Source organism: Ureibacillus endophyticus, assembly GCF_003628435.1.
GTDB classification, from domain to species: domain Bacteria; phylum Bacillota; class Bacilli; order Bacillales_A; family Planococcaceae; genus Ureibacillus; species Ureibacillus endophyticus.
In genome coordinates this window covers 1-115,343 of the sequence record NZ_RBZN01000003.1, presented here as the reverse complement: position 1 = coordinate 115,343, position 115,343 = coordinate 1, and the positions used below count along the sequence as shown (strand labels likewise).

General features: G+C 34.0%; 112 protein-coding genes, 1 other RNA gene and 1 pseudogene (1 of these 114 running past the window's edge). 30 read left to right on the top strand and 84 right to left on the bottom strand.

All coding sequences use genetic code 11. The features are described 5' to 3' along the window. The 3 genes from alr to acpS all read right to left on the bottom strand — a co-directional run. On the bottom strand, positions 1-837 hold the 5' portion of the coding sequence (alr, locus tag D8M03_RS02755) for an alanine racemase (protein WP_121213146.1). Its footprint begins 282 nt before the window's first position; the window shows 837 of its 1,119 coding nt (coding positions 1-837); its start codon is at positions 835-837; its stop codon lies beyond the left edge, outside the window. An 84-nt stretch (positions 838-921) separates the two neighbouring features. Next, positions 922-1,935, bottom strand: coding sequence for a LolA family protein (locus tag D8M03_RS02750; protein WP_121213145.1), 1,014 nt, complete (start codon positions 1,933-1,935; stop codon positions 922-924). A 110-nt stretch (positions 1,936-2,045) separates the two neighbouring features. Beyond that, positions 2,046-2,399 carry a holo-ACP synthase gene (acpS, locus tag D8M03_RS02745; RefSeq protein WP_121213164.1) on the bottom strand — a complete coding sequence of 118 codons (354 nt, stop codon included), beginning with the start codon at positions 2,397-2,399 and terminating at the stop codon, positions 2,046-2,048. 68 nt (positions 2,400-2,467) lie between these two features. Between acpS and D8M03_RS02740 the strand changes: the two genes are divergently transcribed. Further along, entirely contained in the window at positions 2,468-3,073 is a 606-nt protein-coding gene (locus tag D8M03_RS02740; protein ID WP_121213144.1) for a rhomboid family intramembrane serine protease, read from the top strand. Between the two features lie 185 nt (positions 3,074-3,258). On the opposite strand, the gene D8M03_RS02735 is transcribed toward D8M03_RS02740, so the two are convergent. The 7 genes from D8M03_RS02735 to D8M03_RS02705 form a co-directional block, all read right to left on the bottom strand. Continuing rightward, complete coding sequence (locus D8M03_RS02735; RefSeq protein WP_342768779.1) at positions 3,259-4,767, bottom strand: PH domain-containing protein; 1,509 nt, start codon at positions 4,765-4,767, stop codon at positions 3,259-3,261. After that, positions 4,757-5,221 (bottom strand): PH domain-containing protein, encoded by a 465-nt coding sequence (locus D8M03_RS02730; RefSeq protein ID WP_170148370.1) that lies wholly within the window; start codon positions 5,219-5,221, stop codon positions 4,757-4,759. The genes D8M03_RS02735 and D8M03_RS02730 overlap by 11 nt, the downstream gene beginning before the upstream one ends. A gap of 193 nt (positions 5,222-5,414) precedes the next feature. After that, a complete protein-coding gene (gene cshA, locus D8M03_RS02725; RefSeq protein WP_121213141.1) occupies positions 5,415-6,923 on the bottom strand; it encodes a degradosome RNA helicase CshA in 1,509 nt (502 codons plus the stop codon). Between the two features lie 361 nt (positions 6,924-7,284). Then, complete coding sequence (locus D8M03_RS02720; protein ID WP_121213140.1) at positions 7,285-8,001, bottom strand: alpha/beta hydrolase; 717 nt, start codon at positions 7,999-8,001, stop codon at positions 7,285-7,287. Between the two features lie 67 nt (positions 8,002-8,068). Continuing rightward, positions 8,069-9,436: a UDP-N-acetylmuramoyl-tripeptide--D-alanyl-D-alanine ligase gene (locus tag D8M03_RS02715; RefSeq protein WP_121213139.1), complete on the bottom strand. Its 1,368-nt coding sequence runs from the start codon at positions 9,434-9,436 to the stop codon at positions 8,069-8,071. Between the two features lie 12 nt (positions 9,437-9,448). Further along, a complete protein-coding gene (locus D8M03_RS02710) occupies positions 9,449-10,522 on the bottom strand; it encodes a D-alanine--D-alanine ligase (protein ID WP_121213138.1) in 1,074 nt (357 codons plus the stop codon). A 157-nt stretch (positions 10,523-10,679) separates the two neighbouring features. Beyond that, entirely contained in the window at positions 10,680-11,429 is a 750-nt protein-coding gene (locus D8M03_RS02705; RefSeq protein ID WP_121213137.1) for a hypothetical protein, read from the bottom strand. A gap of 197 nt (positions 11,430-11,626) precedes the next feature. On the opposite strand from D8M03_RS02705, the gene D8M03_RS02700 reads away from it, so the two are divergent. Beyond that, on the top strand, positions 11,627-12,817 hold the full coding sequence (locus D8M03_RS02700) for an FtsW/RodA/SpoVE family cell cycle protein (protein WP_121213136.1): 1,191 nt from the start codon (positions 11,627-11,629) through the stop codon (positions 12,815-12,817). 174 nt (positions 12,818-12,991) lie between these two features. On the opposite strand, the gene D8M03_RS17940 is transcribed toward D8M03_RS02700, so the two are convergent. Continuing rightward, complete coding sequence (locus D8M03_RS17940; protein ID WP_253427679.1) at positions 12,992-13,123, bottom strand: Lmo0850 family protein; 132 nt, start codon at positions 13,121-13,123, stop codon at positions 12,992-12,994. Positions 13,124-13,443: 320 nt separating this feature from the next. On the opposite strand from D8M03_RS17940, the gene D8M03_RS02695 reads away from it, so the two are divergent. From D8M03_RS02695 to cls, 3 genes are all read left to right on the top strand, one after another. Next, positions 13,444-14,610, top strand: a complete 1,167-nt coding sequence (locus tag D8M03_RS02695) for an MFS transporter (RefSeq protein ID WP_121213135.1) — start codon at positions 13,444-13,446, stop codon at positions 14,608-14,610. Positions 14,611-14,789: 179 nt separating this feature from the next. Continuing rightward, positions 14,790-15,593, top strand: coding sequence for a YwqG family protein (locus D8M03_RS02690; protein WP_170148369.1), 804 nt, complete (start codon positions 14,790-14,792; stop codon positions 15,591-15,593). 74 nt (positions 15,594-15,667) lie between these two features. After that, positions 15,668-17,125, top strand: coding sequence for a cardiolipin synthase (cls, locus tag D8M03_RS02685; protein WP_121213133.1), 1,458 nt, complete (start codon positions 15,668-15,670; stop codon positions 17,123-17,125). A gap of 101 nt (positions 17,126-17,226) precedes the next feature. Here the strand turns inward: cls and D8M03_RS02680 are convergent, their stop codons facing one another. From D8M03_RS02680 to D8M03_RS02670, 3 genes are all read right to left on the bottom strand, one after another. Continuing rightward, complete coding sequence (locus D8M03_RS02680) at positions 17,227-18,030, bottom strand: M15 family metallopeptidase (protein WP_121213132.1); 804 nt, start codon at positions 18,028-18,030, stop codon at positions 17,227-17,229. Positions 18,031-18,133: 103 nt separating this feature from the next. Further along, a complete protein-coding gene (yidC, locus tag D8M03_RS02675; RefSeq protein WP_121213131.1) occupies positions 18,134-18,901 on the bottom strand; it encodes a membrane protein insertase YidC in 768 nt (255 codons plus the stop codon). Between the two features lie 148 nt (positions 18,902-19,049). Beyond that, entirely contained in the window at positions 19,050-19,844 is a 795-nt protein-coding gene (locus tag D8M03_RS02670; RefSeq protein ID WP_097074342.1) for a helix-turn-helix transcriptional regulator, read from the bottom strand. Between the two features lie 506 nt (positions 19,845-20,350). Between D8M03_RS02670 and D8M03_RS02665 the strand changes: the two genes are divergently transcribed. From D8M03_RS02665 to D8M03_RS02655, 3 genes are all read left to right on the top strand, one after another. Next, entirely contained in the window at positions 20,351-21,001 is a 651-nt protein-coding gene (locus D8M03_RS02665) for a LytTR family DNA-binding domain-containing protein (protein ID WP_121213130.1), read from the top strand. 329 nt (positions 21,002-21,330) lie between these two features. Next, entirely contained in the window at positions 21,331-22,851 is a 1,521-nt protein-coding gene (locus tag D8M03_RS02660; RefSeq protein ID WP_121213129.1) for an acetyl-CoA hydrolase/transferase family protein, read from the top strand. 195 nt (positions 22,852-23,046) lie between these two features. After that, positions 23,047-24,201 (top strand): MFS transporter, encoded by a 1,155-nt coding sequence (locus tag D8M03_RS02655; RefSeq protein ID WP_121213128.1) that lies wholly within the window; start codon positions 23,047-23,049, stop codon positions 24,199-24,201. Positions 24,202-24,219: 18 nt separating this feature from the next. Here the strand turns inward: D8M03_RS02655 and D8M03_RS02650 are convergent, their stop codons facing one another. The 10 genes from D8M03_RS02650 to D8M03_RS02605 all read right to left on the bottom strand — a co-directional run bounded on the left by D8M03_RS02650 (position 24,220) and on the right by D8M03_RS02605 (position 32,829). Then, positions 24,220-24,516, bottom strand: a complete 297-nt coding sequence (locus D8M03_RS02650; RefSeq protein ID WP_121213127.1) for a hypothetical protein — start codon at positions 24,514-24,516, stop codon at positions 24,220-24,222. A 442-nt stretch (positions 24,517-24,958) separates the two neighbouring features. Continuing rightward, positions 24,959-25,240 (bottom strand): GNAT family N-acetyltransferase, encoded by a 282-nt coding sequence (locus D8M03_RS02645; RefSeq protein WP_121213126.1) that lies wholly within the window; start codon positions 25,238-25,240, stop codon positions 24,959-24,961. 72 nt (positions 25,241-25,312) lie between these two features. Continuing rightward, the gene (locus tag D8M03_RS02640) at positions 25,313-26,230 is read right to left on the bottom strand and encodes a DUF1002 domain-containing protein (protein WP_121213125.1); all 918 of its coding nucleotides are present in this window, start codon (positions 26,228-26,230) and stop codon (positions 25,313-25,315) included. A 74-nt stretch (positions 26,231-26,304) separates the two neighbouring features. Further along, on the bottom strand, positions 26,305-27,159 hold the full coding sequence (locus D8M03_RS02635; RefSeq protein WP_121213124.1) for a CvfB family protein: 855 nt from the start codon (positions 27,157-27,159) through the stop codon (positions 26,305-26,307). A 36-nt stretch (positions 27,160-27,195) separates the two neighbouring features. Beyond that, positions 27,196-27,603: a transcriptional regulator MntR gene (mntR, locus tag D8M03_RS02630; RefSeq protein WP_121213123.1), complete on the bottom strand. Its 408-nt coding sequence runs from the start codon at positions 27,601-27,603 to the stop codon at positions 27,196-27,198. A gap of 133 nt (positions 27,604-27,736) precedes the next feature. After that, positions 27,737-28,015: a late competence development ComFB family protein gene (locus D8M03_RS02625; RefSeq protein WP_341944258.1), complete on the bottom strand. Its 279-nt coding sequence runs from the start codon at positions 28,013-28,015 to the stop codon at positions 27,737-27,739. A 204-nt stretch (positions 28,016-28,219) separates the two neighbouring features. Continuing rightward, positions 28,220-30,643 carry a penicillin acylase family protein gene (locus D8M03_RS02620; protein WP_121213122.1) on the bottom strand — a complete coding sequence of 808 codons (2,424 nt, stop codon included), beginning with the start codon at positions 30,641-30,643 and terminating at the stop codon, positions 28,220-28,222. 58 nt (positions 30,644-30,701) lie between these two features. Further along, on the bottom strand, positions 30,702-31,463 hold the full coding sequence (locus D8M03_RS02615; protein WP_121213121.1) for an exodeoxyribonuclease III: 762 nt from the start codon (positions 31,461-31,463) through the stop codon (positions 30,702-30,704). Between the two features lie 61 nt (positions 31,464-31,524). Then, the gene (gene murB, locus D8M03_RS02610) at positions 31,525-32,445 is read right to left on the bottom strand and encodes a UDP-N-acetylmuramate dehydrogenase (protein WP_121213120.1); all 921 of its coding nucleotides are present in this window, start codon (positions 32,443-32,445) and stop codon (positions 31,525-31,527) included. A gap of 75 nt (positions 32,446-32,520) precedes the next feature. Then, positions 32,521-32,829: a winged helix-turn-helix transcriptional regulator gene (locus tag D8M03_RS02605; protein WP_121213119.1), complete on the bottom strand. Its 309-nt coding sequence runs from the start codon at positions 32,827-32,829 to the stop codon at positions 32,521-32,523. 164 nt (positions 32,830-32,993) lie between these two features. On the opposite strand from D8M03_RS02605, the pseudogene D8M03_RS18075 reads away from it, so the two are divergent. Beyond that, positions 32,994-33,422: pseudogene (locus tag D8M03_RS18075) on the top strand (YceI family protein). A gap of 299 nt (positions 33,423-33,721) precedes the next feature. Here D8M03_RS18075 and D8M03_RS02590 read toward each other — a convergent pair. Both D8M03_RS02590 and D8M03_RS02585 read right to left on the bottom strand, forming a co-directional pair. After that, the gene (locus D8M03_RS02590; protein ID WP_121213116.1) at positions 33,722-34,360 is read right to left on the bottom strand and encodes an FMN-dependent NADH-azoreductase; all 639 of its coding nucleotides are present in this window, start codon (positions 34,358-34,360) and stop codon (positions 33,722-33,724) included. Positions 34,361-34,509: 149 nt separating this feature from the next. Then, the gene (locus D8M03_RS02585; RefSeq protein ID WP_121213115.1) at positions 34,510-35,214 is read right to left on the bottom strand and encodes a DsbA family oxidoreductase; all 705 of its coding nucleotides are present in this window, start codon (positions 35,212-35,214) and stop codon (positions 34,510-34,512) included. Positions 35,215-35,344: 130 nt separating this feature from the next. On the opposite strand from D8M03_RS02585, the gene D8M03_RS02580 reads away from it, so the two are divergent. Beyond that, positions 35,345-36,724 carry an FAD-dependent oxidoreductase gene (locus D8M03_RS02580; protein ID WP_121213114.1) on the top strand — a complete coding sequence of 460 codons (1,380 nt, stop codon included), beginning with the start codon at positions 35,345-35,347 and terminating at the stop codon, positions 36,722-36,724. A gap of 39 nt (positions 36,725-36,763) precedes the next feature. Here D8M03_RS02580 and D8M03_RS02575 read toward each other — a convergent pair whose 3' ends face one another. Next, positions 36,764-37,687 carry a manganese-dependent inorganic pyrophosphatase gene (locus D8M03_RS02575; RefSeq protein ID WP_121213113.1) on the bottom strand — a complete coding sequence of 308 codons (924 nt, stop codon included), beginning with the start codon at positions 37,685-37,687 and terminating at the stop codon, positions 36,764-36,766. 319 nt (positions 37,688-38,006) lie between these two features. Further along, the gene (locus tag D8M03_RS02570; RefSeq protein WP_170148368.1) at positions 38,007-38,873 is read right to left on the bottom strand and encodes a MurR/RpiR family transcriptional regulator; all 867 of its coding nucleotides are present in this window, start codon (positions 38,871-38,873) and stop codon (positions 38,007-38,009) included. An 860-nt stretch (positions 38,874-39,733) separates the two neighbouring features. On the opposite strand from D8M03_RS02570, the gene thrC reads away from it, so the two are divergent. From thrC to D8M03_RS02555, 3 genes are all read left to right on the top strand, one after another. After that, the gene (thrC, locus tag D8M03_RS02565) at positions 39,734-40,786 is read left to right on the top strand and encodes a threonine synthase (protein WP_121213111.1); all 1,053 of its coding nucleotides are present in this window, start codon (positions 39,734-39,736) and stop codon (positions 40,784-40,786) included. Next, positions 40,783-41,700 carry a homoserine kinase gene (thrB, locus tag D8M03_RS02560; RefSeq protein ID WP_121213110.1) on the top strand — a complete coding sequence of 306 codons (918 nt, stop codon included), beginning with the start codon at positions 40,783-40,785 and terminating at the stop codon, positions 41,698-41,700. The genes thrC and thrB overlap by 4 nt, the downstream gene beginning before the upstream one ends. A 159-nt stretch (positions 41,701-41,859) precedes the next feature. Next, on the top strand, positions 41,860-42,507 hold the full coding sequence (locus D8M03_RS02555) for an NAD(P)-dependent oxidoreductase (RefSeq protein ID WP_121213109.1): 648 nt from the start codon (positions 41,860-41,862) through the stop codon (positions 42,505-42,507). Between the two features lie 206 nt (positions 42,508-42,713). Here D8M03_RS02555 and zupT read toward each other — a convergent pair whose 3' ends face one another. The 10 genes from zupT to putP form a co-directional block, all read right to left on the bottom strand. After that, positions 42,714-43,535, bottom strand: coding sequence for a zinc transporter ZupT (gene zupT, locus D8M03_RS02550; RefSeq protein ID WP_121213108.1), 822 nt, complete (start codon positions 43,533-43,535; stop codon positions 42,714-42,716). Between the two features lie 136 nt (positions 43,536-43,671). Further along, entirely contained in the window at positions 43,672-44,283 is a 612-nt protein-coding gene (locus tag D8M03_RS02545; protein ID WP_121213107.1) for a phosphatase PAP2 family protein, read from the bottom strand. Positions 44,284-44,403: 120 nt separating this feature from the next. Next, on the bottom strand, positions 44,404-45,447 hold the full coding sequence (locus tag D8M03_RS02540; protein ID WP_121213106.1) for a siderophore ABC transporter substrate-binding protein: 1,044 nt from the start codon (positions 45,445-45,447) through the stop codon (positions 44,404-44,406). Between the two features lie 191 nt (positions 45,448-45,638). After that, positions 45,639-46,406: an iron ABC transporter ATP-binding protein gene (locus D8M03_RS02535; protein WP_121213105.1), complete on the bottom strand. Its 768-nt coding sequence runs from the start codon at positions 46,404-46,406 to the stop codon at positions 45,639-45,641. Continuing rightward, complete coding sequence (locus D8M03_RS02530; RefSeq protein WP_121213104.1) at positions 46,406-47,359, bottom strand: iron chelate uptake ABC transporter family permease subunit; 954 nt, start codon at positions 47,357-47,359, stop codon at positions 46,406-46,408. Before D8M03_RS02530 ends, D8M03_RS02535 begins: the two co-directional genes overlap by 1 nt. Next, positions 47,346-48,302: an ABC transporter permease gene (locus tag D8M03_RS02525; RefSeq protein WP_121213103.1), complete on the bottom strand. Its 957-nt coding sequence runs from the start codon at positions 48,300-48,302 to the stop codon at positions 47,346-47,348. The genes D8M03_RS02530 and D8M03_RS02525 overlap by 14 nt, the downstream gene beginning before the upstream one ends. Positions 48,303-48,497: 195 nt before the next feature. Next, positions 48,498-49,364, bottom strand: a complete 867-nt coding sequence (locus D8M03_RS02520; protein ID WP_121213102.1) for a DUF6612 family protein — start codon at positions 49,362-49,364, stop codon at positions 48,498-48,500. A gap of 155 nt (positions 49,365-49,519) precedes the next feature. Beyond that, the gene (locus D8M03_RS02515; protein ID WP_121213101.1) at positions 49,520-51,007 is read right to left on the bottom strand and encodes a peptide MFS transporter; all 1,488 of its coding nucleotides are present in this window, start codon (positions 51,005-51,007) and stop codon (positions 49,520-49,522) included. 264 nt (positions 51,008-51,271) lie between these two features. Beyond that, a complete protein-coding gene (gene hflX, locus D8M03_RS02510) occupies positions 51,272-52,549 on the bottom strand; it encodes a GTPase HflX (protein ID WP_121213162.1) in 1,278 nt (425 codons plus the stop codon). Positions 52,550-52,674: 125 nt separating this feature from the next. Continuing rightward, a complete protein-coding gene (gene putP, locus D8M03_RS02505) occupies positions 52,675-54,162 on the bottom strand; it encodes a sodium/proline symporter PutP (protein WP_121213100.1) in 1,488 nt (495 codons plus the stop codon). A 254-nt stretch (positions 54,163-54,416) separates the two neighbouring features. Here putP and D8M03_RS02500 point away from each other — a divergent pair, with 254 nt between their 5' ends. From D8M03_RS02500 to D8M03_RS02485, 4 genes are all read left to right on the top strand, one after another. Next, positions 54,417-55,577 carry a class I SAM-dependent methyltransferase gene (locus D8M03_RS02500; protein ID WP_121213099.1) on the top strand — a complete coding sequence of 387 codons (1,161 nt, stop codon included), beginning with the start codon at positions 54,417-54,419 and terminating at the stop codon, positions 55,575-55,577. Positions 55,578-55,821: 244 nt separating this feature from the next. Beyond that, positions 55,822-56,442: a DUF47 domain-containing protein gene (locus D8M03_RS02495; protein ID WP_121213098.1), complete on the top strand. Its 621-nt coding sequence runs from the start codon at positions 55,822-55,824 to the stop codon at positions 56,440-56,442. Positions 56,443-56,461: 19 nt separating this feature from the next. Beyond that, positions 56,462-57,478: an inorganic phosphate transporter gene (locus D8M03_RS02490; protein ID WP_121213097.1), complete on the top strand. Its 1,017-nt coding sequence runs from the start codon at positions 56,462-56,464 to the stop codon at positions 57,476-57,478. A gap of 75 nt (positions 57,479-57,553) precedes the next feature. Next, the gene (locus tag D8M03_RS02485; RefSeq protein WP_121213096.1) at positions 57,554-59,665 is read left to right on the top strand and encodes an MMPL family transporter; all 2,112 of its coding nucleotides are present in this window, start codon (positions 57,554-57,556) and stop codon (positions 59,663-59,665) included. Positions 59,666-59,804: 139 nt separating this feature from the next. On the opposite strand, the gene D8M03_RS02480 is transcribed toward D8M03_RS02485, so the two are convergent. From D8M03_RS02480 to D8M03_RS02425, 12 genes are all read right to left on the bottom strand, one after another. Next, a complete protein-coding gene (locus tag D8M03_RS02480; protein ID WP_121213095.1) occupies positions 59,805-59,987 on the bottom strand; it encodes a hypothetical protein in 183 nt (60 codons plus the stop codon). 13 nt (positions 59,988-60,000) lie between these two features. Next, positions 60,001-60,459, bottom strand: coding sequence for a hypothetical protein (locus tag D8M03_RS02475; RefSeq protein WP_121213094.1), 459 nt, complete (start codon positions 60,457-60,459; stop codon positions 60,001-60,003). 85 nt (positions 60,460-60,544) lie between these two features. Then, positions 60,545-61,624, bottom strand: coding sequence for an AI-2E family transporter (locus tag D8M03_RS02470; protein ID WP_121213093.1), 1,080 nt, complete (start codon positions 61,622-61,624; stop codon positions 60,545-60,547). 139 nt (positions 61,625-61,763) lie between these two features. Continuing rightward, positions 61,764-63,461 carry a M3 family oligoendopeptidase gene (locus D8M03_RS02465; RefSeq protein WP_121213092.1) on the bottom strand — a complete coding sequence of 566 codons (1,698 nt, stop codon included), beginning with the start codon at positions 63,459-63,461 and terminating at the stop codon, positions 61,764-61,766. 133 nt (positions 63,462-63,594) lie between these two features. Continuing rightward, on the bottom strand, positions 63,595-65,331 hold the full coding sequence (locus D8M03_RS02460; protein WP_245987429.1) for a methyl-accepting chemotaxis protein: 1,737 nt from the start codon (positions 65,329-65,331) through the stop codon (positions 63,595-63,597). 389 nt (positions 65,332-65,720) lie between these two features. Then, on the bottom strand, positions 65,721-66,440 hold the full coding sequence (locus tag D8M03_RS02455) for a YebC/PmpR family DNA-binding transcriptional regulator (protein ID WP_121213091.1): 720 nt from the start codon (positions 66,438-66,440) through the stop codon (positions 65,721-65,723). 135 nt (positions 66,441-66,575) lie between these two features. After that, a complete protein-coding gene (locus D8M03_RS02450; protein ID WP_121213090.1) occupies positions 66,576-67,034 on the bottom strand; it encodes a low molecular weight protein-tyrosine-phosphatase in 459 nt (152 codons plus the stop codon). Then, positions 67,031-67,492, bottom strand: a complete 462-nt coding sequence (locus D8M03_RS02445; protein WP_121213089.1) for a GNAT family N-acetyltransferase — start codon at positions 67,490-67,492, stop codon at positions 67,031-67,033. Before D8M03_RS02445 ends, D8M03_RS02450 begins: the two co-directional genes overlap by 4 nt. Before the next feature lie 48 nt (positions 67,493-67,540). Then, on the bottom strand, positions 67,541-68,143 hold the full coding sequence (locus D8M03_RS02440; protein ID WP_121213088.1) for a lysophospholipid acyltransferase family protein: 603 nt from the start codon (positions 68,141-68,143) through the stop codon (positions 67,541-67,543). A gap of 26 nt (positions 68,144-68,169) precedes the next feature. Beyond that, positions 68,170-69,006 carry a methyltransferase domain-containing protein gene (locus D8M03_RS02435; RefSeq protein WP_121213087.1) on the bottom strand — a complete coding sequence of 279 codons (837 nt, stop codon included), beginning with the start codon at positions 69,004-69,006 and terminating at the stop codon, positions 68,170-68,172. A gap of 66 nt (positions 69,007-69,072) precedes the next feature. Further along, positions 69,073-70,329, bottom strand: a complete 1,257-nt coding sequence (locus D8M03_RS02430) for an MFS transporter (RefSeq protein ID WP_121213086.1) — start codon at positions 70,327-70,329, stop codon at positions 69,073-69,075. A gap of 128 nt (positions 70,330-70,457) precedes the next feature. Next, on the bottom strand, positions 70,458-71,123 hold the full coding sequence (locus D8M03_RS02425) for a nuclease-related domain-containing protein (RefSeq protein WP_121213085.1): 666 nt from the start codon (positions 71,121-71,123) through the stop codon (positions 70,458-70,460). A gap of 222 nt (positions 71,124-71,345) precedes the next feature. On the opposite strand from D8M03_RS02425, the gene D8M03_RS02420 reads away from it, so the two are divergent. After that, positions 71,346-72,212: an AraC family transcriptional regulator gene (locus D8M03_RS02420; RefSeq protein ID WP_121213084.1), complete on the top strand. Its 867-nt coding sequence runs from the start codon at positions 71,346-71,348 to the stop codon at positions 72,210-72,212. Positions 72,213-72,260: 48 nt separating this feature from the next. On the opposite strand, the gene D8M03_RS02415 is transcribed toward D8M03_RS02420, so the two are convergent. Together D8M03_RS02415 and D8M03_RS02410 are read right to left on the bottom strand one after the other, a co-directional pair. Next, the gene (locus D8M03_RS02415) at positions 72,261-73,211 is read right to left on the bottom strand and encodes a methyl-accepting chemotaxis protein (RefSeq protein WP_147404809.1); all 951 of its coding nucleotides are present in this window, start codon (positions 73,209-73,211) and stop codon (positions 72,261-72,263) included. Positions 73,212-73,424: 213 nt separating this feature from the next. After that, positions 73,425-73,880: a helix-turn-helix domain-containing protein gene (locus tag D8M03_RS02410; protein ID WP_121213083.1), complete on the bottom strand. Its 456-nt coding sequence runs from the start codon at positions 73,878-73,880 to the stop codon at positions 73,425-73,427. Positions 73,881-74,204: 324 nt separating this feature from the next. On the opposite strand from D8M03_RS02410, the gene D8M03_RS02405 reads away from it, so the two are divergent. Continuing rightward, positions 74,205-74,654 carry a hypothetical protein gene (locus D8M03_RS02405; RefSeq protein WP_121213082.1) on the top strand — a complete coding sequence of 150 codons (450 nt, stop codon included), beginning with the start codon at positions 74,205-74,207 and terminating at the stop codon, positions 74,652-74,654. A 34-nt stretch (positions 74,655-74,688) separates the two neighbouring features. Here the strand turns inward: D8M03_RS02405 and D8M03_RS02400 are convergent, their stop codons facing one another. The 4 genes from D8M03_RS02400 to D8M03_RS02385 form a co-directional block, all read right to left on the bottom strand. Next, a complete protein-coding gene (locus D8M03_RS02400; RefSeq protein WP_211330852.1) occupies positions 74,689-75,594 on the bottom strand; it encodes a glycine betaine ABC transporter substrate-binding protein in 906 nt (301 codons plus the stop codon). A gap of 17 nt (positions 75,595-75,611) precedes the next feature. Next, positions 75,612-76,460 (bottom strand): ABC transporter permease, encoded by an 849-nt coding sequence (locus D8M03_RS02395; protein ID WP_121213081.1) that lies wholly within the window; start codon positions 76,458-76,460, stop codon positions 75,612-75,614. Further along, on the bottom strand, positions 76,444-77,652 hold the full coding sequence (locus D8M03_RS02390) for a quaternary amine ABC transporter ATP-binding protein (RefSeq protein ID WP_121213080.1): 1,209 nt from the start codon (positions 77,650-77,652) through the stop codon (positions 76,444-76,446). Before D8M03_RS02390 ends, D8M03_RS02395 begins: the two co-directional genes overlap by 17 nt. Before the next feature lie 295 nt (positions 77,653-77,947). Next, complete coding sequence (locus D8M03_RS02385) at positions 77,948-78,580, bottom strand: GntR family transcriptional regulator (protein ID WP_121213079.1); 633 nt, start codon at positions 78,578-78,580, stop codon at positions 77,948-77,950. Positions 78,581-78,783: 203 nt separating this feature from the next. Here D8M03_RS02385 and D8M03_RS02380 point away from each other — a divergent pair, with 203 nt between their 5' ends. The 7 genes from D8M03_RS02380 to D8M03_RS02350 all read left to right on the top strand — a co-directional run bounded on the left by D8M03_RS02380 (position 78,784) and on the right by D8M03_RS02350 (position 85,768). Beyond that, entirely contained in the window at positions 78,784-79,542 is a 759-nt protein-coding gene (locus tag D8M03_RS02380; protein WP_121213078.1) for a MerR family transcriptional regulator, read from the top strand. Between the two features lie 144 nt (positions 79,543-79,686). After that, on the top strand, positions 79,687-80,400 hold the full coding sequence (locus D8M03_RS02375) for a hypothetical protein (protein ID WP_121213077.1): 714 nt from the start codon (positions 79,687-79,689) through the stop codon (positions 80,398-80,400). 121 nt (positions 80,401-80,521) lie between these two features. Continuing rightward, positions 80,522-81,604 (top strand): type III polyketide synthase, encoded by a 1,083-nt coding sequence (locus D8M03_RS02370; RefSeq protein ID WP_121213076.1) that lies wholly within the window; start codon positions 80,522-80,524, stop codon positions 81,602-81,604. Positions 81,605-81,608: 4 nt separating this feature from the next. Then, on the top strand, positions 81,609-82,172 hold the full coding sequence (locus D8M03_RS02365; protein WP_245987428.1) for an isoprenylcysteine carboxyl methyltransferase family protein: 564 nt from the start codon (positions 81,609-81,611) through the stop codon (positions 82,170-82,172). A gap of 412 nt (positions 82,173-82,584) precedes the next feature. Further along, positions 82,585-83,007, top strand: coding sequence for a DUF1641 domain-containing protein (locus D8M03_RS02360; protein WP_414674141.1), 423 nt, complete (start codon positions 82,585-82,587; stop codon positions 83,005-83,007). Positions 83,008-83,051: 44 nt separating this feature from the next. After that, positions 83,052-84,236: an NAD(P)/FAD-dependent oxidoreductase gene (locus D8M03_RS02355; RefSeq protein WP_121213074.1), complete on the top strand. Its 1,185-nt coding sequence runs from the start codon at positions 83,052-83,054 to the stop codon at positions 84,234-84,236. Positions 84,237-84,559: 323 nt separating this feature from the next. After that, complete coding sequence (locus D8M03_RS02350; protein WP_121213073.1) at positions 84,560-85,768, top strand: MFS transporter; 1,209 nt, start codon at positions 84,560-84,562, stop codon at positions 85,766-85,768. A gap of 38 nt (positions 85,769-85,806) precedes the next feature. Here D8M03_RS02350 and D8M03_RS02345 read toward each other — a convergent pair whose 3' ends face one another. The 11 genes from D8M03_RS02345 to D8M03_RS02295 all read right to left on the bottom strand — a co-directional run bounded on the left by D8M03_RS02345 (position 85,807) and on the right by D8M03_RS02295 (position 98,222). Next, complete coding sequence (locus D8M03_RS02345) at positions 85,807-86,415, bottom strand: DedA family protein (protein WP_121213072.1); 609 nt, start codon at positions 86,413-86,415, stop codon at positions 85,807-85,809. A 251-nt stretch (positions 86,416-86,666) separates the two neighbouring features. Beyond that, entirely contained in the window at positions 86,667-87,575 is a 909-nt protein-coding gene (locus tag D8M03_RS02340) for an ABC transporter ATP-binding protein (RefSeq protein WP_121213071.1), read from the bottom strand. Beyond that, complete coding sequence (locus D8M03_RS02335) at positions 87,565-88,623, bottom strand: ABC transporter ATP-binding protein (protein WP_121213070.1); 1,059 nt, start codon at positions 88,621-88,623, stop codon at positions 87,565-87,567. The genes D8M03_RS02340 and D8M03_RS02335 overlap by 11 nt, the downstream gene beginning before the upstream one ends. Positions 88,624-88,638: 15 nt before the next feature. Continuing rightward, on the bottom strand, positions 88,639-89,574 hold the full coding sequence (locus D8M03_RS02330) for an ABC transporter permease (protein WP_121213069.1): 936 nt from the start codon (positions 89,572-89,574) through the stop codon (positions 88,639-88,641). Then, positions 89,574-90,503, bottom strand: coding sequence for an ABC transporter permease (locus D8M03_RS02325; protein ID WP_121213068.1), 930 nt, complete (start codon positions 90,501-90,503; stop codon positions 89,574-89,576). Before D8M03_RS02325 ends, D8M03_RS02330 begins: the two co-directional genes overlap by 1 nt. A gap of 106 nt (positions 90,504-90,609) precedes the next feature. Further along, positions 90,610-92,247 carry a peptide ABC transporter substrate-binding protein gene (locus D8M03_RS02320; protein WP_121213067.1) on the bottom strand — a complete coding sequence of 546 codons (1,638 nt, stop codon included), beginning with the start codon at positions 92,245-92,247 and terminating at the stop codon, positions 90,610-90,612. 385 nt (positions 92,248-92,632) lie between these two features. Next, the gene (locus D8M03_RS02315) at positions 92,633-93,541 is read right to left on the bottom strand and encodes an ABC transporter ATP-binding protein (RefSeq protein ID WP_121213066.1); all 909 of its coding nucleotides are present in this window, start codon (positions 93,539-93,541) and stop codon (positions 92,633-92,635) included. Then, a complete protein-coding gene (locus D8M03_RS02310; protein ID WP_121213065.1) occupies positions 93,534-94,586 on the bottom strand; it encodes an ABC transporter ATP-binding protein in 1,053 nt (350 codons plus the stop codon). Before D8M03_RS02310 ends, D8M03_RS02315 begins: the two co-directional genes overlap by 8 nt. Before the next feature lie 14 nt (positions 94,587-94,600). After that, positions 94,601-95,533 carry an ABC transporter permease gene (locus D8M03_RS02305; RefSeq protein WP_281272144.1) on the bottom strand — a complete coding sequence of 311 codons (933 nt, stop codon included), beginning with the start codon at positions 95,531-95,533 and terminating at the stop codon, positions 94,601-94,603. Next, positions 95,530-96,459: an ABC transporter permease gene (locus tag D8M03_RS02300; RefSeq protein ID WP_121213064.1), complete on the bottom strand. Its 930-nt coding sequence runs from the start codon at positions 96,457-96,459 to the stop codon at positions 95,530-95,532. The genes D8M03_RS02305 and D8M03_RS02300 overlap by 4 nt, the downstream gene beginning before the upstream one ends. Before the next feature lie 110 nt (positions 96,460-96,569). Beyond that, positions 96,570-98,222: a peptide ABC transporter substrate-binding protein gene (locus D8M03_RS02295; protein ID WP_121213063.1), complete on the bottom strand. Its 1,653-nt coding sequence runs from the start codon at positions 98,220-98,222 to the stop codon at positions 96,570-96,572. 456 nt (positions 98,223-98,678) lie between these two features. On the opposite strand from D8M03_RS02295, the gene D8M03_RS02290 reads away from it, so the two are divergent. After that, positions 98,679-99,452, top strand: a complete 774-nt coding sequence (locus tag D8M03_RS02290) for a TSUP family transporter (RefSeq protein ID WP_121213062.1) — start codon at positions 98,679-98,681, stop codon at positions 99,450-99,452. 26 nt (positions 99,453-99,478) lie between these two features. Here the strand turns inward: D8M03_RS02290 and D8M03_RS02285 are convergent, their stop codons facing one another. The 10 genes from D8M03_RS02285 to D8M03_RS02240 all read right to left on the bottom strand — a co-directional run bounded on the left by D8M03_RS02285 (position 99,479) and on the right by D8M03_RS02240 (position 108,178). Then, positions 99,479-100,111, bottom strand: coding sequence for a FusB/FusC family EF-G-binding protein (locus D8M03_RS02285; protein ID WP_121213061.1), 633 nt, complete (start codon positions 100,109-100,111; stop codon positions 99,479-99,481). 326 nt (positions 100,112-100,437) lie between these two features. Beyond that, the gene (locus D8M03_RS02280) at positions 100,438-100,707 is read right to left on the bottom strand and encodes a CD3324 family protein (protein ID WP_121213060.1); all 270 of its coding nucleotides are present in this window, start codon (positions 100,705-100,707) and stop codon (positions 100,438-100,440) included. Between the two features lie 281 nt (positions 100,708-100,988). After that, positions 100,989-102,188 carry a Ger(x)C family spore germination protein gene (locus D8M03_RS02275; RefSeq protein WP_121213157.1) on the bottom strand — a complete coding sequence of 400 codons (1,200 nt, stop codon included), beginning with the start codon at positions 102,186-102,188 and terminating at the stop codon, positions 100,989-100,991. A 12-nt stretch (positions 102,189-102,200) separates the two neighbouring features. Then, positions 102,201-103,298 carry a GerAB/ArcD/ProY family transporter gene (locus tag D8M03_RS02270; protein ID WP_170148367.1) on the bottom strand — a complete coding sequence of 366 codons (1,098 nt, stop codon included), beginning with the start codon at positions 103,296-103,298 and terminating at the stop codon, positions 102,201-102,203. A gap of 48 nt (positions 103,299-103,346) precedes the next feature. Then, entirely contained in the window at positions 103,347-104,894 is a 1,548-nt protein-coding gene (locus tag D8M03_RS02265; protein ID WP_121213058.1) for a spore germination protein, read from the bottom strand. 235 nt (positions 104,895-105,129) lie between these two features. Then, positions 105,130-105,348, bottom strand: a complete 219-nt coding sequence (locus D8M03_RS02260; protein WP_170148366.1) for a DinB family protein — start codon at positions 105,346-105,348, stop codon at positions 105,130-105,132. Continuing rightward, positions 105,309-105,644 carry a DinB family protein gene (locus D8M03_RS02255; protein WP_121213056.1) on the bottom strand — a complete coding sequence of 112 codons (336 nt, stop codon included), beginning with the start codon at positions 105,642-105,644 and terminating at the stop codon, positions 105,309-105,311. The genes D8M03_RS02260 and D8M03_RS02255 overlap by 40 nt, the downstream gene beginning before the upstream one ends. 23 nt (positions 105,645-105,667) lie before the next feature. Then, positions 105,668-106,135, bottom strand: a complete 468-nt coding sequence (locus D8M03_RS02250) for a DinB family protein (RefSeq protein WP_170148365.1) — start codon at positions 106,133-106,135, stop codon at positions 105,668-105,670. A 119-nt stretch (positions 106,136-106,254) separates the two neighbouring features. Continuing rightward, positions 106,255-107,514 (bottom strand): CYP152 family fatty-acid peroxygenase CypC, encoded by a 1,260-nt coding sequence (locus tag D8M03_RS02245; protein ID WP_211330851.1) that lies wholly within the window; start codon positions 107,512-107,514, stop codon positions 106,255-106,257. A gap of 109 nt (positions 107,515-107,623) precedes the next feature. Further along, entirely contained in the window at positions 107,624-108,178 is a 555-nt protein-coding gene (locus tag D8M03_RS02240) for a hypothetical protein (RefSeq protein WP_121213054.1), read from the bottom strand. Between the two features lie 335 nt (positions 108,179-108,513). Between D8M03_RS02240 and D8M03_RS02235 the strand changes: the two genes are divergently transcribed. After that, positions 108,514-108,909: a hypothetical protein gene (locus D8M03_RS02235; protein ID WP_121213053.1), complete on the top strand. Its 396-nt coding sequence runs from the start codon at positions 108,514-108,516 to the stop codon at positions 108,907-108,909. A 445-nt stretch (positions 108,910-109,354) separates the two neighbouring features. Here the strand turns inward: D8M03_RS02235 and D8M03_RS02230 are convergent, their stop codons facing one another. The 3 genes from D8M03_RS02230 to D8M03_RS02220 form a co-directional block, all read right to left on the bottom strand. Further along, the gene (locus D8M03_RS02230) at positions 109,355-109,513 is read right to left on the bottom strand and encodes a YpzG family protein (protein ID WP_121213052.1); all 159 of its coding nucleotides are present in this window, start codon (positions 109,511-109,513) and stop codon (positions 109,355-109,357) included. An 81-nt stretch (positions 109,514-109,594) separates the two neighbouring features. Further along, positions 109,595-111,316, bottom strand: a complete 1,722-nt coding sequence (locus tag D8M03_RS02225; RefSeq protein WP_121213051.1) for a methyl-accepting chemotaxis protein — start codon at positions 111,314-111,316, stop codon at positions 109,595-109,597. Positions 111,317-111,467: 151 nt separating this feature from the next. Further along, on the bottom strand, positions 111,468-112,202 hold the full coding sequence (locus D8M03_RS02220) for an urease accessory protein UreH domain-containing protein (RefSeq protein WP_121213050.1): 735 nt from the start codon (positions 112,200-112,202) through the stop codon (positions 111,468-111,470). 114 nt (positions 112,203-112,316) lie between these two features. On the opposite strand from D8M03_RS02220, the gene D8M03_RS02215 reads away from it, so the two are divergent. After that, the gene (locus D8M03_RS02215) at positions 112,317-112,619 is read left to right on the top strand and encodes a YunC family protein (protein ID WP_121213049.1); all 303 of its coding nucleotides are present in this window, start codon (positions 112,317-112,319) and stop codon (positions 112,617-112,619) included. 42 nt (positions 112,620-112,661) lie between these two features. Then, positions 112,662-112,811 carry a hypothetical protein gene (locus D8M03_RS17620; protein WP_170148364.1) on the top strand — a complete coding sequence of 50 codons (150 nt, stop codon included), beginning with the start codon at positions 112,662-112,664 and terminating at the stop codon, positions 112,809-112,811. A gap of 53 nt (positions 112,812-112,864) precedes the next feature. On the opposite strand, the gene D8M03_RS02210 is transcribed toward D8M03_RS17620, so the two are convergent. The 4 genes from D8M03_RS02210 to D8M03_RS02195 all read right to left on the bottom strand — a co-directional run bounded on the left by D8M03_RS02210 (position 112,865) and on the right by D8M03_RS02195 (position 115,198). Further along, positions 112,865-113,206 (bottom strand): rhodanese-like domain-containing protein, encoded by a 342-nt coding sequence (locus D8M03_RS02210; RefSeq protein WP_245987426.1) that lies wholly within the window; start codon positions 113,204-113,206, stop codon positions 112,865-112,867. Between the two features lie 41 nt (positions 113,207-113,247). Continuing rightward, the gene (locus D8M03_RS02205; RefSeq protein WP_245987419.1) at positions 113,248-113,502 is read right to left on the bottom strand and encodes a hypothetical protein; all 255 of its coding nucleotides are present in this window, start codon (positions 113,500-113,502) and stop codon (positions 113,248-113,250) included. A 158-nt stretch (positions 113,503-113,660) separates the two neighbouring features. Next, positions 113,661-113,851: non-coding RNA, 6S RNA (gene ssrS / locus D8M03_RS02200), on the bottom strand. Positions 113,852-113,953: 102 nt separating this feature from the next. Beyond that, positions 113,954-115,198 carry an MDR family MFS transporter gene (locus D8M03_RS02195; protein WP_121213048.1) on the bottom strand — a complete coding sequence of 415 codons (1,245 nt, stop codon included), beginning with the start codon at positions 115,196-115,198 and terminating at the stop codon, positions 113,954-113,956. Between the last annotated feature and the right edge of the window lie 145 nt (positions 115,199-115,343).

Below are 115,343 nucleotides of genomic sequence, written 5' to 3'. Positions count from 1 at the left end.
CCCAATATAAGACGGTTCTGTTGCTGTAAATGTTGCACCATACCCTACAGATTGCCCAGTTTGAATTTGTTTAACTTCAATCAATTCAGTCTCTAATGAGAACGCAGTATGCAAAGGAAACGGTAATTTGTTTTTAACATAGGTAGAAGGTGCAAGACCATACATAGAAATACCAAATCGTACTGCGTCAAATTGAAGACTAGCATCCTTTATCAGCATTGTCGCTGTATTAGCAGCATGTACTAATCGCGGTTTTGGTATTAAAGAGATGTAGTGCTTGAAAAGTTGAGTTTGATGATTAAAATACTCTTCAGCTTCTTCATCAGCAGTAGCAAAATGGGTAAATACACCATCAACAATTATGTTGGAAGAAGAGCTAATTACTTCATGAAGCTCTAAAAAATCTTCAACTGAGGTAACACCTATTCTACCCATGCCAGTATCTACTTTAATATGTAGTTTTAATGGCTTTGTAAATGATTGTGTATCCAATTGTTTAACCCAATCTTTTGAGTAAACTGTTAAAGTGATATTTTCATTTGCTGCATATGTTGCAAATGATTCAGGTGCATAACCTAAAATCAATATCTCAGTGTTAGGGAAATGCTTACGAAGATGAAGCGCTTCTTCCGGTGTAGCAACAGCTAGCATTGTCGCACCAGAGTCAAGTGCAACTCGCGCTACCTCTACATCCCCATGCCCGTAAGCATTTGCCTTAACTACTGCTATAATTTGAACATTTGGTTGTAAATGTTCTTTTAATTGACTTACATTTTTTTTAATTGCTCGTAAATCTATAATGGCTTTTGTTGGACGGAAGTGTTGTGTGTTTTGCATTATCTTTTTACCCTCTTTACAATTTTTAAAACTATGATTAATAGTAAATTAATTAATTTTTTTATCGCCGTCCAACAAAATAATTTATTTTAATCCGCCAGATGTAACAGAAGCAGCTACTTCCATCATTTCTTCTTTTGTTAAATTGTTAGACGCGATAAAGAAGGATACTCCATCCCGTTCCCAACTAATTGAATTATCTGTAATAGCACCGATTGTAAATCCTAAATCAGCAGGATCTCCTGGTGCAAATACAGGAAGAGTCGATTCCTCATCATATACAATTGGCTGTTGAACGAGTGTGAAGGATTTGTCCCCTTCAAATGTAAGAATTTTACGTTCGATATCATTTTCTAAAACTGTTTTCTCATCGACTAATTTTGTGCTATCCCAATCTAGAACTGGATAATATGTTTCGAATTCTCTTGGTTCAGCTTCTGCACTTGCTGTACTCTTATCCTCAGAGTCGTCTGTGAACTTCTCTACAGCGTATTCACTTTCTTTATGTTGCATACCTAAATCAATATTTTTGAACGTAATGAGTAATTGTTCTTCTTGTGCCTCATTTAATACAGAGACTGATTTCGGTAATAATGTTTTCTTATCTACTGTAATTTTTTGTGTCGGCATAATGCTCTTATGATTATTTCTTGTTGCTGCAGTAAAGATATAGTTCTTTTCATCTTCTTTCATTTCCACTTTATCATCTGCTAATAAATCCTCTGCAAGTGCGCCAATTAGGTAGGCTTGGCTATTTTGTTTTGGCCATTCACTTTGGAACTTGTACGTTTTTCTTAAAGAAGGTGTGACAACAAATACGCCTTCCTTATTTCGGATGATCATTTGAGTAACGTCTTCACCTTGTTGCGTTACTTTCACGCGGTAGAAATCTGGCTGAGTATGCCAAACGTTTACATCATAAACACGCGGTTCATTACCAGTTTTGATTTCCATTGTGGCATCAAGCTCGTACCCTTTTACATCATTCCATTTGTCATTTAAATTCTTTAAAACTTCCTCCTGTGAATCCTCCCCACAAGCCGCAAGTACTAGAACACTTAACAACATGACAATAAAAGTGATTAATTTGTGTCGCAAAACTCCATCCTTTCTTCTACTTTGAGCTCAGATACGTCAAATATATGAGTGGTTGTCTAACTTTATGCTATCACTTTTGGACAACTTCACAAATAATACTGCAAAAAAATTTATTCAACTAGTATAACTTGTGCAGCTGCATAGTCTTTTGAATGTGTGATACTAACATGTCCACTCACTAATTTTTCATTAAAGTATAATACCGGCTTCCCTAAATCATTATTCAGCACTTCTACTTGATGAAATTCACAGTCCTTTCCTATACCTGTCCCATTTGCCTTTGAATACGCTTCTTTGGCAGCAAACCTCCCCGCTAAATATTCTACTTTACGTTTTTCTGATAATTGGTTAAATATTTTCAACTCCCGTCCAGATAAAATACGTTGTTGAAACTTTTCTGAACGTTCTATTGCTTTTTCAATTCTCGCAATTTCAACTATATCTAAACCTATTCCTTTTATTATCATATGGATGTTCTCCTTTTATTATTATTTAATTAGCATGTATAATTAGATTAAATTGAGGTGGATTTATGTTTATACGTACAGAAAGTTTTAAACAATTTCTAAAACTTTACCCAATAGTATCAACCATTATCGCTATTAATTTCATAGTTTACATTTTAACGATTCTACCTGTTTTTGGGGATTTAATTTTTTATGCAGGGATGAGCGTTAATTATTTAATTAGCGAAGGACAGTGGTGGCGTATCATTACTTCTGTCTTTATACATGGTGGCTTTATTCATGTTTTATTTAATATGTTCTCATTATTTTTATTCGGACCTGAATTAGAAAAGATTGCAGGGAAAGCTCGGTTTATTACAATCTATTTATTAGCAGGAATATTCGGTAACGTAGCAACAGTTGTCACACAAGATCCGCTTTATGCAAGTGTAGGAGCTAGTGGTGCAATTTTTGGTATTTTTGGCGCATTTTCTGCTCTTGTTTATTACACACGTCGAACAATGCCACAGCTAAAACAAATTATTATGCCATTAGTAGTAATCAGTGTAATCATTACCTTTTTATCACCAAACGTTAATATTGCCAGCCACTTAGGTGGATTAGTTACTGGTTTCTTAATAGGTTTATCCTATTTTTCTCCAAAAAGAATTGTACGTTGGCGAAAAAAGTAATTGTCCCTGTGCTTTCACCGAGATTCGATCGTTCTCTTCACAATTTAACGATGTTGGAAAAGTATAAGTTGCAATAACGAAGAAGGGGCTTCCAAAAAGTAAATTCTTTTGGCTAGCCCCCTTTTTTCTTATAAAATTTCCCTTAAGAAGTAGATTTACCACTATCCTCGTCGCATTGGCCCGTCTCAAAAAGTCTTTTCAGACACTCCCTTTTCAAACCATAGCAATACCTGTTCAGCATCATGCACATTTAAATGAGCTGCTTTAGCAGTAGCTCCAGTCATGCCTGACATGACGGTAGCCTGGACTGAAGCAATGTTCTTCCTTTTTTGAAAATAACTTTGTTTACTTTGCATAGCTTGAATGCGCTTTTTCTCAACAACGAATGTTACTCTGCTAATACCTCTGTAAACTATCGTTAATTGATTACCTTTTATAGCAAATCCTGTTGTTTTATACTGCCATAAACCTATTAAAATAACAGGAACAATAATTAAAATCGATAATAACCCATACGGGAACCAAAAGTAACTACTTAAAGCAATGATAGGTACTAACCAAAGAAAATCGATTCGATAGAAAAATGGTTTTGCTTTCTTTGGCGGTTTTGTAAGGGGTTGCTCCCATTCAAATGCTGGCACCAGGTCGCGTAACGTATTATACACTTCCCTTTTTGAAATGAGTGGAAAAAGAGTCATTTTCTTATCTTTCTCTCCATATCCTGCACTCGCACTCTCAACGACTACAGATGAGTAGCCAAATATTTGTTTTAATGGACTTTCAATAATTTTAATCGCTTGTATCCTATTTAACGGGATTGTGATTCGTTTCTTTTCTAATAACCCTCTTGTGATAGTAATTCGCTCATCTTCTTCGATAACCGTATAATCATAATAATTAATAAATGTAATGATGACAGATATTAGCCAAGCAATAAATAAGGCCGCAAAGATTGTTATAGCTACAACAACAACACCAAATTTAATCAATGATGAAACTTCCTCGAATATCCGTTCATATGGGATAAATTCCGAAAACTGAGACAATACTGCCGCTACCCCTGCTAATACAACTCCGATACCATTAGAGGTAGAAGCTAAAATAATGAGATCTTTTACTTTCATCTTTAAGATAATGCGTTGCTGATGATCATTGGAATCTTTTTCTAAAATGTCTACTCCATCTTCATCTTCAAGTACGCCTTCCATTTTCGTTTGCTTAACTTTACGGGTTACTTGTTCAATTTGATTTGCTGCCTCTTTTGTAATTGCGGTTAAAATAACTTCCGGCTTACCGTCTGTGCTCCCAGCTGTTTCCACCATTACTTGCACAAGTCCAAATACTCGATGAAATATCCCTTCTTTATAATTAAAGCTTTGTATTCGATCAAAAGGGATATATCGTTTCTTTTTTACTAACAAGCCATACTTAACTCGTAATTCATCATCCTCAAACCAATAAACAAATGTCCACCATTTAATAATCCCGTTAAATAAATATAAAATTGTTAAAATCGTCATAACTGCTAACGGTATTAATTCAGCCCAAAAACCTTCTTCTTTTGGATTAAAAGATAAATTAAAGCCATTTGCCGCAAAAATAATTAGAAACGGGATAAGTAAATCTTTTAACCCCTTTACAAAATTAATGATTGTCGTCACTGGATGCAATTTAAAACGGTTATCAGACATCATCTTCAGCCACCCTTGCTAAGACTGAAATACGTGCACGTAGTTGATCTGCATCATTCGTTATAAGCATCGGAATGACGTGTGTAGTTGCAGCAGTTGATATTGAAATATTAGATAAATCGTATTTTTTTAATATTGGTCCCTGTGCTGTATCAACATGTTGAACACGGACCATTGGAATTAAAGTAGTAGTTACAACAAACAAACCACTTTGAATTTCAATTTCATGTTCACGCACTTCATAACGCCAATGATTCCAACGAATATTAGGAAATAGCCATATCAATGTAATTGCAGAAAGTACTACAATACCCCCCGCGATAAAATAAATAAATATTGGCCAATCAAACTTATAGGTTAGAAAGCTTGCAACACCTGCTAAGATTAGTAAAAACAACGTGTTAAACAATCCATACAAGCGCCAAACCGTTAGACCCTTTTTAGGAATATGATACATCAACTCATTTCTCAAAGCTCACACCTCTTCTCTTTACATTTTATACGAATCACACAGAAAATTGTTTCAAAGAAAAAAGCTCCGTCTGAAAAAATACATTTTGAGACAGAGCTTTTTTCTTTGCGATTACCTTAGAAGTAATAAGCAGAAAAAGGGGGTGTCACTTTTAGACACCCCTTTTTACTATATAAAATTAATCTTCACGGCGTGTACGAGTTGTGCGTCTGCGGTCTCCTTCACGGCGTCCGCTTTCTCGACGTGCACCTTCGCGACGGCCACCCTCACGGCGACCACCACCAGAACGGCTACCACGTCCAAAGTCACGACGTCCACCTTCACGACGACCTCCACCGCTACGGCTTGAAGAACGTTCTTTACGCATTGGTAATGGACGCTCTTCTGAAATTGTAACAGGCGTATCATCCGGTTCTTTTGTTAATGACTTAATCGCTGCAGCAACTAAATCTATCGCATCATAATCTTCTAATAATTCATTAGCAAGAATACGGTAATCACCTAAATCATTTGCTTGTACAATTTCAACTAACGTTTCCATTGATAGCTGTTGTTGACCAGCTAAAGCTTCTGATTCTGTAGGTGGTCGAAGTGGTGTCATACGCTTCTTAGTTGTTTCTTCAACAATACGTAAGTAACCCATTTCACGTGGTGTTACGAAAGTAACTGCAAGACCTGATTTCCCAGCACGACCTGTACGACCGATACGGTGAACATAACTTTCCGGATCTTGTGGGATGTCAAAGTTATAAACGTGAGTTACTCCTGAAATATCAAGACCACGTGCAGCAACGTCTGTAGCAACTAGGATATCAATTTTATTTTCTTTAAATTGACGTAATACCGACATACGTTTTGCTTGGCTTAAATCACCATGAATTCCTTCTGCTAAATAACCACGAAGACTTAGTGCTTGTGATAATTCATCAACACGACGTTTTGTACGACCAAAAATAATCGCAAGTTCTGGCTGATGTACGTTTAATAAACGAGATAAAATATCGAACTTTTCACGTTCTTGTGATTTCACAAAATATTGATCGATATTTTCAACAGTCATTTCTTTTGATTTAATTTTAACTTCTTCAGGATTTTTCATGAAGTTAGTAGCAATTTTACGGATTGCTGGAGGCATTGTCGCCGAGAAAAGTAATGTTTGTCTTTCTTCTGGTACATATTCTAAAATTGCATTGATATCATCAATGAACCCCATGTTTAACATTTCATCTGCTTCGTCTAAAATAAGCGTTTGAACATTTTCAAGTTTTAATGTTCTTCTGTTAATATGGTCAATAATACGCCCTGGAGTTCCAACAATAATTTGTGGTTTATTTTTTAATGCACGAATTTGGCGGCCAATATCTTGTCCACCGTAAACTGACAAGATTTTTACACGTTTGTCGTATCCAATTTTATAAAGTTCTTCAGACACCTGGATTGCTAATTCACGTGTAGGAGCGATAATTAACCCTTGAATATTTGGATTACTTGGGTCAATTTTTTCAATAAGTGGAATACCAAATGCTGCAGTTTTACCAGTACCTGTTTGTGCTTGCCCAATAATATCGCGGCCTTCTAAAGCAAACTTAACTGTACCTTCTTGGATTGGTGTAGCTTCTTCAAATCCCATACGTTTTAATGAACGTAATGTCGATTCGCTAATATTTAATTCTGAAAAATTTGTCAAACTCTTCAATCTCCTTTTTTCCATTAAGTTGACAAATGGTTACATTTTCAGATGAAATGCGGCAAACTAAGGGCCTAAGTTTGGAACGTTTCCGTTACTTAATAAAACTCTGTATTTTCAGAGAGCGATACTATATGAAAAGGAAAGCCCGGTCTTTGCCGAGCGGTTTGATTCTACATCTTCTGTTATCTACAATACTAAATAGAATAAAACCGTTAAATTCAAAAAAAAGCACTCTTCTTCAGTTATGAGAAGAGCCTCGCACAAAATGTATCCATTGCTTTACATAGTCTATCATGGCTCATAACCGCATTGCAACGATAATGCTCTAGTTGTCAAAAATGTTATTATTATTTTGGATTTATATTCCTATAAAAACATCCCTACCTTCCATAAAGTCCAATATTTTTGGGTACCATACGAGACAATCATCACTATAACAAATATGGTGTTTCCCTTTTTCTGAGTAAAATAAATACTTTTCTTTTGTAGGTAATTCATCATATAAATATTGGGCAGTTGCATAAGGAACAATACCGTCTTCTTGGCCTTGCACGATAAATGTTGGGACATTGATTGTACGAATATAAGGTTCAACTTGCCTTACTATTTTCATAAATTGAACAGTGCTACTTACAGGTACATTTTTTAGTTTGTTCTCGTACCGTTTAAATAATTCATTATCTTTTAGTTGCCCTCTTATGGCATCTTCTGCTATTAAACGTAAATCTTTAAGTAATTGTGCTGGAGCAATATATTTTGCCGCAGCACTTAACAACACTAACTGCTTCACCTTGTAGCGTTTAGCTAAATATAATGCAATGACACCACCCATTGAAAATCCAATAACAATTACCTCATTCACCTTTTTGGATAAATTACGGAAACTAATCTCCGCATCCATTAACCAATGTTCTGCTATATACCCTTTTAAATGTAGTGCATCAGATTCCCCATGCCCTGTAAATGTTGGTGTTTCAACAACCCACCCCGTTTTCTCTTCTATGTATTGGGCTAATGGCGATATTTCATAAGGTCCACCTGAAAACCCATGTAGCATTAAAACTCCAACACTCATTTTCCATACTCCCTTTAAGGCTCATATTAAAAACGAGGTGTCTATGATCCATAGACACCTCACAAAGTTATTGGAATGATTTTAAGATTGTTTCTAGTTTCATCCCTCTTGAACCTTTTAATAAAATTAACGAATTGTTACTCGCATAGTTATTTATAGTTTGAACAATTACATCATAATCATTCTCCGTATAAACTAAGTCATCTTTTGTGAACGAATTTAACAATTGTTCATAAAGCCATTTCATTCGAGGGCCAAATAAACATACTTTAGAAATTTCCTTTGCGTCAATGACTTCCGAAAGTTGTTTGTGGAATTGCTCCTCGTTTTCTCCTAGCTCCAACATATCTCCAAGAACTAACCATTTATCATCTCTTATAGTAGTTGCTTGAACAAATTGAATTGCTGCTTTCATTGAAGTAGGAGCAGCATTATAGGCATCATTTATAAACAATGGACCATTTTCTGTAGAAACTAATTGCATGCGCATATCTGTTAGTTTTACTTGGGCTAAACCAGTTCTAATTTGTTCCGTTGTAAGTCCTAAAGCACGACCTAACAACATAGCATTTAAAGCATTTTTCACTTGATGTTTCCCTAATACTGGTATAAAGAATTCACCATTGATTTCGCCACTAACAGTAAACTGACTACCTTTATCTGTTGTTTCGATAGTTGTAGCAAATAAATCATTGTCTTTGCTAAATCCACAAGCTCTGCTATTTAGATTCGTTGTTTTAGCTACCAGACTTTGTAATAATGGCTCATCTCCATCGAAGAATAACGTTCCATCTGATTGAAGGCCTTTAATAATTTCGAACTTCGCTTTTGCAATACCTTCTCGCGAACCTAAATCTTGCATATGGGCTTCACCAATATTTGTGATAATCGCATAGTGAGGTTTTGCCAAATTTGATAAAAACTCAATCTCACCAAAACCACTCATCCCCATTTCCAGAACCGCAACTTCTGTATCTTCATCAAGGGATAAAATTGTAATTGGTAAGCCTAATTGGTTATTAAAATTCCCAATCGTTTTTTGAACTTTATAAAATGGTTCAAGCATACTCGCTAAAATATCTTTGGAGGAAGTTTTTCCGTTTGATCCTGTAACACCAATAAACTTTGCTTTATGTTCATTTCGATATTTACGAGCCATTTGTTGTAATGCGATTTCGGAATCATCAACAAATAATATCGGTTTATCTTTTGGAGGATTCGGTTCGTCCTTTAACCAAAGAGCAGCAGCAGCACCCTTTTCAAAGGCTTGCTGTACAAATTTATGACCATTTACCGCTTCACCGTGGAAAGGAATAAATAAATCACCTTTTTTAAGTGTTCTTGTATCAATCGATATTCCGGTAACCACTTCGTCTGAGTACTTACCTGAATCAATGCCTAACCAATCTGCAATTTCCTTTAACGTTTTTTTCATGATTCGCCCACTCTAATCTCGTTTATATTGTAATCGTTGTTTTTCTGAATGACGTTCAATTGCTAATTCAATTAGTGTATCAATTAGCTCTGGATAACTAACACCTGTATGCTGCCATAAAAGAGGATACATACTTACCGGAGTAAACCCTGGCATCGTATTTACTTCGTTAATGTAAATTTCATTTTGATCTGTTACAAAGAAGTCAGAACGTACAATACCCGCGCAATCTAAAATTTTAAAGGCACGAATCGCCATATCTTTCATTGTCGCCTCAACATCCGAAGGAATTTCTGCCGGAATCACTAAAGCTGTTGAACCATCTTTATATTTCGAATCATAATCGTAGAATTCTGTCATTGGTTTGATTTCGCCTGCAACCGAAACTTTCGGATCGTTATTTCCTAATACACCCATCTCGATTTCACGCGCTTTAATACCTTGTTCAACAAGCACTTTTCGGTCATATTGGAATGCAAAATTAATTGCTTTTTTTAATTCTTCTATGTTATTTGCTTTGCTAATACCTACACTTGATCCTAAGTTTGCAGGTTTTACAAACATTGGCCAAGTTAACTCTGTTTGACATTGCTCTAATATTTTCTCTTGTTGATTGCTCCATTCATGTTGAATAAAGTATACAAATGGCACTTGTTTTAATCCAGCCACTTCAAATAGCTGTTTCATAACAACTTTATCCATACCAGCAGCAGAAGCCAACACACCATTCCCAACATAAGGGAAGTTTAAAACTTCTAATAACCCTTGAACTGTCCCATCTTCACCATTCGTACCATGAAGTAGAGGGAAGATAACATCAAATTGCGCTTGTTTTCCTTGGTCTAAAATAAACTCAGTTATGTTATTTTCTTGCACATCATTTTTTGTAAATTGTAATTGTTCTGCAGATTCAACTGCTTCTGTTAATTGAGGTCCTCTAAGCCATTGCCCATCTAATGTAATGTAGATTGGGTGCACTTCATACTTATCATAATTTATTGCTTTAGAAACTGCTGTAGCCGTTGAAAGTGATACTTCATGCTCTGCAGATTTCCCTCCATATAATAAACCTATTCGCTTTTTCATTACTTGACCTCCAAAAATTGAGTATTTCTATTTTAACACAGGATGTTATGAAGAATCATAAAACGAGACAAAAACCTATATATGACCTATATTATAGAACTTCTTGCAAAAAAGTGAAAAAAACTCTCTGTCAAAAACAAAAAGGACAGAAAGTTTTTTAAGAAATTTTAATCAATTCATCATAACTTTGTTTTAAAATAAAATTTAAATCGTCCCATACTTCATCAGCATAATCGTAATCCGATAATGTTCGTATTTCAATTCCATAACAATTATTCGGTTTCTCCATTTTATAAAGGGACAACAAAGCACCTTCTTTTATAAATGGGCGATAAGCTTTTAAAACAAGTGGATCTATTTTAGGAATAGCTTCTTTTGATTTTCTTCGCCAAAAACTACCGTTTCCTTCTTTTTCTTTAATTAATGAATTATATACATTAGAAACTAGGGCTTCATAGTCGTTTAGAAAACGGAAATAAATTTTGGTTGTCTTGTCATTCAAAGAAGAATAATACACATATCGATTTGACAGTTTCGCGAAAAATGGCGAATGAATTGGCTCTTTTTTATGTCCAATATATAGTAACTCTGCTTGTTCAAGCGGTGTTAAATTGTTTAAATCTTTTTCCTTTAAAAAATCGACAAAACATAAATCACTCTTTGTATCGGCCATTTCTTTAACGAACTTTTTCAAATCTTCACCCGGTATAAAATCAAATTGGGTATTCATATTAAATAAGCCATCTTCGTAATCATGTTTTAGTAACAATAAGTTTTGTATTGGATCGACCGCATTAACAAACTGCTTTAAAGATAAACCACTAAAAATAACGAAATGGTCGACATCATTCATATGTATATATAGATGTTGTATAAAGTCTTCAGCAGTTTTTTGTTTCTTCGCCATACGATCACTCTCCAATAATTTGGTCCAAATAATATTATATGTTTTTATTTATTTTTTTGAAACATTTTCGAGACGCTTTTCGTCACAACATAAAACTAATCGATAGTACCCTTTTTCCGCATTTCTATGTTAAAGTAAAATGTGCAATCGTGAAAGAGGAAATTTACGATTTATTAAAAGTTAATAAGGTGAACAAAATGGAAAATCATCGAAATTTTGCCGGTCGTTTTGATTGGAAGCTATTTTTTATATTAGTTATCTTTTTAATTATTAGTTTGTTGGCGATTTCGTCTGCCCAAACTACTGGTCAATACGGTGCTACAAACTTCGTAATAAAGCAACTTCAATGGTATGTGATTGGTGCATTCATAGTAGCTTTTGTTATGTATTTCGAACCCGATCAATATAAAAAAATGTCCTGGTATTTATATGGGTTTGGCGTTTTATTATTACTTCTTCTCATCTTTATGCCAGAAGGTCCAGGTCAACTTGGTGAACCTGTCAATGGCGCGAAAAGTTGGTATCACTTACCAATAGGGAATATTCAACCCTCGGAATTTATGAAGACCTTTTATATACTGGCTGTTTCAAGGGTAATCAGTAAGCACCATGAACAATATGGGATTAAAACAATTAAAACAGATTTTATTCTATTAGGTAAAATAGGTCTGACTTTATTTGTTCCTTTGGCATTTATTATGTCACAACCAGACTTAGGGTCATCGCTTGTATTTTTAGCGATTACCGCTGCAATTATAATCGTTGCCGGTATATCATGGAAAATAATCTTGCCGGTATTTATTAGTGGGGTAGCTGTAGGCGGCACTTTACTTTGGATGGCCATTTATATGCAAACTTTTCTTGAAGAGAAGTTAGGTTTTAGTCATTACCAATTTGCCCGTATCTACTCTTGGTTAGACCCTTATGCTTACTCCTCAGATTGGGGTTATCATTTAATAACCTCACTAAACGCAATTGGCTCTGGTGAAATTTTCGGTAAAGGTTATATGGATCGAGAAGTGTATGTTGCCGAAAATCATACTGACTTTATTTTCACTGTAATCGGTGAAGAATGGGGATTCCTTGGGGCAAGCTTTGTTATCTGTTTATATTTCTTGCTTATTTATCACTTAACAAAAACTACATTAACATTAAAAGATCCGTTTTGTACTTATGTATGTGCTGGTATCATTGCAATGATTACCTTCCACGTTTTTGAAAACATTGGGATGACGATTCAACTATTACCGATTACCGGTATTCCTCTTCCTTTCTTAAGTTACGGTGGTAGTTCGTTAATGGGGAATGCCCTTGCAATCGGCTTGGTGTTTAGTATGAAATTCCACTACAGAACATACATGTTCTCTGCAAGTGATGACGAAGATTAACAAAAAGCATATCTTACTTTAAAACTTCCGATAACAAAACTCCCCCTGGTGGACTGGACCAGGGGGAGTTTTAATTATAAAAAACGAGTAAATGAACGAAATTTTGTTCATTTACCCGGAAAAGTCTTTCAAAATAGCGTACTAATTATATTTGTTTGAATTTGCTTTGTTTATTTATACTTGTGGAGTTTGAGTTGGTGGTGTTAGTACTTTTAATAATTCTAAACGAGACTTTGTAACCGTTGCAGTAACACCTAACTTCGATAAATTCGAAACAATTTTCTTTATATCTACTTCTTTCGGCATGCTTTCCACCTAACCTTCCGAATATATATAATTTTTAACGATTTTATAATTGAAAAAGTTTCATCTTACTAGAGGTCAGACAAGTTTATTGACATTATCATAACATGTTTCATTGTAAATGTGTTTACAATTATGTTACAAGTTTATAAATGTCAACCAAAAAGCTTTCAATTTTTCCCTTAAAACCATAATTTCTAATATCTTTTCTTTTTATTCACTCATTTTTAATTTCCTTAATGAAATTGTTCCAGTTACAACTTGTCTTATTTTCTTTTGCCAATGTACAATGATTTTATGTACAGATAGAAAGCAGGGTTTATATGAAAAAACCAATCATTTTGTTAATGTCAGTTCAATTTCTTGTTTATTTAGGATTTGGCATTATCATACCGGTATTACCAGAAGTAATTGTTCAACAAGGTTGGGATGAGGTACATGTTGGCGGATTACTAACAGTCTACGCTCTTGCTAGCTTTTTTACCGCTCCTTTTTGGGGACAACTCTCTGATCGTGTAGGGAGAAAGCAACTTATATTAGTAGGACTTGTAGGTTTTTGTTTAAGCTTTATCGTCTTTAGCGTGTTTATAAATAATTTATTTATGCTCTACATATCACGTTTAATAGGTGGACTATTCTCTGGTGCTTTATATACTTCTGTCACTGGATTTATTGCGGATATGTCTACAAACGAAAACAGAAATAAATATATGGGTTTTATGGGTATGTCAATTGGATTAGGATTTATATTTGGTCCAGCCATTGGAGGAGTTCTCGGACATACTAGCTTACAATTACCTTTTAACGCTTCTGCATTACTAATAGGTATTCTCTTTGTATATGCACTACTCGTGTTAAAAGAACCTGAGCGTATTGGCGAAGCGAATAAACGTAACATCATTCCAAAAGGTGCAAAACATCTACTTCGATACCGTATTCGCTATTTATTATTGTTTTCATTTTTTGTAACGTTTACATTAGCTGGGGTTGAAGCTACGTTTCAATTATTCCAAATACAAAAAATCAACATTACTCCCCTTCAATTAGGATTACTATTTATGTTTAGTGGTTTTGTTGATGCTGGTATTCAAGGCGGTGTTATTCGTCGTATTAAAGATGGAACAGAAACTAAGTGGTTAATGGGTGCGCAAATTGTAACAGCAATCGGACTTCTGTTAATTACCCTAACTACAAATTTAGTACTAGCTGGTCTAGCATTATGTGTATTTACAGCAGGGAACGCTTTAGCGAGAACTTGTGTAGTTTCATTAACTTCTAAAGAGTCTGGTGGTAAGTATGGAACTGCTGCAGGCTTATCCTACTCAATGGATAATTTAGGGAGAATTATTGGTCCCCTATTCTTTACAGCACTATTTACCGTTAATATATCTCTTAATTATTATATATCAATTTTACTAGCTCTTATGTCTATTTTCCTAATTGTTATTTTCAGCAAAGCAAAAAATTCTTTACGAACTGAACAAGATTAATCAATACACTGCGTATACTTATATTACGTAGTGTTTCTTTTATGTTGGAAAATTTTTCTAAAAATATGTTTTATTTTTTTAATTTTGGTGTAAAATTAAGAAAAATGTTCATAAGATAGACAAAGAACTCATTTTCTATTTGTTTATAAAAATCGATCCTATATGGTGGAGGAATTAATTTGAAAACACTAGAGAACTTTGATTTACCTCAACAATTGGAAGGCTTTCGTGAGAACTTAATACCCTCCCTAAAACCATCTTCTTTAATTATCCCTTACAATACTACTACTTCCCTTACAGCTAGCAAATTTGCTGGATACCCCTACTTACCTAAAAATCAATTACACCCAAAAGATTCAGATGGTAATTATATGTACTTGTTAGCTCAGATTAATTTTTCTGAATCAACATTTCCTGCGACTTTTCCTAATCAAGGATTATTACAAATATTTATTTCTAAAAATTTATGTACTCCTGAACATCAAGTAGTTGAATTATTATGGCAACAAGATTATAAAATTCGTTACTATCCAACACTCCTTCCAGAAAGTGACTTAATACACGACTTTTCATATTTAGAAACACTTAATACATTCCCCATCGAAAATGAAAAGGGCATTCTATTTATACCAAATGTAGAACCAGTTTCTGCAACTGATTATCGAGTAGAACGATATTTTAAAAAGCCCCTTTCACAATACGGAATTATTAATGATGACGAACGAACTCTTGAAGATATATATTTTGAAAGATATTTAGGAGCAGATCATAAGATAGGAGGTTATCCATATTTTATTGAATACGATTTAAGGGAAAATTCGGAGTTCCTACAATCCTACGATACCCTTCTTTTACAAATCGTTACGAATGATGAGCATGGTATCAATTACGGGGATACTGGCGTCCTAAAATTCTTTATTAACCAAGAAAAACTAATGAATCTTGATTTTTCTAATGTTTATTTCCACGCTGAACAATACTAAGTCAAGTTAAAAATTACTTTCGTACATTAAATCAGTTATAATAGATTTATTATAATTAAAGTAGGTGCATTTTGATGAGCCTCTTAATCGGTACCATTACTTATATTCCTATCATTCTGCTTATACTAAATTTCATTCTAGCGATTACGGTAATCTTTTTAGAACGTAAAGATCCATCATCAACTTGGGCATGGATACTAGTCCTTTTCTTTATTCCGTTATTTGGTTTCGTTCTTTATTTATTGCTAGGCAGACAAATGCGCAAAAAGCACTTGTTTAGATGGGAAGGACAAAAGGATATAGGAATCGATAAACTAATTACTTATCAAATAGAAGCTTTGGAAAAGAACTGCCTTGATTTCACCACTGACACAGTGGAAAAATATAAAAGCCTTATTCATATGAACTTGAAAACGAGTGATTCTGTACTTACACAAGATAATGATATACAGATTTTTGATGATGGTACTAAGAAATTTGAATCACTAATCAAAGATATACTCAACGCTAAAGACCATATCCATATCCAATATTATATTTTTAAGCTGGATAATCTCGGGAACCGAATTTATTCTGCACTTAAGAGGAAAGCAAAACAAGGTATTAAAGTTCGCATTCTTTATGATGAAATGGGTTCCCGCGGCTTACGAAAAAGACATTTCAAAGAATTGCTTGAACTTGGAGGAGAAGTAGAGGTATTCTTCCCCTCTATTCTTCCGTTATTAAATCCTCGTTTAAATTTTAGAAACCATCGAAAAATCGTTGTCATTGATGGTCGTATCGGTTACATCGGTGGGTTTAATGTGGGGGATGAATACTTAGGTTTAAACAAGAAATTTGGTTATTGGCGTGATACACATATTCGAATTGAAGGAAGTTCTGTCCACCCTTTACAAACACGTTTTTTACTCGATTGGAATCAAGCTAGCGAGAACAATATCGATTATTCAGAAAGCTACTTCCCCGCTATCCCTAAAAAGGGGAATGTGGCGATGCAAATAGTCTCAAGTGGTCCTGATAATGTATGGCCAACGATTAAAAATGGCTATTTAAAACTTTTAATGGATGCAAAGCGCTATATATATATTCAAACGCCTTACTTTATACCAGACAATAGCTTCTTAACAGCCATCGAAATTGCAGCATTATCAGGTATTGATGTTCGAATTATGGTTCCAAATAAGCCAGACCACATGTTTGTTTACTGGGCAACCTACTCATATGTAGGACAGCTATTAAAAGCTGGTGCTAAAATATATATATACGAAAAAGGATTTATTCATGCAAAAACCATAGTTGTTGATGATGAAGCTTCAACGGTTGGAACTGCAAATATCGACGTACGTAGCTTCAGTTTAAATTTTGAAGCCAATGCATTTATTTATGATCATATTATTTCACATGAGCTTGCTGAAATATTTGAAAAGGACATACAAGATTGTACAGAATTAACCCTTGAGAAATACGAAAATCGCCCCTTACTTATTAAATTTAAAGAGTCTATATCTAGATTACTTTCACCAATTTTATAATATAAAAAGGGACTCGAAATTATTCCATAACTTTGAGTCCCTTTTATTAGCATATTAACAATTCGCTGATTACATTGAACTACCCTATTTAAAGAAAACCATTACTGAATATTCAAAAATTCCTCTAATGTCAAATTAGATTTTTTCACTTTTTGTGCTAAATCTACCCCAACATATCTAAAATGCCAAGATTCATACATATAGCCTGTAATTGCTTCTTTTCCTTTTGGATATCGTAATATAAATCCATATTTGTCTGCATTTTCAACCAACCACTTACCTGCAGGGGTTTCTCCAAATTCTTCAGTTAGCCATAAATCCTCATTACCCTTTTCTCCAACATCAAAGGCTAGTCCAGTCTGATGTTCAGAATACCCTGGTCTTGCACTATATCGATCGGCATTTTCTTTTCCATCACGTTCGACATATCTGTTATAAAGAGTTTCTTGATATTCGTATGATCGATATGTACTAAAAGCAACTAATTCAAACCCTGCGCTTTTAGCATCTCCTGCCATTTTTTCAAATGCTGCTCGAGCCTCTTTATTTTCACCTGGTGCAAAATCACTTGGTAGTGGATACTTTTTATTCGCAATAAGTACACCATCTATGTATGTTGGTTCTGTTGGTTCAGGTTGACCTTCAATATACCCACCATTTGTTAAAGTACCTTCATTTTGTTGTTCAGATTCATTGGATGTTTCATCTTTTTGTTCTTCTACTGGTTGTTCATTTGTATTTTCTTCTGTTTGCTGTTCGGCTACATTATCAGGAGTTTCAGCTTTATTTTGATTTATTATCCAGAAGTAAATACCTACACTAACAGCTAATACAATTAAAATCCCACTGACTATGTATTTCCCTTTATTTGACTTCTTATTATTGCCATAACGATATTCTTTCATGACACCTTGCCTCTTTCCTTTACAATGGTTCTATTTTAGCACTGATTCTCTCAATTTTCTCCATTTAGCACTTATTGTTTTAAAAACATGAAAAACCGAGGTTTTATTTAACCTCGGTTTCCTTAGCAGGATGCTCAGAATAATATTTACGTCCAATATAAGTTTGAGCAATTAATAATAATCCACTAACAGACCAATAAAGCGGAAGAGCTGCCATAGATGTAAATGAAATAAATACAATCATAATTGGTGAGATATAGATCATTAATTTCATTTGGGCTTTTTGTGACTCAGGAACCGTCCACAATGAAACTCTCGCTTGTAAGAAGTAGACAACACCTGCAATAACGGTCATTAATATGTCTGGTGTACCTAAGTTAAACCATAAAAACTCGTGAGTCTGTACATCCTCAGAGTATCTTATTGCAAAATAAAGACCCATAATAACAGGCATTTGAATGATGATAGGTAAACATCCCATATTTAATGGATTTATACCATTTTCGCGGTATAAGGTAAGCATTTCTTGCTGTATTGTCATTTGTTCTTCTTTTGTTTTTGCTTCTTTCAATCTTGCCTGAATCTCGTCCAATTTCGGTTTAACGACATCCATTTTCGATTTCATTAATGATTGTTGACGATAGTTTTTTAACATAAAAGGCATTAAAATCAATCGAATTACTACTGTAATGGCAATAATAGCTAAACCATAACTACCGTTAAATACATCATTACCTAAAAAATGAAGTATCCAATTCATCGGTCTAACAAAAGTTCCGTAAAAGAATCCTTCTTGATTTTCAACTGCTTGACATCCTGTTAGTACAAGTACTACTAAGCCTAGCATTGAAAATAGTGTCAGCTTTTTCATTTTTCCACCTACTAAATATTTTCGCTAAAATGAAGTATACAGTAAAAGAAATGTGAATATCAATTAGCAGGTATACTATACTCACTTAAAAACTGTAAATATGAAGAGAAATACAGCTGGCACTTTTGCCAACTGTATCAAATTGCAGTTATACTCTTTCTAAATCTACTTCAGGAATTTCAAATCGGTAAAACTCATGATGCAATTCATCTCTAAAATGTTTCGGTGTAACCCCAGTATATTTTTTGAAAATCCTAGTGAAATAACTTTGGTTACAGAAGTGGAATTGTTCAGATATTGAAGTAATACTTTTATTGGTATGTCTTAAATAGTATTGAGACTCTTCTACCCGGCGAACATTTAAGTATTCAACTAAAGTAATTCCAACATGTTCTCTAAAGATACGAGATAAATGGCTAGTACTTATATGGAATTTTTGTGCTATACTTTCTACTGTTAGGTCGTTTTCTAATTCGTCATTTATGTACATTATTACTTTATTTACTGTTTGGTGGCGGAATGTAGGTTGTTTACGATCTGCTATGAAATAAACATAAAAATCAATCAAGTCATCAGCAAATTGTAAAAATTCAGCATCCTTCATTTTATTCTCTATCATGTCTACACATGCTAGATTAAAAGCAAACGCTTTCTTTGAAGGTACTTGATTATCTAACAATTTTCTTGCAACAATAGAAGATAAAATAGCGAAGTAATTACGTACTACTTTAATTACCTGTTTTCCAAACCGAATAGAAAGAATATCAATGATTTCATGTAAAGATTTTTTCGCTTTTGTTCCTTCTAAGTGAAAGATTTCAAATAACAGCTTTGATTCAATATTAAAAAATTCCTCAATTCCGTTATATTGATTAATACTATCAATCTCTTGAAAATACCTTTTTGAAATTGTTTCCGATATTGAATGTTGGTGTAGCTGCATAGAATATCCCATCTTTCTTCAGAATGCAATTTGCATAATTGTTTTCAAAAACAATAAGTAAGTAAACATCTAGTATTTTATACTTAAAATAAATATGTATTTGGATTCTTTAATAATTTTTTGCAATATAAACAACCATCTATTGAGTATTTTATGCCAAAAATTCCTATTTTAGTAGTAGATAAATGAGAATAAAGAAGCAATTATTAATAACTAACCTGAATATTACCATAATTTCATTTTTTTTCAACTTAAATTTCCAAATGTGTGTATAATAGGTTATTATTATCTTTTGCACTATGAAAAGGTTATTTACTTTATAATTGTATAATGTTCTACTTATAAGTTAAACTAGTTTTATGAAAGCACTTAAAAGTGACAGAAATAAGAAGATATTTTTTTACTAGCGTAAATTTCCTTAATTATTCCGCAATCTTCTCTATTTCATTTATATAATTATGTAGTAGAATATATGATATATGTATATAAAAAAGAGGTGTAATAAAGTGGATCCAAAGCAAATTGAAGAAATTATGGATGTCATTAAAGATTTCTTCCCTGAAAATACATCAATAGCCATTTCTGACACAAATGAATATTTGTATTATCAGCCAAGTAAAAAAGTTGATCTAAAAATAAAACCAGGTGATCCAATTAAAGAAGGATCTGCTGCACATCAAGCTCTTACATATGGACAAAAAATCAATACGTATATTGAGTCTGATGTTTTTGGAGTTCCATATTACGGGATGAGTATTCCTTTAATTGAAGAAGGTGAAACAAAGGGCTCGGTAACAGCAATTTTCCCACAAAAGCCATCTCCATTTTTAACAAATTACATTACAGTTAAAATTGATGATTGTTGGTACCCAATTAAACATAATCAAGTGATTTACCTTGAAACTCAATTAAGAAAAACATTTGTAAAAACAATGAGTAAAGAAGGATATCACCGCCTCAATTTAAGTGACCTAGAATTATTCTTGGCACCAGATTCTTTCATCCGATGCCATCGTTCGTATATAGTTAATATCGATTACATTGAAGAAATTCAACCAGATTCTCATTCGACATTCTTATTAATTATGAAAGACGGTACGAGAATCCCAGTAAGTCAAAGATATGCAAGTTATTTCCGTAGATCTTTAGGATTTTAACATTCAAAAACGTTGTAGAAAATTTTGTTTTCTACAACGTTTTTTTGTTATCCAAACAATATCTTCCATTTCTTTAGTACTAAAGTCTTCCATAACTTGCATATTTATACACCTTTTAAATTGGCGATTTCTTACCTTTGATTAAAAAACTATCGTTAACACATTATATTTCTCGAAAAAACGTCATTAAAGCACTTTCATGTATTAAGTGAAGATTTTGTGACAATATAGTGTTATTATCATTTTACAAGTTGAAACAATATTCGACTAAAAGACAGAATATTCTACATAATTCTTAGTTTTACATCTATTAGGGGGAGGATTTTAGAATGGATCCAAGAGTTGAAAAACGTTTAGGTTTAAAACAATTAGCAGAAAAAGTTGTATCTGCACAAGAAGCTGCTGCTCTAATTGAAGATGGTTCAGTAGTAGGTATGTCAGGATTTACTCGTGCAGGTGATGCAAAAGTAGTTCCTATGGCATTAGTTGAACGCGCTAAAAATGAAAAATTCAAAATTGATGTATATACAGGAGCATCTTTAGGCCCTGAAGTAGATAAATACTTAGCTGAAGCTGGTGTAATCCGCAAACGTGGACCTTTCCAAGCTGATGCTGGAATCCGTAACTTAATCAATGCTGGTGAAATCACATATGTTGACGCACACCTTTCTCACAACGCTGAGCTTGTACGTCAAGGTATCATCGGTCCAATTAAACACGCTATTATTGAAGCAGTTGCAATCACTGAAGAAGGTTATATTATCCCAACAACTTCAGTTGGTAACTCTCCAATCTTCGTTGAATATGCTGAAAATGTAATTATTGAGTTAAATATTACTCACCCAGAGTCAATGATTGGTATTCACGACATCTATGTTCCAGGTGAACAAGGTAAACGTGAACCAATTCCAATGACAGATCCTGAACAACGTATCGGTACAATCGGTATTAAAGTTGACCCAGCTAAAATCCAAGCAATCGTTGTTTCTGAAGAGCCAGATGCACCTTCAATGATCGTTCCTCCAGATGAGGAAACTCAAAGAATGGCTAACTTATTACTTGATTTCTTCCGTGATGAAATCAAGGCTGGTCGTTTAACAAACGAATTAATGCCTTTACAATCTGGTGTAGGTTCTGTAGCGAACGCTGTTTTAGACGGTTTCGCTGATTCAGAATTCGAAAACTTAGTTGTAGCTTCTGAAGTATTACAAGACGCAGTATTCAACTTAATTGATGCTGGTAAAGTACGTTTTGCAGCTGCAGCTTCGATTACACTTACTAAAGAATTACAAGAAAAAGTATACGGTAACTTAGAAAGATACGCAGACAAAATCTGCTTACGTCCACAAGAAATTTCTAACCATCCAGAACTTATCCGTCGTTTGGGCTTAATCTCAATCAACACAGCTCTAGAGTTAGACATTTATGGTAACGTAAACTCTACACACGTATCAGGTACTCGTATGATGAACGGTATCGGAGGTTCTGGTGACTTTGCTCGTAACGCTCGCCTTGGTATCTTCGTAACGAAATCATATGCTAAAGGTGGCGCGATTTCTTCAATCGTACCAATGGTTTCTCACGTAGACCACACTGAACACGATGTAGATATTATCGTAACTGAACAAGGTCTTGCTGACTTACGTGGATTAGCTCCAAAAGAGCGTGCTAAAGTTATTATCGAAAACTGTGCACACCCAGATTATAAAGAGCAATTATGGGATTACTTCAACCGTGCTGTAGAAGCAACTGGTAATCACCAAACTCCTCACATCTTAGAGGAAGCTTTATCTTGGCACGTAAACCTTGCTAAAAACAAAACAATGAAAAAAGAAACTGCAAACGTTTAATACGCATGCATATATGGCTAGCTCCTAAGTTCTTACTTCCAAGGAGCTAGCTTTTTTTCATTTATGTCCTGGAGCGATTTTGCTTTCAGGTCTTTTTTATTTGAAATACATAATAATTTCAAAAAGATATAATTCAAATACTTCTTTAAGTGATATAATAATAACTGAGATTGGTTATCAATAGGAGCGATATTAATGAAGTATTTAATCTATACAATCATTTTCATTTCGTTTTTCGACTTATTTACGCAGTTACCTGTTATGAGCACTTTTGCTGAATCTATCGGAGCTTCTTCGTTTATAACCGGTATTGCAGTTGGATTATATTCTTTTTCAAATACTTTTGGAAATGTCATCTCAGGAATTTGGACAGATAAAAAGGGGCCCTACATTCTATTACCATTAGGTCTTGCTACGACAAGTCTTTCACTACTTTCATATGGAATGATTAATGATTCACTCACTTTATTAATCATCCGATTTATGCATGGACTTTTTGCCGGATTAATCGTCCCTGCTGCATTTGCCTACCACTCAAGTATCATGTTAAAAGAAGAAAGAGGTAAAGGCAGTGCTCATTCAGGTGCATTTGTCGGTATAGCAGCAATAGTAGGACCTGCATTTAGTGGCATACTCGCAAGTCGAACGTCCGTCCCCTTTGTATTTAGTGTATCAGCCGTCTTAATGTTAATGCTTGCAATAATTGCATTCTTCTCTTTAAGAAAATTTACAATTATACGGATGAAACAAAACAGAACTAAAGACAAGGAAGCCGGGATGAAACACGATTTATTCCAAAATCCCGGAGTTATTAAGGCATTTACAGGTGCATTCTTCTTAATGTTTGCTCAAGGGGTAATTGCTTATTTATTACCTTTACATGTAGAAACACTGGGATATGACTCAAAAATGAGCGGCATATTATTAAGTACTTTTGGAATAGTAGCCGTTTTAATTTTCATATTACCTACAAATCGTATTTTTGATAGAGTAGCCCCTACATATACTCTTGCTTTAGGAATTAGTCTTATGGGGTGTTCCCTATTTTTATTAAGTATGGGAACAGTAAGCTACATACTTTTTCTGGCCATGGCGAGCTACGGTATAGGATTTGGGTTCTTATTCCCATCTATAAATGCACTATTAATTGATTCCACTAATGAACAAGTCAGAGGAAAAGCATATGGTTACTTCTATGCATTTTTCTCTTTAGGTGTAGTTGTTGGTTCCTCTGTACTAGGTTGGTTACAGTTGAGCATTTCACATGGTTTTCTCGTTACAGGAGCAATATTAATATTATTTGCGGTTGTTGTTTTGTTTAATAAAAGAAGTCAACAATTCTCGATGTAGAGAATTGTTGACTTCTTTTTAATGCAAGTGTGTCGTCTCTTGATTGCTTTCATTGTAATAAGCTAAAGCAGTTTGTGCTCCACCCTCACCAACAAAGTTGTTTTCACGAATTCGTTGGTTTGTTGTGCTTGCCGGCGTTTCAGCTATTTCTTTTAAGGAATTATTATCATAGTTGGGATCATTTTTATCTTTCCCAGCAAAAATGTTACTAATCATCTGAATTGTTTTTTCTCTATTTTCTTTTTTGCTTAAGTAAGATGCAGCACCAGCAACTAGAGCAGATATTACAAATCCTTTACCTTTCATCTTCGCCATTTATCATCCCTCCAATCATCTTCTATCAATTACTTTTCCCCATTTTCAGCTGATTATCTGAGGATAAATATTGAAATCTAGTCTTATTGGAGTATATTTGGAGTTTTTAGTAATACTTTCATGATTCCATGAATAACCTTATATAACCGCACTATTTTTTATAACAAACATTATATATTAACACAAATTATCACAAATAAGATACCATTTTTCTTAATAATTCCCCAATTTTCTACATTTATGATAGCCAAAAGCAGCTAAAAGGAGGCACAAAACAATGAATGAAAATGATTTCACTTATAATTGGAAAGATATTACTTCAATAATCGTTGCATCATCTGTTTTAACTTCTGTTATTTTTGGTTTTACACTTTTCTTTTATTAGCATAAAGTTTAAAGTAAAAGGCAATCAAGTTGGAAAACCAACATGATTGCCTCGTTTTTACGCTTTCACATCATCGTAGGATTTACTTTTTTCAAAGGCAGCTACAACATAAGAACAGATTGGGTTCATTTTGTAATGATTTTCTCTTGCATAATCTGCTGCTTGATCTAAAAGCTTCTTTGCCACCCCTTGGCCGCGCAATACGTCAGATACATAAGTATGCGTCATATCCATAATTCCATTGCGTAAGTTCCATTCAATTTCAGCTAACTTTTTTCCGTCTTGTTCATATTCATATGCAAAATGATTCGGACTTTTTTCAGCTAATTTAAAATCCATGTTCATCCCTCCCATTTGCATCAATATAACATAGTTTCTGTTACTTTTTAATTGAATTGCTCGTTTAGTTCATTATTTAAACCAAGAAGAGATTGTTTCAATTAAGTTATTAAAGAAGTTTTTCACACTATTCCAGAAGCCTTCATCTTTCAAAACATCACCGAATTTTTCTTCAAAAGCTGTAGTTAGGTCTGTTAATTGTTCAGAAAGCTTGCTAAAATCAATATCTAATTTACTAATACGATCCATTAAATCCACTAATAATTGACGATCTTGTTCACTTAATTGAATATTTAATGCAGCTAGTTGGTCCTTAACAATTTGCTCTACTTCTTCTTTTGTGGCAGGATCTAACTCAGCAATTTGTTTTTTAATGCCTGTTAATAATTCTGCGATTTTTTCATCACTAATATTGGCATTTTGTGCAATTTGAGTAGCAACAGATAATTCATCATTTGCCACGTCAGTACGTTCGATATCTAATGTTTCCCCTGTTTTTACTTCATATGCTTTGTAAATACCTACTAAAGCCGAATGTCCCGTTACAGGTTTTGGTGCTGCAATTTCTACTACTGCATCTTCAATACCAGCTGTTAACATTGCATTCGCATATACTTCAGAAGTAACTTCCGTAATGTTATCTGGTGTTACGATACTAATAATTAGTCCTTTACCAGCGTCTTGACGAGTTATTTTTGCTGAAGAATACATTCTTGAACTTGCATTACTATTTTTTATATATTTTACTAAATCTTCACCAGATACAGTGATTTCATCGACTTCTGCTTCTTTATCTACTTGCAATGCAACTTTTACAGTTTCTTTTTCTTGTTCAGATAAATTTGCTCCATAAACTACAATCGGAACACCTAACTTTTCATTGATTGCTTTTACATCAGTTTCGTTAGTAGCTGCAAATGAGCTTGCTGGGATAATAACTGAGAACAGCAAAGCAAATACAGCAACTAGGGAAAGCCATCTTTGTTTCATTTTCTTAACCCCTTTCGTAAATTAGTACGATAAAAAAAGTAAAAGGTTTCAACATTCACCTTTTACTTTTTCCATTAAATGATTTCGGTCCAACCGTCTTGTTGTTTGATTTTTCCTGCTTTCATTAATGTGCCAAGTGCTCGTTTAAAGGCGCCTTTACTCATTTTAAACATTTCAGAAATCTCTTCTGGTGAGGACTTGTCTCCAAATGGCATTTTCCCGCCAACACTTTGTAAATAGTCTAAAATTTGTTCAGCATCTTTTCCGAGCCTCTCATGTTTACGTGGCAACATCGATCCATTTAATGACCCATCTTCTTTTACATCAATTACCCGAATCGAAACATCTTGACCAAGTCTTGGTTCAGCTTCCATTTCTGAGTTATGCACGAATATTCGGTATGGCGTCTCCACACCTAGTAAAAATGCACCCACCGGTAATAGACGATAAGGACGAGCAATGATATTTTTGTTGTGCATTTCTTCCATTGCACCTTCATAAAGCTCATTCACTTTTTCTTCAGTTACTAAACGACCAAATAAATCTCCATTACGATCTGTACGTAGTGTAATATATAGGTGATCACCTACTTGTGGCCAAAGCTCTGTAAGTGGTGGTAGATCTTCACCTTTTACAAGTACCTCTCTAGTTGATCCAATATCAACTATTACTCCTTCTTTCGATACTTTAATTACCCTTGCCCAACCATATTCACCTTGTAGGATTTTAGGAATAACAGTTGTAGCTTGTAAGTTACCTCGTCGATCGGCAAAGAGGAAAACTTTTAGCCTTTCACCAAGTTCTAAAGGTTTTTGTAGTTCTGAACTGTTTAAAGGAATCTCTAGGTCTCCATTTGTTAAGAGCCACTTTGAGCCTTGTTCTTCAAGTACTGTAAGTTCCACGACTTGGCCTGATTTTAGTTCGTTCAATTTAGTCTTTCCTTTCCAATCAATTGCAAATTTTTATTATTCTTTCATAGCTTCAAGTTTTTTTAATATCGCCTGATTTTCTTCTAGTAACTGTACTAAATCGGCAATACGGTCGATTGAATTCCAACTTAAGTGGTGTTCAATCCCTTCTACATCTTCATATATTCGCTCTTCATCTACTCCAATTAGACGCAAGAATTGCTCCAGTAACTCATGTCTTTTTACAAGACGTTTCCCTAGTTTTTCACCTTTTGATGTTAGTGTTAGCCCACGATATTTTTCATATACTAAATATCCGTCTTTATCTAATTTTTGAACCATTTTAGTTACTGAGGAAGGAAGAACTGATAACGCTTCAGCTATGTCAGACACCCTCGCATATCCTTTGTTTTCAATTAATAAATAAATTTGTTCGATATGGTCCTCCATACTAGGTGTTGGCATAACAAGTCTCCTCACTTTCGAAATGTCATTTTCAATTTTACTACAACAATCCTAAAAAGGTAACTTAAAACAGTGACGACTTTTCAATATAGAAAAATGTCCAATAAGTCAGTATTTGACAAATTGGACAAAATTAATCTGTATGATTTGGATGTTTACCCATTTTATAAATAGATAAGATAATTTGTTTATTAATTTGTTGGATATTTTCTGAAGTTTTTAACTGATTGAAAGCATCTTCACGGTTAGCACTTGTAGTTACGTAGTAAGGGGGCAAGTGATTTAATGCATGTGCAGCAATTTCTAATTCGCAGGACTCACAGTGACAAAAGGTTTGATACTCTAACCCATGGAGTAAAAATTTAATTAAACCAAATACAATTTCTTCTGTAACGTTTACTAAACTCGGCATATTCATATTTTTCACCATTCCTTCATATTATACATCGATAATTTCCTCCTATATTTCTCCTATTTTTTTCATTACGTTCTACCTAATACACTAAGCATAAATTCCCCCTTTTTAAGTGTCAAGATATTAAATGAGGCTAAATTACTACAAATTTTAAAAGGCAGAATTCGCTTTATATAAACGAACTCTGCCTCTATACTTATTTTATTCTCCGTGTAGATTCAAAATATATGATTTATGAATATCACCATTAATAACTGTTTTATGGTAGCGTCCAAATACCCAATTCGAAAGTTGGTTGTCGTACCATTTTGATTTCACATGGCCACTTTGACCAGGTGCAACAAGGTGATATGCAACAGATGGATCATACATATCAACAATAAATCTCCATGAAGCGCCGTGATCCACATTACCCTCACCATCTTCTGCAGCAGCTTGGACAGTTACACGAGAACCTCCAACTGATTGTTTATCAGGGTTTAGATAAGGCGCAAGGAAATCAGAAGCACTTGCTAATGGATGGTCAAATGTTAGTTTATTATAACTACCCCACTTCCATTTTGAAACGGTACCACCAAACTTAGCAGTGATTTTTTCTATTGTTTTTTCAAATGAAGAGTAAACTACTTTATCTACCCCACCAGCCTCACTTAACCAAACGCCTTCATTACCTGCATAAGCATCACGTAAAAGTTGATCTGTAATTTGGAATTTACCAGGCATCATTTCATAAACATCTTCAGGCATTTTTCCTTCAAATAACGTATTTTGGATTTCCGTCATAAGTAAATTAAATACTAATGGAGCGCCTTCATCTTTACCATCAAAAAGTTCCCACTCTTCAAGTAAAGTAATGATGTCTGCATATTTGCCCTCTGTGTCCATCTTTTTAATCGTTGAAAGAATATGTGGTAAAAACTCTTCAGCATATAAATTTTTCTTATCTGATTGCATTGCTTGCATATCTGATACAGTTAATCCCTTAATTTCCTTACCAGTCTTTTCATCAATACTTCCAATTTCAATTGATTCAATCATCTCTACAATTCGTTCATAACGATACGGTGGTGCCCAATAATTTGTAATATGATATGGATAGTCGTCACCAATAATTTTATTGTTCGCTGTAGCGATATAGCCTTCTTCAGGGTTGATTACAGTTGGTAATTCATCAAATGGAATATATCCTTCCCAACCATATTCTGATGAATCTCCCGGTACAGGGAATTGGCCATCTCCCGCTTTACGGATTGGAATATTTCCGTTTGCTTTATACGCAATTGTTCCATCTGTAGAAGCAAAGACAAAGTTTTGTGCAGGCGCTTTAAAGTCTTCTAAAGCCGCTTTAAACTCTTCCCAATTACTCGATTTGTTAAATCCAATGATAGCTTCTAGTTCTTGTGTTGATTCCAGCGCAGTCCATTGCATTGAAAACAGAGCAGTAGGTTGTTCTTCTTCAAAGATAAAATCTGAAATAATTGGTCCATGACGAGTTACAACTACTTCATAATCAATTGTTTTTCCATCTTTCACCTTGATAGGCTCTTGGCGTACTTCCGCTTGTTCCCAATTGCCATCGTATTTAAATTCTGTTGGATTTTCCGGATTTGGCTTTTCAATATAAAGATCTTGCACATCAGGGTTCACATTTGTAACACCCCAAGCGATTTTTTCATTGTGTCCTAAAATAATACCTGGAACGCCAGGGAAAATAACTCCACTTACATTTTGCTCTGGAGACTGTAGGTGCATTTGATACCAAACTGAAGGCGTGCCCAACCCTAAATGTGGGTCATTTGCAAGTAATGGTTTGCCATTTTCCGTCAATTCTCCCGAGATAACCCAGTTATTACTGCCGTTAAATTCATGCGGTAGTAAGTCAGCATTTATTTTTCCTGCCACTTGTACAGGGTTTTCTAAGTTTGCTTGAATGATAGTTCCAGCGTCTTCTGGATATTCAATCACTAGTTCTTCTACTTGCTCTTTTGTAAAGTTTTGAAGTGCCCAATGATTAAAAGCTTGTACAGCAAAATTTCCACCTAAGTCATAGGCCATGTACTTACCAATTGTTAAAGAATCAATAGGTGTCCATTGCTCAGGTTCATAGCCAAGAATCTTAAATTCATACGAAAGCTTGCTCGTACCATTTACTTCATCTATAAATGCATTAACACCTTCTGCATACCAATTTAAGATTTGTTTCATTTCTTCGCTATATCCGTCATAGGACTTTTCGGCAGCGTTTCGTAAACTAAACGTACGGAAAAATTTATCTGATTCTACTGCCGATTTCCCTACTACTTCTGCTAGAGTTCCACTTGCTTGGCGACGTGCCAAATCCATTTGGAAGAGGCGGTCTTGAGCTTGTACATAACCTTGTGCGCGGTATAAATCCGCTTCATTAGATGCTTCAATATGCGGTACCCCCGCTCCATCGCGAGTCACTTTGACATCTTCATCTAAAATTGAAACAGTTAAATCCCCTTCAATCGTAGGTAAAGAGTTTTTCACGTAGAGATGAATACCGATTACGACTAATCCACCTGCTACAATGACTAATCCTATTATCCAAATAATCCAGTCGATTATCTTTTTATACTTTTTCTGTGCGACCGCTGTAGCCATTTATACTTTCCACCTCTCTATTCAAAACCCCTTTTTCCAAAACTACTGGATAATTCTATCATTTTACGTTATTTAATTCTAATACGATAGGACAATGATCGCTACCTAAAACTTGTGAATGAATATCCACAGCAGTAATAGAATCTACTAGTCGGTTTGATACAATAAAATAATCGATTCTCCAGCCAATATTTCGCTCACGAACTTTATTCATATAAGACCACCAAGTATAGGCATCCGTTTTCGTTGGATTTAAAAAACGAAAAGAATCCGTAAATCCGGATTGAAGTAATTTCGTCATTTTTTCCCGTTCTTCATATGTGAATCCAGAGTTGCCTATATTTGATTTCGCATTTTTTAAATCAATCTCTTCATGAGCTACGTTTAAGTCACCACAGTAAATGACGGGTTTATGCTCATCAAGTTTCTTTAAATAATCAAATAAATTATCTTCCCATTGTAGTCTTTTTGGTAATCGAGCTAAATCCCGTTGAGAATTTGGTGTATATACGTTAACTAAATAGAAATTTTCGTATTCTAGTGTGATAATGCGCCCTTCTGATTCATCCTCTTCTTCTCCTACACCATAGGAAACTTTTAGAGGTTCATATTTCGTAAAAATCGCAGTACCAGAATACCCTTTTTTCTCAGCATAGTTCCAGTATTGAAAATATCCATCAAGGGACAAATCTACTTGTCCTTCCTGGCATTTCGTTTCTTGAATACAGAAAAAGTCAGCATTCACTTCTAGAAAGTAATCTAAAAATCTCTTCTTTACACAAGCCCGAATCCCATTCACGTTCCATGATACAAATTTCATTTAAGATAAATCCTTCCTATGTATATAAAGCGCCTTTCAAATTGAGAGGCGCTTTGAGAAATTATTCTTTTAAGTCTTCCCCAACAATTTTAACTTCTAGTTCCAGTTCAACACCAAACTTATCTTTTACTACATTTTGGACCATTTTAATTGTTTCGATATAGTCCGTCGCAGTGGCATTACCCTTATTGATGATAAATCCTGCGTGTTTTGTAGACACTTCTGCATCGCCTACACCTTTTCCTTGAAGCCCACTATCTTGTATTAGTTTGCCTGCAAAATGTCCAGGAGGTCGTTTAAATACGCTACCTGCTGATGGGTACTCTAACGGTTGCTTCGACTCACGTTGATAAGTTAAATCCGCTATTTTCGCATCTATTTCTTCTTGGTTTCCTTTTTCAAGTTGGAATCTTGATGAAAGAACAAAATAGCCTTTTTTAGCAATTATGCTTTTACGGTACTCTAATTCGAGTTCGTCTTTAGTTAAAACTAATTTTTCGCCTTCTTTAGTTAAAACAGTGGATTCTACGATAATGTCTTTAATTTCGCCACCGTATGCTCCTGCATTCATTGCCATTGCTCCACCAACAGATCCAGGTATCCCACAAGCAAATTCAAATCCAGTTAAAGAATGACTTGCAGCTAATTTCGAAACATCTTTAATAAGTGCGCCACTTTGTGCATAAATTTGAGTACCATCTATGCGGATTTCATCTAATTTTTGAAAACAGATAACAATTCCGCGTACACCGCCATCACGAACTACCATATTAGACCCGTTACCAAGCATTAATAACGGTACATTGTGATTATAAGCATACTTCACAACATTCGTTGCTTCCTCTTCTGTTTCTGGTAAAACGAACACATCAGCATTTCCACCAAGTTTCGTCATTGTATATGTTTTAAGAGATTCATTAATTTTAATATTTTTGGGATTAACAATTTTTTCTAAGTCTTGAGCCCATTTTTGTATTGTCATAAAAGCAATTCCTTTCTAACGTCGTACTTCTTAGTATGGGTAATTTAAAGCTTTTTGACAAGTAATTAAAAGGTGCTATTTTAGCCAAGCTTGTGACCATTGTTCAATTTCACGAATAGCACCCTCTAGTGCAACACCCTTTTCAGTAAGAGAATACTCAACTCTAACAGGAACCTCTGAATACACTTTACGTTCGACAATCCCTTCCCTTTCCAATTCTTTTAATCGTTCAGAAAGAATTCGACCACTAACAGGTAATGCAGATTCTATTTCGTTAAATCGGTGGGGACCCTCTAACAATTGGTATAAAATCAACGTAGTCCATCGTTTCCCTAATAACTCCATAGCTTTAGAAAGACGTGGACATAATTTTGTTTCTTTCATTATAATTAATCCCCCTGTACTCGCTTCAAATAAGTATATAAATTCGTCTCTTTCAATAGTGTATCATTTTCAGCAAGTTACAAAAAGTAACTTTTCTTAGTTTTATTATTTACAGTTATTGTATCGTTATTCATCATAGTCTATCATTTTAGTAATAATAGAAAATAGTTGGGTGTTACCATGCAAAGTACGCAATCGATTTCTCTCACTCAGCAATTACTTTTTTTGTTAAACATATCATAATCTCAAATGTGAAAGGCTCCTTTGATTCCTATTCAGCTCTAGTTAATGCCGAAACACTAGAAGATTTGACTACCGCTAAAATCTCGGTAGCAATTGATGTAGCAAACATTTTCACAAAAGATTAACACTTAACATCATCTGATTTTTTTCATGCTGACAAATATCCAAAAATATATTTTACCTCAAACGAAATTATTTCAATAGATGAATGTACATATAATCTTAATGGAGATTTAACAATAAAAGAAGTGACAAATCCAATTACATTTACAACTATTCAATGGTCACATGAAAAGTCCTTGGGGTTAAAAAAGTACGGATTACTGGGAAAAAAAGGTATATCGAAGTAATTTCAATCTGTTATATTATGCAGTACTCGAATCTAGAGGCTTATTGATCGGTGAAGATATGGATGTAAATATTGATTTTCAACTTTATCAAATTTAATAAAAATTAAGAGATGCATTTTTTTATAGTGATATATCCCCTACTTCAAAGATTTTATGAAGTTACAAAGATATCTATTCATTATGGTAAAACGTCTTAATAATCGCCATATAAAACGGATATCGAACAATAATATATTTTCAAAACATAGAAAAAGGATGTGTAAAAACTTTCTGCACATCCTTTTATTTAGTATATGTTGTTATGCATTTACTGTTGCTAACTTTTCTACTGAAGCTTTCACACGTTGCAGACCTTCTGCTATGATTTCTTCTGCTTGATTTCGATTAGCATTATGACCTTCTATAATTACTTCATCAAGAAGCTGCATACCACCTACGCCACCAAATACATTTTTAATGAAGTTAACTGCCATTTCTAATGGCTGTGCTTCTGGTGTTGAGTAAATACCACCTCGAGCATTTAAAACAACATACTTTTTATCTGTTAGTAATTGCAACGCTTTACCTTCTGGTGTGTATTTAAACATAAAGCCAGATTGATAAATGTAATCGATGAAAGTGTGTAGTTTTGCAGGAATTGTTAAGTTCCACATTGGGAATGCAATTACTACTACATCTGCTGCAGTAATAGCGTCCATTGCTTTTTGTTTCGCTGCTAGTAAACGCGATTCAAGGTCTGTTAATTCTTCCCCGTTTTGTACTTTTCCAAAAGCGTTGAATAAATCTTGCCCGAAATAAGGTGTATCTTCTTCATACACATCATAAGTAGTAACATTTAATCCTTCAACTTTTTTTGCTTCCTCAACATAAGTTTCAAACATTTTTGTTGAAACTCCATCTGGTCTATTATTTGCTTTAATTACTAGTATATTAGTCATCTATTTTACTCTCCTTTAATCTCTAATTCATAAATCTTGAAATCAAGATACACAAATATCATAAAGGAGGATTAATAATATATCAACAAAACAAGGCTCATACTTTTGACTGAAATCATGATTTTACCTTGTATTATCAAAGAAATTCATTATAAATTACATTGTCCATCAGAACACGAATCTCCCTGGTCCCCAACCATTTTCAGTTTTGGTTTTAACCCAGCTTCACTTGCAGCCTTTTCAATTGTTTGTTCAAATAGTTTTTGAGGTTGTGCCCCTGAAATACCGTATTTATTGTTAAATACAAAGAATGGCACCCCTCGCACTCCAATTTGTTGTGCATCGTATATATCACGTTCAATATCTTCTGCAAACTGATTGCTATTTAACACTTGTTGTGCCTCTACCTTATCAAGCCCTAACTCATCTACTAAACTTAGAAGTATATCATGTTGACCAATTGCCTTACCTTCTAAAAAATAGGCTTTTAGTACTCTTTCACTAAATTCTGCACCTTTTTGTTTTGTTGCTGCCCATTTTGCTAAACGATGTGCTGCTACTGTATTTGCTTCTTTCATAATATCGAAATCATATTCTAGTCCAACTTCTTTTGCTCGTTCGGCTACACCTTTTGTCATATTTTTTGCTTGCTCTACCGAAATGTTGTATTTTCTCGCTAAAGAAGAATATACCGAATCCTTTGCATCAAGAGGAGTTGTAGGGTCTAGTAAAAAACTTTTATATTCAACCTCTATTTGATCTCCGTAACCCGTATCCTTAATCGCCATTTCTAACTGACGTTTCCCAATATAACAAAATGGGCAAACATAATCAGACCACACTTCAATTTTCATGTTTTCTTCCTCCTCCTTCTAATATTTATTTTACGGTGACATCAATATTCCTACAATAATTGTGCTCAATTGTATATTTATTTGAAAAGTTCCAATACTGGATAAAAATATTACTTTACTGGGGGCCCTTATGCAAAATTCATTGTGGCTATCAAATATTAACAATATTTCTTCATCTAAGGTTGCCAATAATATAGATAGTGATGTTTGTATTATTGGTGGTGGTTTATCTGGGGTTTACACGGCTTATTTACTTGCTAAAAAAGGCATTAATGTTGCACTTATTGAAGCAAAAGATGCAGTTGGAATTGGTACAACAGGGCATTCTACTGGAAAATTAACACCACAACACGGTCTCGTTTTTAGTAAAATGTTAAAAACTTTTTCTAAAGAGGAAGTAAGAACATATTTTGATGCGAATTGGAAGGCAATTAATCAAGCCCTTCAAGATGCACCTGTTGATTTGTATCAAAATGTTGATTCATTTATTTATTCAACAACAGATGAAGGGAAACAAACATTACAGGATGAATTTAACGCCTATAAAACATTGGACTTACCTGGTATAGAAACTACAGAAACTGAATTGCCATTTTCAGTAACTGGTTCAATAAAAATGCCAGATACTTATCAAATTCACCCTACGAATTTTGCAATCCATTTTGCAAAACATGCTTTAAAAGAAGGTGCTCAAATATTCGTTCGAAGTCGCGTAACGAAAATAGTTATGGATGAGAATTATGTGTTAACTGAAGATGATCATCGCGTATCTTATAAACATTTAGTTCTTTGTTCACATTACCCAATTGAATCCATAAAAGGATTATATACAACAAAACTTTCTGTAGAACGTTCTTATTTACTTGCAACAAAAACTTCTGAATTATTAAAAGGACAGTATCTATCTGTTGATAGTGCATCAAGAACGATTCGTACAGCTTTAATTTCTAACACACCATATTTTATTTATGGTGGCACGAGTCATACTGCTGGTACGAAGAAAAATACGCAAAACTATTATGACACGTTAAAATCTGAAATGACTTCTGTTTTCGATTTAACAGATCCAACTTATTGCTGGAGTGCACAAGATCCAGATACTCCAGACTTAATGCCATATATTGGGCAAATTACTGAAAATGAATCTAATATTTTTGTAGCGACTGGTTATCGAAAATGGGGACTTTCCAATTCACTTGTTGCAGGTGAAATTATTTCAAGTGCTATTACGAGGGAAAAACATAGAGCTGCTGATATTTATAGTCCTTCAAGAGGTAATTTTGGACTAAAATTTATAAGAGCACTAAAAATTCTAGGTCTCGTTACAACAAATCTCGCCGGTGGATATATAACAAGAATTGAAGCTCCAAAATGCACTCATCTCGGCTGTAAAACAAAATGGAATGAAGGTGACGAAACATGGGATTGTCCTTGTCACGGTTCTCGTTTTGACAAAAACGGTAATGTAATTGAAGGCCCAGCAGTATACCCTTTAAAATTAAAGAAATAAAAAGAATCCCCGACCAAAAATCGTCGGGGATTTTACTTTTTATAGTCCTTCTGTTAAAACTGGTACGATTTGTTTTTTACGAGATACAACACCTGGTAAATCCACTAAATCATTTACTAGTTCTTTTCCGAAGCTCGCTGCTGCTGCTTGTGCTGCGCTACCTACTACTACAGCAGTTGAATCATTATTTAAAATATCTGTTACAACGAAGAAGAATAAGTTTAAATTGTTATCTTCTACGTTTTTATTTAATAAACTTACTAACTCTTCTTTACGATTTAATACATCATTTACATCAACAGCGTTTACTTGAGCAACAACCGCTTTTACATCGCCAAATGTAAATTCTTTCGCATCTAATGATAATAAATCTTCTAATGATTTATCAGAAAGGTCTGCACCAGCTTTTAACATTGCTAAACCATAGTCAGCTGCGTCAACTCCAGCTTTTTCAGCTAATTCGTTACCAGCTTGTACATCTTGCTCTGTGCAAGTTGGTGATTTAAATAATAAAGTATCAGAAACGATCGCTGATAACATTAATCCAGCAATGTTTGCAGGGATTTCAATATTATTTTCTTTAAAGATTTTATTTAAAATAGTTGCAGTACAGCCAACTGGTTCTGCACGGTAGTATAGTGGATCTGAAGTTTCAAAGTTCGCAATACGGTGATGGTCAATTACTTCTGTTACTTTTACTTGTTCTACACCATCAGCAGATTGTTGACGTTCGTTGTGGTCAACTAAAATAACTTCATTTGCTTCTTCTGCCACATTACCAATTAATCTTGGTGCTTCAAAACCGAATTTATCAAGTGCATATTGTGTTTCATTATTTACTTCGCCAAGGCGAACTGCTTCAGCATCAACACCTAATTGTTGTTTTAAGTATGCATAAACAATTGCAGACGTGATTGTGTCTGTATCTGGGTTTTTATGTCCAAAAACTAATACTTTGCTCATGAATGAGGCCTCCTATAATCAGTGGTTATATATTTCGTGTATATTTTAACATACCTATTGATAATTAGAAAAATAGAACTTCATTTCCAAACTTATAATAATCCAATTATCGGACAAAACTCGACAGCAATATTCGCTAATTTTCAAGCATTCAAAATTTAAAAAATTAAGGTTTTTCTACTTTTTGAATGGTTTTTAGGGTAATTATTGCACTTTTTGCACTGTATAAAGAATGCAATTTTATGCATAAGACGTTTTTTTAATAATCCTAGAAAAAAGTGAATTCGCACTTTTTTAACGAATTCACTCATAAGGATTCTTAAATTATTTTTGTTTTTTCTAAGAATAGAAAGTTACTCTCAATTTGCGCATTCGATTTTTGGAATGTAGTATATTGTCTCTTATTTTGAGCTACCATTCCTTCCACTAATGAATGGATTAAAGAATGGGAGGCAATTATCGTTTCTGCAGAAGCTTGTTTTTGTGCCCCAACAGTAAATACGATATCTGCATATTCTCGAATAGGAGATAAACCTGAATTTGTTATAGCAACGATCTTCACATTTTTATTTCTTGCTATTTTAGTAATTGTTAAGACATCCTCGAGAACTGCATCCAATGCTAATACAAATAGTAAGGATTGCTCGTCCATCCCGCTAATTTGTTGAACAATATCTTCTACATCATGTTGAATTTGTTTTACGTGTCTTCTGTAATTACCTAAAGTATTGCTTAAAAAACTTGCTGAAGGAGAAGAATGTCTAAAGCCTAGTACATATATAAAATTCGATTCGTGCATCCACTTTACAGTTTGCTCAAACTGATTTTCTTCGACTAACTGAATTGTATTTAAAATGCTTGTAATATCTCGATTCATTACGTTACTAAAAAGAGGTTCTTGTTTTTTTGTAATAAGTGGGTGATCACCAATATCTGTATTTTTCGCCCCAATTAAATCTTCTTTAATTCGTTCCTGCAGTTCAGAGAAACCAGATAATTCCATAGCATAACAAAATCTTATTACCGTTGATTCACTTACCCCGATAAGCTTTCCAACATCAGAAGCAATATGAGTTGCGATAATATTTGGGTTATCAATAACAAACTGTGCAACCTTTCGCTGCCCTCTAGATAATCGGATGAAACGTTTTTTAATTTCATTACAAAAGCTCATGTCAACTTCCACTTCCTTCCTACCCCCGTTGTATATATATACATACATTTTAATAAAAGCTAGATTAACATCATTAAAAATGGAATACAATAAGTTTTCAGAAAAAACTTTAACTTACTAAATTTTTAACTAAAAAAGACATCATTTTGTCAAATTTTCTGACTTTATTGCAATAAAATTCGACAAAAAACCCAACACTCCCCTGGACAAGAGTGTTGGGCTTTTCTGCACCGAAAGCGAAGCGTCAGGTGCATTAATTCGTACATTGCATTATTTTAGGTGGGGATTCCAATTACTACGCAAGAGTGTCTCGTTTTTCCGCACCGAAAGCGAAGCGTCAGGTACAAAAACATTTTTCTAGAACCATTATTTTCTAAAAAAGGTGGTCTTTTTTCTAATTTTGAAAGCTAGGCATTTCTGTACCCAAAGCTAAGAGGCAAATGCAAATACATTAAGTACACCCTTTTACCTTGTTATGTATCCTAATCCCTGCTTCTAATTGTTTGGTTTATCGGCTTCGATAGCAAAGGGACAGATTCAAAAATATTCTTATTAGGACAACTAATTTCTAGAAAATTGTCTTTTATCTTATATATTGAATTCTGTTTCTTCCCCGAAAACTGAGTAGTAGATGCAGCAATGTTTACTTTACTACTTTACCTAGTTGTGTATCCTACAATATTTTAGGATTTCCTGATTTAAAGAACATATAATTATTCTATTTCTACTCATCTTAATAAAGTTACTTAAATTAATAAGAGTATTTTGTTAATTTCCTAAATACTATTGATAAATACCACTATTTTGCGTTAAAATGTCTTTTATATACAAACAACTGTTCATCCAGTGAGAACAAAAGGAGCTAACTCGTTATGTGGAAAGGTCTAATCGAAGAATATAAAGAATTTTTACCTGTTACTGAAAATACACCATCTTTAACTTTAAATGAAGGTAATACACCACTTATTCATTTAGTAAATTTATCAAAAGAACTTGGCATTGAATTATATGGAAAAATTGAGGGAGCAAACCCAACAGGATCGTTTAAAGATCGCGGTATGGTTTTTGCTGTTGCGAAAGCAATTGAAGATGGGGCTAAATGTGTAATCTGTGCTTCTACTGGTAATACATCAGCTGCTGCATCTGCTTATGCAACTCGCGCTGGTATTCAATCTATCGTTGTTATTCCTAAAGGTAAAGTAGCTCTTGGTAAACTAGCACAAGCATGTATGTATGGTGCAAAAATTATTGAAATCGACGGTAACTTTGACGATGCATTATCAATCGTTCGTCAAGTTAGTGAAACAACACCTGTAAAATTAGTAAACTCAGTTAATCCATATCGTATTGAAGGACAAAAAACTGCCGCATTTGAAATTGTAGACAGCCTTGGACATGCTCCAGACTACTTATGTATTCCAGTTGGTAACGCTGGTAATATTACTGCTTACTGGAAAGGTTTTAAAGAATATAATGAAGCAAAAAATACTGGCCTACCAAAAATGTATGGTTTTGAAGCAGAAGGTGCTGCTGCAATCGTAAAAGGTGAGCCAATTGCAAACCCAGAAACTGTTGCAACTGCAATTCGTATCGGTAACCCAGCTAGCTGGAAATTAGCAGAAGCTGCTCGTGACGAATCAGGCGGTATTATTGATTCAGTTACAGATGATGAAATCTTAGCTGCTTACAAACTAATCGCTGGTACAGAAGGAATCTTTGTTGAGCCAGGTTCTGCTGCTTCTCTTGCAGGTGTCATTAAGTCTGTAAATAGCGGTAAAATTGAAAAAGGTAGCCGTGTCGTAACTGTTTTCACAGGAAACGGTTTAAAAGACCCAGATACAGCGATGAATGTATCGAAAGTTGATTTAGTATCTCTTAAAAATGATGAAGAAGAAATTCGTAAATATATTGAGGGAATTCTATGAGTAAAAAATGGCAAATCACTGTCCCTGGAAGCACTGCTAACTTAGGACCTGGGTTTGATTCCATTGGACTTAGTTTGTCCTTATATTTAGAATTAACAGTGTCAATTTCAGACAAATGGGAAATTATCCATCTTTCTGATCACCTACCAAAAGAGTTCGTATTAGAAGAACATTTAATATACACAATTGCAAAAGACGTTGCGGATCGTTACGGTAAAAAACTACCTGCATGCAGAATTGAAATGAAAAGTGAATTACCTTTCGCACGTGGCTTAGGTAGTAGTGCTGCCGCAATAGTCGCTGCTATTGAATTAGCGAACCTTGTATGTGAGCTGAACCTTACAACACAAGATAAATTAAACATCTCATCACAAATCGAAGGACACCCTGATAATGCATCCGCATCTGTTTTAGGTGGTCTTACAATTTCAATGCTTGATGAAGATGGTGTAGTAGATACAATCCATGTAAAAGATTTAGATGCAGCTTTTGTAGTATTCGTACCAAATGTTGAATTAAAAACTTCAGAAGCTCGCAAAGTATTACCTGAACAGTTCGACCGTGGTTATGCAGTTCGTGCAAGTGCAAATGCTAATATGTTAGCCGCTTCATTAATTAACAAAGATTATGAACGAATTGGTCGTTATATGGAATCCGATTTATTCCATGAACCATTCCGTGCAAAACTAATTCCTAACTTTGATGAAATTCATAAAGCTGCTAAAGAAGCTGGAGCATATGGTACTGCCCTAAGTGGTGCTGGCCCTACTGTAATTTCGATCATACCCCCTGCTATTTCTGAGCAGTTTGTAAACAAAATGAAACAACAATTCCCTGAGCATGAAATTTTGCTTACAAGAGCAGATCATCAAGGCATTTCAGTAATTGAAGTTGTAAATGATGTTTTAGCATAATCACAAAATTTCTAAAATCATTAATAAAGATGTCCAATGAATCATATATATGAATTATTGGGCATCTTTTTTTATTTTCCACTAACCCTCTAAAGATGCTTCAATCTATTCACGCATCCTTTAACACTTCCAAAAATCGTTCGAAAGGGGTAATTCATTATGAAAATTGGCATTATTGGCGCGTCAAGTAAAGCCGGTAGAAATATTATAATGGAGGCTAAAATGCGGAATCATGAAATTACCGCATTCGTACGTGAAAAAGAAAAATTAATTGACCGAAATATTAAAGTTGTTAAGAAGGAAGGATTCCAACTAACTAAGAGGGATTTAATGCACTTTGATGTGTTAATTAATGCGTATAATGCCTTACCAGGTGAAAAATTCTCACTTGTAGAGTTAGGAAGACATTTAATTAATCAACTAGAAGGTACAAATACTCGATTATTCGTTGTTGGTGGACCTGGTAGTCTATTTATCGATCGGGAATGTAAAACGCGTTTAATCGATATTCCCGAGTTTCCTCAAGAGTCTCGCAAAATTGCTCTACAACAATTACAAAACTTAACTGACTTAAAGAAATCATCTATTAAATGGACATTCTTAAGTCCATCTCCTTTATTCGATTCTGATGGTCCTCGAACTGGCCACTACATTTTAGGTAAAAATCGCCTTCTTCTTAATTCACAACAAATTAGCTATGTAAGCTATGCAGATTATGCAGTTGCTGTTTTAGACGAAATCGAAAGACCTAAGCATGTAAATGAACAGTTTACTGTCGCATCTGAAAACGCGACATCTGCATCTTAAAAGAACCGTATGATTGTTTCTATTATTATGTGTTCATAATACAAAAGAATAAAAATTAAGGGGCTGTGTTAAAAGTCAAATTGACTTTTTAACACAGCCTTTCATATTTATAAATATCCACAATAAAATAGTGGTCCTGCGATTATATAGTGATAGCAATAATCGTAAAGCTGTCGTCTCAGAAGGATATTTCAGACGACACCTTTTTATGCCAATAACAATAAACTCACTGCCATCACAGCCATACCAGCTACTAACCCATAAATTGATAAATGCGTCTCGTCATATTTCTGAGCTGCTGGTAGTAACTCATCTAGGGATATGAAGACCATTATCCCTGCAACACCAGCAAAAATAATACCGAACATGGCCTCTGTTAAAAATGGCATTAAGATGATATAAGCAACGATTGCTCCAACTGGTTCTGCTAAACCTGAAAAGAAGGATAATTTAAAGGCTTTTTTCCGTATCCCTGTTGCGAAATATATCGGTACAGCAACAGCTATCCCCTCTGGAATATTATGAATTGCTACTGCAATTGCGATGGCGATACCTACATTTGGATCTTGTATCGCAGACATAAACGTTGCAATACCTTCTGGAAAATTATGAATCCCTATTGCTAAAGCGGTAAAGACCCCCATCTTCATCAACTTTTCTTCATCTATACCAACACTATTTTGTAACTTAACTGCGTTTACATCTTCAACGGTTTTCACTTCATGTGGATTGCTTTTCTTTGGAATAAAGCGGTCAATTAGAGCAATAAGTAGCATCCCCCCAAAAAAGCCAATAACCGTCATCCAATAGCCTTGTGTATCCCCTAAAGCCGTTGTAAGGGAGTCCTTTGCCTTTACAAAGATTTCGATTAAGGAAACATAAATCATGACACCTGCAGAAAAACCTAATGCAGCTGAAAGAAACTTTTTATTTGTTCTTGTGGTAAAAAATGCAATTAAAGCTCCAACCCCGGTGGCTAACCCTGCAAACAACGTCAAACCTAAAGCAAAAATAACGTTTCCTTCCATACGGTACCCAGTCTCCTTTTTTATAATACTAGTATTATATACAGGAAAGTTTCCTTTGTGCAACTTTTTTTAACTTATCAACATATTATGCTCACAGACAACATTTCATTAAAAAAATAACACCTAAAATTAGGTGTTATTTTTTCATTTTATTAAACTTTGTCTTTCTTTGTTCATACCAAAACACACAAATTATGAACCAGAAATAGGCAATTGTCCAACCAGCAAAGACATCTGTAGGATAATGATGATTGTCTGCAATCCTAGACAAGCCTATCAACATAGTAAGTAGTATCGCCACTACCCAAACAAATACCATATTCTTTTTGCTTACAACAACTTCTGATAGTAAATAAGCAATTGTAAACAATAATAATAAGGAAAGCATTGCATGACCCGATGGAAAACTAAATGACGTAAGCTGATCCACCATTTCCGGTCTTGGACGATCGACTACATTTTTTATAATTTGATTTAATACTCTCCCACCTGCAATCGACAACAATACAAAAAGCATTCCTCGGAAATTTCTTTGCCTTAACCATAAAACGATTAACAGTATTAAAGAAGTGGTAACAATCACTTTTGTATTTCCTATGTAATGAAAAGCTGAAATAAACTTGTTACCATAGAAAAAATCAGTTACTGATTGATCCATTTTTACAAACATTGGCTTCTCAAAACTAGTAAAGATAATAATGAAAATACAAAGTGAAATGAAAGCCAGTATGTACGAAACTTTTTTCATAAAAACCTCACCATCTAAATTTACTAACCTAGTAAAATTTATTATTCAAAATAATAAAATAACATAAAAAACGCCCTAGGAATAGGACGTTTTTTTACAATAACAGCTGTTTCTATATTCTTATTTTAATTCGTTTAAGATTTCATCGATTTTACTTGCTTCAGTTGTGATACCGCCTGAAGAGAAGTACCATGTAGTACCATCAAGGTATACAATTTTTCCATCTTTGTATGCACGAGTTTGTTTAATAATATTGTTTTCAACATCAGCTTTAGCTACTTCTTCGTTAGCACCACGGTCAACTACTAATAATACTTCTGGATCAACTTTTAATACTGATTCAAATGAGAAGTCAGAACCATGAGATGAAGTTTCGATACCTGTTACAGCAGGATTGAAGCCAAAGTCATTATATACGTATGCGAAACGAGACTTTTCACCGTTATCGAAACCAGAAAGTTTTTTCTCATTGTACATTGTTACTAATGCATTTTCATAACCAGCTGCTTTTTCTTTTAATGCATCAACTTTTTCTTGGAATGCAGCTTTTAACTCTTCAGCTTTATCTTCTTTACCAAAGATTTTAGCAGCTAAGTCAACAGATTCATAAATGCCTTGTACATAATCTTTATTGTCAGAAGCAATATAGATTACATTTGGTGTAATTTCTTTTAATTCTTCATAGTAACCAGCTTGACGACCAGAGATGAAAATTACGTCTGGTTCAGCAGCAGCAACTGCTTCTAAGTTAAGTTCTTTTAAAGATCCAGCGTCTGCGATATCACTTGTAAAGTACTTCTCTTTTAAGTTTTCTGGTAAGAAACCTTTACCACCGTTTTGTGCTACTCCTACAACACCTTCAACACCTAATGCATCAAGAGTATCTAAGAAACCATAGTCTAAAACAACAAGACGTTCAGGTTGTTGTTCTAATGTTACATCTTCAAATACTGTTTTAGTACCTGATTCTTCATCTTCACTTTCAGCAGTTAATGGTGCAACAGTCATTGGGAATGCGGAATTTTCAGTTGCTGATGTGTCAGCAGATTGTTCTGTAGCAGTATCCTCCGTCGCTGTATCAGTTGTTGATTCCTCTTCAGCACCACATGCAGCTAGAGCAAGTGTTAATAACGCTGTGGCAGTTATATACTTCCATTTTTTCATTTTTATTTCTCTCCTGTTCTCTTTTACTTATCGATAATGATAATCATTATCAGCTAATTGAAATTATAGCACTTGAAAAATTAACGTCAATACTTTTTTAAATATTTTTTCTATAACGCTTTAATAAATTTTTAAAAACGAAGTTGTGCAGAAAGTAACCTTTCTGCACAACCTCTACAACTAAATCATCACTAAGAATGCGAATTAAAGTATACGCAAATACGACATCCATTCTGTTCTTGTACAGGAATATCCATATCGTAGACTTCACGTAAAGCTTCAGAATTTATAATTTCATGTGTTTGACCATCTTTTACAACACGGCCATTTTTAAGGGCAACAATACGATCTGAATAAACAGATGCAAAATTTATATCATGGAGTACAATTACGACCGTCTTACCAAGTTCATCTACTAATTGTCTTAGGATTTTCATAATTTGGACAGAATGCTTCATATCCAAGTTATTTAAAGGCTCATCTAGCAAAATATATTCCGTATCTTGTGCAATAACCATAGAAATAAATGCACGTTGTTTTTGTCCGCCAGATAATTCGTCCAGGAATTTGTCTTGCATGTCTGTTAAATTCATATATTCAATTGCTTGATCAATGAACTTTTCATCTTCTTCCGTTAAACGACCCTTTGAATAAGGATAACGTCCAAATGAAACTAACTCACGAATTGTTAAACGAACATTTAAATGGTTTGATTGCTTCAAAATTGCTACTCGTTTTGCAAATTCATCTGACTTCATCTTTTTGACATTATTTTTATCTAGGAACACTTCACCAGTATCTGAATCTAATAATCGACTGACCATTGATAATAACGTCGATTTACCTGCCCCATTAGGTCCGATAAAGGATGTAATTGTTTTTGGTTGAATCGTCACTGTTACATCTTCAACTACAGGCTTTTTACCAAAGTGTTTCGTTACTCCTTTAATCTCGATCATTATGCAGACCTACTTTCTTTTAATAATAAGTAAATGAAGTATATACCACCGACAAAGTTAATTATTACACTAATAGTAGTATTTAAATTAAAGACGTGTAGAACAAGGAATTGCCCACCCACTAAAGCAATAATACTGATTAAACTTGCAGCAGTAATAAGTATCGAATGTTTATACGTTACCATAAATTGATATGCTAAATTAGAAACAATTAATCCTAAAAATGTGACTGGTCCAACAAGAGCTGTTGATGTTGCGATTAAAATAGAGGATAAAACTAATACTTTTAATACGATTTTATCGTAGTTGACACCTAGGTTAATTGCTGTTTCACGCCCTAAAGACATTACATCTAATTCTCGCATTAATCGAGATCCATATATAAAAGCAATACCTAAAATCACAATACAAATGTATACTAACTCTGATTTAACGTTTGTAAAACTTGCAAATAGTTTATTTTGTAAACTTATATATTCTATCGGATCAATCAATACTTGAAGGAAATTTACGAAATTACCTAGTAATACACCTAAAATCATCCCTACAAGTAATAATAAATAAATTGGGTGTTTATCTGCTCTAAATAAAAATCGATAAAGGATTAAAGCAAATGCAACCATAACAATGATTGCTACCCCAAAGTTTAAATAACGATTTACAACAAAAATTGAAGATGCTCCTAATGAAAAGAAAATAATCGTTTGAACCACTTCATACATGGAGTCAATCCCCATAATGGATGGTGTTAAAATTCGATTTTGAGTAATCGTCTGGAACATAATCGTTGAATAGGCAATTGCAATACCAGTAATCACCATTGCACATACACGAATTAAGCGTCGCGGGAAAGCATAACTAAATCCACCTTGAATGTTATAAAATGAAAAAAGTAAAATGCATACAATTGCTAAACCAAATAAAATAAGAAGTTTCGTACTATTTTTTCGCATATGCTTTCCCCCTAAATAACATTACTAAGAAGATCGCACTGCCTATTACTGCAACTGTAATATTAACCGGAACTTCATAAGGGTATACAATAATTCGGCTGAAAATGTCACAAACTAATAAGAAGACAACCCCTAAGAAAATTGTGTGAGGAATCGTTTTACGTAAATTGTCACCTAAATAAAGAGATACGATATTCGGTACAATTAACCCTAAGAAAGGAATAACCCCAACAGTTAGTATTACAGTTGTTGAAATAACTGCTACGATTACTAAGCCTAAATTTAATACTGTTTTGTAGCTAAGTCCTAGGTTTTTAGCAAAATCCTCACCCATCCCCGCTACAGTAAATTTATTTGCAAATATGTAAGCTAAAATAATAGCAGGAACCGCTAAATACAATAACTCATAGCGACCTGATACAACTAACGTGAAGCTTCCTATAAAGAATGATTGAACATTTTGTAAAATATCTGACTCATAACCTATAAATGTACCGATGGAAGATAATATATTCCCATACATAATCCCAATTAATGGTACGAAAATAACATCTTTAAATTTTATACGATCAAGTATTTGCATAAAAAGAATTGTTCCAATTAATCCAAAAGCAAAACTAAAAATAATTTTTTCCATATATGTCACATTGGTGAAAAACACCATTGCAACAATAACTCCTAATTTTGCAGCATCTAATGTACCTGCTGTCGAAGGTGATACAAACTTATTGCGACTTAAACTTTGCATAATTAAGCCGGCAATACTCATTCCTGCCCCCGCTAAAATTATGGCCATTAATCTAGGAACACGACTCATTAAGAAAATTTGCGTTTTATCTGAATCCCAATCGAGAAGGTCACTCGGCCTAATATCAATTGCACCAACAAATAGCGAGATAAGTGACAGGATGATTGAAGCGGTTATTAACATCCATAGTCTCATTTTTAATCCCCATATTCTCTATAATTATCAAGTATGTATAATGAAAATGATTCTCATCTTCGAACTCTTCCTCATTATAATAACAAAATATTAAAAAATCAATAATAGATTGTGAACAGGTCGAGTATAGATGCACTCATATTAATAAACATACAAAAAATCTCCCAATGCGTTTATTCATTGGGAGATTTTTGCTTATTGTTCAATTTCTACTGCTTTATCAATTACTTCTTGAGGAACGACAATATTTTTTACGCCATTAACGTTATTAAAAGTAATATTTGTATTCATCTCTATAGATATTTCTTGTCCTTCAACACCAATACCCATATTGACAACCATATCCATAGAAAGAATATCAAAATTATCTTTATTAAGATTAATTGTATAATTCACTTTATCAAATGTCATATTCTCAAACATTTCTTCTTCATCACTAGGAACACCTAACATTTGATTCAGCTGCATTTGTTCCAACATATATTCTTTAAACTTATCACTTGCAGCACTTAAAGTTAAAACATACTCAGAATCTGTTTGTTCAAATTTAAAATCATCAATAAAAGATTTTAAAGCTTCTAATTGCTCAGCGGCATTTGCTTGATTCGCAGTTTGCCCCATCACCATATCAAATTGATCGGACGGAAGTTTCATCCATTGTTTTGATTCTGAATCTTGCATAAATAACCCTTGTTCAGACATGTACATTTCCATATCTACATTGATATCGTCCCCTGAATCAGGATCTTCCATTGTCATTGTACCATCCATGTACATTGCTAATGGATCGACTATCATATCCATTTTCATATTACTCTTTGTGCCCATTACAAATTTTTCTTCACCAGAACCAAAAGTAATTACTTGGTTCATTTTCATATCTGCACTAACACTTTCTAACTCCTTTTGACGTTCAATAGCTTTCTCATATACTTCTTGCAAAGTAAGTTCACTTTTACTTTCTTCTTTCGTTCCCGTTTTCGGTTCTGCAGTTTCACTACACGCAGCTAATACGAAAACTAATAGAGATGTAAATATTGCATATCCCCATTTTTTCACCACATATCCCGTCCTTTCTATTATATAAGGGTACCATTAAATAACGTATAAGTAATGGTACAGGTGTCACTTTTTATATAGAACCCCTAAAATTTGTTTCTTCACTATATAAAAAAAGAGTCCGAAATGTTGATTATCATCACATTTCGGACAGCAAATTAGTTTATTCCACGCATCGCTTTTGAGATAAGTGGTGTTAGTATTAATAAGATAACTCCTAGTACAATGGACATACCACCCAATGAACCAAAATACGTAATTTCTGAAACTGCTTCATATAGTCGAACAAGCTGTGCATTAATTGCTTGCGCAGCAGCACTTGTTAAGAACCATAGAGACATGGTCTGCGCAGCAAAGGCAGCTGGTGCCAGTTTTGTTGTTGCAGATAAACCTACTGGAGATAATAACAATTCCCCTACTACAACTAGGAAGAATGAAAGCACTAACCACCATGGACTTACAAGCTCCGTACCACCAGATATTTTTGCTGGAATAATCATTACTAAGAATGAAGCTCCTGCAAAGAATAAAGATATCGCAAATTTCTTAGGAGTTGATGGCTGTTTTGAACCTAGACGTAGCCAAATCCACGCAAACACTGGAGCAAACATAATAATAAATAATGGGTTTAATGATTGGAACCAAGAAGCTTTCAGTTCGAAACTACCTACAGATAAATCTGTTCTTGTATCAGCATATGTTGCTAAAATTGTTGCTCCCTGTTCTTGAATTGCCCAGAACATTACCGCTGCAATGAATAATGGAATATACGCAAGTAAACGTGATTTTTCCTCTTTATTTGTTTTTGGACTACGATACATAACAATAAAGAAAATCGTCGGTATCGCTACACCAAGTGTCGTAATAAGCAAACTAAATACTTTCATCGTTAAATTATCTGTTACGTAGAGTATTATCCCTATTAATAAAATTGCGACAATTCCAACGACAAAATTACGAACCGCTTTCTTTTTCTCTTCTTTATTCATTGGGTTTGGTACTTCAATACCAGCTAACCCCAAATTCTTTTTCTGTGTTACATAATAAACAATTAAACCAATTAACATACCAATTGCTGCAACACCGAAACCTAGATGGAAACTATACTCTTCCCCAATTGTTCCGACGATAAACGGAGCAATAAATGCACCCATGTTGATTCCCATATAGAAAATACTGAAACCGGAATCTCGGCGGTTATCATTTTCAGCGTACATATCCCCAACAATTGTGGATACATTTGATTTTAAGAAGCCTGTCCCAACAATGATAAACAACATTGAGAATAACAATCCTGTAAATCCTAGTGGCAATGCTAAAATGATATGACCAATCATTATTAATATTCCACCGTAAAATACGGCTCTTCTTGTTCCAAAAACTCGGTCTGCAAACCATCCACCAATTACACCAGACATATATACTAAAGATCCATAAATAGCCATGATCGAGTTAGCTGTAACTTGATCTAAACCAAGACCACCTTCATGTAACTCGTAGTACATATAGAAGATTAGAATGGCACGCATTCCATAGTACGAGAAACGCTCCCAAAATTCTGTAAAGAATAATGTAAGTAAACCTTTAGGGTGTCCGAAGAAACCCTTTTGTGGAACAGATTTAACTATTTCACTTTTGCTATGCATATATAACACCCTACCTGTTTTATTTTTCATTTTTTCAGACAATTCCAACTGAAGTCAGTTGTCTGACAATTGCACTTTACAACAATAAAGTATTTTGAAAGGTTTTTCAATATATTAATAAATAGTTCGAAATTTTAATTTTTTCTTTATTTTCGTTAAAATTACTTTATTTTGCTATTACATGTAACAACTGAGCATATTCTGAAATAATTATTAAGAACCATAAAAAAAGGTAACGACATCATTCATCGTTACCATTTTTCATTATTTAATTACATATTGTTCGAATTTTTTATAGTCAATATCTTTAAGTTCTACAGTAAGCTTTGTTCCATTTTCCTCATATTCTGTAGCTTTCACTAATGCATTTCCATTTAAATACGAGACGATATCTCCTTTATCAAATGGGATGAGCATATCGCAAGTAACATAATTAGAAAAAATATGCTGACGAATCATTTCAATTAATTCATCTAATCCCTCATCTTCTTTAGCAGATAACCAAATATTGTCTCCGCTTACTAATGGATATTTTACGTTTGCTAAGTCCGACTTATTGTAGATATATATTGTAGGAATCCCTTCAATTTCAATATCTGCCAATGTCTTATTCGTAACATCCATCATAAAACGATATTGTTCATTAGATACATCTACAACATGAAGTAAAAGATCTGCATTTTTTGCTTCTTCAAGAGTGGAACGGAATGCCTTTACTAAATGGTGGGGTAATTTACTAACAAAACCTACTGTATCAGTTAGTAGGAAGCTTTTTTTATCAGCCAACTCAATATTTCGAACTGAAGTATCCAACGTTGCAAAAAGCATGTTCTTTTCAAACACTTTTTTATTTTCTTCTTGTCCAATTTTCCGTAAGATACTGTTCATAATAGTCGATTTCCCTGCATTTGTATAACCAACAAGAGACACAACAGGTAGTTCATTTTTAATTCTTCTTTTCCGTTGCGTCTCCCGTTGTTCTTTTACATACTCTAACTCTTTTCGTAGTCTTGCAATTTGATCTTCAATTTTTCGGCGATCTAATTCTAATTTTGTTTCCCCAGCACCACGGTTTCTAAATCCTCCACCAGTGCCACCGCCTTGACGAGAAAGAGAAGCATGTAAGCCAACCAAGCGCGGCAACATGTATTGTAATTGAGCTAATTCTACTTGCATCTTAGCCTCACGTGTATTAGCACGTCGGTCAAAAATATCTAATATTAGCATTGTACGATCAATGACTTTGCATTCTAAATCATGTTCTAAATTTCGAATTTGAGAAGGCGATAATTCATCATTGAAAATAACGAGATTCGCATCAATTTCATCTATATAGTTTTTAATTTCTTCTATTTTCCCTGTGCCTACATAATGGGAAGGATTTACACGTTCTAAATTTTGCGTGACCTGCCCAACAACTTCAACTTCCAAAGCCTCAGCTAAATTCGCTAATTCTTCCATGGAATAATCAAAGTTAGGATCGCTACCTAGGTTTACTCCTACTAAAATTGCTCTTTCAGTAATTACTTCGACTTCTTTCATATTGCTCAAATATAATTCCTCCCTCGTTTATAGGGTCCATTTAAAATATCGTACCATATATTATATCCTTACAAATAAAAATAAAGACCCTTAAAACAAAATGCTTTAAGAGTCTATAATCCTATTTATTTCTTTTCTGATTGTAGAAGATTTAATGTTTCATTAAATTCTGCTTCAATTTCTTTATTTGGTTTGAATGTAATTAAACTTACGATTACAGTGATTACTAAGTTAATAATGAAACCTGGAACAATTTCATAAATCATCCCTGATAATGCATCACTTTGTCCCCAAACGAAAGCAACAACTGCACCAGCTAACATACCAGCTAGCGCTCCGATATTCGTTAACTTTCTCCAATATAAAGCAAGTAGAATTGTAGGTCCAAATGCAGCACCAAATCCAGCCCATGCAAAACCAACTAAATCTAAAATTGAACTATTTGGGTTCCAACCTAAAATTGCTGCAATTACAGCTACCACTAATACCGCAATACGACCAGCAAATACATAATGTTTATCAGATGCATCTTTCTTAAATAACGCTTTATACATATCTTCAATCAATGCAGATGAAGTAACGATTAATTGAGAAGAAATAGTACTCATAATAGCCGCTAAAATGGCTGCTAACATAATCCCCGCAATAAACGGATGGAATAGAATTTGTCCCATTACAATAAAGATTGTTTCTGGATCGTCAATTGTTTGACCGGATTGTTGGAAGTAAGCAAGACCAACTAATGCAGTACCCATTGCACCAACTAAACTTAAAATCATCCAACCAATACCAATACGACGAGCTTGCTTAGTTTCTTTAACAGATTTAATCGCCATGAAACGAACAATAATGTGAGGTTGTCCAAAGTACCCTAGTCCCCAAGCAACAGATGAAATCACACCCGCAGCAGTTGCTGTTGAAGCAAATAAACTAAAATGCTCTGGGCTCACAGATTTAATTGAGTCAATTGTTTCTCCAATACCACCAGTAAAGAAAATACCAATAATCGGCACTAACACTAGGGCTAAGAACATGATTAAACCTTGTAAAAAGTCTGTATAACTAACAGCTAAGAATCCACCAAATAATGTATATCCTACCGTTACAACAGCTACTAATAATAAACCTGTATGATAATCAAAACCAAATGAACTTTGGAAGAACTTACCGCCAGATACCATTCCAGAAGATACATAGAAAGTAAAGAATACTAAAATGACAATACCAGATAGAATACGAATTAATTTTGTATTGTCTCTTAAGCGGTTATCTAAGAAACTCGGGATTGTAATTGAGTTTTTAGAAACTTGAGTATATACACGTAAACGTGGTGCAACGAGCAACCAGTTAAGCCACGCCCCTACAGTTAAACCGATTGCAATCCATGCTTCAACTAAACCTGCTGCATAAATTGCCCCAGGTAGCCCCATTAATAACCAACCGGACATATCTGCAGCCCCAGCACTTAATGCTGTAACAGCTGGTCCTAAATCACGACCACCTAACATGTAGTCGTTTAAATTTGTTGTTCTTTTATATGCAAACCATCCAATCCCTATCATAGCGAGCATATAAATAACAATCGCTAAAAGTTGAAAACTATAATCTGACATTTCGCATCCCCCTAGATGTAAGCGTTCTATAATAGATGATATAGTGTTTAAAGCAGAATTTTTCGCACACCATATCATTTGATTATAATTTATCATACTTTTGTCACAAAGTATTCAAAAATTTTCTCTAAAATTATTTTCTATATAGTAATACTAATCTAAATAGTCAAAAAACTCAATAACTCAAGTTATTACCACTATATTTTTTCGGTATGATAAACTATTTGCATAAAAGTAGAAAAAGGCGGTTTACTATGGAATACGTTAACATGAAAGAAGAGTTATTAAACCGAATACTATCAAAGAAGCTAGTATCAGCCACTGTCAGTCAACCTAGACAAAAATCGAATGATATTAAACGAATTAAACTTAAACCAGTTGAATTAAAAGGCGTTTACCATATACAAATTGAATATCAATATGAGCGCATTTTAAAACACGAGAACATTATATTACAAGAATTTCCAAATAAACTTGAAATAATATTACAAGACTTCCGACAAATCCATGTTCAATTCATTGATGAGACGATTCAAATTCAATTATCGAAAAAAAATAAAGTACTTTGGAAAACAGAGAAATCCACATCCCCAAAACAATTAAATTTATCTCATAATCGAAAAAAACAATATTTATTAGATGACACAACACCTTATCCATTCCTTATACGTCTTGGCGTTCAAACAGAAGAAGGCAAAGTAAAAAAGCAAAAGTACGATAAATTCCGACAAATCAATCGTTTCGTAGAATTTATAGATGATTCTTTATCTTACTTACCTAAAAATCGTCAAATCCGAATTATTGATTTTGGCTCTGGTAAGTCTTACCTAACCTTTGCACTATACCATTATTTAAAAATAGAAAAAGGATTAAATATTAAAGTAACTGGTTTGGATTTAAAGAAGGAAGTCATAGAGGAATGTAATCGCATTGCTCAAGATTTGCAATATGAAGATTTAGAATTTCTAGTTGGGGATATTAACGATTATAATGATGAAACTGCAGTAGACATGGTCGTTACTTTACATGCATGTGACGTTGCAACGGATATGGCATTAGCTCGTGCTGTGAAATGGGGCGCTAAGGTAATTTTAAGTGTTCCTTGTTGCCAACATGAATTGAACAGACAATTAAATTCTCCAGCGCTTGAAGTTATGACGCAACATGGATTGATAAAAGAGCGATTTGCATCTCTTGCAACTGATTCAATACGAGCTGAACTATTATCGCTAGTTGGATACGATACGCAAATATTAGAGTTTATTGATATTGAACATACACCTAAAAACATATTAATCCGTGCATATTACACAGGGAAACAACCTTCTATTGAACAACGAAAAAATTATGATGCATTTGTACAATTTTTATCAGCTAAACCATTTTTACAAAATGAATTAAAAGATTACCTATAATATGCAAGTTAGTATCTCTTATAATTTTCATACATTAGGCAAGTATATTAGTTAGGGTCAACCCTTTTTAATAACTTGCTTTTTTTATTTCCTTTAGCAAAAAATGTCGAAATAAATATTACAGCAATGTAAATTTTGTAAAAACTAATGCACTTTGTGTGTAGATTTTATAAATATTTTGTTATGATTGTCTAGGTTTTATTTTCACAATAAATTTATCCGTATATCAGGGGGCAATACCAATATGTTTAGTTCAAAAAAACCAGATCCATTTTTCTTATCTCTACATAAAATTGCAGAAAACATGAGAGAAGCTGTACATTTTGCTAGAGATTACCGGATCGAATCAATTGCTGATTTAAAAGAACTGAGTATAAAGATGAAAAAATATGAAACTGATGGCGATAAATTAATTCACGAACTAATTGTTATGTTAAACAAATCATTCATGACACCAATTGAACGTGAAGATATTTTAGCCTTAGCTAATAAAATGGACGATGTACTAGATGGGGCAGAACACTGTTTTGCACACTTTGAAATGTTCTCTTTTATCGACCTTGATGAATCGATGAATAAATTCTTAGATTACATTTCAAAAAGTGCTGATGAAATCGTATCTGCAACTGACCTTTTAAATAAAAAAGATTTAATTGCAATGCGTAAACACATCATTCTTATTAAAGATTATGAGCGCGAATGTGATGAAATCTCTCGTTCATCCATTAAACAATTATTCTTAAATGAAAAAGATCCTATACGTTTAATTAAAATGAGAGACATTTACGATCAACTTGAAGAAATTGCTGATTCATGTCAAGACGTAGCCAACACTTTAGAAACAATTATTATGCGTAATGCTTAGAATCAGGAGATTTTAAAAAATGGATACTATATTAATTATTACAATATTAATTGTAATTTTCGCTTTAGGATTCGACTTTATTAACGGTTTCCATGATACGGCTAATGCCATCGCTACGTCTGTCTCTACACGTGCTTTACCACCTCGTGTTGCTGTCATGATGGCCGCTATTATGAATTTCGTCGGAGCGATTACATTTGTTGGTGTAGCAAAAGCAATTGCTAAAGATATCGTAGATCCCTTTTCTTTAAATGCAACAGCTGACGATACTACAGGATCTGTCGTTATTTTAGCTGCATTAATATCTGCAATTACTTGGAATTTACTAACTTGGTATTTTGGAATTCCATCAAGTTCATCCCATACATTAATCGGGTCAATTGCAGGTGCAGCTATTGCAGCAGCAGGATTTAATATTTTAAACTACAACGGCTTTACAAGTATTTTAATCGGTTTAGTCGCATCACCATTTATCGCATTCGGGGCTGGTTTTATCGTTATGTCCCTCTTTAAGATTTTGTTTAAGAATTTAAATTTATATCGAACAAATAAAGGCTTTAGAACATTACAAATCTTTACCGCTGCCATCCAATCCTTTACACACGGTACAAATGATGCCCAAAAAGCGATGGGAATTATCACAATGGCGTTAATTGCATCTGGACTACAAACTACAGATGAAGTACAAGCATGGGTTCGTTTAGCCTGTGCCATTGCAATGGGTCTTGGTACTTCCATCGGAGGATATAAAATCATTAAAACTGTTGGTGGGAAAATTATGAAAATCCGCCCAGTTAACGGAGCGGCAGCTGATTTAGCCTCAGCATCTATCATCTTTGGTGCAACACTTGTCCATCTACCTGTTTCTACAACTCATGTTATTTCTTCTTCGATTATGGGTGTAGGATCAGCTCAACGTGTAAAAGGGGTTAAATGGGGAGTTGCTCGTAAGATTGTTATCACTTGGTTAATTACAATGCCGATTTCTGCAATAATGGCTGGAATTATTTACACCATTTTATCTATCTTTTTCTAGTATAATGAATGCTAAACGATGTTTTCGTTTAGCATTTTTATATAGGTTGAACATTCTTAGAAAGGCGGTTTAGAAGTGCAGACGTTCTCTCAATTCATAACAAAACATGTTAAATTAATTATCACAATTTGGATAATTTTGTTCGTAACATTTGCCTTTTTAGCAATCCAGTTACCAAAAAAATTAGAAGGTGACGGATTTTCAGTAGATGGCGACCATAATAGAGTCATGAATGAATTATCAGAAACCTTTGAGCTTCCAGAAAAGTCCATCATCGTCTTATTTGAGGACAAAACCAATACCGAGATAGAAGAAATACTCAAAAATCTAAAGAAAGTTAAAGAAATTCATAGTATCACTTCACCTATTGATAATACACAATTACATAAAGATGAGTATTCTTATGCTATTTTAAATTTTGGGAAAGAAGTAGAAGATTATAATTTAATAGTCGATGAAATAAGAGAACTATTAGATGGCGAACTTGGAGTTTCAATAACTGGTGAGCCTGTCATATCAAAGGATATCAATGTTGCGAGTCAAAAAGATTTAGCAAGTGCTGAAGCAATTGGATTACCAATCGCAGTTATTGTACTACTCCTCGCCTTTGGTACAATTGTTGCATCCTTATTGCCGATTATTATCGGTGCAGTAAGTGTTGTTACATCCCTTGGTATACTTACTTTGTTAGGTAACCAATTCGACTTATCAATTTTTATTTTAAATATTGTTCCAATGTTGGGCTTAGCCTTAAGTATTGATTTTGCCTTATTGTTTATTAATCGTTATCGTGAAGAACGTACCCATTCTTCAATAGAAGAATCAGTACAAATTTCCATTCAAACAGCAGGACGGTCCATCATCTTTTCAGCTGTTTGTGTCATGATTGGTTTAGGTGCAATGGCAGTGATTCAAGTTGAAATTTTCCAAAACATTGCATTAGGTGGAACGATTGCCGTTTTCTTAGCTGTTCTATCCGGAATAACATTGCTCCCCTCCCTTCTGATTGTTTTAGGAGACCGTTTAAATAAAGGTCGAATTTTACGAGTAAAACCTGTTAGTACATATTGGAGAACTTTTGCTGGTTTTGTCATGAAACATCCCGTTGCAATTATCATTGTTTCATTAATTATACTTGTTGTCGGAATGCTTCCTTTAAGAGATATGGAATTAAATATTCCTTCTGCAGATTCCCTACCGACCTCTTATGAATCAAGACAAGCATATGACCAATTGCAAGAAACCTTTAATTATGGAAAGGACGCTTCAATCATACTCCTAGCCGAAAGAAAAGATGGATGGGAGGATGAAGAAGCACTTAACCTGATTTATGATATCCAACAAAAGCTACTTGATGACCCACTTGTTACAAAAGTGGAGGATATTTTTACAACTGCTCAAGTCGAATCAGTCGATATGTGGCAGTTAACACAACAAAATCCTCAAACAGCCGAGTTATTAAATACAGTGAAAGACAATTTTATAAAAGAAAATCAAATGTTTTTAACCATTACATTAGATGCAGAAAGCACATCCTCTGAAGCACAAGATTGGGTTCGTAAATGGAAAGATGAAGACCTTGGTGTAGACTTTGCTCTTGCCGGTCATCCAAAATTTAATCAAGAAATCTTTGATGAAATCTCAAATAAAATTTACGTTGCTGTTACAATTATCCTTATCACAACATTCATTATCTTAATGATTGCTTTCCGTTCTCTATTAATACCGCTTAAAGCAATCCTTATGAATATTATTGGCCTTGGTTCTGCTTTTGGAATTTTAGTTTACTTATTCCAGTACGGTCATTTAGGATTAGATAAAAGTACCATTGCATTAATCATACCAGTGATTGTATTTTGTTTAGTTTTTGGGTTAAGTATGGATTACGAGGTATTCTTAATTTCCCGAATTCAAGAAGAGTATCAAAAGGGATTTGATAATACCAAAGCTACGGTGGATGGTCTTGTATCAACAAGTAAAATCATTACATCAGCCGCGCTCATAATGATTGTTATTACAGGGGCGTTTGCCTTTACGGATGTACTACCTGTAAAACAAATTGGGGTAGGTATCGCCATCGCTGTAGCAATTGATGCAACCATCATCCGCTTAATGCTAGTCCCTAGTTTAATGAAACTACTTGGCGATTGGAATTGGTGGTTACCTTTCGTTAAAAATAAGCGCTAATAAAGGAGGCGTCTGAAAAGAATTTTTGAGACGCCTCCTTTCCGCCGAGGATGGTTCAACTACCTTAGGAGCAATAGTTATTAACATTTATTTAATAAGTATTGAAAAGAATGTGCAGAAAACCTTACCTTTCTGCACATCACTTTTTCAGCGTCAAAAATGTACTATGTTCGAAACTATCATTTACTTGTACAGCGGAGGACATTTCACCTTGATTTTTCGGTTCATAGGTTGCAAAGAAAATTTGAATAGCAATTGTCACAAGTATACAAGCTAAGAGAATTACCCCTAAGAGATATAGTGCTGCTCTTTTTCCATTCATTTCAACTATCCCCTTATTTTTTTTGTGTAAAACCTTCCTCTGTTAAATATTCTACTGCTGCCTCACGAGTTCCAAATGTCTCTTCTAAATTATTTTGGTAATAGATATCCCAATTACGTTGATCGTGTACGAGTTTCAAAACAGTTCCACTTTTTGATATCCATTCTTCCTCAATTAAAACATCTACTTCTTCCGATAAATATTCAATAGCATCTCGAATGATTTCTTTTAATTGAGTTTCATCAAAATCGCGAATATTGACTAATCCTTTATCGTTCGCTAACTTTTCATATTTTAGTAAATCACCAACATAAACAAATCCGTTTCCATTTGGGTGGAGCTTTTCTACAACGATTGTTTTTTCATATAAGCTGTCCTCAAAATGATAATTTAATCGTTTTAAAGAAATCTCCTTTTTAGTTAGTTCTGGAAATGATTCGATGATGGCTTGTTTTTGTTCAAATGTAAGCATTACGTGAACTCCTTTTTGATTCAATTAGTTTTAATTTACAACAAAAATTAAAACAGTACACCTGTTTTGGTATACTGCTTGTCCATTAAACGGATTTTGTTGCTGCTTCTTTTATTTTCTTACGCTCTTCATAAATATTTTTTACAATTGCTTTAATTACAGCATAAGTAGGAATGGCGATAATAATTGCGATAAACCCACCGATATTACCCGCTGCTAATACAATTGTAATAACTGTTAATGGGTGTACATCTAATGTTTTCCCCATAATATTTGGGGTAATTAAATTACTCTCTAACTGTTGTGCAACGAGAGTAATCACCCCTACCCAAACTACTAAGATTGGATCTTGAATAAGCGCTATGACAACAGCCGGAGCTAATGATATCCAAGGGCCAATGAAAGGAATCATATTCATAAAGAATGCGAAAATCGAAAGCAATAATGCATACTCTAAATCGATAATTAAATACCCTATAAACATCATAGCAGCAAGTATTAAACTAATTAACACTTGTCCTTGAACGTAATTTCTTAAAACATCATCAATATCCGATAATGTTTCTTTAACCCATGTACGACGCTCGCCTGAAAATAATTTATATATGTTAGGCGCAAATTTTTCATGGTCTTTCAACATGTAGATAAAGAAAAACGGAACTAATATTAATGTAAACGTTGCCGACACTGTTCCACTTACAATAGATACAATATATTTACTACCCGTCATTGCAATATCTTGAATAGAGTTTGAGACAGTATCCACAAACGTTTCCACTTGTGGAGGTAGTTTATCTTTATTTTCCAAAATAATATCTGCAGTATCCATTATTTTATCACTAATATTTGGTGCATTTTTTACTAAGTTATTTACTTGATGACTTATCGGATTACCAATCATGAGTAGGATGCCTGTTACAATCCCTGCTAATAACAACACAATGGTTAATATACTAGCCCATCGCGGTGCACCCTTTTTCTCCATAAACCGCTGTAATGGTTCAGAAATATAGTATAATACTCCACCAAGTAATAATGGAATAAAGATCGTCTTAATAATGATAATGATTGGGTTAAAAATATCATGTATTTCAATCACATATTTTACTATTAATAATGTGAGTAAAATTCCTATAGCAACTTGGAACCAAACCTTTTTTGTCATTTTCTTTCACCCCTTTCCATATTGTCCCATAAATAATCGATTCCTATTCAATCATTATAAAACTATTTACGATTTATACTAGAAAAAGTGTCGAAATCTTAAAAAAAACCTCTCGAAATATTTTTCGAGAGGTTTAACTTTATAATTTTGTATCATCTATCGAATTTAAGTATTCTTGGATTTCATCAATTACCGATTCAACACATCCATCTTCAAATGGTGAAATTAATCCAGCTTCTTTTACGAGTTTTGTAAAGGACATGGATCCACCTAATCCACACAAGTGAAGATAGTCTTTCCATGCAGATTCAAAGTCTTCTCTCGAGCGTTTCCAAAATTGGAAGGCACATACTTGAGCTAATGTATAGTCAATATAATAGAAAGGACTAGCATAGATATGACCTTGTCGTTGCCAGAATCCCCCTGCTTCTAAGTATGGATACCCCCCATAATCACGATGAGGTAAATATTTTTCTTCAATTTGCTTCCATGCTTGCTTACGTTGGGAAGGAGTCATAGCTGGATTTTCATAAATAACATGTTGGAATTCATCGACTGCCACCCCATATGGTAAGAACAACAACGCACTACTTAAATGAGCAAATTTATATTTTTCCGTTTCCTCTTTAAAGAATAGCTCCATCCAAGGCCATGTGAAAAATTCCATACTCATCGAATGAATTTCACAAGATTCATAGGTTGGCCATAAATATTCTGGAATCCCAATATTACGACTACGATACACTTGGAATGCATGCCCTGCTTCATGCGTTAATACATCAATATCTCCTGAAGTTCCATTGAAGTTTGAGAAAATGAAAGGAGATCCATAATTATCAATGAATGTACAATAGCCTCCACTTTCTTTTCCTTTCTTCGCTTCTAAATCCATTAACTCTCTTTCAATTATGAAGTTAAAGAACTCACCTGTTTCTTGTGATAACTCTCCGTACATTTTCTTGCCGTTTTCAACAATCCAATTCGGTTCACCTTTTGGTTTTGCGTTTCCTGTTAAGAAATTTAGACCTTCATCATAGAACTTAAAATCACTAACACCAATACGTTTTGCCTGACGTTCATAAAGCTTTGTTGCAACTGGAACGATAAGTTTTTGAACTTTATCTCGGAATGTCGCAACCATTTCTGCATCATAATCAATTCTGTTCATATTGAGATAGCCAAGCTCTACATAGTTTTTGTAACCTAATGTCGTAGCAATCTTGTGACGTAATTGAACTAACTGATCAAAAATTGAATCAAATTGTTCTTCATTCTCTTTAAAGAAATTGAAACGAGCTTCCATTGCTTCTTTACGAACTTGACGATCAATAGATTCACCATATGGAGAAAGCTGTGCAAGTGTTAGTGTTTTACCATCAAATTCAATTTGTGCTGAAGCAACAAGTTTATTATATTCAGAGACTAATTTATTTTCCTTTTGCATCAGTTCAATTATTTCAGGAGAAAATGCCTTAATTTGATTTTCTGCTAATGCAAAAAGCTGAGTCCCCCATTTTTCCTCTAATTGTTTGCGGAAAGGAGATTTCACAAGTTCTTGATAATATTCGAAAACAAGTTCTTCCACTTGAGGTGTTATCTCGTCCAAGAAGTCTCGTTCATTTTGATAAAATTCATCGTTTGTATCAATCGATGCACGAATATATACTAGATTTGATTGTGTTGAAAAATCATTACGATACTCGTTTATTTTTTCAATAAGCTGACTTTGAGCTTCCACTGAATCAGCCTCTTTAAATTGTTTGATTAATGCTCTAATTTGCTGTTGCATTTCATTGATGTCTGGTCTTTTATATTCATAATCTTTAAACGTTACCATAATCCGCGCACCTTCCTTTTTCTTCTTTATATCCTCATTATGACTATTCTGACAATTGAATACAAGAGAAAAAAGCTCAAGAAGATAATACGTTTCTTGAGCTTTTGGTTTCTAATTTTAAACTGGAACTACATTATCTAACTTTAAATTGTTGAATTGAATCTTGAAGAGCAGCTAATTCCTCGGATAAATCATTTGATGATTGAGTCACAAGTTGAATTGCTTTTTGTTGTTCTTCTACAGAAGCTGTCACTTCCTCAGCAGCGGCAGCATTATGTTCACTAATTTCAGCAATACCATCGATTGCACGTGTCATAATATTTTTAGATTCATTTAATAAATTAACACCCAATGTTACCTCTTCAATCGTTTGAACGATATTTTCTACAGCTGTCTCAATTTCTTTAAAGGAACTTTCTGTTTCTACTACAGATTTATTCTGATCTTGAACGATTGAATAGGTTTTCGACATTTCATACGTTACAACGTCTGTTTCATTTATAATTCCTTTTAATGTATTACGAACAAGTTCTGTTGCTTCGCTTGTTTGGTCAGCTAGTTTACGTACTTCTTCTGCAACGACCGCAAACCCTTTTCCATGCTCACCTGCTCTAGCCGCCTCAATGGAAGCATTTAATGCAAGAAGATTTGTCTGGTCTGAAATTTCATTAATCGTACCAACAATTCCTTCAATTTCTCGAACTTTTAATATCAAACTTTCAATTACCGTTTGTACCTTAGTAATCAATTCATACGATTCATTTGAACGAGATTTAAGAATAGTTAAGTTTTCTATTCCTTGTTCATTTGAACTTCTCATAATTTTGGAAGATTGTAACATTGATTGGTTTTTCTCATGTAACATTTCAATCTCTTTTGCTAAAGCAATTGTTGTTCGATTTGTTTCATCTGCATCAGATGCCTGTTGTGTTGCCCCCTTCGCCACTTCTGAAACAGCTTTCACAATATCTTCACCATAGGCAGTTGTTTCTTCTGCCACAGCTGTAAGATTTACAGAGGTCGTTTGTATTTCTACAATTGTTGACTCAACTCCAGAAATGACATCTTTTAGCTGCTCCACCATATGATTAAATCCATTGTTTAATAAACCTACTTCGTCTTTTCTTTGTAACTCCTCAATTTCGACTGTCAAGTTCCCCTTCGAAACCTCACGTACTCTATTTGAAAGTTTAATTAGTGGAATTGCAAAATGCTTAGAGAATAAAATAGTTGCAATCGCTCCAACTATTAAGGCAACAACCATAGTAATAATCATTGTAGTTAATAAATCATTCGCTGGTGCATTGAAATCTTTGTTATATGTACCTGACGCAACAATCCAATTCCAATTTGGATCAAGTTTTGAATAGATTAATTTAGGTGCTACAACCGTTTGTCCCGGTAGTTCAAATTCGTAATATGTAAATCCACCGCCCTCGAATGCTCTATCCTTTACTTCACGAATAAAGTATTTTCCAGAGCTATCCTGATCATCCCATAGATTTTCCCCTTCTCTTGTTGGATGACCAAGTAGTGTTCCATCTTCACCTAAAATATAAATATATCCATTTTCCCCCAAGTCCCCTGGATACGATAAATCACGTTTCCCTTCACTATTCATCTGTCCGATTAAAGCTGTTTTCACTTGTTCCTGTGCTTCTTCTATTTCAAGCGTACCATTCTCAACTTCACGATTAACAGATTCAATCAGTTGTAAGGCAGATTCAACACTATTTTTTATTACTTGTTCCCCTAATTCATCCATACTATTTTTTGCTTTAAAATAACTTACCGCCCCAATAATCAAAATTGGGATTAATAATAGTAAGAAGGAATAAGCAAATAACTTCCCCTGTATTGAACGCTTCAACTATAACACCCCTCTTAATATACTATTTCCCACTATTATTACATATTTATGTAAGTTTACAAATGCTAAATTTCTTGTTTTTGAAATAATTTTCTACTTATAGTCGTTTTCTATTTAGTAAATAACTAATGGAAATTCAATGTTAATTTAGGAAAATTATACTTAGATTAAATATAGGGGTTAAAATCAGTTATTCTATTAAAATTCTATTTGCTTGTTTAACTAACACCAATCTGATGCTAGGGAAAGATGGATGAACTTTCTATATGAAGATAACTTTAATCTAATATGAAATCAAAATTCAATAGAGTCACGAAGAAATGTATTTATCTTCCATTATAGAATTTTGCAAGAAAAAACCAGCAGCATTACGCTACTGGTTAAGTTATTTATTCACCTAAATCTGCATTATGGTAAACGCGTTGTACATCATCTAAATCTTCTAATGCATCGATCATTTTTTCGAATTTCACTTTATCTTCTTCTGATAATGTTACTTCTGTTTGTGGTAACATTGTTAATTCTGCTACTGTAAATTCTTCAATACCCGCTTGTTTAAACGCTTCTTGAGCAGCGTGGAATTGATCTGGTTCTGCATAAACAATTGTTACATCGTCTTCTTCAAAAACGTCACGAGCATCTACATCAGCTTCTAATAAAATTTCTAGTACTTCATCAGCAGATTTGCCTTCAATACCAAATACAGCTGTTGAATCAAACATATAAGTTACTGAACCACTCAAACCCATGTTACCACCGTTTTTACCGAAAGCTGCACGAACGTCAGACGCAGTACGATTTACGTTATTTGTAAGAGCATCTACAATTACCATTGTGCCTCCTACACCAAAACCTTCATAACGTAACTCATCATAATCTTCGCCGCCAGCACCTTTCGCTTTATCAATAGCTTTATCAATGATGTGCTTTGGTACATTGTAAGTTTTTGCACGTTCTAATACTTGTTTTAATGCTGTGTTCGATTCTGGATCTGGTTCACCTTTTTTAGCAGCAACATAAATTTCAGTACCAAACTTCGCATAAATACGACTGGTATTTTTATCTTTTTCTGCTTTCTTATCTTTAATGTTATTCCATTTACGACCCATCCGATTTCACTCTCTTCCAATATATAATTTAGGGTATTGAATAAACTATCTACTTAAGTAAATGAGACTGTAATATTATACACCAACCTGATATCAAATAAAAAGTCCACAAATTGATAAATAAGTTCCTTAATATTATAAACTTTCTTCGATTTTCTCAAGCAAAGCCTTACAACCATCTAATACTAAATCATAAGTTTCTTGGAAATCTCCCGTATAATAAGGATCTGGCACGTCTTTTTTATGCGATGTTAAATCTAAAAAGCGGAAAATTTTCGGATGTTCAGGTTGTCCTAGCTTTTCACGAATATTACGGACATTATTGCTATCCATCCCAATGATATAATCAAATGATTCGAAGTCCTCTTTTACAAGCTGACGTCCTTTCATACCACTTGTAGAAATGCCATATTCCTTTAATTTCGATTGCGTGCCTTTATGTGGTGGTTCCCCAATATGCCAAGAACTCATAGCAGCAGAATCAACTTTTATTTTACTGCTTAATCCTTTTTTCTCTATTAAATCACGCATTACGGCTTCTGCCATTGGAGAACGGCAGATATTTCCTAGACATACGAATAATACTCGAATCATTTTACAACCTCCAAGCTTTTTTCATATATTTTTGCTGAGTTTCCAAATGGATCATGTGTAATTCCGTTTTCTACCCATCCTAATTTTTCATAAAATCCTTCTAAATTACTATCTAAATAGAGCATCTTAAAACCGAGGCTCTTTGCGACACCTTCAGCATGCCGCAACATTTCTGAAGCTATCCCCTTTCCTCTATGTTCCTCTTTTACATAGAGACATGCAAACCAAGGATATAAATCATGCCGACTATTAATATCGTTTCTTAATAATGCATATGTTCCAACAAATTCTCCTTCAACACTTGCAACATAGAAGCGAGGAATTCCATCTGGCCCATTCGCATTTAACATACATTGTTCATAAAAGAGTTTATTGTTTTCCTGCCCCCAATAACCCCAAAATAATTGTAATGCTTCATCAAAACGGTTTGGAATAGTTTGAACATCTAAAATCTCCATTTTTAACCTCCATTAAAAAGCACTCTCCATTAAGGAAAGTGCTTTTACCTATTTTTTAATTTTTGAATTTAACTCATCTGTTAACCTAATAAGTTCTTGCTCTAAGAAATGGGTATATTCTTCACGTGCTTCTTTTCCACTTGGTACTGTAAATGGTTTTCCGTAAATCAAATATCCCTTTTGGCGTTTTAATACTTCCCCTACATTTTTAGGTCCAACATAAGCTGCAGGAACAATTTGTGCTTTTGTTAATTGAGCAATTGTAATTGCACCTTGCTTTAATTCTGTATTTTCAGTTGTACGAGTCCCACTCGGAAATATCCCAACTACTTTTCCTTCTTTAATTAATTGACGTGGAATTTTTATAACACTTGGACCTGGGTTGTCACGATCAACAGGAAAAGCATTTAATCTTGAAACAAGTGGCCCTAATACTTTCATATCGAACAACTGCTTTTTTGCCATAAAGTGTATATTTGTTGGATGTAAAGAAACGCCTAGGTTTAAGATATCGACATACCCATTATGTGTACAAGCGACAATATACCCGCCTTCTTTTGGAATATTTTCCTTCCCATAAACCTTTGCTTTTGATCCGTTTAACGTTAAAAATACATTAACTAATCTTGCTCCAAAATCATATAACGCCACTTTGTCATTCCTACCTTTTTAATCATTTAAGAATTATATTCTCCAATTAGAATATCTAAATCAATGGTGATTTTTTGTATAGAGACCTCTTTATCTAAATGCCAGCCTAATGGAGTCATTTCAAGAAGTTTAGGTATTAGCTCTGGTTCTAACTCACATGTATACGTAATTCTCTCTTGTTGGAAATTTGTAAAGCATTCCTTAAAGCGCTCAACGGTTTGCTTATTTGAATAGGTTTCCTTTTCTGTTTGTGCAAAAGCTTGTTCCCGAATCTCTTTTAAATAGTTTGATTGAGGGACCACTTTTATAACTTTTCCATTCGGCTTTAATAAACGAATAAATTCGTCATAATTAGCCGGTGATAAAATATTCAATATAACATCAAAGGACTGTTCTTTAAATGGACTATTCGCCAAATCTCCTACGCACCATATTTTGTTTTCATAGTATTTTGCAGCGGTTTGGATGCCTTCTTTTGAAATATCTATACCTACAGCTAGAACGGAATCTAATGATGAACAAATTCTTTCTAAATGAGATCCTTCTCCACAACCCGTATCGAGTATCGTTTTGACATCTTTACCTATATAATTTGTAATAGCTTGTTGTAAAGGGTCATACAAACCACTATTTAATATATCTTTTCGGGATTCAAATAAATTTTTACTATACATGGATGTTGTAGGCTTAACCATCAAGTTAACATATCCTTGTTTAGCAATAATAAAAGAATGGTTGTTGTCGCAAATCACTTGTCCATCTTCAGTTACTTCCATGCCCTCTTTACAAATTGGACAGGAAAATACTGTTTGATGTGTCTTCATAAGTGCTATACTTGCAGCTCTTTTTGATACTTTCCCCACATGAATGCTCCTTTTTTCTTGCTGTAAGTATCATACCATTTCATCATATATAATGAAAAACTAAAACTAAACTACTTCCTTTGGGTTATGTTTCTTAATTAATAATACAAATAGACTTCCCAATAGGCAGAAACCTCCTGCAAATAAAAATGCCCACATATACGAATCAAATATTTTAAATATAACTCCACCGGAAAATGCTGCAACACCAGCTCCTACTTGATGTGCTGCAGTAATCCAACCGTACATCATGGCACTTTTTTGAAGACCAAACTTTTGTCTGGCTAATCCAACTGTTGGAGGAACGGTTGCAATCCAATCTAAACCATAGAAAATCGAGAAAATGACGAGCCAAACGTAAGAGCCTTGTGCTAGTGCAAATGGAAGGAACAGAAGGGAAATCCCACGTAATAAGTAATACCAGAATAGTAACCAACGATTATCAAAACGATCTGATAACCACCCTGATACAGTTGTTCCAATTAAATCGAAAACCCCCATTAAAGATAATAAGGATGCCGCCGTTACTAATGGGATACCAAAACTTACACAATAAGAAATGAAATGTGTGCCAATTAATCCGCTCGTTGATAATCCACAAATAAAGAAACTTCCGGCTAACAACCAAAACTCTTTTACCTTTAAACCTTCAATTAAAGAGTTAATTGCTACTTTAAAGGGATTTCGATTGGATATAATCGGTGGTTCATTTAGTACATGTTCATCTTGACCATATGGTGTTGTACCAACATCTTTTGGCCAGCTTTTCATAAATATAGCTATTATTATGAGCATAGCAATACTTAATGCAAAAATCAGTGCAATGGCTGCACGCCATGAATAGTTTTCTACAAAACTAGCTAATACCGGTAACAAAACTAACTGCCCTGTTGCTGTTGCAGCAGTTAAGAATCCAACCGCCAATCCTCTTCTTTTTACGAACCAACGATTGGCAACTTGAGTACTTAATACAGTTAAAAATAAACCTGAGCCAATTCCTAACATTACACCCCAAATTAAAATTAGTTGCCATTCACTGTTCATTACAAAGGTTAAAGATAAACCAACTGTTAAAATGGCCATTGAATAAAGCATCATTTTTTTTAGCCCAAAAATATCAACAAATGCTGCCATAAAAGGCCCGGAAAATCCATATAAAAATAACCCCACTGCAAAGGCGAAAGAAATAGCGGGACGCCCCCATCCGAATTCTGTTTCAAATGGGTCAATAAATATTCCAGATGAAGAGCGGATTATCCCAGCAACAATTATAGATATAAACGTTACCGCTAAGATTACCCAGCTATAATGTAATTTTTTCATTAGTTCTCCTAAATTCCCTTTTTCTATTTATTGTACATTATGGAAGTTATATTGTTTATAAGAGTTTAATAATGATATTTTCAGATATATGAAAAACCGAGCCCTAAATAGACTCGGTTAAAAGATTTTTAATTTGTAACAACTGAATTTGCTTTTGATTTTTCAGGAGATTTTTTTAAAGTGACATATTTATTTAAATCTAAATTGATTTTCATGATTTCATCTTTTGATAAATGTTTGTCCATTGAATCATTCCAATATGCCTTTAATTCCTTAATTTTAAGAACATCTGTATTACGGGATTGAACTTCCACTTTCTTAAAGGAACAGTTATCCGAAAATACCACTAAAGAATGAATAGGCATTGAATCTGCTAACCCAAGTATCTGTTTTAGCTCTAGGATGGCTATTTTATTTTCAATTAGTGGATTATCAAACTTATTAAGTTTCTCGCTGTATTGTACCTCTGCCCACTCAGGGTCTTGCTCTCTACCATAAATCCAGCCAGTCATTCTTTTAAAATTAATAATATGTATTCCAGATTGATGAACAAAAACTACATCAGCTTTCACATTATTTGTTGGAAGTACAACATTTAATAAAACCTCGTAATCCCCTTGTACTTTTTGTAAGTTCGAAACAAGGTTATAATGGGAACGCACTTCTTTATCTTGCAAAAAATTAAAATAAGAGTAACCTGTTAATTTACTAAACTTACTATTGTCATATATGTATAATGAGATTGCAAAGAACAATCCAATCAATATGATAATTATTAACAACCAACCAATCATTTTCCCCCTCCTTACAATGAGTTATTATTACATTCATTTTACCAAAATTAGCTTTTAGTGACTATGCAACAGAAGACACACTAGTATGACGGTAATAGTTCGAGATAGTCTATTTTTATTAATAAGATAATGAGAAATTTATTAAACCTGTTCGAAGTAAGCACAATAAAACAGGATTAGATACTTAAAAAAATTTATGATATTCCATGAGGTGATTATTATATGGGGTGGGTAGAAGCAATACAAAAATCTATCGATTATATCGAGGAAAATTTAGTGGATAATTCATTATCCATAGAGAAAATTGCAAAGGTAACCAATTCGTCGGTATATCATTTTCAGCGAACGTTTTTTCTTTTAACCAATATGACTGTTAGTGATTATATCCGAAAACGTCGATTAACTTTAGCCGCAGAGGAATTACTTACTAGTAACCATAAAATTATCGATCTTTCCTATAAGTACGGCTATGAGACACCAGAAGCATTTACGAAAGCATTTCGAAAACAACATGGAGTTACCCCTACAGATGCACGCAAGCAAAAAGGCCACTTACAATCGTATAATCGCCTCGTCATTCAAATTCACGTAAAGGGAGCGGAACCAATGCAGTATAAAATTGTTGAAAAAGATGCTTTTCAAGTTGTCGGAGTAAAAAGAACGTATAATTGTAAAACGGGAGAAAACACATTCGGAATCCCTCAATTTTGGGATGATGTTCATAAAGATGGAACGAATGATTTATTAATTAAGTTAGGTAATGGCCAAATCCCTGATATTTTAGGAGTTTGTACCGTAGAGGAACACCAAAAGGATGAAGGATTAATGGATTACTGGATTGCTGTTACTTATAATGGTGAAGTTCCTGATGGCCTACTATCATATACAGTGCCTGCATCAAAATGGGTGATTTTCGAAGTCCATGGTCCAATGCCACATGCAATGCAAGATGCATGGAAAAAAATCTACTCTGAATGGTTCCCTTCTAACACCTATAGACCAACCGGGACGGCTGAGTTAGAAGTTTATACAGATGATGACCCAACAGCACCAGACTGTTATTCAGAAATTTGGATTCCAATTAAGTAGTACTTCACAAGGCATACAAACAACTATAAACGTTTGTATGCCTATTGATTAATATGGATATTTTTTCACTTTCTCAACCGCTTCAAGTAATTTTTCTGTTACGAGGTCTGATTCTTCAATATGATTAGTAAGAACTTTTTTTGTTTCATCAAAAATCATAGTAGACCGATTAAAGTTATTTAACACTTCTAAATTAGAAGATTTTTGACTTTGAATATGAGATAACAATTCTTGAATTTCAGATTGAACATTAGAAATCATTTTTAATAATGAATAGATTTGCTCTGACGTCTCCGCACTTCTTTTAACACCTTGATTCACAATTTCCATATTATCTTTCGTATTTTCAAATACCTTTGAAATCTGGAATTGTGTTTCTTTCGTTAACTTTGCAATATCTTCTGTACTTTGTTTTGTACTTTCTGCTAACTTTCTTACTTCATCTGCCACAACAGAAAATCCTTTACCATGTTCTCCTGCTCTTGCTGCCTCAATAGATGCATTTAATGCCAATAAGTTCGTTTGATTCGAAAAGTCACTTATTACATGGACAATTGCTTCAATTTGTTTTGACTGTTCACTAAGAAGGTTCATATTTTCTGATGTTTTCCTAGATTCGTTACCTAGTTGGTCAATTAGTTGTTCAACATTTTGTACTGCTTCCCTACTAACTTGGGACAACTTCACCATATCAATTGAAGTATCAATCAACTTATTTCCCGTTTCAAGTGCTTTATCGGAAATCACATTCGATTCAATCGTACTTTCTTCAACCCGATTAAATTCAACTAAAATATCCTTTACCATATTTCCTAATGTAATATGTTGCGAATTAACTTTATCATGTTGCTCTATAGTAGAAACTAGCTCTTTATGTAAGTCGTTTAAAAATATTTGAAATGCATGTTCTTTTTCATCCAACTTTGCATTTAGTTCATCAATTCTCTGTTTAAACAGCTCGATGTCTTCTTTTTTTGATTTAAATAAAGATCCCACCATACATTTCTCTCCCTTAAGATGTATTTAAAATATATCTTTCAGAAGATTATATCATATTTTCCCATAATAAATTACTAGATATTCCAGTAAGGTACGTTTATATTTTCAGAATTTTCGATAATATTATCATTTCCTGGGAAATCGTGTCGAATCAGATTATATTATTCCCGAGATGTCGTAAATTAAAAAAGATAGCATTAGCGCTATCTTCATTTATTCCGTATATTTATTTTTCAGCTGATCGGAACCAGCTCCTCCAATTACCATTAAGGCAAGAGGTAAAATATTTGATAGTAGTTTTGGTAAACCTTCTGGAATGATAATATTGGTATTAAAAAAATGATTTAACCCGTATACAATAAGTTTTGCTACTAACAAGAATGTACCCATTAAGAACAGGCAATCAAAGAATGTTTTCCAACCTGGATATGCCAACTTTTTACTATCTTGAATTACTTTCTCCTTCAATTCTTCGTCACTCCTTAACAATTCATCAATTGTGATACCGAATAAATCACTTAAATTAATGATCACTTCGATACTGGGATAGTTCTTACCCGTTTCCCACTTTGAAACTGCCTGACGACTTACATGAATTTTCTCTGCCAAATCATTTTGTGACCAACCTCTTTTTTCTCTTTCCTTTTTTAATCGTTCACTGAAGTTCATATTCGACATCACCAACTTTCCTTAATTTCATTATTGATGGAGTGTTTATCTAAAGTAAAGAGAGTTGAAGGCGCATAAGGAGCAAGCGGTTGTTGCACTTTATTATTCAGGCTCGATATCTACAATGCGTATTATACAATTAGGTTATAAGCTATTTTTATGAACCTATATTTTAAAAATGTAATAATACAAAATCAATTATGCACACTATAAAAATTAATATCGGAAAAAATATTTTTAATTAAAATTTATAATACTAGGTATATTGTTAATAATAATAGTACAGTCTTCCAAATATCTAACAACAACAACGGAGGTTTTACTGTGGACATTTATGAAGAAAATGCTATACCAGCATTTCTTGAAGCAACTCAACTAACTTTTGAGTTGGAAAGTGTTGATGTTTATAACACGTTACTATTTCCTGTTCAAGCAAAGGATTATGATTTCAATCCACAAGTAGAGGTACCTTATAATATAGAAATTGAACAACGCGACCAAAAAAGTGTCGATAAAGGACATTCCCCTTGGAGACTGGACCCACTTTTTACAACCCAAGTATTTGTCAGTTTGCAAATTTCACCTGATGGAATAAAAGGGGAGTATCCAATAGAAGAAGAGAATTTAAAACTCGTTTATAGCTCTGATGATGTTTCAATTGTTGAAGTAAACGATGAAGATACAAATATTACGACTGTTTATTTAAAACGATTAGTTCGACAAGATGAAAGCGGGATTTGGACGGTTGTTGGATACGATTATAAAGAGAAATAAAACCTCGCTATAGCACTATAGCGAGGTTCTTTTATTATTCGATTCCTTTTGTCCACTCTGCAACTTTCTCTGCATTTTCCTCTACCCATTTAGCAGCAGCTTCTTCTGGGTCAACACCACCGTGTATTTCAAGCATGACTTCTTCAATGTCTTCACTTGTCCAATGGAATGCATCGATTACTTTATAAGCTGTTGGCATCTCTTCTTCTAGTCCAACACGAGCGAATGTATTAATTGTCTCTTCTCCACCATATACACCTTTAGGATCTTCTAAGTATTTTAAATCATAAGAAGCAAACTTCCAGTGAGGTGACCAACCAGTAACAACAATTTCTTCTTCATTTTTAATTGCCTGGTCAAGTGCTACAGTCATTGCGCCAGATGAAGATTGTAATAATTCCCAATCAGCTAAGTTCTCATACTCTGTCAGTGCTTTTTCTGTTGCACCCATAATACCAGCACCTGGTTCAATACCAGTAATTTGTTTATTTGCTTGATCTGTTAAATCTTCTATAGAGTTAATATCTGTCATATAGCTTGGTACAACTAAACCTATTTTTGCACCTGCTAAATTTTCACCTAATTCATCTAAATCATCTTTATATTTTTCGTATTGTGAAGCATGTGTATGTGGTAACCATCCAGCAACCATAGCATCCGCTTCTCCTTTTGATACAGCCTCCCACATGATGGCATTATCTAGTGGAGTTAACGTCACATCATACCCTAAATCTTCTAATACTTTCCCAACAACATGAGTCGAAGCAATTTCTGTATCCCATTCAACATACGCTAAGTTTATTTTTTTAGACTCTTCTGTTGCTGTAGCGTCACCAGAAGTTTCTTTCGTTGTTTCTCCTTCATCCGAACCACTACATGCTGCTAACATAGCTCCCATACCAAGAGCTAGCCCCATCATTTTTAATTTTTTAATATCCACTCATATCTCCCTTTCTATTATTTCTTTTTATTTAAACTTTGTGTTAAACGATCAATAATAATTGCAAAGATTACTAGACTAAGTCCTGCAACAAATCCATTCCCTACTTGTGCACGTTGTAATGCTGATAATACTTCTCTTCCTAAACCAGGTGCACCAATCATTGATGCGATAACAACCATCGATAAAGATAATAATACTGTTTGGTTAATACCAGCCATAATTGTTGATTTTGCTAAAGGCAACTCAACTTTTATTAACTTTTGCCATCCTGTACTTCCATAAGAATCCGCAGCCTCTACTAACTCTCTTGGCACTTGTCGAATTCCTAAGTTTGTAAAACGCACAGTTGGCGGCAATGCAAAAATTACTGATGCGAATACACCAGGAACAACACCGATACCAAAGAATGCAACTGCAGGAATTAAATATACAAAGCCAGGCATTGTTTGCATAAAGTCTAATATCGGTTTAATAATTTGTTCTGCTACCGAGCTCTTTGACATTAAAATTCCAATTGGTACACCAATGATAATGGCAATAATACTTGCAAAAATAACAAGTGTTATCGTGTTCATTAATTCTTCCCATAGGCCCTGGTTATAAATAAAGAGCAATCCAACTAGTGTAAATACTGCTAAACCAAATTTTCTTCTAGTCGCAAAAAAGGCAATTAATGCAACTATAATGATAAATATAATTGGTGGAACGGCAATTAACATTTCCGTAATAAATTCCATTGCTGATTTACCACCCTTTTGAAAAAAGTTAAAGAGTGGCGAAAAACTATCTGTTAACCAATCCATTACGTTTTCAGTTAAATCTGCAACAGGAAGTCTTGGCATGCTATCAAGTATATTGCTCAACTAACTGCACCCCCTCCGAATTTGATGAGAGTGCTTGGATAACGACTCCTCTAATTAGTACACCGACTAACTTTCTATCCTTCACAACTGCAACAGGTGTTGGAGATTCAGAAATGATACCTAGTACATCTTGAATTAACATATCAGGTGGCACTGTAGGCATATCTACTCTTACGATATTCATTACACTTTTTTCTCCACGTTTCGAAGCTTCTAATGCATCGTCAGCAGTAATATATCCTATGTAATCACGCTTTTTATCCACAGCTAACAGCACACTGACTTTTTCATCTCGCATACGTTTCAAAGCAACTTTTGGTCCATCTAGCTCAATATTGACGCTCATTGGACGAATCATCGCATTCTCCACAGTTAACACTTTTGATCGGTCAACATCTTCTAGGAATGTTCTAACATAATCATTTGCCGGATTTGTTAGAATCTCCTCACCTGTACCAATTTGAATAATTTTTCCGTCTTTCATAAGTGCTATCCGGTCCCCAATGCGCAATGCTTCGTTTAAATCATGAGTAATGAAAATAATCGTTTTTCTAACCTTTTGTTGTAAATCTAATAATTCATCCTGCATATCTTTCCGGATTAACGGATCGAGGGCAGAAAAAGCTTCATCCATTAACAAAATATCAGGATTATTTGCTAATGCTCTTGCTAGTCCAACACGTTGTTGCATACCACCTGAAAGTTGACTAGGATATTGATCTTTATAAGGGAGTAACCCCGCGTTTTCTAAAGCCTTTTCTGCTTTCAATCTTCTTTCTTCTTTTGGAATACCGCGCACTTCTAATCCATATTCGGTATTTTCAAGGACAGTTCGTTGTGGAAATAAACCGAAGTTTTGAAACACCATACTCATTTTTTCTCTACGGATAGTTCTGAGTTGTTGTTTATTCATTTTGGAAATATTCTCGCCATCTATGTATATATTTCCACTGGTAGGTTCGATGAGGTGATTTAATAAACGGACTAACGTAGATTTACCACTGCCCGAAAGACCCATAATGACAAAGATTTCACCTTCTTCGACAGTAAAAGAAGCATCGTAAACACCTATAGTGGCACCGGTTTGCTTTAAGATTTCAGTTTTATCTTTTTTCTGTTCAACCAGCTTAAGTGCACTATTTATATGTTTACCGAAGATTTTTGTCACGTTCTCTACTTTTATTTTTCCCATGCCATTCTCCTTTCCTAATATTCTCAAAAAAATTTCATTTGCATTACACAAGTAACAACCTAATGCTAACAAAGGGTTGTTACTATTGTCAAACTATTACCTTTTTACTCTATTTTTTCATGAAGTAGAAAGTTTTGATTTTATAGAGAAATTAATAACCAATAAACTCCCATAAAGCCTTTATTAGTGCACTTTGACTTACCTTTTGAAACGGTCAAATTGCTTGTCTCAAACCCACAAGAACTACCATCGAAATAAAAAAATCTATTGGCACTGAATAGTACCAATAGATTAATTAAAAAGGATATAAAAATTTTTGAACTCGTTCTAAACATTCATCATTTCCAATAAAAAAGACGATATCATTTTTTTCTATCGTTGCATATGGACCCGGCGAGATAATTAATTCGTCTCCTCTACGGATTCCTACAATTGTAGCCATCGTATTTTGCCAGAAATTAATCGTCCCAATCGATTGAGAAATGTAGGGTGTGTTTTGCATGATTTCTACTTGAAATGGGACAAATGGGTTGATTGAACGAAATCTTTCTGTTCGATTGACCAATCGTTCTGTTGTCTCTTGTAAGAGATTCAATTCATCTCTTTGTCGTTTTATACTTTCAAGCATTTCGATTTGTATTTGTTGGATCGATTGCACTTCTAAAAATTGATGGACAAATTGGGCTGCTTTTTCGTAGGATTTAATCCTAACTCCACTACCTTTTGTAGCTTCTACGATTTCTAAATCTTGTAGTACAGCTATTGCACGTCTAGCTGTTTCTGAAGATACACCGTATTGGCTTGCTAAAGACGATCTTGCATATATTTTTTCACCAACTAAATATTTTTTTTCAACAATTTTGGATGCTATATCCGCAGCTATTTTCTGATACTTCGGTTGCTTGACTTGAACCTTTCGATTTTCCATTATGGCTACACCTTTCAAACGCTGTATATCAAGGATAATATTAGCCGATTCTTTCTATATTATCTAGTTCAAACATAATAAGAACGTTCAAATTACATAATCCACCCAAATTAATCCTCATTTTAATTTTAAAAAATTGCAATTCAGTTGTTGACCTTCTCGTTACGTCATCCTTTAACATTGAGATATCAGGAGGGGTGTTAATGGAATATACAATAAGCAAACTTGCAAAATTAGCGAATGTTAGCGCGCGAACATTACGCTATTATGATGAAATTAATTTGTTAAAACCTGCTCGAATCAACAGTTCAGGCTACCGTATCTATGGGCAAAAGGAAGTTGACCGTCTCCAACAAATATTATTCTTTAAAGAATTAGACGTAGATTTAGATACGATTCTATCCATTATGAATAATCCAAACTTTGATAAACAAGTAGCATTAGAAAATCACTATAAGCAACTTATTCAAAAACGCACCCGCCTGAACCAACTAATTGAGACGATAGAGAAAACAATAAAACATGAAAAGGGAGAGATTCAAATGAGTAATCAAGAGAAATTTGAAGCCTTTAAAGAACAATTAATAAATGAAAATGAAGAAAAATATGGTGATGAAATCCGTGAGAAATACGGAAAAGATGTAGTTGAACAATCGAATGCAAAATTCCGTGGAATGTCAAAGGAAGATTATGAAGCTATGGAGCAGTTAGGCATTGAAATTTTAGAATTACTTCCAAAAGCATTCGCTACAGGTGATCCTGCTTCAGATTTAGCTCAAGAACTTGCTGAGAAGCATAAACAATGGCTAACGTTTTCATGGCCATCCTACTCAAAGGAAGCACATGCTGGTCTTGCCGATATGTATGTTGCAGATGAACGTTTTAAAGCATATTACGACAAAGCAATTGAAGGCGGGACAGAATTTCTACGAGATGCCATTCATATTTTTACAAATAAATAAACAACACAGGTGTAAGGATATTTCTTTACACCTTTTTTATTTTGCATTGTATTTTAATTTCCATTTTTGGAAATCATAGTGTTATCACTATCTAAAAAAGTAAATTTAAATCTATTAAGCTTCATAAAGGAGATTATAATAAATATGCAAAAATACGAAACGAAGTTAAAGAAAGTCTCTTATAACTATGAGCAGCTAGAATACATAGTCATTAATAAATGCCCTCATTGTAATCTTGATATTCATCCAAAAGCTGAAGACAGTAAAGACTTAGAAAATGAAAACTTTAAAATTCGCGTGATTTCCCTCTCCTGTCCATCTTGTAAAAATTTTTATTTTATTGTAAACGATTTTGGAGATGGATCATCGACAAATGGGAAATATCTCTTTTCTATTCCAATGTATGGTTTTAATGAGCATTCTTTAATTAAAAATACGTCTAAAAAATTTCAAAGCCTCTACACACAATCCATTAATGCTGAATTACTAGGCTATAAAGATATTTCATTTTTCGGCTATATAAAATCCCTTGAAATTTTACTAAAAGATATTGCCATTATCGAACACCCTGAAGCAGAAGATCAAATTCTCTTTTGTAGCCTTACTACATGTTTAGAACAGTTCCATGCAACAAACATCCACCTGTTTTCTAATAAGTTATTAGAAGTATTAAAATGTGATTATTTACATTATCAAAAATCGGATTCTTTCTTTTCCTATATTGAACTTGTAAAGGATTGCATCGGTTATTTCCTACTTTATTTAGAGCTACTATTGAAAACAATCATGATAAATGAAAATAATAAGCTAATAAGTGAAACAAACAGGGGAACATTTAAAACCTCCTTATCAAATTAAGCTGATATAGAATGTTTAAAACATTCTTTATCAGCATTTTTTTAATTTACGCACTCTAACATCTTTTTTGCATATTTGAAATTTACCTGGAGAAAACTATAAAAAAGAGGAGATTTTAATTATGCCCAAAATTGTTTCCATAAGTACATATGATCCCCCGCATATTTTGAAACAATCAAATATTGAGCAATTAACGAAAGAACTTTTTCATGATAAAATTCCACAACTCGAAAGATTATTAAAGGTTTTTCAAAATGGTGAAATTGAACAACGTCAATTTTGTATCCCATTAGATTGGCATAGAAAAGAGCACACTTTTGGTGAACGGAATGACTTATATATAAAACTTGCAACGGAATACAGTGTAGAAGCAATTAAAGCCTGTTTAGAAAATCCTCAATTTTTAGAGCAGCCAATTTCTGTAGAAGAAATTGACGCGATTATCTTCGTTTCGAGTACTGGCCTATCAACTCCAAGTATTGATGCTAGAGTAATGAATAAAATGAAATTCTCTGATCGTATTAAGAGACTTCCAATATGGGGTCTAGGTTGTGCAGGCGGTGCTTCTGGTGTTAGTAGAGCCTTTGATTATTGTCTCGCTCACCCTACAGAAAAAGTTCTTGTAGTGTGCGTTGAATTGGCTAGTCTAACTTTCCAACAAAACGATTTTTCAAAAAGTAATCTCGTAGGTGCCTCACTCTTCGCAGATGGTGTTGCATGTATTTTAGTATGTGGTGACCAAGTATTAATGAATACGAAAAAGCCTATCCCTCATATTTTAAATACTGCTTCTAAATGGATGCCTAATTCTTTGGATGTGATGGGTTGGGACATTAAAGATGATGGTCTGCATGTCGTATTTTCTAGAGATATTCCTAGTATTATTTCCACATGGCTAGGTCCCTTTATTCACGATTTCCTCAAGGAAGAAGGCATCTCTGAAAAACAAATTGATAATTTTGTTGCCCATCCAGGTGGAAAAAAAGTATTAAAAGCATATGAAGAAGCATTGCAGCTTACTGAAGAACAAACTGCTATTTCCCGTTCCATATTAAAACAACACGGAAATATGTCTTCCCCTACTGTTCTATATGTTCTAGAACAATTCATGTTAAAGAAAACCGAACCAAATACTCATGGGTTATTAGTCGCTCTAGGACCCGGTTTTAGTGGAGAAGCAGTACTTTTACAATGGAGGGAATAAGCGGATGATCATAGTCGCTATCATTTCTTTTGTCATCGTTCAAAGACTAGTTGAAGTTTTCGTTGCAAAAAGAAATGAGAAAAAAATGAAATCATTAGGTGCATTTGAAGTCGGACAATCCCATTACCCATTTATGTTAGCTCTGCATATAAGTTTTTTTATAAGTTTAATTGGGGAAATTCTTATTTTTAACAGACAACTTTCCCCTCTTTTTATTTGGCTCTTTATTTTATTTTTATTAACTCAAGGGTTACGTATTTGGTGTCTAACTTCTTTAGGACAATATTGGAACACTAAAATTATTATCTTGCCAGGAGCGAATGTTGTAAAAAAGGGCCCATATTTATTTTTTAGACATCCTAACTATTTAGTTGTATGTATTGAAATTCTTGTACTCCCTCTTATGTTTCAAGCATACTTTACTGCGATATGTTTTACGCTATTAAATTTTGCAATGCTTTCAGTTCGCATTCCACTAGAAGAACAAGCATTGATGGAAGTAACAAACTATAAAGAGAAGTTTAAAAAGAACATTTCAACACACGTAGCGAAGGATAATCATAACTAATTTAGATAATTCCAAACTATACTTTAGATTAATTTTAGAATTATCATATAAATAATAGAAATGCCACTTTATTATTAGAAATACCTTTCAATAAGTCGTATAATTCAAAGTGATTATGGTACACAATATTCACAAAAAAGTAGTTTTTTGTAGCTTTTTTCCAAATTATTTTTATCCAAACAAATTTAATTGCTAGCGGTGAGACATTATTTATAATACAATGTAAATTTTTAGTGCTTTTGTAGTTTTTCATCAATACTTTTAGAAAAGGTCTATTGTTTACTATGTTTTTATATATTATGATGTTTTACGTGGGAATGGTAAAATAGCTATGTTTTATTTAACAAATGGCTATTTGTGAAATATTTTTCAAACTTTTTAGTTAAAAAGAAAACTACAATGGAAAAGGAGAATGAAAATGTCAGAAGAATTGATTCAAGCTCAGCAGGCTGTTAGCAAAGAAAAAATAGATATACTTGATCAATTATTAAAACCTGAAGTTCAAGAATCGTTAACGACTTTAGTAGAAGCATTACCAAAATTAGCTGAGGTTGTTACTCTTCTAACTAAAGCCTATGACATGGCTCAATTAGTCGCTACAGATGACGTACTTAAAAATGATACTGTAAACGCAATTAAAGAAGTTTCAGTACCAGTTATCGACTCTGTTAAAGGCTTAGCTTCAGCTGCAATTGAAGCAAAAGATCGTGCAGAAGAAACAAACGAAACAATCGGCTTATTTGGATTACTAAAATTATTAAAAGATCCAGAAGCACAAAAACTGTTCCGTTTTGCCAACGCATTTTTACAAATCCAAGCTGAACGTAAAGCTTAAAGTATAAATTCAGTTCATTAATTTAATAAGGACGGAGGATAATCATGTCAAAAGAAATCGTCATCTTAGGTGCAGGTTATGGTGGATTACTTACTGCACTTAAATTACGTCAATTTGCAAGCAACGATGAAGCGAAAATTACCGTTGTAAATAAATACCCGACTCATCAAATCATTACAGAATTACACCGTTTAGCAGGTGGAACAATTAAAGAACCTGCTGTATCTTTTTCTTTAAACAAATTATTCAAAGGAAAAGATATTAACGTAGTTGTTCAAGAAGTAAAATCTTTCAACGTTGATAATAAAGAAGTTTTCCTAGCAGATGGATCAGTTTTATCCTACGATAATTTAGTTGTTGCTTTAGGTAGCCAAACAGGTTTCTTCGGTATTCCAGGACTAGAAGAAAATAGTATGGTATTAAAATCAGTTGACGATGCAAACCGTATCTATGCACATATTGAAAGCAAAATTGAAGCATATGCACAATCAAAAGATTTAGCTGATGCAACAATCGTAATCGGTGGTGGCGGTTTAACAGGTGTAGAACTTGTTGGCGAAATCGTCGATAACTTCCCTGCTATCGCTAAAAAATACGGTGTAGATTTCAATGAACTTAACATTAAGCTAATTGAAGCTGGTCCAAAAATTTTACCAGTACTTCCAGATGACTTAATTCAACGTGCTACTGAGTCATTAACTAAACGTGGTGTAGAATTCTTAACTGGCCTACCTGTAACAGGTGTAGAAGGAAACAAAATCTCATTAAAAGATGGCACTGTAATTACAGCTAACACATTCATTTGGACTGGTGGAGTTGCTGCTCTTCCAATCGTTCAAGAATCAGGTCTTGCTTGTGATCGTGGTAAAGCAACAATTAACGAATATCTTCAATCAACATCTCACCCAGATGTATTTGTTGTTGGGGATGCATCTGTTGCTCTTCCTGCTGATGGTGGTCGTCCATTATATCCACCTACTGCACAAGTTGCATGGCAAATGGGTGAAACAGCTGGATATAACATTTTCGCATTAATGCGTGGTCAAAAATTAGAACCATTCAACCCAATTAACTCAGGAACACTTGCAAGCCTTGGACGTAAAGATGGTGTAGCACTTGTTGGTGGTAACAACATTCCACTTAAAGGCCTTCCAGCTACATTAATGAAAGAAGCAAGTAATATCCGTTACTTATCACACATTAAAGCTTTATACGGTCTAGCTTATTAATACTTAAAATATAAAAAAGAAGATTCCAGGCATTCTGGAATCTTCTTTTTTTAGGCTCTGGATAATAGCTATATGAACAATATATAATGTAGGTTATTTTCACTTACTAGTACCGAATTGTTGTTCGTAGTGGAGGCAGCGAGTGTAGCTGGCGGCATTCACCTTTCGCTACAGAGCTAAACTTTCTGCGTGAAGCGTCGGTCGGAACGGAGAACTACTCTGCAACAATGAACTATTTTACAATACACCATTAATCTCACTATGAAATTAACAATATAGGGGTATAATGGTAAATACGAATTGAAATTAGAAGGTGAGACATTATGAGTGAAACTAAAGCTACTCTTAATAATCCCATTTATCCTGTTATGATTGCTATTGGAGTAGCTCATTTAATAAATGATACAATGCAATCTGTCGTTCCAGCCATGTTTCCTTTACTTGAACGAGATTTAGGGCTAACTTTTACTGAACTCGGGATTATATCTTTTGTATTAAATATGTTTTCATCAGCCCTTCAACCAGTTGTTGGGTTTGTAAGTGATAAGAAACCAATGCCTTTTGCGTTGCCTATTGGCATGATGAGTTCTTTTGTTGGATTAACGATGCTCATACTAGCAGAGCAATACTGGTTAATATTACTTTCGGTATTATTCTTAGGATTCGGTTCGGCAGTTTTCCACCCCGAAGGATCCCGGGTCTCTTTTATGTCTGCTGGGAATAAACGAGGACTAGCTCAATCCATTTATCAAGTTGGCGGAAACTCAGGACAAGCATTAGCTCCTTTGATTAGTGCATTTATTTTAGACGTTTATGGTCAACGTGGTGCAGCGATTGTATTATTACTCACAACACTTGGAATTGCGATATTATTAAAAATTTCAAGATGGTATGTTCGTCAATTACAGGCAGAAAAATTAGCAATGAAAAAGAAAAAAGTACTGGTTTCATCACTACCTCCTTTAACGAAAAAACAAGTTGGTATTGCTTTAACACTTTTAATGGTCATTATTTTTGCCCGTTCATTTTACACAACGAACATTACAAACTTTTATGTATTTTATTTAATGGATCATTATGATTTAACACTACGTCTAGGACAAGTATTTATTTTCATTTTTATGGCTTGTGGTGTCGTTGGTACATTCTTTGGGGGCTCCCTATCAGATCGAATTGGTCGAAAAAATGTCATCTTACTATCTGTTGTTGGGCCACTACCGTTCTGTTTACTACTACCATACATGCCGATATGGTTAGTTTTAATCTTTTTAATCATTATTGGCACATTGATAATGATTAGTTTTTCGGTTACAGTGGTGTATGCACAAGAACTTGTCCCAAGTAAAATTGGAACTATGGCTGGTTTAACAACAGGATTCGCCTTTGGTATGGGAGCAATCGGTGCTGTTGTTATAGGATTTTTACTTGATAAAATCGGAATCGCAAGTACGATTCAAATCATCTCCATTCTACCAATTTTATTAGTCGTAGCGTTCTTTTTACCAAAAGATAAAGTAGAAAAACCTGCATAAAAAAGCAGATCGGGCATAAACCCGATCTGCTTTATTTATTACTTTCTCAACTTCTTTTGATAGAAACGAATAACAATGACAAAAAACACAATGGCAATTGCTGCATAGGCAATATTCGAATAAATGTCCATATAATGAACAATTGTTTCCCACTGTTCTCCGACAGCTGCACCGATATTTACTAATACCATATTCCAAATTAACGTCCCTAATGTTGTTAGCAAAAGGAAAATACCAAAGTGCATTTTAGCTAGTCCAGCAGGTAAAGAAATTAAACTTCGAATTAATGGTATAAAGCGGCAGAAGAAGACTGTCCAAACTTCATACTTTTCAAACCAAGCATTTGCTTTATGAATATCTCTACTTGTTAATCGTAAAATTCTCCCCCATTTATCTACAAATCGCTCAATACGATGAATTCCTACAATAGCTCCAATTCCATACAAAATAATTGCACCCGCAACAGATCCGATCGTTGAAGCAATGACAACTCCCATAACCGATAAATCGGTTTTAGTTGTCATAAATCCACCAAATGTTAAGATTACCTCTGAAGGAATTGGTGGAAATAGGTTTTCCAACATGATAAGTAGAAAAACACCTATATAACCAAAGTCCTCCATTATGGTTGTGATCCAACTTTCCATTCCTTCTCTCCTTATGTATAAATTATCTCGACACATTAACTATAATGCTACTTTATAATCTAATCCTATTCAAATAGTTTCCTTAGATTTGCATTGTTTGGTTTTTAAATATTTTAAAGTATATGTACGTGTGGAAGTATTCTTTCATTTCCTAAAGTAATTTCTACAAATTTGTATGAAAAAAATAAGCCAACGAATAGTTTTCGTTGGCTATAATATAAGACTACTATTTAAAATGATAGGTTCCCCCATTATTTCTTCCATTTTCTAATTTGACTTTCTGAACCGTAGACAAAGTGATTTGGTAAAACTTCATGCACTTTCATTTCTTCGGTAGTTTCCTCATGATTATACGGTATTCTTTGACGTTTTCTTTCTGTTAATGGATCCGGAAGTGGAACTGCAGATAATAAAGATTTTGTATATGGATGAATTGGGTGATTATAAATTTCATCCGCAGAGCCTAACTCTACAATTTTCCCTCTATACATTACAGCAATTCGGTCACTAATATACTTTACCATTGATAAATCATGGGCAATAAATAAATATGTTAAGTTACGTTCTTTTTGTAATTTTTTCAGTAGATTTACTACTTGTGCTTGAATCGATACGTCAAGAGCAGAGATTGGTTCATCGGCAATGATAAAACTTGGGTCTAAGCTTAGCGCGCGGGCGATACCGATACGTTGACGTTGACCACCAGAAAACTCATGGGCATATCGGTTAGCATGCTCACGATTTAATCCTACAGCTTCTAGCAACTCTCCAATACGGTTACGACGCTCTTGTTTATTTTTATAAAGGCCATGAATATCAAAACCTTCTGCGATAATTTCACCCGCTGTCATACGTGGGTTTAATGATGCATATGGATCTTGGAAAATCATTTGCATTTCTCGATTGAACTGTTTCAACTCTTTGCGAGATTTACCAGCATGGATGTTTTTCCCTTTAAATAAAATTTCTCCATCTGTAATATCGTAAAGGCGAATAATAGAACGACCTGTTGTGGATTTACCACATCCAGATTCTCCTACTAAACCGAGTGTTTCTCCTTCATATACATCAAAGCTAATACCATCTACCGCTTTAATAGGATTATTCGAAGGGCCGAAATATTGTTTTAAGTTTTTTACTTCTAGCAATTTATTTGCCATTATTTTCAGCCTCCTCTAAATAGCCTTGGATTCTTTTTTGTATTGCATCTGGAATTGGAATTTGCGGTGCATCTGGGTGTAGAAGCCAAGTTTTCGCATAATGTGTATCTGATACTTTAAACATTGGTGGCTCCATTTCATAATCGATAGCAAGGGCAAATTCATTTCTTGCTGCAAAAGCGTCTCCTTTTGGTGGGTGAATTAAATCCGGTGGAGATCCTGGAATTGTACGCAACTCTTCTTTTTCGTTGCTCTTCAAGTCAGGCATCGAACCTAATAGTCCCCATGTATACGGATGTCTTGGATTATAGAAAATATCATTTACTGTACCATACTCTACAATTTGACCAGCATACATAACAGCTACGCGATCAGCTACATTTGCTACAACACCTAAATCATGCGTAATGAAGATAATCGATGTATTTCGTTTCTTTTGAATATCCTTCATTAATTCTAGGATCTGCGCTTGAATTGTTACGTCTAGCGCAGTAGTTGGTTCATCGGCAATTAATAGTTTTGGATCTGCTGCTAATGCAATGGCAATTACTACACGTTGACGCATCCCACCACTAAATTCATGTGGATATTGACGGAAACGTTTTTCTGGCATTGGAATACCCACAAGTTCTAATAATTTAATTGCACGCTCTTTTGCTTCTGCACTAGATACATTTTTATTATGTTTTAGAATTACTTCTGTTATTTGTTTTCCTACGCGCATTGTAGGGTTAAGCGCTGTCATTGGATCTTGGAAAATCATCGCAATTTCATTACCACGTACTTTTGACATTTCTTTTTCTGTAAGTGGAACGATATCACGACCATCAAACAATATTTCTCCACCTGCATAAATTCCTGGTGGTTGTGGAATCAGTTTCATAATTGCGTTACTTGTAACACTTTTCCCTGAACCTGATTCACCAACGATTGCAAGAGTTTCTCCTTCATAAAGGTCAAAACTAACGCCACGTACAGCTTTAACAACACCTGCATATGTTTTGAAGTTAACTTGTAAATTATTAACTTCTAGCAATTTCTTTTTCATCGTTTTCACCTTCTTCTATTTACGTAATTTAGGGTCTAATGCATCTCGTAAACCATCACCAACCGCATTGAACGCGAAAATTGTTAGCGAAATAAACAATGCCGGGAAGAATAAACGCCATGGTGCAGAAGTTAAAGCTTTATTCCCCTCAGAAGCCATTGTTCCCCAACTTGCTGTTGGTTGTGGTACTCCTAGCCCTAAATAACTTAAGAATGACTCTGTGAAAATCGCAGAGGGAATTGTTAATGTCATTGTTACTAAAATTGCTCCTAAAGCATTTGGAACTAAGTGACGCATAATTAAATGTCCTGTACCTGCTCCTAATGTTCTTGCAGCTAATACGAATTCTTGACTTTTAATCGATAGTACTTGTCCACGAACAATACGTGCCATGTTAACCCAACCTGTAATCGATAAAGCGATAATCATTGGGATTAAACCTGGTTCTAGTACAACTAGTAAAATAATAACTACTAATAGATATGGAACAGCTGATAAGATATCGGCAATACGCATCATAATGTTATCAACGCGTCCACCAGCTAAACCTGAAATACTACCCCATAATACACCGATGATTAAGTCAATAATGGCTGCTGTAATCCCGATAAATAACGAAATACGTGCCCCAACCCATACACGAACAAAAATGTCACGTCCTAAATCATCTGTCCCAAACCAATGGGCTGCAGAAGGGGGGGCATTATAAATCCCTAATTGCTCACGGTAACTATATGGTGAAAATATTGGTACAAAAATCGCCATTAATACAACGATAGCTAGAATAACGATACCGAAAATCGCCAATTTATTTTGAGAGAAGCGAATCATTACTTCTTTCCAAAACGACACTGATTTATCAGCCAATTTTTCATTTTCATTTGTACGACCACCGACAACTTTAAACATGTCAGGTGAAAGCTTATCAAATTGTTGATGTTGTTGTGTCATTATTTTTTCGCTCCTTTCAATTTAATTCTAGGGTCAATTACACTGTATAAAATATCTACAATTAATACTGCAAATAAAAGGATAATTGAATAGAAAACAGTTGTACCCATGATTACTGTATAATCACGGTTTGTAATACTTGTTACGAAGTGTTTTCCTAATCCTGGGATGGCAAAAATTTGTTCAATAATGAAACTACCTGTTACTACCCCAGCTGTTAATGGGCCTAAGTATGTAACAACCGGAAGTAATGCATTTCGTAATGTATGTTTAAATACTGTAGTCCATTTACCAAGTCCTTTTGCTCTAGCCATTTTGACATAATCACTGCTACTTTGTTCTAACATGCTTGAACGAGTTAACTTAGCAATGAAACCTGCGTGTGTGATAGCGATTGCAGTGGCAGGTAATATACTATAGATAAAACCTTTCCATCCACTTACAGGGAATAAATCTAGCTTAAACGCTAAGAAATACTGCATTAAACCTGCTAAAATAAACGAAGGAATAGAAATACCTAATACTGCTATTGTAGACGACAAATAGTCTGGTAAGCGATTATGGTATAGTGCAGAAATAACTCCCATTAATATTCCTAAACCTACTGAAATTAACATTGCTTCAATCCCTAAAGTTAAAGAAATAGGGAAACTTTCAGCAATAATATCATTTGTTGAACGCCCTTTATATTTCATTGATTCTCCAAAATCTAATGTCACAGTATCGATTAAATAATCCTTGTATTGAACGTACCAAGGATTATCTAATCCATATTTAGCATTTAATTGCGCTTCTATTTGCGGTGGAAAATCACGTTCACTTGCAAAGGGACTACCAGGTGCCATTTGAATTAAGAAAAATGTTGCAGATACGATAATGTACAGAGCAATCAAAATGTATACTAATCTTTTAAAAATATACTTTAGCAAAATCGTCCCCTCCTTATTATAAAAAAATTAATAAGTACAAAAAGCTGCTCTAAATCGAGTTAACTCGATCGAAGCAGCTTTTGTACTATTACAGAGCTGTTAATTATTATTTGTTAATATCAACATATTTTAGGTAAATATTACCAAGTTGGTCTGGTGCCATGTTTTCTACATAATCTTTCTTAACTGAAAGGTTTGTGTAGTAGTAAATTGGTGCGACAGGGAATTCTGTCATAGCAATTGCTTCTGCTTGTTTTAACAGTTCAATACGTTTTGCAGGATCAGTTTCTTTTGCAGATTGTTGTAATAATGCAGCGTAATCAGCATTTTCCCAACCTGTATCATTGTTACCGTTTTCTGCAGAATCAAATTGTTCTAAGAATGAATATGCATCGTTGTAGTCAGCAATCCAACCCATACGTGCAGTATCAAAGTCTAAAGCAGTTAATTTATCTAAGTAAACTTGCCATTCTGAGTTATCAATTTTAACGTTGATACCTAAGTTTTTAACCCAGCTTTCTTGGATATGTTGGGCGATAGCTGAGTGAGCTTCACTAGTGTTAATAGAAATACCAATTTCAATTTGGCTTGGGTCAGTAATACCAAGCTCTTTCATACCAGCTTCAAGAGCAGCTTTTGCTCCTTCAATATCATTATCTTTGAAGTATCCTTCTGAATCTTCAAATCCCGCAACCCCAGTAGGAACCATACCTAGAGCTGGTGTTTGTTCACCTTTAGTAATGTTGTCAATTAAGCCTTGACGGTCCACAGCAAGAGTTAACGCTTTACGGATGTTAACATTTGAAGTGTATTTACCAGTTGTGTTGAACTTGTACCAGTAAATTGCAGAATAAGGTTCGATATTTAAAATACCTTCTTCGTTATAACGATCGATTGCATCAAGTGCAACTGTTCCGAATGGAGCTCCTAAGAAATCAATTTCTCCAGCGTCAAACATTGTAACAGTTGTTGTTTCAGACTCAACCATTGAGATATTTACTTTGTTTAGAGCAACATTTTCAGCATCCCAATAATTTTCGTTTTTTTCTAAAGTAACTGAACCACCATGTTGCCATTCAGTTAATTTGAAAGGACCATTTGTTACATAAGTTTCGCCAGCTTCTGCATACCAAGTATCATTTGCTTCTGCAGTTGCTTTGTGAATTGGGAAGTATGTTTTAAATGATGTTAATTCTAAGAAGTATGGAGTTGGATTTTCCAATGTAACTTCTAAAGTTTTTTCGTCAACAACTTTAATACCTAAATCTTCTTCTGATCCTTCACCTAAATTATAAGCTTGAGCGCCTTTAATTGGATAAAGAATAGAAGCATACTCTGATGCATTAGCAGGGTTTAATGCCCATTTCCATGCATATTCAAAATCGGAAGCGGTTACAGAATCACCATTTGACCATTTAGCATCACGTAAAGTGAATGTATAAGTTAGTTGATCATCACTAATTTTTACATCTTCTGCAGCGGCGTTTACAACTTCACCGTCTTTTACAGTTGTTAAACCTTCAAATACGTTTTGTAAAATAACGCCTGATGTACTATCAGTAGCTAATCCAGGATGAAGTGATGGTGGTTCAGAAGCAATAACTAAGTTAATTTCTTTTGAGCCTTCTCCACCTTTATCCTCTGAAGCACTCTTATCCTCTTCTTTCCCTCCAAAGTTACATGCAGTTAACACTACTGATAAAGCAAGTAACAGAGTAAGAAGGAGAATGTTCTTTTTCTTCATAAAAATTCCCCCTAAATTTTTCGTTAATATATATTTCCCATTTTTCAGAAAACTTTTCTTGGCAAAAATCAACTTTCAGAAAAGTGGACAATTAACATTTATTATATTAACAAAAAGTTTGCAATAAATAAACAAAAAAGAAATTTTTCTGATATATTAATATTTTCCGAATATTATAGGGTTTTTACTTGTAAATAAATTACATTTAAAATACATTTTATGTAAAATATTATACTATTTCAACACTAATAATTATACTTAAAAAATAATTAACAATTTTCTCATTATTTCGAATTATGGGATGTAAAATCACTCCATAAAAAAACTGCACCTCCCATGTTAGTTGCCTAACAATTGAGGTGCAGTTTAAATTGACTTTTAAGCATTATTTATTCCACTTTTTAATTTGTTCTTCAGTACCATATACAAAATGACCTGGTCTTACTTCATGTAATTTCGCTGTTTGATCCGATTCTTCATGTGAATACGGAATTCGTTGGCGCATTCTCTCCGTAAGAGGATCTGGTAATGGAACCGCTGATAAAAGCGATTTTGTATATGGATGAATTGGTTCGTTATAAATTTCATCGGATGTACCTAATTCCACAACTTTTCCTCGATACATTACCGCGATACGATCACTAATATATTTCACCATCGATAAATCGTGGGCAATGAATAAATAAGTTAAATTTCTTTCCTTTTGTAATTTCTTCAAAAGATTAACAACTTGAGCTTGAATCGATACGTCTAAAGCAGAAATCGGTTCATCCGCAATAATGAAGCTAGGTTCTAAACTTAATGCTCGCGCAATTCCAATACGTTGACGTTGACCACCAGAAAACTCATGGGCATAACGGTTTGCATGTTCACGGTTTAAACCAACCGCTTCTAATAATTCCGCAATCCGTTCTTGTCTTTCTTTTTTATTTTTATAAAGACCGTGAATATCAAAACCTTCTGCGATAATTTCTCCTGCTGTCATACGTGGGTTTAATGATGCATATGGATCTTGGAAAATCATTTGCATTTCACGGTTAAACTCTTTTATTTCTTTGCGAGATTTAGATGCATGAATATTTTTCCCTTTAAACAGGATTTCACCATCTGTTATGTCGTATAGACGGATAATTGATCTACCTGTTGTAGATTTTCCACAACCAGATTCACCTACTAAACCTAGCGTTTCACCCTCATAAACATCAAAGCTTATTCCATCAACTGCCTTGATTGGATTATTAGAAGTACCAAAGTATTGTTTTAAGTTCTTTACTTCAAGTAATTTTTTAGCCATTTCTTTGTGCCTCCTTCAAATAACCTTCAATTCTACGTGAAATTGATTCAGGCACTTCCACTTTTGGGGCATCAGGATGTAGTAACCATGTTTTTGCAAAGTGTGTTTCTGACACTTGAAACATTGGTGGTTCCATTTCGTAATCAATAGCTAAAGCAAATTCATTTCTTGGAGCAAAGGCATCCCCTTTTGGTGGTTGAGTTAAATCCGGTGGTGAACCAGGGATAGTTCTTAATGCTTCTTTTACATTATTTTTTAAATCTGGCATGGAGCCAAGTAGTCCCCATGTATATGGATGTTTCGGATTATAGAAAATATCATTCACTGTACCGTACTCCACAATTTGACCCGCATACATAACAGCTACACGGTCGGCAACGTTTGCTACAACACCTAAATCATGCGTAATGAAGATAATCGATGTATTTCGTTTCTTTTGAATATCCTTCATTAATTCTAGGATTTGCGCTTGAATTGTTACGTCTAGCGCAGTAGTTGGTTCATCGGCAATTAATAGTTTTGGATCTGCTGCTAATGCAATGGCAATTACTACACGTTGACGCATCCCACCACTAAATTCATGTGGATATTGACGGAAACGTTTTTCTGGCATTGGAATACCAACAAGTTCTAATAATTTAATTGCACGCTCTTTTGCTTCTTCTTTTGATACCTTTGTATGTTTTAAAATTACTTCCGTTATTTGCTTCCCTACGCGCATTGTTGGATTTAATGCAGTCATTGGGTCCTGGAATATCATTGAGATGTCGTTACCACGTACTTTTGACATTTCCTTTTCACTTAATGGAACTAAATCTTTTCCATCAAATAAAATTTGACCCTCCGCATAAATACCAGGTGGCTGTGGTATCAGTTTCATAATCGCATTACTCGTAACACTTTTTCCTGAACCAGACTCCCCTACAATCGCTAAGGTTTCGCCTTCATATAAATCAAAGTTCACTCCACGAACAGCTTGTACAATGCCTGCATATGTTTTAAAGTTTATCTTCAAATCTTTTACTTCTAGCAATTTTTTACGCATCTTATTCACCTCTTTTATTTACGTAATTTCGGATCAAGTGCATCTCGTAAGCCGTCACCAACCGCATTAAATGCGAAAATCGTTAGTGAAATAAACAATGCTGGGAATAATAAACGCCAAGGTGCTGAAGTTAATGCTTTGTTCCCTTCAGAAGCCATTGTTCCCCAACTTGCTGTAGGTTGTGGTACCCCTAACCCTAAGTAACTTAAAAACGACTCTGTGAAAATCGCTGAAGGAATCGTTAATGTCATCGTTACTAAAATTGCACCCAATGCATTTGGAATAAGATGCTTTTTAATTAAATGCCATGTATTTGCACCAAGAGTTCTAGCAGCTAATACATACTCTTGGTTTTTAATCGATAAAACTTCCCCACGAACAATACGAGCCATATTAATCCATCCTGTAATAGATAAAGCAATAATCATTGGTAATAAACCTGGCTCTAATACTACAAGTAGAATAATAACAACAAGTAAATACGGTACTGCAGAAAGAACATCCGCGATACGCATCATAATGTTATCTACACGTCCACCCGCAAGACCTGAGATACTTCCCCAAAGAACACCGATGATTAAATCAATAACGGCAGCTGTTATACCAATAAATAAAGAAATACGCGCCCCTACCCATACACGCACAAAAATGTCACGTCCTAGATCATCTGTACCAAACCAGTGACTAGCAGATGGTGGTGCATTATATATACCTAACTGTTCTCGATAACTGTAAGGTGATAAGAAAGGAACAAAGATGGCCATTAACGCAATGATTGCTAAAATGACTATTCCAACTATCGCAAGTTTATTTTGTCGGAATCGTAGAAACACTTCTTTCCAAAACGATACAGATTTAGCAGCAAGTTTTTCATTTTCTTCGGTGCGAGTTCCTACAATTTCAAACATTTCAGGTGAAATCTTATCATGTTGTTTTGTTACCATCATTTTTTCGCTCCTTTCAATTTAATACGTGGATCAATGACACTATATAAAATATCTACGATTAGTACTGCAAATAAAAGAATAATTGAATAAAAGACTGTAGTTCCCATAATAACAGTGTAATCACGGTTAGTGATACTAGTAACGAAATGCTTACCTAAACCAGGAATTGCAAAGATTTGCTCGATGATGAAACTTCCTGTTACAACTCCAGCTGATAGTGGTCCTAAATATGTAACAACCGGTAATAATGCATTTCGCAATGTATGTCGGAATACTACTGTCCACTTACCAAGTCCTTTCGCCCTTGCCATCTTGACATAATCACTATTCTTTTGCTCTAACATACTTGCTCTTGTTAATTTTGCAATAAACCCTGCATGTGTGATAGCGATTGCAAAAGCAGGTAGAATACTATAAATAAAGCCTTTCCATCCACTAACCGGGAATAAACCTAATTTAAAGGCTAAAAAGTATTGCATCAGTCCTGCTAAAATAAATGAAGGTACCGATATCCCTAGTACTGCAATAGTAGATGAAATATAATCTATAGCACGATTATGGTAAAGTGCCGCAATTACACCCAATAAAATACCCATTCCAATAGATAAAATCATGGCTTCAATACCTAAACTTAAGGAAATTGGGAAACTTTCTGAAATAATATCATTTGTTGAACGTCCTTTGTATTTCATGGACTCACCAAAATCAAAGCTGATTGTGTCAATTAAATAATCCTTATATTGGATATACCACGGATTATCCAATCCATATTTCGCATTCAATTGTTCTTCTATTTGCGGTGGAAAAGCACGTTCACTTGCAAATGGACTACCTGGTGCTAACTTCATTAAAAAGAATGTAGCAGTGACAATAATATAGAGAGCAATGAGAATATAAACTAATCTTTTAAAAATATACTTAAGCATACTTTAGACCCCTCCTCTTTCTATTAATATTAATCGTAAAAAAGGCTGCGATAGATCGATTTACTCGATATATGCAGCCTTAAGATCATAACCTTTTTTTAGTTAATAGATTACTTTTTAATGTCTACATATTTTAAGTAGATATGACCAAGGATATCTTGTTCCATACCTTCAACGTAATCTTTCTTAACAGATAGGTTTGTATAGTAATAGATAGGTGCTACAGGAAATTCTGTCATTAAAATTGCCTCTGCTTGTTTTAATAAATCTAAACGTTTAGCAGGGTCTGTTTCCTTATTTGATTGCTCAATAAGAGATTTGTATTCTGGGTTTTCCCAACCTGTATCGTTGTTACCGTTATCAGCAGTTGCATACATTTCTAAGAATGTGTAAGCATCGTTGTAGTCTGCAATCCAACCTAAACGACCGATTTGGTAATCTAATGTACTTAGTTTATCAAGGTATACTTGCCATTCTGAGTTATCAAGTGTTACTTCGATACCTAAGTTTGTGCGCCAGCCCTCTTGGATAAATTGAGCGATAGCTGAGTGAGCTTCAGATGTATTGAATGATAATTTGATATTTAATTCTTTTGGATCAGAAAGACCAAGTTCTTTTAATCCAGCTTCTAAAGCTTTTTTCGCTTCTTCGATGTCATTATCTTTGAAGTAGCCACGGTCTTCTTCAAAACCAGAAACCGCAGTTGGAACCATACCTAATGCAGGTGATTGTTCACCTTTTGTTACGTTGTCAATTAAGCCTTGACGGTCAATTGCAAGTGTTAATGCTTTACGAATGTTAGCATTAGACATAACTTTATCTGTTGTATTGAACTTGTACATGTAAATTGCTGCATAGTCTTTAATGCTTAAAACGCCTTCTTGTTGGTAGCGCTCAATAGAATCTAATGCTACAGTTTGGAATGGTGTACCTAAGAAATCAATTTCACCTGCATCAAACATAGTTGCAGCAGTTGTTTCAGATTCAACCATACCAATGTTTACTTTATCTAAAGCAACATTTTCAGCATCCCAGTAGTTAGCATTTTTCTCTAAAGTCATTGAACCGCCATGTTGCCATTCAGATAAAACGAATGGTCCGTTTGAAACATATGTTTCACCTGCTTCAGCAAACCAGTTTTCGTTTGCTTCTGCTGTTGCTTTGTGAATTGGATAGTATGTTTTAAATGCTGTTAATTCTAAGAAGTATGGAGTTGGGTTTTCTAAAGTAACTTCTAAAGTTTTTTCGTCTACTACTTTAATTCCTACATCTTCTGCAGAACCTTTACCTTCATTGAAAGCTTGTGCGCCTTTAATTGGGTAAAGAATTGATGCATATTCAGATGCATTTTCTGGAGTTAATGCAAAAATCCATGCATATTTGAAGTCTTCTGCTGTTACAGGTTCACCATTTGACCATTTAGCATCACGTAAAGTGAATGTATAAGTCAGTTGGTCATCGCTGATTTTTACATCTTCAGCAGCAGCGTTAGTAACTTCACCGTTTTTATAAGTTGTTAATCCTTCAAAGATATTTTTTAATACACCGTTTGAAGTACTGTCAGTTGCAAGTTGTGGGTGCATTGATGGTGGCTCTGAAGTTACAACTAAATTTAGTTCTTTTGGACCTGAAGATGTTTCTGTAGATTCATTTCCATCTTTTGAGTCTTCTTTAGCAGGCTCTTCTTTGTCGCCGCTACAAGCTGCTAATACTAGAGTTAAAGTTAGTAACATTAGCATTAAAAGCCAGTTCTTTTTCTTCATGTTTTTCCCCCTCTTTCTTTGTTTCCCTATTTTCTGAAAATAGGATTAACAACATCATCATAGCAAAAAAAATTTCACAAATAAACTAAAAATTTACTTTTCTACGAAAATTTTCAGTATTCTCTATATTAATATAATTCCTTGATATAGTAGCATTTTATCTAACTATCGATTTAAATTGCTAATATACTAAAGCGATTAAATACTATATTTTAAGTAGTTATTATTATATCAATATCTCATAAATTATCAGAAAATTGTATAAATTAGTATAAAAGTATTATTGATTTTTAATCTCATTTATGGGAATAAATGTTACTTAAAATTTGAATAATAAATTTTTTTATCTTTTATTACAAAAATATTACACCCTCTAATTGATTTAGAAACTTATTTACTTTATCCCACTTTTTCGATAAGATTTGTCTGTTCATCATAGAAAGAGGGTCATAATAAATGCCACTTGATTTAGATTTATCAATCATTCTCATATTATTTCTTTTTGGATTTTTAGCAGCATTTATAGATTCCGTTGTTGGAGGGGGCGGGTTAATCGCTTTACCAGCATTACTATTTACGGGTTTAAGTCCTTCTGCAGCAGTCGCAACAAATAAACTCGCTGGCTCAATGGGTTCTTTAACAAGTACCATCACTTTTTATAAATCGGGGAAGATAGATTTAAAACCGATTGCAAAACTATTTCCTATTGTTTTTATCGCTTCTATGATTGGGGCGTGGATTGTGCATTTAATGGACCCTACTTTATTAAAACCATTAATGCTCATCATGCTTGCTCTTGTTGCAGTCTATACAATTTTCAAGAAAGATTGGGGCAATATTTCAACCTATAAAAAGTTAACAAAGAAAAAATATATAGGTTATATTTTCTTAGTTTCTGCGATTGGATTTTATGATGGATTCTTAGGTCCCGGAACAGGTTCGTTTTTGATTTTTTCCTTTTTGCTGATTGGTTTTGACTTTTTAAAAGCAGCTGGAAACGCAAAATTTTTAAACTTTGCGAGTAATATTGGGGCTCTTGTCATGTTCCTTATGTTAGGACAAATCAATTTTATTTACGGATTTACAATGGGGGTTGCACAAATTATCGGGGCAATTGTTGGTTCAAAGTTTGCAATCAAACGAGGAACGAACTATGTTAGAGTACTATTCATTGTTGTGACAATCTCATTATTAGCAAAAAATACTTACGATTATTTCACTAACAATTAATTATGATCAGGGAAACGATTCCCTGATCATTTTAAGTTTCCTACAAATTCATAAAACTTCTCAATTTCTGTTAATGCTTCGTTACAAGACGAACTATCTTCACAAATATAATTTCCACGTTTCGTATAAGTTCCTAGCGTCGTACCCGATTTAGATACCATTAACATACCGACTTTAGAATGTCTGTTGCACACGCTACAAATACCCATTTTCTCCGAAGTACTATAGACGCCACGCACACCTTTTAAAACTCCATCTTCACGATATACGATATATTTTCGATTTGTACCCGAATCGAACCAGCTTAAATAAGTGATTTCTTTCCAATCGATATTCTCAAACTTAGGCAGTTTTAATTTCTTATCTTTCGGAAATAGCTTTTTTATTTCGCTGTCTGTCGGTCGTTCAAAAGGTTTAACGTACACTTTTATGTCGTTAAAAAAATGTTCCATCTGTTCTTTTGTTTTTAACTCAAACATGGGTTGTAAAATTAATTGCTGTTCAATATCTGCAAAAGTTAACTGACTGTTAATTTCTTCTTGAGCAAGACCTTGAACAGCTTGGATAACGTTTGGATCTTTCGATGATGTATGGGCATTAAATATTTTTTTTGCTTGTTTTTTCACGATTTGATATTGCACTGTAGACATAAATTCCATAAAAAACAACTCCTTCTGCTCTAGAGTATAGAAAACAAGGGATAATCGCAATTGGATACATTTTTTTAAATTAAACTATACCTAAAGTTAGTTTTGATATTGTTAGGTTAAGCATTTGGATTTTAATACAACTAACCGAAAATGAAATGGTGAACTTGTTTATCCAAGTTAGTTCCATGTTTATGTAGGTCACTGTCGCTTTCAATAAAGATTTGTCCTTCATTCTAAACACAAAGTGCTCTGTCATACGAATAGCAACTCAACTTCTCGCTACTATGTAAAATCCAATAAAAAAATCGCCTCATTTTACATGAGACGAGCATATGTTAAACGCATTTTTTGTAAACTATCTTTTTAATCGTTTCTACAGATAAGTGATAGTTTTCAGCTAATGTTTGAAGGGACTCTCCTTGTTGGTAAAGCTGCTTGATATGTGCGTTTCTTTCTTGCAATCTTTGCCTTTCACCAGTTAACGAGCCCCACTGGATTCGCTTCTTTTCTGGTTTAGGGATGTAAATTAAATCCCCTTGAACATATTGTTGAATTTGTTCTAAAAGTTCTTTTGGTAACACCTCATGTGCATTCACGTAACGCATTGTCATTCTCCTTTTACTTTTGTGTTTTAAAAGTTAAAGGGCAAAGCGTTATGAATAACATGACGATGTAAGGCGATGAAGCTATATTACCTCACGCAAAGTATCGCCATATTATTCACTGGCTTTGCATGAGTTGTTGCATAAGGCGACAAACGTCTTGTCATTCTTATCACATCCTTAAATTGGTATATACCTTAGTATATCGCGTAACGAAAAAAAATCGAGAGAAAACTCATTCCAGTTTTCCTTCTATTAAATAATAGGTCCTAAAAAATCTCTTCTTATCTATATTCCATACCCGTCCGAATAATTTCACATCGAACCTTTACTTCCATGTTTAGCTGTTTATAAATCTCGTACCATCTATCTATCGTCTTGACCTCTTCACTCCAATATTTTGGAAACTTTGCACGGACTCTTGCACCAATCCCAAGAACATCTGATTCATTTTCTTGCCACTTTTTAATAACCTGATTGTATTTTTTAGTGGCGATATTCGATGCAAGTTCTTCTATTTCTTCTACCCTATTATTCGTTATATTTTTCACATTGGATCTTTCTGCTATATTTGAATCGATCTTTACATTTATTTTTATACTTGGTACATTTTCTTCAATTTTTATATCGATATCCGAATCTCGCTTGTAAGATTCAAGAATATACATTCCACCGTCATCAGAAGAAACTGCTAAACCATAACCACCGCGATTCTCTCCCTTCATTCCTAAATAAACCCCTATTTCGAAAGGAGACATTGTTCCAACCATCTTATCATCTTTAAAATAAGCTAGACCATCTACTAATATTCGTTCTTGTTCAATCAACCTTACATAGGGGAGTGCACCATCCACCCCAACGTCAGCTTCGTCTATCCAAAACTTACCCAAATACTCCCTAGGTAATTTCCCAAAACGCATGGCATTCTCTAATGTGTCTGATAAATATAATGCGGGGACGGTTTCAATTGGTGGAGCCGCTCTTAACACATCTTCCGCTTTACCCGTTGACACAACCATCCACGATGTTCTTCTTACTTCATATTCACGTTTTAAAAAATCATTAATATCATCTAATCCTTTTTTGGCAACATCTTCATTTACGATGGTAATTTGAAGATGACCTAAATATAATTTTTCAGCAAGTTGTTGCTGTAAATTTGCCATTCCATCTTTCATTGAAAAGCCAGTTGTTTGTACTACCCATGACGTTTCATCAGAAGTACTTTCTCCTCCGCCTTCTGGACCTAGCTTTATTTTTCCTGGAACAGCCAATTGAGCAGTTATCTTATAAATACTTTTCTGTTCACCAGCATGTGTATCTTGGTCTCGATAGGTAATTTCAGGAATAGTAAAACCTTCAGCTTCTTCATCAATAACATCTATTGCTAGCCCTAGAATATTCGCCCGTTCTTCAAGGTCATAACGATCCCAACAACCGGATAAAAAAAGAGAAGCCATGAGGAGAAAAATAAACTTTTTCATTTTATTCACTTTTCAAATACTTCCCTTCATGCGTCTGAATTTCGCAATTGCTAATAAGAAAAATACATACACAAAATAAAACATTACACTGCCTGTCCAGAAGTAACTCAGAAACGTATAAACATCGTAAATATCTTTAGGAAATAAAGCGATAAAAAAGGAGATCATTAATGTTACAAAAGAAATGAAGCGATACTTAGTTGTATTTAAGATTTCTGCTACTCCACGTACAACGATAAAATAATAGGAAAGAAGCGTTGTAAAAACAGCGAAGATCCACGAAATAATAAAAATTGCATCAATACGCGCAAGAATCTCCCCTGGCACCTCTACCATTCTCGCTAAGATAAGTGTTGACCAAAGCATTTCTTGTATTTTTATTTCACCAAAAATACCTAGAGAGACTATGACTAACAACAAAACAAAAAAAATGCTCAGTAGAAATCCCCAAATACCAGCAGAAACACATTTTTTAGGATTTTTTAAGTACGGAATCACCATGGATAAGATGTAATAATTTGACACAGCTGCCATTATTACGACCGCTCCTGACATAAATTGTGATAACGTTACCTCATTACCTGTTATTGGTAATAAATGATAGTACTCGATATCTTTAAATGAAGGTAAAAGCACCGATAACAACGGACTAACAATCATAGGGAAATAAAATAAGTGAATATATGCAAAGGACGATACATTACCAAAATTTATAATTGCGCATAGAAATAACATTGCAAAGATAGAAAAATGAATTGGAGTATCCGGTAGCAATCCCCCGACTAGAACTTCTGCAAATTGCCTTGTTTCTAGTCCTATTAAAATTAGTGCAGCAATTAAAAACACTACCATAATAAAAGTCCCAAACACTTTCCCTATTAACACCTTACTGTACCCAACAAAAGTGTGATTTGGAAATCGTCTCCCTAAATAAAGAAGCCCTATCAAACCAATAAGAGTGATTAGAATACCTACAAGACTTGCTAATGGAGCCGCATTACCAGCTTTTTCAACTACAAATCTTGGTAATGCTAACATCGAAACCCCTAAGATCGTGCCTGCGATAATAATTGCAAATTGTACAGAGGTAATGGAATCACTATGCTTCATCTTTTTTACCTCCATCATCTTTTAAGAAATTATGTGATGCTTTATCCTTTACTCGTCCTCCAACTCGTTTTTTATTTTTGGATTTATTTCTTTTGGACGTTCTTTCAACCAATTTAACGGTGCTCTCACGATTGAATCTTTTGCTGTCGATAAGTTTCCTGGCGAAAAAGGTATCATATATGGCACACCTAGTGAACGCAAACTAATCATATGGTTAAGTATCAAAATAATACCTACAGCTAATCCTAATAAGCCAAATGTCCCCGCTAAAATGATTAAAGGAAAACGTAACATACGAAACGCAGTAGCTACATTGTAAGAAGGAGTCGCAAATGAACCAATTGTGGATAACGCGATAATTACTACCGTAATTGGACTAACAAAACCAGCTTGAACCGCAGCTTGCCCTACAACTAAAACCCCAACGATAGAGAGTGCTCCACCAACTTGTTGCGGCATACGAATCGTTGCTTCACGTAAAATCTCCATCGCAATTTCCATTAATAATACCTCCACAAAAACTGGAAATGGTACACCATGCCTACCGCTCGATGCTGCAACGACAAATCCAGAAGGAATTAGCTCTGGATGGAAAGATAAAACCGTTACATAAAAAGAAGAAAAAGTAAGTGAGAAAAAGAGTGCTAATATCCGAATTGCTCGAATAGCAGAAGTGATTAACCATCGATCATAATAATCCTCACTCGTTTGATAAAATTGGTTAAATGTTGCAGGTGCTATTAATGCAAAGGGGCTACCTTCTACTAATATTGCCACACGACCTTCTAAAAGGTTCCCGACCACTTTATCTGGACGTTCTGTATTTAGTATTTGTGGAAATGGCGACCACGGATTATCTTGAACAAACTGTTCGATATACCCTGCATCCAAAACACCGTCAATTTGAATAGCATCAATTCTCTTTTTTATTTCTTCTATTAACTTTTCATTTGCAATATCTTCTAAGTAACAAACTGCCACTTTTGTCCTTGTTCTTGCTCCCACTTCTGTTTCTTCTATACGAAATTCAGGAACCGGCAAACGATATCTTAACAAAGCAACATTTGTAGAAATCTGCTCTATAAATCCATCTTTCGGACCCCGAACAACTCGCTCTGTTTCTGGTTGGTCAATCGCTCTTTTCTCTTGTTTAATTGCATCAAAAAGAATTGCTTGTTCAACACCTTCTATTAGTACAATAACTTTTCCAATTGTGATTGATTGAATTAAAGTTGATACATTGGTTTCTTTTTCGACATCGGCATGATAGATTATTTCTTTTTCTAATATTGCAGGTATTAAATCAGCATTCGTTAGTCCTATATTTGAGTTTTGAAGTGGTTGAATAATATCTCTTTCAACTTCTTCCCTTTCTACTAGAGAAGCCAGGCAAAGAAGTGCAGCTGATTTCCCCCCAACATTAAACTCTCGTAGAAGAAAATCCATATCATTTTTAAAAATTTTGTAAAAATACTCTATATTACTTTTTAAGTTTGATGAAATTCTTTTATCTTCGTTTTCAATCATAATTTCACTTTTGGGAATCGTTTGCTTGGGTTGTTCTGATTTCGTTCTTTTTCTAAAGAACGGTGACATAGTATCACCTACTTTCATGTTGTTAGAACAAATCAGGAATAGTATGTTTCGTGAAAAATTTCCCATACATAAATAAAAGGCAATCATGATTTTTTACATCATAATTGCCTTTCCTATAAGTTGTTTTCCGTTACAGACGAAGCTGGTGCTACTCCCGCAGAAATACACGTTCACTAACGAACAACTAAATGGTTCTTATATTCATTTGTAAGTTTAACAACTGAAATTCTAAAGCTTATTTATTTTCCAATGCGATTTTTATATGTGCTAGATGGTGACGAATATGCCAAGCACAAAAACCAATTGTTGTAGGAATGGTTTGTTTCCCTGTTACTGGATGAGAAAAAATTTTGTTAAGTTGCTCTTCCGTTAGATTTTTTAGTAAATACGAAAAACGCTCATGAATTCCTTCTATTATTTTAATAGATGCAGATAATGGAACCTCTGAATCCACCAATGAGCCCACTCATTTTCCTCGAAAGGTTTAATGATTGGAATATCCTCCGTTAAAGCTAATTTAATTCTCGTGTAATAATTAATTTGACCATCTGCTATGTGGTGAACTAATTGTTTAATCGTCCACGCACCTTCGCGATAAGTTAATTTTTGCTCTTCCTCATTTAAGTTCCCGACAACTTCATTTAGAAGTGTAGGAAATACTGTTATTTCATCAATCCACTGATTGAGTTCATTTTTTGAAATTTCTTCAGTTACTTCAAAATGACCAATTGGATATTTAATGTTGTCCACTATGTTCACTCTCTTCTTGTAAGTTATGAAGTGCTTAATACTTTTTCAATTTGTTCAAAGTGATGTTCATCATGCTCTTTAAAACCTAATAAATAGGTATACAGAGTTAATGAAGAAGTCCCTATATTAAACTCCTTTTCCCACATTTCGCCGGGAATGTTATTAACAGCAATAATCAACTTTCTTCTATTTAATATAAAATCCTCAATAATTTCATCCTTTGTTTTCATTTGGCTCAAAGTAGCAGCTTGTTGATTGATTTCATTTTCATCAGGACTCTTTGGTAACGCCTTATCTTGGAATAAAAAGGGCAATCTTTGCTCTATTAAAAATTGATCCCACGGTGTTAAATGACCGATAATTTCAGCGATTGTCCATTTACCTTCTGCAATTGGTGTTCTCCATTGATTTTCTGTAAGTTCTTTTAATCTTTTCACCCAATCAATAGAATTCTCAAAGTGGATTAATAAGTTTTCTTTATTTTTTAACAAGAATTTCAACTCCTAAACTTTTCCCTTTGATTACTTGTTCGATGTATAAGTTGAATTTCCTTTTGTTTGTCGAAACAAAAATAAGCAGACATTGATGATTTACCAATGTCTGCTTTACTTTATTGGGCACTTACTCTTCGAATATTTTTTAAAATAATTTTACTTTTCGGTATGCTTGGAATATCGTCCAATTCTAAATTCAGGTCTTGTTCAGGAACTTCATATTCCATTTTATTAACGAGATAGTCTAACCCTATTTTCATTAATTTAATTGTAATGCCTTCCCCTGCGCAACGGTGACCTAAATAATAATCTCCCCCACCTTGAGGAATAAAGCTAAATGGTGTCCCTTCCCAGTGAGCAAACCGTTCAGGATTAAACTCATCGGGATTATCCCAAATTTTCGGGTCGTGATTGGTACCATATAGATCTAATAGGGTTAGCGTCCCCTCTTTAAAATGATAGCCATTCCAAACGAAGTCTTTCTTTACTTTTGCCGCTACAAAAGGAAAGAATGGGTAAAAACGTCTAACTTCTTGAACAAACATTTTTGCATAATCCCTATACATTTTCAGTTTTTGTTTTTGATCTGGATATTGAAGTAATGCAAGCACCGTAAAGTTAATATAAATAGAAATTGCCACAATTGGTCGAAGCATATTAATTACTTCAACTGTTGCTGTTTCAACATCTAATAACTCTCCGTTTTTATCTTTATAAAGGGAGAATTTATGCATGACAGAGTCTTTTGGAAAACTTACCTTTCCTTCACGCGTATCTTGGATATGTTGTTGGATGGTTTTCTCGATTACATTACGCAACGTTCTTCCCATCCAATGGGCAGGGCCAATTGCAGCTGGTGATTCAAACATTGCCGCAAGTTCTTTAGTCATTGTTTTTACTTCTTCTTCATGTAGAGGCGCACCAATCCATTTAAATGCTACTTTACATAAAAGCTCTTTTACCTCTTCATATAACTCTATTTTGTCCATCTTCACCCATTTATCTAGTGACTTCTCCCACTGTAATTCTGTTATATCAAGCAATTTATTGATTTGCTCAGTTGTCATGACAGACATTAATAATTCTTTTCTAGTTCGATGTTCTTCCCCATCTAATGTTTGTACACTGTTCTTACCAAATAAAGTTTGAACAATTCGATTTGGAGCAGCATCACTTCTTTGGAATTTGTCCTCATCATAAAAGAGTTCTGCTGCTTCGCTTCCTACCATACAAATTGCTTTCTTTCCCAATAATCTTGTTTCAAAAATATCAGATTTTAATTGTTCTCTACGATTTACAATAAATCGATATCCTTCTTTTAAAAGGCTTAGACTATGATCAAGTCCTTCTTCACGTGGCATTTGATTGTCCACCATTTTCACCTCTTTTTTTATTCTACTTCTATTCTTTCTATAGAGTTTTTACTTTATTCTAAAATCCATATTTGTTAAAAATAAAAAACCACCATATTCTATGGTGGCTCAGCTATACTACCATTGAGTATTCTTTTGCGGAATCAGCAAATAAATCAGCTAATAGACCTTCATACTCTAATGTTAAGTTTTCGATATTTTGTAAATCAGACGGTGAAATTAAAGACAATGGTTTTTCGAAGTCGATTAATTCTCCCTCTTTTAAAACTCTCGCAACAAATTCTGAGCAAAAATATGCATTTTTGCGATGAAGTGGCTTATTGATGATAAACGAAATAATTCCTAATAAGTTATATCTATATAAATCCTTTTCCTTCTCAATTTTATTAATAAACGATCGCATTTTTCCAAGTTGCTCTTCCGTTACATTACAACTATAAATCGCACATCGAGCATTAAGAAAAAGTCCTTGACGTACATCTTCATATACAAAGCCACCAACGAAAGGATTGCGAGGTTTTTTACGTCCAAAACTATATACTTCCATCATCTGCTCATCAAACACAATAGAAGCATGATTATATGGCTTTTTTGTATATAGCTTAATCATCTTCGTAAACATAGTGCCAGTGTCTGTAAATAATAAGTATATTTTTTTCCTCTCCATAATAATTCCTTTCAACTTAGTCTTTTAATAAAAATATAAAAGATTCGTAAGTCTTTGGTAACCGACTAGGGGTAGAGTTTTCTATCGGTCTAGAGGCTTAGATTAACCCCAAAATATAAATTGAATAAGGACAGTTTTAATTGATAGTTGAATAGGAACTTTAACATAAAGAAAGGGAATATACTAGGTTAAACGATAAAATTTAATTTTTCTTAACATATTTGTAAATAAAATTTCTTATTCTTCCATTGCCTATATATTCCTTATAGGACTTTTTTCTTTTATAATTAAAAATGTAATTAGTAATATTTTCTAAATATTGGAGGAAAATACTTATGAAAATCGACCGTGACATAATTTCTCTAGAAAAGGCCATTGGAAAAAGTGATTATTTACAAGCTCGTAAAATAATCGAACTAAATGAGAGCAAATTTAAAAAGCCACATATCCGTTCTAAATTAAGTATGGAAGCATTAACTTTAGTTAATTACGTTCATGATTTTAACAATGAAAAAAATGATGAATTATATTCGAGGGAAACACAACTAATCATCCGTCATATTAATAAACTAGCTTATAATTGCGAGTTTTCAGAGATAAAACGATTCACATTTTTACAAAAGGATCTATTATCTAATCCTAAAATCTATAATGCTTTAAGTTCGGATGCCAAAGCATTAATAGCACCGCCTACTAGTGAAATGGAACAAAATTATTCAGTGTTGAACTAATTTATGGATAGGAGCTTATAGATAGTTAATATGGAACTGGATATCGAACATTAAAATCGCGGCTTTACATATTGTAAGCCGCGTAAATAATGTATGTGATATTAACAAAAAAACCCGGAAAGCTCCGGGCCATGATTCACTGAAATCTTCATGATGCATTACCACTGTCTAGCTTTAGATTCACATCTCAAAATTTGGTTTTGGAATGATACTTCCATTAGACCATTTCGAGACTTTTGAAACTTCTGCTTACCCCAGTTTCGGTGATTCTTCAGAGAATTTGAGCCAAAAGGACCCTTCTTACCCATTCGATAACACCCCTGTTCATCATGTTTGATTCCATTGTGAAATCTTTTTTAGTATTAATCATCTCATTCATTTTATGCATAAAAAAAACCCGGAAAATTCATTCCGGGCATGCGCTTCACTGAACCACCATGATGTACTAAAGCTGTCTAGCGTCAAAATCACCTTTTCTCAAACGTTCATTATGCGGTGTTATTTTCGTTTCACCGTTCATTTGAGATTTTTGAAATTTCGGCTTTTCCCAGTTTTTGTGAGTCTTATCTGAATTCGGATCAAGGATTCCCTTTTTACTACCCATTGATAACACCCCTTAATTCATCATGTTTGATTCCATTTGTGAAATCTTTTTTAGTATCAAACAATAAAAAGGTTCTATACTTTAATTTTTTTCATACTTAAATTGGCCAACCATCGTTTCTAGTTGTTCAGACATTTCACGTAATTGTTCTATTGATGCATAAACTTCCTCAGTTAACGCCAATTGTTCTTCAGTAAGTTCTGCAAAATCGTTTGTTTTGTTAGTGGATTGTTGGGCAATCTCATGGACTTCATGGATAATTTCTACGATTTTCACACTACCTTGAGAAAGCTGGGCAATGGTCTTATTTACCTCTTCAATTTGCTCTGTAACAACATGAATTGCATTATTAATCTTATCGAAAACCTCACTGGTATTGACCATTACGATTGTGCCTTTATCAACTTCCTGATTACTGTTAACCATTGTTTCCATGGCATCTTTTGTTTTCATTTGTATTTCTTGAATTAAACTTGCAATACGGCTTGCAGCATCACCTGATTGTTCCGCAAGTTTTCGAACTTCTTCTGATACGACAGCAAATCCTTTACCATATTCACCTGCACGTGCAGCTTCAATGGCTGCGTTTAATGCAAGAAGATTTGTTTGGTCCGCAATATCTGTAATCATGACAACAATTTCATTAATTTCATTGGATTTTTCACCAAGATCTTTAATTACTTCAGATGAGTGATATTGTGTACTTTTAATCTGTTCCATCTGTTTGATTGCATGTTCAAGCTGTTCTCTTCCATTAATGGACGTTTTAGTTGCAAATTCCGAAGAGGATGAAACTTCTTCTATATTTTTTGAAATTTGTAAAATCTCATTTGACATTTCTTTAATCGTATCTGCTGCATTGGAAATGATATCAACTTGTCGATTAGCACCATACATGATTCCTTGTATTGCTTCTGTTAAGGTTTCGGTCATAGTAGTGTTATGCTCAGCTGTCATAGACATTTCCTCAGAGGATAGCGTTAATTTTTGGGAACTATCATCAATTGTTCGAATCATATTTTTTACATTGTTCACCATATCATTAAATGTATTTGTAAGTTCGCCTATTTCATCTTTTCGTTTTGTTTCCAAATGAACAGTAAAGTCCCCTGTTTTAACTTTACGCATTTCTAAAGTTAATCGTTTTAATGGGCGGTTAATCATTCTAGCAACGAAATAAATGACACAGATAATCACTAGAAGTACAACGATCGTATAAATCATTAATTCACGTTTCTTATCATTCATCAATTCATAAATATGGTCAGCATTATAATCGGCACCAATTAAACCAATCATCTCTCCATTAGAGTTTCTAATTGGAACATATGCAGATACGTTTGCCCCATATTCTTTATCATACGTGAGTTCTCCTACTTGCGTTTCACCAGTTTTAAACGTATTGATTAATGCCTCATATTCATTTTGCTCAACTTCACCGAGACTCGATGCATCATCTGAGTCTAATGGTAATCCATCAACAACATAATAGTATTCGGAAGAACCATCGTCATTCTTTTTACTTTTCATAGTATAAAGGTAATTTAAACCATTCATTTTTCTAATTTCATTTAGTTCTTCACGTAGTTCATAGTAGTACTCGGTTTCTTCAGTTGTAATTTGCTCAAATTGGTTTACATCAATTTTAGAAACAACATTTTCAGCTATAATTTTTGCTTGTGAACTAATAGAATCTACTACAAGTTTTGTAGAAGATTCATAAATTGAATAACTTATAATTAGTGTAGAAATAATAAAGATTGATGAAAAAATCACAAGCATTTTTGTTTGTAAACTTTTCATAGATACCTCTTTTTCTGTAGACTTTTTTTCCTAAAACCTTTTCTTCACAATCAGACTTTAATATTATTATGAATCTAACAGTAAGAAAATTCCATAAATAAATTCATAAAAATGTATCGTTTTTTTAAATCTCTGTACTAGTCTAAACTCATTAAAACCCCCAGTAAGTTAACGTATCGAAAAAGCCTATCGTCACAAGTAATACCCCAGAAAGTCTATGAACAACTGCCCCGATTCCTTTACTTCTTTTTAGGATAAGTCCTTTCGCATCGAACGCTTCAATAAGTGCAAAAATGACTAGTAATGGAATAGATGTTGCTAACCCAAAAACTGCTGGTAAAACAAAGCCATAGGATGTAGTGACCACTGTTGGCATAAGCCAGATGAAAAATAATACAAACATTGTTGGACAAAAGGCAATAGAAAAACTAGCACCTAATAGAAAAGATCCTAGTTTCCCTTCTTTCATGACGAGCGGAATTTTCGTAGTTAAACGATCTATGAATGTAAACTTAAAAACCCCTAATAACATTAAACCCGTCATAATTAACAGTGGTCCAATAATTTTGCGGAATATTGGAAAATAATTTGTCATTTCACGCTCAAAGACTTGTCCAAATATCCACGCAAACCACCCAATCAAACTAAATACAAAAACTTTTCCTAAAATAAATGAAGCTAATTCTTTCCAAACATTTTCGCTTCGAATTGTTCGATATCCATAAAAGGTAATTGCACTTATATTACCCGTTAACTGACATGGTGTAAATGCACCAATTAATCCCAATAGAATGGCTATAATTAAAGGAGAATGCTCATAAGAATTTAAAAATGTAGAAATTGGTTCACTAAAAAAATTGCTTATCTTTGAAAGCAAATTGTACATAAAATTAACCCCTTCCCACACTAACAATACTAGCTTGCAAATAATTTTAAAAGTGTAACCGGGAACACTTTTCGCCTAATTCCATATTTTATATTGAGGAAAGGAGCGGAAAGAATGGTTACAATTGAACCGATTGAATTGAACGGACACATGTTTACTGCCGTTACTGTGCATTTACCTAAGACAACATTATTAACGGTTTCAAATGAGAACGGGTATATTATGTGCGGTGCTTTAGATGTCAGTCTTTTAAACAGTAAATTAGCAGATCGGAAAATTATTGCAGGTCGTGCGGTTGGAGTCAAAACAATTGAACAGTTACTAAAAGCTCCACTAGAGTCAGTTACGTATGAAGCAGAAAAGCTGGGGATTGTTAAAGGAATGATTGGTGAGGATGCACTACTTAAGATGATTTAACTAGATAGGACATGTACTAAAATCATTAAATATAAAAGGATGATGACAGTAATCATTGTTAATTTTTTCAATAATTCAATATCAAAACTTCCAAGAACGTTGGAAGGCGATCGATTTGATATTGATCGGTGGGAAGATGACGGTGGTCGAAGTTTAGATGCAAATGAGGATAGCCCATTACAACGAAATTAAAACCGCTACGCAAGAATGTTGTTAGTGGCATTCTTGCGTGTTTTTTAATTTCTCTACTTCACTGTTTTTAAGTATTCTTTCCAGGCTGTAACTCCACCTTCTAAAACGACAACATCGTATTCTTTTTTCGCAAGGATATTTGCACATTTTGTTGCAGAATTTCCTGTCGTGCACGTAACAATAATTTGTTCATTCTTTGGCAAAGATTTAACACTATTTTCATCATTTGTTTCTAATGCGAAAATTTTAGATTTATTTATGTTAAGGGACTCGATATGTTTTCCTTCAATATGATAGTCGTTATATTTTTCTTCAGCTCTGACATCTAGAAGTATTAACTTTTCCCCTTCATTCATTTTTTGAAGTAATTTTTCTGGTGTAATCTTACTCGTCATAATACTTTCCTCCCTCATTTTACTATGTTCTTGAACACTCTTCATGAACAATTACAATTCGCCATATACGATGTTGTATCGGAAATATAAGAAGCAATGTACCTAATAAAGATAACAAAGTGAGAGTCACTTCGATAACGATTATGTTTTGTTTTCAGGTAAACGATTGAATTAATAATAAGTTCCCCTATATCATTGCGGTAAATAAATAGTATTGCAAATAATGTTGCAGTATTTGTTAAAATGGCAAATGTAAATACTTGTTCACCTAAACCTAATATTTCACTTGCAATCATAACATGACCACTAGATGAAACTAGAATAGGTTAAGAATCTCTGAACTAGTCCAATAATAATCCTTTATATCATAAATTATATCGAAATTTTCAATTTACATCCTCCATAAAAAAAACACCCTTACATAATTATGTAAGAGTGTTATTAATGCTTAAATTAGGAAGCCGCCTTGCCGTTAGTTTAAATAGAAAGTTTTAAACCACCACTCCTCAAAGTGGGTGTTCGCAAAAGATTTCCTGTCTATCATCAGTCACAAAGTGTGATGCTCGCCATTCCACCTTCAATCTAAAACTCCCTTTTACAGCTTAAAGGTTAAAACTTAATATCGTACGTACAACGCAGCTTATAATTATATTATACTTTAGCAATTACTTAATCAAGTAAGTATGTTTTAAGAGAAATGTCAAAGGATTATTATTGGTTATAAGAGATATTTTTTACTTTTACCGCTTATGCTTCAGCAATCGATTTCACTGTGACTAACTTTCTCTTAAACAACCCTGTATATAATAATATACTTCCAGCTAATATTATAATTCCCATGTAAATTGACATTTGAGAAGGCATTAAAAATACACCCATAATAATACTAAAACGTGCAATTAAATCTCCACCTGTATAACCTAGATTTGCAAATGCAGCATAGGAGCCTCTTTGATCCTTTGGCATCATATTTGCCTGTTCTGCATTGACTATTGGAGAATAGATTAGTTCACCCATCGTTGCTATAAAGTTAAAGAAAATCAATACATACCAAACATTCCCCGATGTAATAATCGTATAGCCGATACCGTAAAGTATAAAACCAAAAATAAGCATCTTTTTCGTACTGAAGCGATCTGTTATTTTCGTAACGATAAATGTAAGGATGACGACAATCAACATATTTTCTACATTTAGTAAACTTAACATCCTGACGCCACTAATTTCAAAGCTCCCTAAAAAAATAGAATCGAAAGACTCTACTAATCGAACCCCAATATAATTATTTAACGTTAATTCCGCTCCAATGATCAACATTGATCCAACAACAACTTTTACAAATGGACCATCTTGAAGAGCAATTTTATAATTATTCAAAACATCCACTAATACATTTTGATGTTTTTGCTTAAGTAGTACTCTATCTGTTTCATTCAACCAAAGCATAAAGGCTATCGAAATACATATTAATGTAACGGTTAAAATGACAAACAATAGAAGTTGGTGATTTACATATAAAAGTCCACCCGCTGCTGTTCCAATCGCCATTGAAAGATTCACAAGCCAGTAATCCGCAGCATAAATAAATTTACGGTTTTCCGGAGTAGTTGAATCGATTATAAGTGCGTCCATCGTTGGGTATTCCATACTACTCGTTATCGTAAAGGCAATATATGCGATTGCAAATAAGCCAATAATCTTGGTTTCAGGTATTAAACTGATGGTCATTAACAAAAACATTAGTGCACTCAAAGATGAAGTAATCAATAGAATTTTCTTTCGGTTAAACCGATCTGAAATATAGCCTCCTATTAAATTGAAAATGAAACTAATAATTACAGTTATAACTAAAAATATTCCTGCCCAAACTTTATTTAAATTTTGAGCAAAAAATAACGCCATAAAAGGCATGATTGCTGATGATGTTAGACGATTAAAAAATGATGTAATAAGCCTGACTTTTACGTTCTGCGGAAAGTTTCTCCATTTCATAAATTTCCCTCCTACTCCCTTTACCGTATTGTCAAAACTTATATATATAAATCGCTAATAATCGTTGGTTTTATAGTCTTTTACGCAAAAAAACTTGCCACCCCCTGGATTTTGGTGTTAGTTGAGGTTACCACACACAAAACTA

Excerpts from the sequence above, each read along its gene's own strand:
- D8M03_RS02705 (WP_121213137.1), bottom strand. The coding sequence starts at position 11,429 with ATGGCGAAGAAACAAAAAACTGCTGAAGACTTTATACAACATCTATAT.
- D8M03_RS02330 (WP_121213069.1), bottom strand. The coding sequence starts at position 89,574 with ATGACACAACAACATCAACAATTTGATAAGCTTTCACCTGACATGTTT.
- D8M03_RS02530 (WP_121213104.1), bottom strand. The coding sequence starts at position 47,359 with ATGCGAAAAAATAGTACGAAACTTCTTATTTTATTTGGTTTAGCAATT.
- D8M03_RS02455 (WP_121213091.1), bottom strand. The coding sequence starts at position 66,440 with ATGGGTCGTAAATGGAATAACATTAAAGATAAGAAAGCAGAAAAAGAT.
- D8M03_RS02640 (WP_121213125.1), bottom strand. The coding sequence starts at position 26,230 with ATGAAACAAAGATGGCTTTCCCTAGTTGCTGTATTTGCTTTGCTGTTC.
- D8M03_RS02385 (WP_121213079.1), bottom strand. The coding sequence starts at position 78,580 with ATGGAAAATCGAAAGGTTCAAGTCAAGCAACCGAAGTATCAGAAAATA.
- D8M03_RS02500 (WP_121213099.1), top strand. The coding sequence starts at position 54,417 with ATGGAATACGTTAACATGAAAGAAGAGTTATTAAACCGAATACTATCA.
- D8M03_RS02305 (WP_281272144.1), bottom strand. The coding sequence starts at position 95,533 with ATGATGGTAACAAAACAACATGATAAGATTTCACCTGAAATGTTTGAA.
- D8M03_RS02335 (WP_121213070.1), bottom strand. The coding sequence starts at position 88,623 with ATGAAAAAGAAATTGCTAGAAGTTAATAATTTACAAGTTAACTTCAAA.
- zupT (WP_121213108.1), bottom strand. The coding sequence starts at position 43,535 with ATGGAAGGAAACGTTATTTTTGCTTTAGGTTTGACGTTGTTTGCAGGG.
- D8M03_RS02580 (WP_121213114.1), top strand. The coding sequence starts at position 35,345 with ATGCAAAATTCATTGTGGCTATCAAATATTAACAATATTTCTTCATCT.
- D8M03_RS02450 (WP_121213090.1), bottom strand. The coding sequence starts at position 67,034 with ATGATTCGAGTATTATTCGTATGTCTAGGAAATATCTGCCGTTCTCCA.
- D8M03_RS02350 (WP_121213073.1), top strand. The coding sequence starts at position 84,560 with ATGAGTGAAACTAAAGCTACTCTTAATAATCCCATTTATCCTGTTATG.
- D8M03_RS02225 (WP_121213051.1), bottom strand. The coding sequence starts at position 111,316 with ATGAAAAGTTTACAAACAAAAATGCTTGTGATTTTTTCATCAATCTTT.
- D8M03_RS02430 (WP_121213086.1), bottom strand. The coding sequence starts at position 70,329 with ATGAAAAAATTACATTATAGCTGGGTAATCTTAGCGGTAACGTTTATA.
- D8M03_RS02465 (WP_121213092.1), bottom strand. The coding sequence starts at position 63,461 with ATGGTAACGTTTAAAGATTATGAATATAAAAGACCAGACATCAATGAA.
- D8M03_RS02445 (WP_121213089.1), bottom strand. The coding sequence starts at position 67,492 with ATGGAGATTTTAGATGTTCAAACTATTCCAAACCGTTTTGATGAAGCA.
- D8M03_RS02535 (WP_121213105.1), bottom strand. The coding sequence starts at position 46,406 with ATGATCGAGATTAAAGGAGTAACGAAACACTTTGGTAAAAAGCCTGTA.
- D8M03_RS02735 (WP_342768779.1), bottom strand. The coding sequence starts at position 4,767 with ATGATGTCTGATAACCGTTTTAAATTGCATCCAGTGACGACAATCATT.
- D8M03_RS02695 (WP_121213135.1), top strand. The coding sequence starts at position 13,444 with ATGAAAAAACCAATCATTTTGTTAATGTCAGTTCAATTTCTTGTTTAT.
- D8M03_RS02740 (WP_121213144.1), top strand. The coding sequence starts at position 2,468 with ATGTTTATACGTACAGAAAGTTTTAAACAATTTCTAAAACTTTACCCA.
- D8M03_RS02360 (WP_414674141.1), top strand. The coding sequence starts at position 82,585 with ATGAAAATGTCAGAAGAATTGATTCAAGCTCAGCAGGCTGTTAGCAAA.
- D8M03_RS02710 (WP_121213138.1), bottom strand. The coding sequence starts at position 10,522 with ATGAAAAAGCGAATAGGTTTATTATATGGAGGGAAATCTGCAGAGCAT.
- D8M03_RS02495 (WP_121213098.1), top strand. The coding sequence starts at position 55,822 with ATGTTTAGTTCAAAAAAACCAGATCCATTTTTCTTATCTCTACATAAA.
- D8M03_RS02410 (WP_121213083.1), bottom strand. The coding sequence starts at position 73,880 with ATGAACTTCAGTGAACGATTAAAAAAGGAAAGAGAAAAAAGAGGTTGG.
- D8M03_RS02215 (WP_121213049.1), top strand. The coding sequence starts at position 112,317 with ATGGTTACAATTGAACCGATTGAATTGAACGGACACATGTTTACTGCC.
- thrC (WP_121213111.1), top strand. The coding sequence starts at position 39,734 with ATGTGGAAAGGTCTAATCGAAGAATATAAAGAATTTTTACCTGTTACT.
- D8M03_RS02240 (WP_121213054.1), bottom strand. The coding sequence starts at position 108,178 with ATGGAGAGGAAAAAAATATACTTATTATTTACAGACACTGGCACTATG.
- D8M03_RS02300 (WP_121213064.1), bottom strand. The coding sequence starts at position 96,459 with ATGCTTAAGTATATTTTTAAAAGATTAGTTTATATTCTCATTGCTCTC.
- D8M03_RS02730 (WP_170148370.1), bottom strand. The coding sequence starts at position 5,221 with ATGTATCATATTCCTAAAAAGGGTCTAACGGTTTGGCGCTTGTATGGA.
- D8M03_RS02235 (WP_121213053.1), top strand. The coding sequence starts at position 108,514 with ATGAAAATCGACCGTGACATAATTTCTCTAGAAAAGGCCATTGGAAAA.
- D8M03_RS17940 (WP_253427679.1), bottom strand. The coding sequence starts at position 13,123 with ATGCCGAAAGAAGTAGATATAAAGAAAATTGTTTCGAATTTATCGAAG.
- D8M03_RS02590 (WP_121213116.1), bottom strand. The coding sequence starts at position 34,360 with ATGACTAATATACTAGTAATTAAAGCAAATAATAGACCAGATGGAGTT.
- D8M03_RS02340 (WP_121213071.1), bottom strand. The coding sequence starts at position 87,575 with ATGGCAAATAAATTGCTAGAAGTAAAAAACTTAAAACAATATTTCGGC.
- D8M03_RS02585 (WP_121213115.1), bottom strand. The coding sequence starts at position 35,214 with ATGAAAATTGAAGTGTGGTCTGATTATGTTTGCCCATTTTGTTATATT.
- D8M03_RS02480 (WP_121213095.1), bottom strand. The coding sequence starts at position 59,987 with ATGAATGGAAAAAGAGCAGCACTATATCTCTTAGGGGTAATTCTCTTA.
- D8M03_RS02555 (WP_121213109.1), top strand. The coding sequence starts at position 41,860 with ATGAAAATTGGCATTATTGGCGCGTCAAGTAAAGCCGGTAGAAATATT.
- D8M03_RS02655 (WP_121213128.1), top strand. The coding sequence starts at position 23,047 with ATGAAGTATTTAATCTATACAATCATTTTCATTTCGTTTTTCGACTTA.
- D8M03_RS02280 (WP_121213060.1), bottom strand. The coding sequence starts at position 100,707 with ATGCGTTACGTGAATGCACATGAGGTGTTACCAAAAGAACTTTTAGAA.
- D8M03_RS02470 (WP_121213093.1), bottom strand. The coding sequence starts at position 61,624 with ATGACAAAAAAGGTTTGGTTCCAAGTTGCTATAGGAATTTTACTCACA.
- D8M03_RS02490 (WP_121213097.1), top strand. The coding sequence starts at position 56,462 with ATGGATACTATATTAATTATTACAATATTAATTGTAATTTTCGCTTTA.
- D8M03_RS02650 (WP_121213127.1), bottom strand. The coding sequence starts at position 24,516 with ATGGCGAAGATGAAAGGTAAAGGATTTGTAATATCTGCTCTAGTTGCT.
- D8M03_RS02545 (WP_121213107.1), bottom strand. The coding sequence starts at position 44,283 with ATGAAAAAAGTTTCGTACATACTGGCTTTCATTTCACTTTGTATTTTC.
- murB (WP_121213120.1), bottom strand. The coding sequence starts at position 32,445 with ATGACAATACAAAAATGGGCTCAAGACTTAGAAAAAATTGTTAATCCC.
- yidC (WP_121213131.1), bottom strand. The coding sequence starts at position 18,901 with ATGAAAAAGCTGACACTATTTTCAATGCTAGGCTTAGTAGTACTTGTA.
- D8M03_RS02290 (WP_121213062.1), top strand. The coding sequence starts at position 98,679 with ATGCCACTTGATTTAGATTTATCAATCATTCTCATATTATTTCTTTTT.
- D8M03_RS02310 (WP_121213065.1), bottom strand. The coding sequence starts at position 94,586 with ATGCGTAAAAAATTGCTAGAAGTAAAAGATTTGAAGATAAACTTTAAA.
- D8M03_RS02575 (WP_121213113.1), bottom strand. The coding sequence starts at position 37,687 with ATGAGCAAAGTATTAGTTTTTGGACATAAAAACCCAGATACAGACACA.
- D8M03_RS02205 (WP_245987419.1), bottom strand. The coding sequence starts at position 113,502 with ATGATTGCAAGTGAAATATTAGGTTTAGGTGAACAAGTATTTACATTT.
- D8M03_RS02680 (WP_121213132.1), bottom strand. The coding sequence starts at position 18,030 with ATGAAAGAATATCGTTATGGCAATAATAAGAAGTCAAATAAAGGGAAA.
- D8M03_RS02245 (WP_211330851.1), bottom strand. The coding sequence starts at position 107,514 with ATGGTGGACAATCAAATGCCACGTGAAGAAGGACTTGATCATAGTCTA.
- D8M03_RS02365 (WP_245987428.1), top strand. The coding sequence starts at position 81,609 with ATGATCATAGTCGCTATCATTTCTTTTGTCATCGTTCAAAGACTAGTT.
- D8M03_RS02210 (WP_245987426.1), bottom strand. The coding sequence starts at position 113,206 with ATGACGAGTAAGATTACACCAGAAAAATTACTTCAAAAAATGAATGAA.
- D8M03_RS02275 (WP_121213157.1), bottom strand. The coding sequence starts at position 102,188 with ATGAAAAAGTTTATTTTTCTCCTCATGGCTTCTCTTTTTTTATCCGGT.
- D8M03_RS02420 (WP_121213084.1), top strand. The coding sequence starts at position 71,346 with ATGGGGTGGGTAGAAGCAATACAAAAATCTATCGATTATATCGAGGAA.
- D8M03_RS02700 (WP_121213136.1), top strand. The coding sequence starts at position 11,627 with ATGGAAAATCATCGAAATTTTGCCGGTCGTTTTGATTGGAAGCTATTT.
- D8M03_RS02285 (WP_121213061.1), bottom strand. The coding sequence starts at position 100,111 with ATGGAATTTATGTCTACAGTGCAATATCAAATCGTGAAAAAACAAGCA.
- putP (WP_121213100.1), bottom strand. The coding sequence starts at position 54,162 with ATGTCAGATTATAGTTTTCAACTTTTAGCGATTGTTATTTATATGCTC.
- D8M03_RS02615 (WP_121213121.1), bottom strand. The coding sequence starts at position 31,463 with ATGAAATTTGTATCATGGAACGTGAATGGGATTCGGGCTTGTGTAAAG.
- D8M03_RS02660 (WP_121213129.1), top strand. The coding sequence starts at position 21,331 with ATGGATCCAAGAGTTGAAAAACGTTTAGGTTTAAAACAATTAGCAGAA.
- D8M03_RS02670 (WP_097074342.1), bottom strand. The coding sequence starts at position 19,844 with ATGCAGCTACACCAACATTCAATATCGGAAACAATTTCAAAAAGGTAT.
- D8M03_RS02540 (WP_121213106.1), bottom strand. The coding sequence starts at position 45,447 with ATGAAAAAATGGAAGTATATAACTGCCACAGCGTTATTAACACTTGCT.
- D8M03_RS02390 (WP_121213080.1), bottom strand. The coding sequence starts at position 77,652 with ATGGGAAAAATAAAAGTAGAGAACGTGACAAAAATCTTCGGTAAACAT.
- D8M03_RS02345 (WP_121213072.1), bottom strand. The coding sequence starts at position 86,415 with ATGGAAAGTTGGATCACAACCATAATGGAGGACTTTGGTTATATAGGT.
- D8M03_RS02380 (WP_121213078.1), top strand. The coding sequence starts at position 78,784 with ATGGAATATACAATAAGCAAACTTGCAAAATTAGCGAATGTTAGCGCG.
- D8M03_RS02525 (WP_121213103.1), bottom strand. The coding sequence starts at position 48,302 with ATGAGACTATGGATGTTAATAACCGCTTCAATCATCCTGTCACTTATC.
- D8M03_RS02620 (WP_121213122.1), bottom strand. The coding sequence starts at position 30,643 with ATGGCTACAGCGGTCGCACAGAAAAAGTATAAAAAGATAATCGACTGG.
- mntR (WP_121213123.1), bottom strand. The coding sequence starts at position 27,603 with ATGCCAACACCTAGTATGGAGGACCATATCGAACAAATTTATTTATTA.
- D8M03_RS02425 (WP_121213085.1), bottom strand. The coding sequence starts at position 71,123 with ATGATTGGTTGGTTGTTAATAATTATCATATTGATTGGATTGTTCTTT.
- D8M03_RS02265 (WP_121213058.1), bottom strand. The coding sequence starts at position 104,894 with ATGTCACCGTTCTTTAGAAAAAGAACGAAATCAGAACAACCCAAGCAA.
- D8M03_RS02720 (WP_121213140.1), bottom strand. The coding sequence starts at position 8,001 with ATGAGTGTTGGAGTTTTAATGCTACATGGGTTTTCAGGTGGACCTTAT.
- D8M03_RS17620 (WP_170148364.1), top strand. The coding sequence starts at position 112,662 with ATGACAGTAATCATTGTTAATTTTTTCAATAATTCAATATCAAAACTT.
- hflX (WP_121213162.1), bottom strand. The coding sequence starts at position 52,549 with ATGAAAGAAGTCGAAGTAATTACTGAAAGAGCAATTTTAGTAGGAGTA.
- D8M03_RS02415 (WP_147404809.1), bottom strand. The coding sequence starts at position 73,211 with ATGGTGGGATCTTTATTTAAATCAAAAAAAGAAGACATCGAGCTGTTT.
- D8M03_RS02625 (WP_341944258.1), bottom strand. The coding sequence starts at position 28,015 with ATGCCGAGTTTAGTAAACGTTACAGAAGAAATTGTATTTGGTTTAATT.
- D8M03_RS02370 (WP_121213076.1), top strand. The coding sequence starts at position 80,522 with ATGCCCAAAATTGTTTCCATAAGTACATATGATCCCCCGCATATTTTG.
- D8M03_RS02295 (WP_121213063.1), bottom strand. The coding sequence starts at position 98,222 with ATGAAGAAAAAGAACTGGCTTTTAATGCTAATGTTACTAACTTTAACT.
- D8M03_RS02355 (WP_121213074.1), top strand. The coding sequence starts at position 83,052 with ATGTCAAAAGAAATCGTCATCTTAGGTGCAGGTTATGGTGGATTACTT.
- D8M03_RS02475 (WP_121213094.1), bottom strand. The coding sequence starts at position 60,459 with ATGCTTACATTTGAACAAAAACAAGCCATCATCGAATCATTTCCAGAA.
- D8M03_RS02375 (WP_121213077.1), top strand. The coding sequence starts at position 79,687 with ATGCAAAAATACGAAACGAAGTTAAAGAAAGTCTCTTATAACTATGAG.
- D8M03_RS02605 (WP_121213119.1), bottom strand. The coding sequence starts at position 32,829 with ATGAAAGAAACAAAATTATGTCCACGTCTTTCTAAAGCTATGGAGTTA.
- D8M03_RS02515 (WP_121213101.1), bottom strand. The coding sequence starts at position 51,007 with ATGCATAGCAAAAGTGAAATAGTTAAATCTGTTCCACAAAAGGGTTTC.
- D8M03_RS02715 (WP_121213139.1), bottom strand. The coding sequence starts at position 9,436 with ATGAAAAAAACGTTAAAGGAAATTGCAGATTGGTTAGGCATTGATTCA.
- D8M03_RS02270 (WP_170148367.1), bottom strand. The coding sequence starts at position 103,298 with ATGAAGCATAGTGATTCCATTACCTCTGTACAATTTGCAATTATTATC.
- cls (WP_121213133.1), top strand. The coding sequence starts at position 15,668 with ATGAGCCTCTTAATCGGTACCATTACTTATATTCCTATCATTCTGCTT.
- D8M03_RS02315 (WP_121213066.1), bottom strand. The coding sequence starts at position 93,541 with ATGGCTAAAAAATTACTTGAAGTAAAGAACTTAAAACAATACTTTGGT.
- D8M03_RS02220 (WP_121213050.1), bottom strand. The coding sequence starts at position 112,202 with ATGTACAATTTGCTTTCAAAGATAAGCAATTTTTTTAGTGAACCAATT.
- D8M03_RS02320 (WP_121213067.1), bottom strand. The coding sequence starts at position 92,247 with ATGAAGAAAAAGAACATTCTCCTTCTTACTCTGTTACTTGCTTTATCA.
- D8M03_RS02645 (WP_121213126.1), bottom strand. The coding sequence starts at position 25,240 with ATGGATTTTAAATTAGCTGAAAAAAGTCCGAATCATTTTGCATATGAA.
- thrB (WP_121213110.1), top strand. The coding sequence starts at position 40,783 with ATGAGTAAAAAATGGCAAATCACTGTCCCTGGAAGCACTGCTAACTTA.
- D8M03_RS02230 (WP_121213052.1), bottom strand. The coding sequence starts at position 109,513 with ATGGGTAGTAAAAAGGGAATCCTTGATCCGAATTCAGATAAGACTCAC.
- D8M03_RS02195 (WP_121213048.1), bottom strand. The coding sequence starts at position 115,198 with ATGAAATGGAGAAACTTTCCGCAGAACGTAAAAGTCAGGCTTATTACA.